Annotated in this window: 99 protein-coding genes and 1 riboswitch (1 of these 100 cut by a window edge); of the genes, 60 read left to right on the plus strand and 39 right to left on the minus strand. The window is 69.0% G+C overall.

Features of this window, described 5'->3' with window-relative positions:
- Positions 1-156: 156 nt before the first annotated feature.
- On the plus strand, positions 157-1,065 hold the full coding sequence (gene thpD / locus IEX49_RS06450) for an ectoine hydroxylase (protein ID WP_188805354.1): 909 nt from the start codon (positions 157-159) through the stop codon (positions 1,063-1,065).
- A gap of 161 nt (positions 1,066-1,226) precedes the next feature.
- Here thpD and IEX49_RS06455 read toward each other — a convergent pair whose 3' ends face one another.
- Complete coding sequence (locus IEX49_RS06455; protein ID WP_188805355.1) at positions 1,227-2,633, minus strand: MFS transporter; 1,407 nt, start codon at positions 2,631-2,633, stop codon at positions 1,227-1,229.
- A 229-nt stretch (positions 2,634-2,862) separates the two neighbouring features.
- Between IEX49_RS06455 and IEX49_RS06460 the strand changes: the two genes are divergently transcribed.
- Genes IEX49_RS06460 through IEX49_RS06470 form a run of 3 tightly spaced genes read left to right on the plus strand, consistent with a single transcriptional unit; the run spans position 2,863 to position 5,764 of the window.
- Positions 2,863-4,083 carry an acetyl-CoA C-acyltransferase gene (locus tag IEX49_RS06460; protein WP_188805356.1) on the plus strand — a complete coding sequence of 407 codons (1,221 nt, stop codon included), beginning with the start codon at positions 2,863-2,865 and terminating at the stop codon, positions 4,081-4,083.
- Positions 4,083-4,901 (plus strand): enoyl-CoA hydratase/isomerase family protein, encoded by an 819-nt coding sequence (locus IEX49_RS06465; RefSeq protein WP_188805357.1) that lies wholly within the window; start codon positions 4,083-4,085, stop codon positions 4,899-4,901. Before IEX49_RS06460 ends, IEX49_RS06465 begins: the two co-directional genes overlap by 1 nt.
- Entirely contained in the window at positions 4,898-5,764 is an 867-nt protein-coding gene (locus tag IEX49_RS06470) for a 3-hydroxyacyl-CoA dehydrogenase family protein (RefSeq protein WP_188805358.1), read from the plus strand. The genes IEX49_RS06465 and IEX49_RS06470 overlap by 4 nt, the downstream gene beginning before the upstream one ends.
- Positions 5,765-5,783: 19 nt before the next feature.
- Here the strand turns inward: IEX49_RS06470 and IEX49_RS06475 are convergent, their stop codons facing one another.
- The 3 genes from IEX49_RS06475 to IEX49_RS06485 are packed head-to-tail and all read right to left on the minus strand — an operon-like array spanning position 5,784 to position 11,250.
- Positions 5,784-8,315, minus strand: a complete 2,532-nt coding sequence (locus IEX49_RS06475) for a GNAT family N-acetyltransferase (RefSeq protein ID WP_188805359.1) — start codon at positions 8,313-8,315, stop codon at positions 5,784-5,786.
- On the minus strand, positions 8,312-9,676 hold the full coding sequence (locus tag IEX49_RS06480) for a lysine N(6)-hydroxylase/L-ornithine N(5)-oxygenase family protein (protein ID WP_188805360.1): 1,365 nt from the start codon (positions 9,674-9,676) through the stop codon (positions 8,312-8,314). The genes IEX49_RS06475 and IEX49_RS06480 overlap by 4 nt, the downstream gene beginning before the upstream one ends.
- On the minus strand, positions 9,673-11,250 hold the full coding sequence (locus IEX49_RS06485; protein WP_229672324.1) for a pyridoxal phosphate-dependent decarboxylase family protein: 1,578 nt from the start codon (positions 11,248-11,250) through the stop codon (positions 9,673-9,675). The genes IEX49_RS06480 and IEX49_RS06485 overlap by 4 nt, the downstream gene beginning before the upstream one ends.
- Positions 11,251-11,442: 192 nt before the next feature.
- Here IEX49_RS06485 and paaZ point away from each other — a divergent pair, with 192 nt between their 5' ends.
- Positions 11,443-13,572, plus strand: a complete 2,130-nt coding sequence (gene paaZ / locus IEX49_RS06490; protein ID WP_188805361.1) for a phenylacetic acid degradation bifunctional protein PaaZ — start codon at positions 11,443-11,445, stop codon at positions 13,570-13,572.
- An 85-nt stretch (positions 13,573-13,657) separates the two neighbouring features.
- On the opposite strand, the gene IEX49_RS06495 is transcribed toward paaZ, so the two are convergent.
- From IEX49_RS06495 to paaI, 3 genes are all read right to left on the minus strand, one after another.
- Positions 13,658-14,272: a TetR/AcrR family transcriptional regulator gene (locus IEX49_RS06495; protein WP_188805362.1), complete on the minus strand. Its 615-nt coding sequence runs from the start codon at positions 14,270-14,272 to the stop codon at positions 13,658-13,660.
- A gap of 14 nt (positions 14,273-14,286) precedes the next feature.
- Entirely contained in the window at positions 14,287-15,657 is a 1,371-nt protein-coding gene (locus tag IEX49_RS06500; RefSeq protein WP_188805363.1) for an AMP-binding protein, read from the minus strand.
- Positions 15,658-15,738: 81 nt separating this feature from the next.
- Complete coding sequence (gene paaI, locus IEX49_RS06505) at positions 15,739-16,194, minus strand: hydroxyphenylacetyl-CoA thioesterase PaaI (RefSeq protein WP_188805364.1); 456 nt, start codon at positions 16,192-16,194, stop codon at positions 15,739-15,741.
- 230 nt (positions 16,195-16,424) lie between these two features.
- On the opposite strand from paaI, the gene paaA reads away from it, so the two are divergent.
- The 6 genes from paaA to IEX49_RS06535 are packed head-to-tail and all read left to right on the plus strand — an operon-like array spanning position 16,425 to position 21,197.
- Positions 16,425-17,435 (plus strand): 1,2-phenylacetyl-CoA epoxidase subunit PaaA, encoded by a 1,011-nt coding sequence (gene paaA / locus IEX49_RS06510; RefSeq protein ID WP_188805365.1) that lies wholly within the window; start codon positions 16,425-16,427, stop codon positions 17,433-17,435.
- A gap of 2 nt (positions 17,436-17,437) precedes the next feature.
- Complete coding sequence (gene paaB / locus IEX49_RS06515) at positions 17,438-17,800, plus strand: 1,2-phenylacetyl-CoA epoxidase subunit PaaB (RefSeq protein ID WP_229672326.1); 363 nt, start codon at positions 17,438-17,440, stop codon at positions 17,798-17,800.
- On the plus strand, positions 17,797-18,672 hold the full coding sequence (gene paaC, locus IEX49_RS06520) for a 1,2-phenylacetyl-CoA epoxidase subunit PaaC (protein WP_188805366.1): 876 nt from the start codon (positions 17,797-17,799) through the stop codon (positions 18,670-18,672). The genes paaB and paaC overlap by 4 nt, the downstream gene beginning before the upstream one ends.
- Positions 18,673-18,689: 17 nt before the next feature.
- Positions 18,690-19,184, plus strand: coding sequence for a 1,2-phenylacetyl-CoA epoxidase subunit PaaD (paaD, locus tag IEX49_RS06525; protein ID WP_188805367.1), 495 nt, complete (start codon positions 18,690-18,692; stop codon positions 19,182-19,184).
- Entirely contained in the window at positions 19,181-20,356 is a 1,176-nt protein-coding gene (paaE, locus tag IEX49_RS06530; protein WP_188805368.1) for a 1,2-phenylacetyl-CoA epoxidase subunit PaaE, read from the plus strand. The genes paaD and paaE overlap by 4 nt, the downstream gene beginning before the upstream one ends.
- Before the next feature lie 10 nt (positions 20,357-20,366).
- Positions 20,367-21,197, plus strand: coding sequence for an enoyl-CoA hydratase/isomerase family protein (locus tag IEX49_RS06535; protein ID WP_188805369.1), 831 nt, complete (start codon positions 20,367-20,369; stop codon positions 21,195-21,197).
- On the opposite strand, the gene IEX49_RS06540 is transcribed toward IEX49_RS06535, so the two are convergent.
- Together IEX49_RS06540 and IEX49_RS06545 are read right to left on the minus strand one after the other, a co-directional pair.
- On the minus strand, positions 21,136-21,591 hold the full coding sequence (locus IEX49_RS06540) for a hypothetical protein (RefSeq protein WP_188805370.1): 456 nt from the start codon (positions 21,589-21,591) through the stop codon (positions 21,136-21,138). The genes IEX49_RS06535 and IEX49_RS06540 overlap by 62 nt on opposite strands.
- Before the next feature lie 107 nt (positions 21,592-21,698).
- Positions 21,699-22,148, minus strand: a complete 450-nt coding sequence (locus IEX49_RS06545) for an Lrp/AsnC family transcriptional regulator (protein WP_188805371.1) — start codon at positions 22,146-22,148, stop codon at positions 21,699-21,701.
- A 188-nt stretch (positions 22,149-22,336) separates the two neighbouring features.
- Between IEX49_RS06545 and IEX49_RS06550 the strand changes: the two genes are divergently transcribed.
- The 5 genes from IEX49_RS06550 to IEX49_RS06570 all read left to right on the plus strand — a co-directional run bounded on the left by IEX49_RS06550 (position 22,337) and on the right by IEX49_RS06570 (position 28,602).
- Positions 22,337-23,497, plus strand: coding sequence for a thiamine pyrophosphate-dependent dehydrogenase E1 component subunit alpha (locus IEX49_RS06550; protein WP_188805372.1), 1,161 nt, complete (start codon positions 22,337-22,339; stop codon positions 23,495-23,497).
- Positions 23,494-24,654 (plus strand): alpha-ketoacid dehydrogenase subunit beta, encoded by a 1,161-nt coding sequence (locus IEX49_RS06555; RefSeq protein WP_188805373.1) that lies wholly within the window; start codon positions 23,494-23,496, stop codon positions 24,652-24,654. Before IEX49_RS06550 ends, IEX49_RS06555 begins: the two co-directional genes overlap by 4 nt.
- 1 nt (position 24,655) lies before the next feature.
- A complete protein-coding gene (locus IEX49_RS06560; protein ID WP_188805374.1) occupies positions 24,656-26,245 on the plus strand; it encodes a dihydrolipoamide acetyltransferase family protein in 1,590 nt (529 codons plus the stop codon).
- Positions 26,246-26,392: 147 nt separating this feature from the next.
- Positions 26,393-27,898 carry a helix-turn-helix transcriptional regulator gene (locus tag IEX49_RS06565; protein WP_229672328.1) on the plus strand — a complete coding sequence of 502 codons (1,506 nt, stop codon included), beginning with the start codon at positions 26,393-26,395 and terminating at the stop codon, positions 27,896-27,898.
- Between the two features lie 161 nt (positions 27,899-28,059).
- The gene (locus tag IEX49_RS06570) at positions 28,060-28,602 is read left to right on the plus strand and encodes a CarD family transcriptional regulator (RefSeq protein ID WP_229672330.1); all 543 of its coding nucleotides are present in this window, start codon (positions 28,060-28,062) and stop codon (positions 28,600-28,602) included.
- A gap of 89 nt (positions 28,603-28,691) precedes the next feature.
- Here the strand turns inward: IEX49_RS06570 and IEX49_RS06575 are convergent, their stop codons facing one another.
- Positions 28,692-29,450, minus strand: a complete 759-nt coding sequence (locus tag IEX49_RS06575; protein ID WP_188805375.1) for a PIG-L deacetylase family protein — start codon at positions 29,448-29,450, stop codon at positions 28,692-28,694.
- A gap of 80 nt (positions 29,451-29,530) precedes the next feature.
- On the opposite strand from IEX49_RS06575, the gene IEX49_RS06580 reads away from it, so the two are divergent.
- Positions 29,531-30,442 carry an SDR family oxidoreductase gene (locus IEX49_RS06580; RefSeq protein WP_308421922.1) on the plus strand — a complete coding sequence of 304 codons (912 nt, stop codon included), beginning with the start codon at positions 29,531-29,533 and terminating at the stop codon, positions 30,440-30,442.
- An 8-nt stretch (positions 30,443-30,450) separates the two neighbouring features.
- Here the strand turns inward: IEX49_RS06580 and IEX49_RS06585 are convergent, their stop codons facing one another.
- Entirely contained in the window at positions 30,451-32,046 is a 1,596-nt protein-coding gene (locus tag IEX49_RS06585) for a TIGR01777 family oxidoreductase (RefSeq protein ID WP_188805376.1), read from the minus strand.
- Between the two features lie 128 nt (positions 32,047-32,174).
- Entirely contained in the window at positions 32,175-34,679 is a 2,505-nt protein-coding gene (locus IEX49_RS06590; RefSeq protein ID WP_188805377.1) for an S-layer homology domain-containing protein, read from the minus strand.
- A gap of 199 nt (positions 34,680-34,878) precedes the next feature.
- Here IEX49_RS06590 and IEX49_RS06595 point away from each other — a divergent pair, with 199 nt between their 5' ends.
- On the plus strand, positions 34,879-36,132 hold the full coding sequence (locus IEX49_RS06595) for an MFS transporter (protein WP_188805378.1): 1,254 nt from the start codon (positions 34,879-34,881) through the stop codon (positions 36,130-36,132).
- Here IEX49_RS06595 and IEX49_RS06600 read toward each other — a convergent pair.
- Positions 36,129-36,623: a DUF3592 domain-containing protein gene (locus IEX49_RS06600; protein ID WP_188805379.1), complete on the minus strand. Its 495-nt coding sequence runs from the start codon at positions 36,621-36,623 to the stop codon at positions 36,129-36,131. The two genes, IEX49_RS06595 and IEX49_RS06600, sit on opposite strands and share 4 nt — an antisense overlap.
- A gap of 143 nt (positions 36,624-36,766) precedes the next feature.
- A riboswitch (glycine riboswitch) is annotated at positions 36,767-36,898 on the plus strand.
- Between the two features lie 146 nt (positions 36,899-37,044).
- Here IEX49_RS06600 and gcvP point away from each other — a divergent pair.
- The 5 genes from gcvP (at position 37,045) to IEX49_RS06625 (ending at position 44,415) form a co-directional block, all read left to right on the plus strand.
- Entirely contained in the window at positions 37,045-40,092 is a 3,048-nt protein-coding gene (gene gcvP / locus IEX49_RS06605; RefSeq protein ID WP_188805380.1) for an aminomethyl-transferring glycine dehydrogenase, read from the plus strand.
- Positions 40,093-40,103: 11 nt separating this feature from the next.
- Positions 40,104-41,321 carry a glycine cleavage system aminomethyltransferase GcvT gene (gene gcvT, locus IEX49_RS06610; RefSeq protein WP_188805381.1) on the plus strand — a complete coding sequence of 406 codons (1,218 nt, stop codon included), beginning with the start codon at positions 40,104-40,106 and terminating at the stop codon, positions 41,319-41,321.
- 175 nt (positions 41,322-41,496) lie between these two features.
- Positions 41,497-42,618, plus strand: a complete 1,122-nt coding sequence (locus tag IEX49_RS06615) for a thermonuclease family protein (protein ID WP_188805382.1) — start codon at positions 41,497-41,499, stop codon at positions 42,616-42,618.
- Between the two features lie 18 nt (positions 42,619-42,636).
- Positions 42,637-43,065, plus strand: coding sequence for a LexA family protein (locus IEX49_RS06620; RefSeq protein ID WP_188805383.1), 429 nt, complete (start codon positions 42,637-42,639; stop codon positions 43,063-43,065).
- A gap of 42 nt (positions 43,066-43,107) precedes the next feature.
- Positions 43,108-44,415 carry a Y-family DNA polymerase gene (locus tag IEX49_RS06625; RefSeq protein WP_188805384.1) on the plus strand — a complete coding sequence of 436 codons (1,308 nt, stop codon included), beginning with the start codon at positions 43,108-43,110 and terminating at the stop codon, positions 44,413-44,415.
- Positions 44,416-44,422: 7 nt separating this feature from the next.
- Here IEX49_RS06625 and IEX49_RS06630 read toward each other — a convergent pair whose 3' ends face one another.
- Positions 44,423-45,118, minus strand: coding sequence for a response regulator (locus IEX49_RS06630; RefSeq protein ID WP_188805385.1), 696 nt, complete (start codon positions 45,116-45,118; stop codon positions 44,423-44,425).
- A 155-nt stretch (positions 45,119-45,273) separates the two neighbouring features.
- Between IEX49_RS06630 and IEX49_RS06635 the strand changes: the two genes are divergently transcribed.
- From IEX49_RS06635 to IEX49_RS06645, 3 genes are all read left to right on the plus strand, one after another.
- The gene (locus IEX49_RS06635; RefSeq protein WP_188805386.1) at positions 45,274-45,495 is read left to right on the plus strand and encodes a hypothetical protein; all 222 of its coding nucleotides are present in this window, start codon (positions 45,274-45,276) and stop codon (positions 45,493-45,495) included.
- Positions 45,496-45,505: 10 nt separating this feature from the next.
- Complete coding sequence (locus IEX49_RS06640; protein WP_188805387.1) at positions 45,506-46,702, plus strand: sensor histidine kinase; 1,197 nt, start codon at positions 45,506-45,508, stop codon at positions 46,700-46,702.
- Positions 46,703-47,011: 309 nt separating this feature from the next.
- Positions 47,012-48,256 carry an MFS transporter gene (locus tag IEX49_RS06645; protein ID WP_188805388.1) on the plus strand — a complete coding sequence of 415 codons (1,245 nt, stop codon included), beginning with the start codon at positions 47,012-47,014 and terminating at the stop codon, positions 48,254-48,256.
- Between the two features lie 42 nt (positions 48,257-48,298).
- Here the strand turns inward: IEX49_RS06645 and IEX49_RS06650 are convergent, their stop codons facing one another.
- From IEX49_RS06650 to IEX49_RS06665, 4 genes are all read right to left on the minus strand, one after another.
- Positions 48,299-49,039: a DsbA family oxidoreductase gene (locus tag IEX49_RS06650; RefSeq protein ID WP_188805389.1), complete on the minus strand. Its 741-nt coding sequence runs from the start codon at positions 49,037-49,039 to the stop codon at positions 48,299-48,301.
- An 80-nt stretch (positions 49,040-49,119) separates the two neighbouring features.
- Positions 49,120-49,965 carry a bifunctional hydroxymethylpyrimidine kinase/phosphomethylpyrimidine kinase gene (thiD, locus tag IEX49_RS06655; RefSeq protein WP_188805390.1) on the minus strand — a complete coding sequence of 282 codons (846 nt, stop codon included), beginning with the start codon at positions 49,963-49,965 and terminating at the stop codon, positions 49,120-49,122.
- Positions 49,966-49,991: 26 nt separating this feature from the next.
- A complete protein-coding gene (locus tag IEX49_RS06660; protein WP_188805391.1) occupies positions 49,992-50,465 on the minus strand; it encodes a hypothetical protein in 474 nt (157 codons plus the stop codon).
- Positions 50,466-50,532: 67 nt separating this feature from the next.
- Positions 50,533-51,681, minus strand: a complete 1,149-nt coding sequence (locus IEX49_RS06665) for a 4-oxalomesaconate tautomerase (RefSeq protein WP_229672332.1) — start codon at positions 51,679-51,681, stop codon at positions 50,533-50,535.
- Positions 51,682-51,778: 97 nt separating this feature from the next.
- On the opposite strand from IEX49_RS06665, the gene IEX49_RS06670 reads away from it, so the two are divergent.
- A complete protein-coding gene (locus IEX49_RS06670; RefSeq protein WP_229672334.1) occupies positions 51,779-52,444 on the plus strand; it encodes a GntR family transcriptional regulator in 666 nt (221 codons plus the stop codon).
- A 47-nt stretch (positions 52,445-52,491) separates the two neighbouring features.
- On the opposite strand, the gene IEX49_RS06675 is transcribed toward IEX49_RS06670, so the two are convergent.
- The 4 genes from IEX49_RS06675 to IEX49_RS06690 form a co-directional block, all read right to left on the minus strand.
- The gene (locus IEX49_RS06675) at positions 52,492-53,817 is read right to left on the minus strand and encodes an MFS transporter (protein WP_188805392.1); all 1,326 of its coding nucleotides are present in this window, start codon (positions 53,815-53,817) and stop codon (positions 52,492-52,494) included.
- A 113-nt stretch (positions 53,818-53,930) separates the two neighbouring features.
- Positions 53,931-55,280: an MFS transporter gene (locus tag IEX49_RS06680; RefSeq protein WP_188805393.1), complete on the minus strand. Its 1,350-nt coding sequence runs from the start codon at positions 55,278-55,280 to the stop codon at positions 53,931-53,933.
- Between the two features lie 60 nt (positions 55,281-55,340).
- Entirely contained in the window at positions 55,341-56,771 is a 1,431-nt protein-coding gene (locus IEX49_RS06685) for an MFS transporter (protein ID WP_188805394.1), read from the minus strand.
- A 195-nt stretch (positions 56,772-56,966) separates the two neighbouring features.
- The gene (locus IEX49_RS06690) at positions 56,967-60,839 is read right to left on the minus strand and encodes a hydantoinase B/oxoprolinase family protein (RefSeq protein ID WP_188805395.1); all 3,873 of its coding nucleotides are present in this window, start codon (positions 60,837-60,839) and stop codon (positions 56,967-56,969) included.
- A 390-nt stretch (positions 60,840-61,229) separates the two neighbouring features.
- Here IEX49_RS06690 and IEX49_RS06695 point away from each other — a divergent pair, with 390 nt between their 5' ends.
- Positions 61,230-62,000, plus strand: a complete 771-nt coding sequence (locus IEX49_RS06695; RefSeq protein ID WP_188805396.1) for an N-carbamoylsarcosine amidohydrolase — start codon at positions 61,230-61,232, stop codon at positions 61,998-62,000.
- Between the two features lie 102 nt (positions 62,001-62,102).
- A complete protein-coding gene (locus tag IEX49_RS06700) occupies positions 62,103-62,930 on the plus strand; it encodes an IclR family transcriptional regulator (RefSeq protein WP_188805397.1) in 828 nt (275 codons plus the stop codon).
- Positions 62,931-62,969: 39 nt separating this feature from the next.
- On the opposite strand, the gene IEX49_RS06705 is transcribed toward IEX49_RS06700, so the two are convergent.
- The 5 genes from IEX49_RS06705 to IEX49_RS06725 form a co-directional block, all read right to left on the minus strand.
- Positions 62,970-63,848 carry an IclR family transcriptional regulator gene (locus tag IEX49_RS06705; protein WP_188805398.1) on the minus strand — a complete coding sequence of 293 codons (879 nt, stop codon included), beginning with the start codon at positions 63,846-63,848 and terminating at the stop codon, positions 62,970-62,972.
- Positions 63,849-63,961: 113 nt separating this feature from the next.
- Complete coding sequence (locus IEX49_RS06710; RefSeq protein ID WP_188805399.1) at positions 63,962-65,212, minus strand: aminopeptidase P family protein; 1,251 nt, start codon at positions 65,210-65,212, stop codon at positions 63,962-63,964.
- A 173-nt stretch (positions 65,213-65,385) separates the two neighbouring features.
- Positions 65,386-66,213: a creatininase gene (locus IEX49_RS06715; protein WP_188805400.1), complete on the minus strand. Its 828-nt coding sequence runs from the start codon at positions 66,211-66,213 to the stop codon at positions 65,386-65,388.
- Positions 66,210-68,033 carry a BCCT family transporter gene (locus tag IEX49_RS06720; RefSeq protein ID WP_188805401.1) on the minus strand — a complete coding sequence of 608 codons (1,824 nt, stop codon included), beginning with the start codon at positions 68,031-68,033 and terminating at the stop codon, positions 66,210-66,212. Before IEX49_RS06720 ends, IEX49_RS06715 begins: the two co-directional genes overlap by 4 nt.
- 110 nt (positions 68,034-68,143) lie before the next feature.
- On the minus strand, positions 68,144-68,803 hold the full coding sequence (locus IEX49_RS06725; RefSeq protein ID WP_188805402.1) for a GntR family transcriptional regulator: 660 nt from the start codon (positions 68,801-68,803) through the stop codon (positions 68,144-68,146).
- A 95-nt stretch (positions 68,804-68,898) separates the two neighbouring features.
- On the opposite strand from IEX49_RS06725, the gene glyA reads away from it, so the two are divergent.
- The 6 genes from glyA to IEX49_RS06755 are packed head-to-tail and all read left to right on the plus strand — an operon-like array spanning position 68,899 to position 76,858.
- Positions 68,899-70,266 carry a serine hydroxymethyltransferase gene (gene glyA, locus IEX49_RS06730; protein WP_308421924.1) on the plus strand — a complete coding sequence of 456 codons (1,368 nt, stop codon included), beginning with the start codon at positions 68,899-68,901 and terminating at the stop codon, positions 70,264-70,266.
- A 1-nt stretch (position 70,267) separates the two neighbouring features.
- Complete coding sequence (locus tag IEX49_RS06735; RefSeq protein ID WP_188805403.1) at positions 70,268-71,485, plus strand: sarcosine oxidase subunit beta family protein; 1,218 nt, start codon at positions 70,268-70,270, stop codon at positions 71,483-71,485.
- 10 nt (positions 71,486-71,495) lie between these two features.
- Positions 71,496-71,861, plus strand: a complete 366-nt coding sequence (locus tag IEX49_RS06740) for a sarcosine oxidase subunit delta (RefSeq protein WP_188805404.1) — start codon at positions 71,496-71,498, stop codon at positions 71,859-71,861.
- Positions 71,858-74,809, plus strand: coding sequence for a 2Fe-2S iron-sulfur cluster-binding protein (locus IEX49_RS06745; RefSeq protein WP_188805405.1), 2,952 nt, complete (start codon positions 71,858-71,860; stop codon positions 74,807-74,809). Before IEX49_RS06740 ends, IEX49_RS06745 begins: the two co-directional genes overlap by 4 nt.
- On the plus strand, positions 74,802-75,422 hold the full coding sequence (locus IEX49_RS06750) for a sarcosine oxidase subunit gamma (protein ID WP_188805406.1): 621 nt from the start codon (positions 74,802-74,804) through the stop codon (positions 75,420-75,422). Before IEX49_RS06745 ends, IEX49_RS06750 begins: the two co-directional genes overlap by 8 nt.
- On the plus strand, positions 75,419-76,858 hold the full coding sequence (locus IEX49_RS06755) for an L-serine ammonia-lyase (protein WP_188805407.1): 1,440 nt from the start codon (positions 75,419-75,421) through the stop codon (positions 76,856-76,858). Before IEX49_RS06750 ends, IEX49_RS06755 begins: the two co-directional genes overlap by 4 nt.
- A 6-nt stretch (positions 76,859-76,864) precedes the next feature.
- On the opposite strand, the gene IEX49_RS06760 is transcribed toward IEX49_RS06755, so the two are convergent.
- The gene (locus IEX49_RS06760; protein WP_188805408.1) at positions 76,865-77,338 is read right to left on the minus strand and encodes a MarR family winged helix-turn-helix transcriptional regulator; all 474 of its coding nucleotides are present in this window, start codon (positions 77,336-77,338) and stop codon (positions 76,865-76,867) included.
- 111 nt (positions 77,339-77,449) lie between these two features.
- Between IEX49_RS06760 and IEX49_RS06765 the strand changes: the two genes are divergently transcribed.
- From IEX49_RS06765 to ligM, 3 genes are all read left to right on the plus strand, one after another.
- A complete protein-coding gene (locus IEX49_RS06765) occupies positions 77,450-79,093 on the plus strand; it encodes an AMP-binding protein (RefSeq protein WP_188805409.1) in 1,644 nt (547 codons plus the stop codon).
- Positions 79,090-80,301: an acyl-CoA dehydrogenase family protein gene (locus IEX49_RS06770; RefSeq protein ID WP_229672336.1), complete on the plus strand. Its 1,212-nt coding sequence runs from the start codon at positions 79,090-79,092 to the stop codon at positions 80,299-80,301. Before IEX49_RS06765 ends, IEX49_RS06770 begins: the two co-directional genes overlap by 4 nt.
- A 127-nt stretch (positions 80,302-80,428) precedes the next feature.
- Complete coding sequence (gene ligM / locus IEX49_RS06775) at positions 80,429-81,841, plus strand: vanillate/3-O-methylgallate O-demethylase (protein ID WP_188805410.1); 1,413 nt, start codon at positions 80,429-80,431, stop codon at positions 81,839-81,841.
- Between the two features lie 130 nt (positions 81,842-81,971).
- On the opposite strand, the gene IEX49_RS06780 is transcribed toward ligM, so the two are convergent.
- Together IEX49_RS06780 and IEX49_RS06785 are read right to left on the minus strand one after the other, a co-directional pair.
- Entirely contained in the window at positions 81,972-82,757 is a 786-nt protein-coding gene (locus IEX49_RS06780) for an IclR family transcriptional regulator (protein ID WP_188805411.1), read from the minus strand.
- Positions 82,758-82,857: 100 nt separating this feature from the next.
- Positions 82,858-83,709, minus strand: a complete 852-nt coding sequence (locus IEX49_RS06785; RefSeq protein ID WP_188805412.1) for an IclR family transcriptional regulator — start codon at positions 83,707-83,709, stop codon at positions 82,858-82,860.
- A gap of 168 nt (positions 83,710-83,877) precedes the next feature.
- On the opposite strand from IEX49_RS06785, the gene IEX49_RS06790 reads away from it, so the two are divergent.
- The 3 genes from IEX49_RS06790 to IEX49_RS06800 all read left to right on the plus strand — a co-directional run bounded on the left by IEX49_RS06790 (position 83,878) and on the right by IEX49_RS06800 (position 86,263).
- On the plus strand, positions 83,878-84,816 hold the full coding sequence (locus IEX49_RS06790; protein WP_188805413.1) for an SDR family NAD(P)-dependent oxidoreductase: 939 nt from the start codon (positions 83,878-83,880) through the stop codon (positions 84,814-84,816).
- A gap of 123 nt (positions 84,817-84,939) precedes the next feature.
- The gene (locus tag IEX49_RS06795; protein ID WP_188805414.1) at positions 84,940-85,407 is read left to right on the plus strand and encodes a MarR family winged helix-turn-helix transcriptional regulator; all 468 of its coding nucleotides are present in this window, start codon (positions 84,940-84,942) and stop codon (positions 85,405-85,407) included.
- A 16-nt stretch (positions 85,408-85,423) separates the two neighbouring features.
- The gene (locus IEX49_RS06800) at positions 85,424-86,263 is read left to right on the plus strand and encodes an SDR family oxidoreductase (protein WP_188805415.1); all 840 of its coding nucleotides are present in this window, start codon (positions 85,424-85,426) and stop codon (positions 86,261-86,263) included.
- Between the two features lie 10 nt (positions 86,264-86,273).
- On the opposite strand, the gene IEX49_RS06805 is transcribed toward IEX49_RS06800, so the two are convergent.
- From IEX49_RS06805 to IEX49_RS06820, 4 genes are read right to left on the minus strand one after another with little or no spacing between them, the layout of a single operon-like run.
- Positions 86,274-87,185, minus strand: coding sequence for an SDR family NAD(P)-dependent oxidoreductase (locus IEX49_RS06805; protein ID WP_188805416.1), 912 nt, complete (start codon positions 87,183-87,185; stop codon positions 86,274-86,276).
- Between the two features lie 41 nt (positions 87,186-87,226).
- The gene (locus tag IEX49_RS06810) at positions 87,227-88,171 is read right to left on the minus strand and encodes an amidohydrolase family protein (RefSeq protein WP_188805417.1); all 945 of its coding nucleotides are present in this window, start codon (positions 88,169-88,171) and stop codon (positions 87,227-87,229) included.
- Positions 88,168-88,833: a 3-oxoacid CoA-transferase subunit B gene (locus tag IEX49_RS06815; protein WP_188805418.1), complete on the minus strand. Its 666-nt coding sequence runs from the start codon at positions 88,831-88,833 to the stop codon at positions 88,168-88,170. The genes IEX49_RS06810 and IEX49_RS06815 overlap by 4 nt, the downstream gene beginning before the upstream one ends.
- Positions 88,834-88,841: 8 nt before the next feature.
- Positions 88,842-89,594 (minus strand): CoA transferase subunit A, encoded by a 753-nt coding sequence (locus IEX49_RS06820; protein ID WP_229672375.1) that lies wholly within the window; start codon positions 89,592-89,594, stop codon positions 88,842-88,844.
- A gap of 366 nt (positions 89,595-89,960) precedes the next feature.
- Here IEX49_RS06820 and IEX49_RS06825 point away from each other — a divergent pair, with 366 nt between their 5' ends.
- The 14 genes from IEX49_RS06825 to IEX49_RS06890 all read left to right on the plus strand — a co-directional run bounded on the left by IEX49_RS06825 (position 89,961) and on the right by IEX49_RS06890 (position 106,434).
- On the plus strand, positions 89,961-91,064 hold the full coding sequence (locus tag IEX49_RS06825; protein WP_159548723.1) for an NDMA-dependent alcohol dehydrogenase: 1,104 nt from the start codon (positions 89,961-89,963) through the stop codon (positions 91,062-91,064).
- 28 nt (positions 91,065-91,092) lie between these two features.
- Positions 91,093-92,583: an aldehyde dehydrogenase family protein gene (locus IEX49_RS06830; RefSeq protein WP_188805420.1), complete on the plus strand. Its 1,491-nt coding sequence runs from the start codon at positions 91,093-91,095 to the stop codon at positions 92,581-92,583.
- Positions 92,584-92,603: 20 nt separating this feature from the next.
- Positions 92,604-93,788 carry an NDMA-dependent alcohol dehydrogenase gene (locus IEX49_RS06835; RefSeq protein WP_188805421.1) on the plus strand — a complete coding sequence of 395 codons (1,185 nt, stop codon included), beginning with the start codon at positions 92,604-92,606 and terminating at the stop codon, positions 93,786-93,788.
- A 10-nt stretch (positions 93,789-93,798) separates the two neighbouring features.
- Positions 93,799-94,389 (plus strand): UGSC family (seleno)protein, encoded by a 591-nt coding sequence (locus IEX49_RS06840; protein ID WP_188805422.1) that lies wholly within the window; start codon positions 93,799-93,801, stop codon positions 94,387-94,389.
- Complete coding sequence (locus tag IEX49_RS06845; protein ID WP_188805423.1) at positions 94,386-95,510, plus strand: hypothetical protein; 1,125 nt, start codon at positions 94,386-94,388, stop codon at positions 95,508-95,510. Before IEX49_RS06840 ends, IEX49_RS06845 begins: the two co-directional genes overlap by 4 nt.
- The gene (locus tag IEX49_RS06850) at positions 95,507-96,370 is read left to right on the plus strand and encodes an SDR family NAD(P)-dependent oxidoreductase (RefSeq protein WP_229672339.1); all 864 of its coding nucleotides are present in this window, start codon (positions 95,507-95,509) and stop codon (positions 96,368-96,370) included. Before IEX49_RS06845 ends, IEX49_RS06850 begins: the two co-directional genes overlap by 4 nt.
- A 13-nt stretch (positions 96,371-96,383) precedes the next feature.
- Complete coding sequence (locus tag IEX49_RS06855; protein WP_229672340.1) at positions 96,384-97,565, plus strand: zinc-dependent alcohol dehydrogenase; 1,182 nt, start codon at positions 96,384-96,386, stop codon at positions 97,563-97,565.
- Between the two features lie 29 nt (positions 97,566-97,594).
- The gene (locus IEX49_RS06860; RefSeq protein WP_188805424.1) at positions 97,595-98,590 is read left to right on the plus strand and encodes an amidohydrolase family protein; all 996 of its coding nucleotides are present in this window, start codon (positions 97,595-97,597) and stop codon (positions 98,588-98,590) included.
- 147 nt (positions 98,591-98,737) lie between these two features.
- Complete coding sequence (locus IEX49_RS06865; RefSeq protein WP_188805425.1) at positions 98,738-100,525, plus strand: ABC transporter substrate-binding protein; 1,788 nt, start codon at positions 98,738-98,740, stop codon at positions 100,523-100,525.
- Positions 100,522-101,580 (plus strand): ABC transporter permease, encoded by a 1,059-nt coding sequence (locus tag IEX49_RS06870; RefSeq protein ID WP_229672341.1) that lies wholly within the window; start codon positions 100,522-100,524, stop codon positions 101,578-101,580. Before IEX49_RS06865 ends, IEX49_RS06870 begins: the two co-directional genes overlap by 4 nt.
- Positions 101,567-102,451: an ABC transporter permease gene (locus tag IEX49_RS06875; RefSeq protein WP_188805426.1), complete on the plus strand. Its 885-nt coding sequence runs from the start codon at positions 101,567-101,569 to the stop codon at positions 102,449-102,451. The genes IEX49_RS06870 and IEX49_RS06875 overlap by 14 nt, the downstream gene beginning before the upstream one ends.
- An 8-nt stretch (positions 102,452-102,459) precedes the next feature.
- Positions 102,460-103,491, plus strand: coding sequence for an ABC transporter ATP-binding protein (locus IEX49_RS06880; protein WP_188805427.1), 1,032 nt, complete (start codon positions 102,460-102,462; stop codon positions 103,489-103,491).
- A complete protein-coding gene (locus tag IEX49_RS06885) occupies positions 103,488-104,522 on the plus strand; it encodes an ABC transporter ATP-binding protein (RefSeq protein WP_188805428.1) in 1,035 nt (344 codons plus the stop codon). Before IEX49_RS06880 ends, IEX49_RS06885 begins: the two co-directional genes overlap by 4 nt.
- Positions 104,523-104,643: 121 nt before the next feature.
- Positions 104,644-106,434, plus strand: a complete 1,791-nt coding sequence (locus IEX49_RS06890) for an ABC transporter substrate-binding protein (RefSeq protein WP_188805429.1) — start codon at positions 104,644-104,646, stop codon at positions 106,432-106,434.
- A 78-nt stretch (positions 106,435-106,512) separates the two neighbouring features.
- Here the strand turns inward: IEX49_RS06890 and IEX49_RS06895 are convergent, their stop codons facing one another.
- Positions 106,513-106,755 carry a hypothetical protein gene (locus tag IEX49_RS06895; RefSeq protein WP_188805430.1) on the minus strand — a complete coding sequence of 81 codons (243 nt, stop codon included), beginning with the start codon at positions 106,753-106,755 and terminating at the stop codon, positions 106,513-106,515.
- A gap of 200 nt (positions 106,756-106,955) precedes the next feature.
- Here IEX49_RS06895 and IEX49_RS06900 point away from each other — a divergent pair, with 200 nt between their 5' ends.
- The 3 genes from IEX49_RS06900 to IEX49_RS06910 all read left to right on the plus strand — a co-directional run bounded on the left by IEX49_RS06900 (position 106,956) and on the right by IEX49_RS06910 (position 108,980).
- Complete coding sequence (locus tag IEX49_RS06900; protein ID WP_188805431.1) at positions 106,956-107,501, plus strand: UGSC family (seleno)protein; 546 nt, start codon at positions 106,956-106,958, stop codon at positions 107,499-107,501.
- On the plus strand, positions 107,498-108,622 hold the full coding sequence (locus tag IEX49_RS06905; protein WP_188805432.1) for a hypothetical protein: 1,125 nt from the start codon (positions 107,498-107,500) through the stop codon (positions 108,620-108,622). The genes IEX49_RS06900 and IEX49_RS06905 overlap by 4 nt, the downstream gene beginning before the upstream one ends.
- A 70-nt stretch (positions 108,623-108,692) precedes the next feature.
- The gene (locus IEX49_RS06910; protein WP_229672342.1) at positions 108,693-108,980 is read left to right on the plus strand and encodes a hypothetical protein; all 288 of its coding nucleotides are present in this window, start codon (positions 108,693-108,695) and stop codon (positions 108,978-108,980) included.
- A 93-nt stretch (positions 108,981-109,073) separates the two neighbouring features.
- Here IEX49_RS06910 and IEX49_RS06915 read toward each other — a convergent pair whose 3' ends face one another.
- From IEX49_RS06915 to IEX49_RS06930, 4 genes are read right to left on the minus strand one after another with little or no spacing between them, the layout of a single operon-like run.
- The gene (locus tag IEX49_RS06915; RefSeq protein WP_188805433.1) at positions 109,074-110,210 is read right to left on the minus strand and encodes an ABC transporter substrate-binding protein; all 1,137 of its coding nucleotides are present in this window, start codon (positions 110,208-110,210) and stop codon (positions 109,074-109,076) included.
- Positions 110,207-111,151, minus strand: a complete 945-nt coding sequence (locus IEX49_RS06920) for an IclR family transcriptional regulator (protein WP_188805434.1) — start codon at positions 111,149-111,151, stop codon at positions 110,207-110,209. The genes IEX49_RS06915 and IEX49_RS06920 overlap by 4 nt, the downstream gene beginning before the upstream one ends.
- A complete protein-coding gene (locus IEX49_RS06925; protein WP_188805435.1) occupies positions 111,148-111,945 on the minus strand; it encodes an ABC transporter permease in 798 nt (265 codons plus the stop codon). Before IEX49_RS06925 ends, IEX49_RS06920 begins: the two co-directional genes overlap by 4 nt.
- Complete coding sequence (locus tag IEX49_RS06930; RefSeq protein WP_229672343.1) at positions 111,942-112,796, minus strand: ABC transporter ATP-binding protein; 855 nt, start codon at positions 112,794-112,796, stop codon at positions 111,942-111,944. The genes IEX49_RS06925 and IEX49_RS06930 overlap by 4 nt, the downstream gene beginning before the upstream one ends.
- A 151-nt stretch (positions 112,797-112,947) precedes the next feature.
- Between IEX49_RS06930 and IEX49_RS06935 the strand changes: the two genes are divergently transcribed.
- Complete coding sequence (locus IEX49_RS06935; RefSeq protein ID WP_188805436.1) at positions 112,948-113,418, plus strand: MaoC family dehydratase; 471 nt, start codon at positions 112,948-112,950, stop codon at positions 113,416-113,418.
- Positions 113,415-114,335, plus strand: the 5' portion of a protein-coding gene (locus IEX49_RS06940; protein ID WP_188805437.1) for an SDR family NAD(P)-dependent oxidoreductase. The gene runs 12 nt beyond the window's last position; the window shows 921 of its 933 coding nt (coding positions 1-921); it begins with the start codon at positions 113,415-113,417; the stop codon falls past the right edge of the window. Before IEX49_RS06935 ends, IEX49_RS06940 begins: the two co-directional genes overlap by 4 nt.

Raw genomic sequence — 114,335 nt, forward strand, 5'->3', positions numbered from 1 at the left:
CGCCGCCGTCGTTCCCCCTCGTGGTGGGGGACCGGTTGCGGGGAACGGAACCCCGGGCCACAGTGGTATGTGGGGTGACGGGGCATAGTAGGGCCCGCACCCGTGTGGTGAGAACCACCGAAACCGCGCAGAACACCGAAGGATAGGAGAAGACCGATGACTGCAACGGCAACGCAGCACAGAATCGACACCTACCCCACCCGGAACAATGGTGAGGTCAAGGTCATGCCCCGCGAGGATGCGGTGGTGTGGGGGTCCGCGTCAGACGGCCCGCTGGACCAGGCGACCCTGGACGGCTACGACGCCAAGGGGTACCTGTCGATCGACCGGCTGGTCAGCGACGACGAGGTGGCGGAGTTCCACCGAGAACTCGAACGCCTCTCGAAGGACCCGGAGGTCCGGGCCGATGAGCGCTGCGTGATCGAGGCCAGCAGCCAGGAGGTGCGGTCGGTCTTCGACGTGCACCGCATCAGCCCGGTGTTCAAGAGGATCGCCAACGACCCGCGGGTGGTGGATCGGGCCCGCCAGCTGCTGGGCTCGGACGTCTACATCCATCAGTCCCGCGTGAACTTCAAGCCCGGCTTCGAGGGCAAGGAGTTCATGTGGCACTCGGACTTCGAGACGTGGCACGCGGAGGACGGCATGCCCGCCCCCCGGGCCGTCAGCATCTCGATCTCGATGACGGACAACTACTCGTACAACGGGCCCCTGATGATCATGCCCGGCTCGCACCGCGAGTACGTCTCCTGTGACGGGGCGACCCCGGAGGACAATTACCTCAAGTCCCTGGTCATGCAGGGCGCGGGGACCCCGAGCAAGCAGATCCTGACGGAGTTCTACGATCGCTACGGGATCGACGTGCTGGAGGGCCAGGCCGGTGGTGCCGTCATGTTCGACAGCAACTGCATGCATGCGTCCAACGGCAACGTCACCCCGTTCCCGCGCTCCAACGTGTTCATCGTGTTCAACTCGGTGGAGAACACCATCGAGGAGCCGTACGCGGCGGCCAAACCGCGGCCCGAGTTCGCCGGCTCGACCGACTTCACTCCAGCCGGGCAGCCGTAACCGCCCCGCTGGCCCCCCGTTGCCCGGAACTCCCGACGGCGGCGCACCGCGGCCCGGGTGCCCATCGAGAGTTCGGTGGGCACCCGGGCCGGGTTTTTTTCGCCGCTGCCGCCCCGCGTCGTCGCGGCGGCGGGATGGGGAATTGAGGTGTTGGGGCGCTCCTAGCGGGATCCGTCGGGGCGGACCGCCTTCTCGACCAGGGGGGCGTCCTCCGGGTGTGCGGCCAGGTGTTCCCGGTGTGCCTCGTCCACGTGCAGGTCGGATCCCTCCACGGACTTCGGGACCAGGGACACGGCCACGAAGGAGACGATGGCCAGCGCGGCGATGTAGACACCGATGGTCCAGCTGGCACCGGTACGGTTCAGCAGCAGCTGGGCGATCATGGGGGCGAAGGCGCCGCCGATGATCGAGCCGAAGGCGTAGCCGATGGACACGCCGGAATAGCGGACGTTGGCAGGGAACATCTCGGCATAGAGCGCGGACTGGGGGCCGTATGAGGGGCCGAGGCCGATGGTGAGGATGACGATGGCCAGGGTGAACAGCGGCAGAGAGGCGGTGTCCAGCAGAAACCACATGGGGATCGCCCACAGGATGATGATGCCGTAACCGATCTGGAAGGAGCGGATCTTGCCGATGCGGTCACCGAGCCTGCCGCCGAGCATGGTGAACGCCAACCAGCCGAGGCCGCCGATGAAGGAGGCCACGAGCGTGGACTCCCGGCTCATGCCCAGCACATTGGCGCCGTAGGAGGCGAAGAACGCGATGACCAGGTAGCCGGCCGCGTTGTTGGCGGCGAAGATCAGGGCGGCCAGGATGACGTTCTTCTTGTGGCTCTTCAGGAGCACGCCCAGGGGAGCGGCGGACTCCTTCTTGCGCAGCTGCATCTCCTTGAACACCGGGGACTCGTCCACAGCGCGCCGGATGAGGTACCCCACGAGGATCAGCACCACGGAGGACAGGAAGGGAATGCGCCAGCCCCAGGCCATGAAGGCCTCCTCGGACATGGAGCTGGTCAGTAGCGTCATGAAGGCGGTGGCCAGCAGCATGCCGATCGGGACACCGATCTGCGGGTAGGAGCCGAAGGTGCTGCGCAGGTTGCGCGGGGCGTGCTCGACCGACATCAGGGCGGCTCCGCCCCATTCGCCACCGGCGGAGAAACCCTGGACGATGCGCAGGAAGATCAGGAGGATCGGAGCCCAGACGCCGATCACGGCGTGGGTGGGCAGCATGCCGATCAGGGCCGTGGCCCCGCCCATGCCGACCAGGGTGAGCACCAGGATCATCTTGCGTCCGTACTTGTCCCCCAGGTGGCCGGCGATGATGGCGCCGAGGGGGCGGAACAGGAAGCTGATGCCCAGGGAGGCCCAGGAGACCACCTGGGCCAGGGGTGCGTTCTCCGCGGCCAGCGGCGCGAAGAACAGGGGCGCCAGCACGAAGGCCGCGGCCTGGGCATAGATGAAGAAGTCGTACCACTCGATGGTGGTGCCGACGAGGGTGCCGGCGAGGACCTTGCGCTCCTCGGCGCTGCGCCGCGGGCGGGCTGCCGCTGCGGTCTGTGAATCTGCCATGGTGAGCTCCAGACGAGGGTGGGATGCTGAGGACGGTGCGGATTAGTGACTGACCGTTCGGTCACCGCACGATGATAATCCACTCCTGTGAGTCACGCCACATTCGCCCTGGGGTGACTCGCCTGGTTGACCCTTCCCGCCGGGGGTGCGAATCTAATAGTGAACGATTGGTCGGTAATTGCCTGCCGTCCATCAGTGAGACCCAGCATCCCCGTTGAACGGAGCCGAAGTGAGCGAAGCATTCCTGATCGGAGGTGCCCGCACGCCGGTCGGCCGGTACGGGGGTGCCCTCTCCTCGGTCCGGCCGGACGACCTGGCCGCCGTCGCCATCCGCGCCGCCGTCGAGCGGGCCGGACTGGACCCGGCCTCGGTCGATGAGGTCATCTACGGCAATGCCAATGGCGCGGGCGAGGAGAATCGCAATGTCGCCCGGATGGCCTGGTTGCTGGGCGGCTACCCGGACCACGTCCCCGGCATCACCGTCAACCGCCTCTGTGCCTCGGGCATGAGTGCCATCCAGATGGCCACCCACATGATCCAGGCCGGTGCGGCCGAGATCGTGGTGGCCGGCGGCGTCGAGTCCATGTCCCGCGCCCCCTGGGTCATGGAGAAGCCGGCCACGCCGTTCGCCAAGCCGGGCGAGGTCGTGGACACCTCCATCGGCTGGCGCTTCACCAACCCGGCCTTTCTGTCCGGGGAGTACTCCCGCGGTGGTAAGACCACCTACTCCATGCCGGAGACGGCCGAGGAGGTGGCCCGGGTCTACAACACCTCGCGCGAGGACTGCGACGCCTTCGCCGTCCGGTCCCACGAACGTGCCCTCGCCGCCATCGAGGCCGGGCGCTTTGCCGACGAGATCGTCCCCGTGACTGTCAAGGGACGCAAGGGCGCCGAGACGGTGGTGGACACCGATGAGGGGCCGCGACCGGGAACCTCGGCCGACGTCCTCGCCGGGCTGCGCCCCGTGGTGAAGGGCGGCAGCGTGGTCACCGCCGGCAATGCCTCCACCCTGAATGACGGGGCGTCCGCGATCGTCGTCGCCTCCGAGGCCGCCGTGGAGAGGTACGGGCTCACGCCTCGCGCGCGGGTGCTGGCGGGTGCCTCGGCCGGACTGGCGCCGGAGATCATGGGCATGGGCCCGGTCCCCTCCTCCCGCAAGGTGCTGGAACGCACGGGCACCGCAGTCGGTGACCTGGCCGCCGTCGAACTCAACGAGGCCTTCGCCTCGCAGTCCCTGGCTAGCCTGCGTGAGCTGGGCCTGGATGCGGGAACGGTGAACAACGACGGCGGCGCGATCGCCCTCGGGCATCCGCTCGGCTCCTCCGGGTCCCGGATCGTGATCACCCTGCTCGGCCGGCTCGAGCGTGAGGCGTCCCCGGGCGCGCGGGGCCTGGCCACGATGTGCGTCGGCGTCGGCCAGGGTGCGGCGCTGCTGGTGGAGGCGGTCTGATGGCACCGCTGGACGCTTTGGACCTTGACGGCTTCACGACGCTGGTGGTCCAGGAGCGCGAGGACCGACTCGTGGTGCGGTTGCACCGGCCCGAGGTGCGCAACGCGATTGACCAGGTGATGGTCGATGAGCTGCACGCGGTCTGCGCCCACCTGGAGCGGACGCCGAAGGTCTTGATTCTCACGGGGGCGCCCTCGGATGCCGAGGCCGGGACCAAGGGCGTCTTCGCCTCGGGAGCGGACATCGGCCAGTTGCGCCAGCGGCGCCGGGACGATGCGTTGGCCGGGATCAACTCCACGATCTTCGATCGGCTTTCTCGGTTGCCCCTGCCGGTGATCGCCGCCCTGGAGGGTTATGCCCTGGGCGGGGGTGCAGAGTTGGCGTATGCCGCGGACTTCCGGATCGGGACGGCGGCGCTGCGGATGGGCAACCCGGAGACGAACCTGGGCATCATGGCCGCCGCGGGGGCGACCTGGCGGCTGAAGGAACTCGTCGGTGAGCCGCTGGCCAAGCAGATCCTGCTGGCCGGCCGAGTCCTGACCGGGGCCGAGTGCCTGGCAGCCGGACTGATCAGCGAACTGGTCGAGCCGGAACAGCTCCTCGACGCCGCGCACTCGTTGGCGGATCGGATCTGTGCGCAGGACCCGCTGGCGGTGCGGATCACCAAGTCGGTGTTCCATGCCCCGCGGGAGGCCCATCCGGTGATCGACACCCTGGCCCAGGGCATGCTCTTCGAGTCCGAGGCGAAGTTCGACCGCATGCAGGCCTTCCTCGACCGCAAAGCCAGCAAGACCAACACCAGCCGGGAGCAGTCATGAGTAGTGCAGAGTCCGCAATGGTTCCGGCCCGGGTCGGCGTGCTCGGTGGTGGGCGGATGGGTGCCGGGATCGCCCACGCATTCCTGATCAAGGGCGCCGAGGTGGTCGTGGTGGAGAGGGACGAAGCTGCTGCGGCTGCGGCCCGTGCACGGGTGAGCGCGTCGGCCGCGGCGTCAATCGAGCGCGGCGTGCTGGAGGGCCCGCTGGAGCAGGTCCTGGACCGCCTGACCGTATCCCTGGACCGAGGAGACTTCGCCGACCGGGAGCTGGTGATCGAGGCGGTCCCGGAGGACTGGGAGCTGAAGGTCTCATCCCTCAAGGACGTCGAGCGGCATCTGAACGACGGGGCGGTGCTGGCCTCGAACACCTCGAGCCTGTCCGTCACCGGGCTCTCGGCCGAACTGGTGCACCCGGAGAACTTCCTCGGCCTGCATTTCTTCAACCCGGTCCCGGCCTCGGCCCTGATCGAGGTCGTGGTCGGGGCCCAGACCGCCCCCGAATGGGTGGCAGCGGCCCGGGCGTGGACTGCGGGACTGGGCAAGACCGCCGTCGTGGTCAATGACGCCCCGGGCTTCGCCTCTTCCCGCCTCGGGGTCGCGATCGCGCTGGAGGCCATGCGCATGGTCGAGGAAGGGGTGGCCACGGCCGAGGACATCGACAACGCCATGGTCCTGGGCTACAAGCACCCCACCGGGCCCCTCAAGACCACGGACATCGTCGGGCTGGACGTGCGCTTGGGTATCGCCGAGTATCTGGCCTCCACCCTCGGTGAGCGCTTCGACCCGCCCCAGATCCTGCGGGACAAGGTCGCCGCCGGCGACCTCGGCCGCAAGACCGGCCAGGGCTTCTTCACCTGGACCTGACCCTCCACGCCCCTTGCGCTCAGGCTCCGTGGCCCGCCAGCGGATTGTCGAGGTCCCCGGCGTAGGCCAGGGATCCGGCGGGGTCCGTCAGATCGACCATCTGGCGGTTGTTCCGCAGCTGCAGTCGGTTCAGGCAGGACAGCCGGAAGGTCGGCTCCAGCAGGCGCAACGCATCGAAGCGTTCGGCCGTCTCCGGGTGCCGGGACCGGTAGTCCGTCAGGCGTCCGGCCACCACAACCCAGAACTGCTCCTCGGTGACCAGACCCTCGCGGTCGAGCAGCGGGGCCAGGAAGCGCAGGAAGCAGTCCACGATATCCGTCAGGATGGAGAGTCCATGGTCCTCCGGGGCCACGTCGCCCCGGAGGCGTTCGACGCCCGGGGGCAGGTCCGTCCGGTCCCCGAGCACCGCGACCTCCTCCGCCAGGTCCTTGAGCAGCACCCGCTCGGGGGCGCCGTCCCGCAGCACCAGGATCACGTTCTCCCCGTGCGGCATGAAGACCAGGTCATGGCGGACCAGGCAGTGCACGATCGGCACCAGGTAGGCGTCCAGGTACCGTTCCAGCCACTCGGTGGTCCCCAATCCGGAGCGGCGGATATAAGCAGCGGCCAGGGAGGCGCCGTCGGCATCCGTGTGCAGTAGCGAGGCCATGGTGGCGAGCTGCTCGCCCGGGCCGATCCGCGTGGCCGGTGACTCCCGCCAGAGGGCCGCGAGCATCTTCCGATAGGCCGAGTCCCGCTCCGTGGCCGCATGGAACAGCGGGTTGGCATACCCGACGGCGGCGACCTCGCGCAGCAGCTGGACCCGCCCCGGGTCCAGCTCGGGGTCCGCGGCGAACAGCCCCTGCAGCCAGTCGTTGATCGCCGGCGTCGCGTCCATGTACTCAGCGGACAGCCCGCGCAGGAACCCCATGTTGAGGACGGACAGGGCCGTCTTGACGTAGTGCCGCTCCGGGGCCGAGCGGTTGAAGAACGTCCGGATGGACTGCTGCGGCTGGTAGAGGTCCTCCGTGGCCCCCAGGTGCACCAGGTGCCCCGTGGCCACGTCCGCGGCAAAGGTCACCGACAGGCGGTGACGCCACTGCCAGGGGTGCACCGGCAGCGGCAGGAAGTCCGCGGCGTCCAGCCCCGTCTCCCGGCAGGCTTGCTCCACCCGGGCGCGGAACGCGGACCGCAGTTCGGGGCCGAGCTCAGCCTCGAGCAGTCCGTCCAGGGCCAGCCCGTCCACCGCGGTGAACCGGGTCCGGGACACATGGGCTGCCACCCACTCCAGGGGCAGGGCCGATCCGGTCTCCGGGGCCAGATCCAGGTAGTCGTCCGAGCCCAGCCCGAGACGGCCGTTGTTGGCCACGAAACAGGGGTGGCCCTCGGTCATGGCGGCCTCGATCCGTTGGAAGTCGGCCACGGCGTCGCCTGTGCCGGCGGCGAGCTGCGCCGAGGTGGCCACCGAGTGCAGCTGCTTGTAGCAGTGGGAGGCCAGCGTGCTGCCGATCTCCTCCAGGTACACCGGCAGTTGCGCCGCGGACAGGCCCAGCACGTCGCGGAAGGCCGTGACGAACCGCTGGACGTCGGGCACCGCCGGCACCCAGCCGGCGTCGGGAATGGTCTCGGGATCACCCGGCGTCCCGACGCCGGCCCCCTCGCCGCCCTCACGAGCCTCGCCCGGGTGCACGGTCTGCTCCTCGCAGCGCAGGGAAGCGGCGTCGATGTCCCAGTGGTCCAGTGCGTAGCGCCGGGCCTGGAACCGGTAGCGCACACCGGGCCCGTCCACGTGCCACGCGTCTGACTGGAGCACGGGTTCGAGGAGCCGCTCATGGGTGAATTCGGCGAGGGCCTTGGCCAGCAGATGGCGGTTGGCGGTGGCCCAGCGTGCCGGAGACAGGTGGGCGACGGTCTCCGAGGGGCGGCCGGTGGCGGTGGCGAAGTCGGACCGGGTGCAGAAGGAGAGCTGGGCCGTCTTCGCGGGGGCCCCGTCCGCCGCGGGCAGGTCCAGCCGCTCGACGGGACGGAAGCCACACCGTGCATTGAGCGCCTGGATCGCGGAGTTCCGCGCATCCGGTTCGACCACGACGCGCAATACCGCCGGATCCGCGAACAGATGCGCCAGCGACGCCTCCATCGCGGCGGCGCTGTAGCCGGACTCGGGACCGCCGGTGGTGGCCGGGCTGCCGAGAACCGCGGTGGCCGGGCCCGGCAGCAGCAGGTGCAGTCCGGCGTCGCCGTGCCGCCAGGCGTAGCGGCCGGCCAGCACGGACTGGGCCGGATCATAGGTCTCGAGCAGGAAGGCCGGTGCCCCGCCGCTGTGTTCGTCCAGGGCGATGAGCGCGTGGTGGTGCGGGTCGGCGGCGATCCGCCCGTGCTCGGCACGGACCTGCTCGACGCTCGATCCGGTCAGGCCCCAGTAGTGGGCCCGTTCCGTGCTGACCCAGGAGTGGAGCAGCTCGGCATCGGCTGCCGGGTCGACGGGGCGGAAGGAGAACCGGGGTGTGGCCCGGGCGGTGCCAGCGGTGCGGCGCGCGGGCGCCGGGGTGGGGAGGGTGGTCTGGTCGATCATCGAAGGGCCTCCTGGAGGTCTGCGGACGGGGTCGTCTGTGCTGGGGTGCCGGCGGCAGCATCGGCGGCGGGGTCGAAGGTCGCGTGGCTGCCGGGCGTCCCGAATTCCTGGAAGGCGATCCGGCGCTCCACCACGTAGTGCTCGCGACCGCACAGGCGGTTGACGAGCACGGAATTGCGGTAGGCGCCCATCCCCAGGTCCGGCGCCGTGAACCCGTGGGTGTGCAGTTCGGCATTCTGGACGAACACGTCGCCGTGCCGGCTGATCCCGTAGCCACGGTCCACGTCCCAGCGCCCGTCCGGGAGGCGGGACAACCGTTCCTCGACACCGGCCATGAAGTCCGGCTGACGGTAGCCATAGCCGGTGGCCAGGACGACGGCGTCGACCTCGGCCTCCTGGAGCCCGCCGTCCTCGCCGTGGCGCAGGGACAACACCAACCGGCCGGTGCTCTCGCGGATGCCTTCGAGCGCGGTGGCCGTCCGTAGGGTGGCCGGGGAGGGGCCGTCCACGCTGGCCGCGTAGAGGCGGTCGTAGATGCTGTTCAGCAGGTCCGCGTTGACACCCTTGTACAGGCCATGATGCTCCGCGCCGAGGCGGTCCCGGACGGATTGCGGCAGGGCGGTGAAATGGTCGATGTAGTCCGGGGACGTCATCTCCAGGGTCGGCTTGGTGTACTCGAGCGGGAAGAACCGGGGGGACCGGGTCAGCCACTCCACGTGTCGGTGTTCGCCGGCTCCGGCCAGCAGGTCGTCGAAGACCTCGGCGGCGCTCTGCCCGCTGCCCACGACCGCGATCCGCTCGGCCGCCAGCAGTCGTTCCCGGGCGGGCAGATAGCTGGAGGAATGGACAACGCGCGGGTCGGAGCGCAAGGTGCCGGGGACGGCGTCGGGCATCCGGGGTTCGGTGCCGGTGCCCAGGACGAGGTTTCGTGCGGCCAGGGTGCGCGGGCCGTCCGGGGTGTGGGCGGTGACGCGGTAGGCCGTGCCGTCATGGCGGATGTCCGTCACCCGGTGCCCGTACCGGACCGGCAGCTGCTCGGCGGCCCAGGCGAGGTACTTCGCGTACTCGGCGCGCAGGGCGTAGAAGTCCTCGCGGATGTAGAAGGGATAGATGCGTCCGGCGTCCTTGAGGAAGGCCAGGAAGGAGAGGGGATGGGTGGGGTCGGCCAGGGTGACCAGGTCGGCGAGGAACGGCACCTGCAGGTGTGTGCCCGCCAGCATCATCCCGGGGTGCCATTGGGGTGCGTCCCGCCCCTCGAGGACCACGACGTCCAGACCGGCAGGGCCGGCCAGGGCGGCGAAACCCAGGTTGAACGGTCCGGCGCCGATCGCGATGGCGTCGTGGACGATGGTCGCGCTCATGCGGCCACCTCCGATCCGGCCACGGCACGCCCATGCCGGACCACAGCCTCCAGAATGGCCCGGACGTCGGCCACGGTGGTGCGCGGGTTGAGCAGGGTCAGCTTCAGGTGACGCCGGCCGGCGACGGTGGTGGCGGCGACCATGGTCTCGCCGGAGCGGTACAGCGAGCGCCGGAGGGCATCCTGCAGCCGGTCCACGGCCACGCCGTCCGCCCCAGGTCCCCATCCCGGATCGAACCGGAACACCACGGTTCCGAGCTGGACCGGGGCGGCGAGCGCGAGCTGCTCGGTGTCTTCCACCAGCCGGCCCGCCTCGGCGGCCAGTTCCAGGGTGGCGTCGAAGAGCCGGCCGAGGACGTCGGAGCCCAGGGACCGCAGGGTCACCCACAGTTTCAGGGCATCGAAGCGCCGGGTGGTCTGCAGCGACTTGTCCACCTGGTTGGGGCTGTCCGGATCCTGGTCCGGGTTGAGGTAGTCGGCGTGGTGCGTGATGTGGGCGAACCGGTTGCCCTCGGCCACCAGCAGCGCACTCGAGCCGATGGGCTGGAAGAACGACTTGTGGAAGTCCACGGTCACGGAGTCGGCCTGTTCGATCCCCGCGAGCCAGTGCCGGCGGGTGGGGGAGGCGAGCAGTCCGCAGCCGTAGGCGGCGTCAACGTGGAACCAGGCACCGTTCCTCCGGGCCGTCGAGGCGAGATCGTCCAGGGGGTCGATGGACCCGAAGTCCGTGGTGCCGGCCGTGGCGACGACGGCCAGGGCGCGCAGTCCCCGCGCCGCGTCCTCGCCCATGGCCCGTTCCAGGGCCACCTGGTCCATGCGGTGGTTCCGGTCCACGGGGATCGGGACGACTGCCTCCTCACCCAGACCGAGGTGGACGGCGGACCGTACGATGCTGAAGTGGCTGTCCTGGGAGGCGTAGATCCGCCAGCCGGTCAGTCGCTCCGGGAGGGAGCCGGTGCCGGGCGAGACGGCACGGTTGCGGGCCATCAGCAGGGCTTGCAGGTTCGACTGGGTGCCGCCGCTGGTGAAGATCCCGTCCGCGGCCGGCCCCAGTCCGGCCAGGTCGGCGGCCCACCGCACCAGTCGCCGCTCGATCAGGGTGGCGCCGGCCGACTGGTCCCAAGTGTCCATGGAGGTGTTGATGCTCGTGACCAGCGCCTCCGCGGCCACAGCCGGCAGTGCCACCGGGCAGTTCAGGTGGGCGGCGTACCGGGGATGGTGGAAGTACACCGCGTCGTCCAGGTAGAGCGAGGACGCCTCGGCCAACGCGGCCTCGGTCGAGCCGAGTGGTGCCGCGAGGTCGATGGCCGAGACGGACTCCTGCAGGTCAGCCGGGTCCGGTCCCGTCGTCGGCGACTGCGCCCGGACGATTGCCGCGGCGGCCAGCAGGGCCGCGGTCCCGGTGTCCTGCACGAAGCGGTGCGCGTTGTCGGCGGAGAGGAGGGCGGAGGCCGCCGCCGGGTGCCGTAGGGCGAGGCTGTCCGGGGCCTGCATCGGGCTGGTGCGGCTGTTCGGGCCGGTCTGACCGGTCGGATCCGCCAGAGCCATCTGCTCGGTGGAGCTGGGGGCTGTCATACTGTCCCTTCGTTGATGAGGTTAGCCTTACCTAACCGGCGTCCATTAAACGCACAGGGATGGGTCGTAATTCAACTGGACCTTTGGTCAATGGCGAGTCCAACAACTCCGCCACGGAGGGTGTGTGCTGGGCCACCGTCCTGTTAGGGTGGAGATGATTACTGACCGATCGTTCAGAAAGGCCTCTGCCGGATGAGCACGCACACCATCACCGCCACAGTCCCCAGTTATGTCCTCGACCAGTGGTGGACCCCCGCGGAGGGCTCCCGCACCGCGGAGGTCCGGGACGCCAACACCGGCGAGGCCATGCTCCGTTTCGGGGCCGAGGGCCTGGACCTCGGCGAGGTACTGGCGCACGCCCGCACCATCGGCCAGCGCGAGCTCGGGGCGTTGACCCTGCACGAGCGGGCGCTGAAGCTCAAGGAGCTCGCGCTGTTCCTCAACAGCAGGCGTGATGAGCTGTACGCCCTGTCCCACCGCACGGGGGCCACCCAGGTGGACAACATGGTGGACATCGACGGCGGTATCGGCGTGCTGTTCACCTACTCGTCCAAGGGGCGGCGTGAACTGCCCAACGCCAACGTCATCCAGGACGGGGGAGTGGAGCCGCTGTCCAAGGACGGTTCCTTCATCGGCACCCACATCTACACCCGGATCCCCGGGGCTGCCGTGCAGGTCAACGCCTTCAACTTCCCGGTCTGGGGCATGCTCGAGAAGTTCGCGCCGGCCTTCATCGCCGGCGTGCCGACCATCGTCAAGCCGGCCACCCCCACCGGCTATGTCACCGAGGCCGCCGTTCGGATCATGATCGAGTCCGGGATCCTGCCGCCCGGCTCGCTGCAGTTGATCTCCGGATCCGCCCGCGGGCTGCTGGACGTCATGGACTACCGGGACCTGCTGGCCTTCACCGGCTCGGCCTCCACAGCGCAGTCGCTCAAGGCCCATCCGAACGTGGTGACCGGCGGCGTCCGCTTCACCGCCGAGACCGACTCGCTCAACGCCGCCATCCTCGGCCCTGACGCCGTCGAGGGCACCCCGGAGTTCGACGCCTTCGTCAAGGCTGTCGTCACCGAGATGATCGTCAAGGCCGGGCAGAAGTGCACCGCCATCCGGCGCACCATCGTCCCCGAGGGTCAGCGGGAAGCCGTGGGCCGGGCCGTCTCCGCGCGGCTGGACTCACGCGTGGTCCTCGGCGATCCGCACGCCGAGGGCGTCACCATGGGTGCCCTGGCCTCCCTGGACCAGTTGCGGGACGTGCGTGGTGCCGTCGAGGAGTTGCTCGCCGCCGGCGGTGAACTCGCCTATGGAACCCTGGACGCCCCCACGGTGCGCACCGCCTCAGGCGAGGAGGCCGTCGTCGAGCAGGGTGCCTTCATGTCCCCGGTGCTGCTGTCCTGGGCGGACGGGGATGCCGAGGCCGTGCACTCTCGCGAGGCCTTCGGTCCCGTGACCTCCCTGCTGGGCTACACCGACGTGGCCGACGCCGTCCGCCTAGCCGCCCGCGGTTCCGGTTCCCTCGTGGCCACGGTGTGCACGAACGATCCGGAGGTCGCGCGCGAACTGACTGCCGGGATCGCCGGCCACCACGGCCGCGTTCACCTGCTCAACCGGGAGACCGCCCGGTCCAGCACCGGACACGGCTCGCCGATGCCCCAGTTGGTCCACGGCGGGCCGGGCCGGGCCGGGGGCGGCGAGGAGCTCGGCGGCATCCGCGCCGTCCTGCACCACATGCAGCGCACCGCCCTGCAGGGCTCGCCCAACCAGGTCACGGCCGTCACCGGCGTGTGGCAGACCGGGGCGGACCGCCGCATCGCGGGCTCCCCGGCCTACGGGGCCGAGGCCGGCCAGAAGCACCCGTTCCGCAAGTCGCTCACCGAATTGCGGGTCGGCGACGCCCTGGCCTCGGACCTGCGCCAGGTCACCCAGGAGGACATCACCGCGTTCGCCCGCACCACGGGGGACACCTTCTACGCCCACACGAACCCGGAAGCGGCCGCCGCCAACCCCTTCTTCCCGGGCACCGTGGCGCACGGCTACCTGCTGGTGGCCTGGGCCGCCGGACTCTTCGTGGAGCCGGCTCCCGGTCCGGTGCTGGCCAACTACGGCCTGGAGAACCTGCGGTTCGTCACGCCGGTGGCCGCCGGTGACTCCATCCGCATCACCCTGACCGCCAAGAGGATCACCCCGCGGGTGACGGACGAGTACGGCGAGGTGGTCTGGGACGCCGTGATCCACAACCAGGACGACGAGATCGTGGCGACCTACGACGTCCTGACCCTGGTCGAGAAGGAGGACACCCTCTACCGGAACTGGACTGACTGAGGTCCGCCTATCGAACCTGAGCACGACGGCGGCCGGTCACCTTCTCGCGGAGGGTGACCGGCCGCCGTCGTGCTGGGGCGTTGGGTCAGGGGCGGGCGCGCAGCCCGTCCACGATCATGGCGATCGCGTTCTCCTCGACCTGCGCGGGCGAGACGGGCCCGTCCGGGCGGTACCACTCCACCAGGGAGTTGATCATGCCGAACATCAACCGGGTGGTGGTGCGCGGCTCCACGTCGCTGCGCACCTTTCCCTCCGCCTGGGCCGCTACTACGAGGTCCACGATCTTGTGGTCCACCGTTCGGCGGCGCTGCAGGGCGTCACGCTCGATCTCGGTGTTGCCGCGCAGGCGCAGCAGCAGGGTCACGTAGGGCTGGCGGTCGATGAGGACGCGGATGGTGGAGCGCAAGATGAACTCGAGGCGCTCGATGGTGCCGCCCTTCTGGGCACGCTCGTCCTCACCGATGGCCTCCAGGGGGACCAGGGCCTCGTCCAGGGCCAGCCGCAGCAGGTCACCCTTCGAGGGCACGTGGTGGTAGATCGCCGACTTGCTGACCCCGAGCTCCACGGCGAGCATCCCCATGGAGGTGGCGTCATAGCCATGGCGGTTGAACACCTGGACGGCGATCTCCAGCACCGAGTCCTGGTCATAGCCGGGCCGTCCCCGCCGGGGGGACTTCGGCACGGCGGAAGCGGTCGTCATGTCAGGTCTCCTGATCAGCGCGGGCGAGTGGTCCTGCGGTCCTGCGGTCCTGCGGTCCTGCGGACTCGGGGCGTGCGCAGGTCGTGGATCCGCTTCAGCTTACCCACGGACCGGGGCAGGGCCTCCGGGTCCACCACGTCGATGCGGCAGCTCGAGCCCACATGGATCTTGATGAGCTTCTGCAGCTCTGCTGCGGCGGCCAGCGCCCGATCCGTGGTGCAGTCATCCCGGCGCTCGATCCTCACCGCCAGTTCGTCCATCCGGCCTGGTCGGGTGATCTCCAGCTGGAAGTGCGGGGACAGGCCGGCGACGGTGAGGGCGAGTTCCTCGATCTGGCTGGGGAACAGGTTCACCCCGCGCAGGATGATCATGTCGTCCGAGCGCCCGGTGATCCGGCCCATCCGCCGGTGGCCCGGGCGGGCGGTGCCGGGCAGCAGTCGGGTCAGGTCGTGGGTGCGATAGCGGATGATGGGCAGGGCCTGCTTGGTCAGTGCCGTGAACACGATCTCGCCGTGCTCGCCGTCCCCGAGGACCTTGGTGTCGTCGAAGGCGTCCACGATCTCCGGGCGGAAATGGTCCTCCCAGATGTGGCATCCGTCCTTCGTCTGCCCGGACTCGCCGGCGACCCCGGGGCCCATGACCTCGGAGAGGCCGTAGATGTCGCAGGCGTCGATGGCGAACATCTCCTCCAGCTCGTGGCGCATCTCCTCGGTCCACGGTTCGGCGCCGAGCACGCCGACTTTCAGCGACGTCTTGCGTGGGTCGAGGCCGGCGCGCTGCATGGCATCGCCGATCGTCAGCAGGTAGGTGGGGGTGCACAGGATGGCATCCGGTTGGAAGTCCTGGATCAGGGTGATCTGCTTCTCCGTCTGCCCGCCGGACATCGGAATGACCGTGGTGCCGAGGCGTTCAGCGGCCCCGTGGGCCCCCAGGCCGCCGGTGAAGAGCCCGTAGCCGTAGGCGTTGTGGACCTTCATGCCCGGGGTGACGCCCGCGATCCGGAGGCAGCGAGCCCCCAGTTTGGCCCAGTCATCCAGGTCCTGCTGCGTGTAACCGACCACGGTGGCGCGGCCGGTGGTGCCGGAGGAGGCGTGGATGCGAGCCACCTGCTCCTGCGGAACGGCGAACATGCCGAAGGGGTAGGAGCGGCGCAGGTCCTCCTTGTCCGTGAAGGGGAACTTTGCCAGGTCGGACAGATCCTTCAGGTCGCTGGGGTGGACCCCGGTGGAGTCGTACTTCTCGCGGTAGAGCGGGACGCGCTCATAGGCGTAGGCAACCGTGTCCTGGAGACGCTTGAGCTGCAGTGCCTCGATCTGATCGCGGCTCATCGTCTCCTCAGGGTCCAGCCCGAGGGTCGCGTCGGTCGTGGAAAGGGTCTCGGTCATCATCGGAAGCCTTAATGTGTGCGGTGGTGCTGGGGACGTGCGGAGGAGCGTTGAGGACGGAGGGGGACGGCGCGCTCCGGGTCAGCGCTTGGGGATGGTGCGGGAACGCCCGCGGAACTCCGCGATGACCTCGGTGCCACCCTCCGGCAGGGACTGGCGGACCTGGATGTCGTAGAGGCCGCTGCGGCCGTTCTGGTGGCGCCGGTCAGCCACTGCCGTCAGCAGCCGCCCTGGGATGCCGGGCTTCAGGAAGTTCATGTCCACGCCCGAGGCTACGGTGACCGTCTCATCCGATCCCTCGGCCGGATTGCACGCCAGTGCGAAGGCCGAGTCGGCGAGGGCGAACACCATGCCCCCGTGGGCGATGCCGAAGCCGTTCAGCATCTCCTGGCGCAGCGTCATGGTGATGACGGCGTGCCCATCGGCGATCGCCTCGACCTCGATGCCCATCCACTCACTGGCCGGGTCGTCCCTGAGGATGGCGTGCCAGTCGCCGAGCCGTGACGGTACTGGCGATGCCTTCTCCGTGGTGGTCATGCCGCTCCAATCATTCTTTACTGAACGATCATTAGGTAATCTCAATCTGTGACCTGGGTCAAGTTCCGGGTCGCGGTCAGCGGAGGCCGCGTGTTGACGACCGGCGACTCGATGCCTATATACTGAACGAACGGTCGGTAAATACGCGGCTCCCGACCGTGCCCCTGTGGCACTGATGAGACGACATCCGCCGAACCGCACACGGCGAATCCGAGAATGAGGTGGTCACCATGGCCGAACAGAAGAGCTCCGGCGGGCACCTGGCTGCCGTCCGGACACCGGAGGACATCGCGGGCCAGCGCCGGTTCGAGGCGATCATCGCCGATGACTCCCGCATCGAGCCCCGGGACTGGATGCCCGAGGCCTACCGCAAGTCCTTGACCCGGCAGATGTCCCAGCACGCCCACTCCGAGATCATTGGGATGCAGCCGGAAGCCAACTGGATCACCCGTGCCCCCAGCCTCAAGCGCAAGGCCATCCTCATGGCCAAGGTGCAGGACGAGGCGGGCCATGGTCTCTACCTGTACTCGGCCACCGAGACCCTGGGAACCGACCGGGACACCCTGAACAACCAGCTGCTGACCGGACGCGCCAAGTACTCCTCGATCTTCAACTATCCCGCCCGCACGTGGGCGGACATGGGCGCCATCGGCTGGCTCGTCGACGGCGCGGCCATCGCCAACCAGGTGCCGCTGTGCCGTGCCTCCTACGGCCCCTACGGCCGGGCCATGGTGCGCATCTGTAAGGAGGAGTCGTTCCACCAGCGGCAGGGATTCGAGATCCTGCTGGAACTGTCCCGCGGCACCGAGGCCCAGCGGAAGATGGCCCAGGACGCCATTAACCGTTTCTACGCTCCGGCGCTGATGATGTTCGGGCCCTCGGACCAGGACTCGCCGAACTCGCAGCAGTCCATGGCGTGGAACATCAAGCGCTTCTCCAACGACGACCTGCGTCAGCGGTTCGTCGGCATGATCGTCGAACAGGTCAAGGTCCTCGGCCTGAGCCTGCCGGACCCGGACCTGCGCTATGACGAGGAATCCGGTCAGTGGCTGCACATGGACCTGGACTGGGACGAGTTCAAGCGGGTGGTCTCCGGGGGTGGCCCGTGTAACTCCCAGCGCTTGGCCCGTCGCCGGGAAGCCCATGAGGACGGGGCCTGGGTCCGTGAGGCCGCAGCAGCCTTCGCCCGGAAGCAACAGAACGAGAAGAACCAGCATGACCAGAAGGCAGAGGTGGCCTGACCATGAGTAGCGCCGTGATCGGCCAGGACAGCCAGAACCACCAGAGCAACCAGCCCAGTCAGGGTGCCCAGAAGCCCCCGACGTCGGCCGGCTGGCCGCTCTGGGAGGTATTCGTGCGCTCGTCGCGGGGCCTGTCCCATGTGCACGCCGGTTCGCTCCACGCGCCGGACGCGGAGATGGCCGTCCGCAACGCTCGGGATCTCTACACCCGGCGCAACGAGGGCGTCTCCCTCTGGGTGGTCCGCTCCACGGACATCACCACCTCGGACCCGGATGCCAAGGACATGATGTTCGAATCGCCCCAGGGCAAGGACTACCGCCACGCCACCTACTACAAGGAAAGCGAAGGGGTGAAGCACCTGTGAGCGGCACCTCCACCGGCCAACTGCCGGACCATAGCCTCGACAGCTTTGGCGACGCCGCGGCGTCGGCCACGCGGGTCACCCCCGGCAACGCCCTGCGTCCCGAGGACATCGCCCTGCAGCAGACAGCACCCGCTGATGACGCCGTCGCCCGGTATGCCCTCCACCTGGGCGACGACGCCCTGATCCTCGCCCAACGGCTCTCCCACTGGATCTCCCGCGGGCCGGAGCTCGAGGAGGACGTCGCCCTGGGCAACATCGCCCTCGACCAGCTGGGCCACGCCCGCTCCTTCCTCAGCTACGCCGGCAAGGCCTGGGGACAGACGGAGGACGACCTGGCCTACTTCCGCGAGGAGGAGGACTTCACCTCGCTGCACCTGGTGGAGCAGCCCAACGGTGATTTCGCCGAGACGATGGTGCGCGGCCTGTTCATGGCCCTCTACCAGCACCAGCTCTACACCCGGCTGGTGCACTCGGCTGACGAGACCATCGCCGCCATCTCCGCCAAGGCGCTCAAGGAGGTCGACTACCACCTGGAGCACGCCGAGCTGTGGACTCTGCGCCTCGGACGGGGGACCGAGGAGTCGGCCCACCGGATGCGCCGCGCCCTGGACAAGCTCTGGCCCTACACCGCAGAGCTGTTCCAGGACGAACCATTGCACGATGAGCTTGAGGGCGTCGCGGTGCGCCCCTCCACGTTGCGTGCGGAGTGGGACGAGCAGCTGCTGGACATCCTCGACCGGTCCGAACTGGCCGTCCCGGAGGTTCCCGCTGCCCTGTGCTGGGGCCGCCGCGGCGAGCACTCCGAACACCTGGGATACATCCTCGCCGAGATGCAGGTGCTCGCCCGCAAGCATCCCGGCGCCACCTGGTAGAGGGCAGGAGGACCACCATGGCACCCGCCACCACCATCGAATCCCTGCACGAGATCGCCGCCCGCGTCACCGACCCCGAGATCCCGGTGCTGACCATCGCCGACCTGGGCATCCTGCGGGAGGTCGAGCAGGACGGTGACGGCGCCGTCGTCGTGACCATCACCCCGACCTATTCGGGGTGCCCGGCCATGGATGCCATCCGGCAGGACCTTGAGCACGAGTTCTCCGCGGCCGGCTACGAGAGGGTCCGCGTGGACCTGGTGCTGTCCCCGGCCTGGTCCACCGACTGGATGACGGACGCAGGCAAGGCCAAGCTCGAGGAGTACGGCATCGCCCCGCCCACCGGGACCGGCCACCGCGGCACCGTGACCCTCGGCCTGGCCGTGAAGTGCCCGCACTGCCATTCGCTGAACACCCGCGAACTCGCCCGCTTCGGTTCCACCTCCTGCAAGGCCCTGTACTCCTGCCGGGACTGCCTGGAACCCTTCGACTACTTCAAGGTGCTCTCATGACCGCAACCGCCACTGAAACCGCCCCCGCACGCCGCCGCGCCACCTTCCACCCCCTCGAGGTGGCCGGTGTCCGCCGGCTGACCGCCGACGCCGTGGAGGTCACCTTCGCGGTGCCCGAGGAGCTGGTGGACGACTACGACTACGCGCCCGGTCAGTACGTGGCCCTGCGCAAGGAGTTGCCGGGCGAAGACGGCACGCTGCACGAGGTGCGCCGCAGCTACTCGATCTGCGCCGAGCCGCGGCCCGGAGAGGTCCGGGTGGCCATCAAGCGGGACCTCGGCGGGCTCTTCTCCAGCTGGGCCAACGAGCACCTGGTGGCGGGGGACACCATCGACGTGATGAGCCCGGCCGGGGCGTTCATCTCCCAGCACCGGATGACCGAGCTGAATGATCCGGAGTCGATCGACACGGACACCGAGCACTCCTTCGTCGCGGTGGCCGCCGGATCCGGCATCACCCCGGTCATCGCGATCGCCCGCACCGTGCTGGCGTCCAATGACCAGGTCCGCTTCGACCTGGTGTACTCCAACCGGGCCGCCATGGACGTGATGTTCCTCGAGGAGCTGGCCGACCTCAAGGACCGCTACCCCTCCCGCTTCGCCCTGCACCACGTGCTGACCCGGGAACAGCGGATCTCACCCCTGCTCTCCGGCCGGATCGACCACGAGAAGCTCTCTACCCTGTTGTCCACCGTGATGCGTCCGGAGACCGTGGACGAGTGGTTCCTCTGCGGCCCGTTCGAACTGGTCCAGCTGGTCCGGGACGAGCTGACCGCCCTGGACGTGGACGCGGGCAAGGTCCGCTACGAGCTGTTCACCACGGGTGACCCGAAGCAGGGCCGCCCGGAGGGCAACATCGGCCGTCCCGTGGAGGTGGACGAGGCGGGGGAGAACTTCCAGATCTCCTTCACCTTGGACGGGCTGCAGGGGGAGGTGAAGTCCCCCAAGGGGCAGCGCGAGTCAGTGCTCAACGCCGCTCTTCGGGTTCGCCAGGATGTGCCCTTCGCCTGCGCCGGCGGCGTGTGCGGTACGTGCCGGGCCAAGGTGGTCGAGGGCACCGTGGAGATGGATGAGAACTACGCACTCGAGCCGGACGAGGTCGAGAAGGGCTACGTGCTGACCTGTCAGTCCCACCCGACCTCGGACACCCTCGTCCTCAACTACGACGCCTAGGAGAGAACACATGATCGAACTGAACCTGGCCGATGGGATCGCCGAGGTCGTCCTCAACGCCCCGGAGAAGATGAACGCCCTCGATGCGGAGGCGCTCGCCGAACTCGAGAAGGCCTACGACGCCGCCGCTGCCGCCGCCTCGCGCGGTGAGGTGCGCGCATTGCTGCTGCGCGGCGAGGGCCGCGGGTTCTGCGCCGGACGGGACATCTCCGGGGTCACCCCGGCCGACGATGACGTCCTGGGCTACCTCGGGGGGAAGGTGACCCCGCTGCTGCAGACGATGAGCGCCTTCCCGGCGCCGACCTTCGCAGCGGTGCAGGGCGCGTGCCTCGGCGTTGGCTTGGGGCTGGCGATCGCCACGGACGTGGTCTACGTGGCCGAGAACGCCAAGATCGGCTCGCCCTTCGCGAACCTGGGGGCCACGCTGGACTCCGGCGGGCACTGGCTGTTCACCGAGCGGCTGGGCGCCCACCGCACCCTGGACCTGATCTACACCGCGGAGCTGATCAGCGGTGCCGAGGCGGTGGCCTCCGGGCTCTTTTCCCGGGCACTGCCCGCCGAGAGCCTGCTGGAGGACACCCGCGGCATCGTGGCGAAGGTCGCCACCGGTGCCACCGGGGCCTTCCTGGCCTCCAAGGAGCTCGTGGCCCAGGTGCGGGACCAGCGGCTGGGCCTGTGGGAGTCCGTGGCCCGGGAGAATCAGGCGCAGGCGGACCTGTGCGGCACGGCCGACTACGCCGAGGGGTTCGCCGCATTCCAGGAGAAGCGCAAGCCGGAGTTCACCGGGGCGGGTATCCGAGATAGCCGGTCATCAGGGCCTGGAGGTCCTGCGGGTCCATGAACGTGGCCGCGAACCACACCATCGCGCCCAGGGCCACTGCCGAGATGAGGAGCCAGGCCACGGAAAGCCGTGCCAGGAACCGCAGTTCCCGCCGGGATTCCGCGTGGTGGTCGGAGGCTAAGGCGACCAACTGCCGGCCGGTGCGGTCCGCCGGACTGAGGTGGCTCGCGCCGCCGTCGAGGTGGTTGGGGGCGGCATCGGAACTGCCGTCGCGCAGGGTGGCGACGGTCTGGCCGGCGCGCGCGTCCTGACGGAGGCGGATGATGTGGTCCCCGTGGCGTGCCAGGAGGATGTCCTCGCCCATCGACCCAGAATGGGCCGCGGTGACGGTCCGACGGCCTCGGTGCGGGGCGCTGCGGCGCGTGACGGGACGGGAGGCTTCGGACGGTTTCACTCCTCGAGAGTAAGCCCGCCGACGGCGCCCGTTCCCCGGAATGGCGGGCTTTGTCGGCAACTTCACCCCGTGCTGTGAGCCAGGGGACAGGGTGCTGAGACGGCTCTCTACCGGGTGTCCGCGTCCTCGAAGATCACGAAGGTCTGGGTGTCCAGCACCGCGGGCAGCGGCTGGATGTGATCGAAGACCACCCGGCGCAGGTCCAGGTTGTCCCGCGCCCGGACCAGCAGCAGCACATCGAAGTTCCCGCCCACGAGGCTGACGTGGTAGACCTCCGGGATCCTCGCGAGGGTCTCCCTGACCTCCCGCCAGCCGTGCTGGCGCAGCTTCAGCGTGACGTAGGCCGAGGAGCGCAGGCCCGCCCGGACCGGGTCCACCACCGCGCTGTAGCGGGTGATGACGCCGTCCTGCTGCAGTCGGTTGATCCTGGCGTAGGCGTGCGCGCGGGAGATGTGCACTCTCTGGGCCAGGGCGGTCACCGATTGCCGGCCGTCCCTCGTCAGTTCGGCCAGGATCTGCTCATCCACGGAGTCGATCGGTGCGGGTACGGGGCCCATGGATTCCCTCACTCAAAGTAGCGGTGCGCTGTTGCAGAACATCCACCAGAATAGGCAATTCTCTCCATTCGTCCACAGTCTCACCCTGTAGCGGCGACGAACCCTCGGCTGGATCCACACTGGTGGGTACAAAGTGACTACAGCAGTGACGTGGACCACGGTCGGCACTCGACGACCCAGGAGGAACGATGAGCGAGGACACCCGCACCGGCATCACCGATGCCGCCCGCAGCTTCGGCATCACGCCGGAGGACTACATGCTGCCGGCCCGCGACCTGATCCAGATGGTGGACCCGGAGGGCCGGCTCCTCGGTGCCGGCCCGGGCCCGGAACCGGGACACGACTACCCTGTCCCGGCTGACGAGGACCTGCTGGAGGCGTACCGCCGCCTCGTGGTGGGCCGGCGCATCAATGATCAGAACTCCGCACTGGTGCGTCAGGGCCGGATGGCTGTCTACCCCTCCAGCCACGGGCAGGAGGCCTGCCAGGTCGCCGTCGCGGCCTGCCTGGAGGAGGGCGATTGGCTGTTCCCCACCTACCGGGACACCGTGGCCGTGATCTCCCGTGGGGTCCCACCCGTGGAGGCCATGACGGTCTTCCGCGGCGACTGGCACGGTGGCTACCATCCGGGGAAACACAAGGTCGGCATCCAGTCCACCCCGTTGACCACCCAGTTGCTGCACGCGGTCGGGGCCGCACATGCCGCGAGACTGCGCGGCGAGGACACCGTGGTGGTGGCCCTGTGCGGGGATGGGGCCACGAGTGAGGGCGACTTCCATGAGGCGCTGAACTTCGCGGCCGTCTTCCACCTGCCGGTGATCTTCTTCGTCCAGAACAACCAGTACGCCATCTCCGTGCCACTGGCCCGCCAGACGGTGGCGCCGTCGCTGGCGCACAAAGCTGTTGGTTACGGCATGGCCGGGGAGCGCGTGGACGGCAATGACCTCGTCGCCCTGCTCGCCGTCCTCGAGCGCGGAGTGCGACTCGTGCGCGGGGGTGCGGGCCCCCTGCTGGTCGAGGCACAGACCTACCGGATCCAGGCCCACACCAACGCCGACGACGCCACGCGGTACCGCGAGGACGCGGAGGTGCAGGAATGGCTGGCCAAGGACCCGGTGAAGCGGATGCGGTCCTACCTGACCGGCCGCGGCCTCCTGGCTGACGAGCTGCAGGCCCGCTTCGAGCAGGAGGCAGAGCAGGTCGCCGCCGAGCTTCGGAACGGCCTCAACCAGGAGATCACCCCGGACCCGCAGGATCTCTTCGCCCACGTCTACACCGTCCCCACCCCGCAGCTGGACGAGCAGTCCGCCCAATTGGCCGAGGAACTCATCCGTGAGGAGGCATCATGAGCACCCGCCAGACCACCAGCCCTGACGCCGGTTCAGTCGACGCCGTGGAAACCGCGGTGGACGCGGCCCGTGAGTCCACCACCCGGGCCGGCGGGGCGGGCATTCCGGGCCCGCGCCCCGAATCACCGGTAGCCCCGGTCCCGCCGGGGCCGGTGACGATGGCCAAAGCCCTCAACGCGGCCCTGGCCGATGCGCTGGCTGCCGATGCCGGCGTCGTGGTGTTCGGCGAGGACGTGGGCACCCTCGGCGGGGTCTTCCGCATCACGGACGGACTGGCCGCCCGTTTCGGGACGGAGCGGTGCTTCGACACCCCGTTGGCCGAGTCCGGGATCGCGGGCATGTCCGTGGGCATGGCGATCAACGGGATGCGGCCGGTGATCGAGATGCAGTTCGACGCCTTCGCCTACCCGGCCTTCGAGCAGATCGCCTCGCACGTGGCGAAGATGCGCAACCGCACCCGGGGAGCCGTGGCCATGCCGATCGTCATCCGCATCCCGTATGCCGGGGGCATCGGCGGCGTGGAGCACCACTGCGATTCCTCGGAGGCCTATTACGCGCACACCCCCGGGCTCAAGGTCGTCACCCCGGCCACCGTGACGGACGCCTACCTGCTGCTGCGGGCGGCCATCGACTCGGACGACCCGGTCATCTTCATGGAGCCCAAGAAACTGTACTTCGCCAAGGACCGGGTCGACCTGGACGCTCTGAAGGAGCAGTACGAGTCCGGTGACGGACCGCGGGCCGCGCTGGAATCCGGCGGGGCCGCCGTCGCGCGGACCGGGACCGACGCGACGCTGATCGCCTACGGGCCGTCCCTGCCCACCGCGATGGCCGCGGCGGCCGCCGCCCAGGAGGAGGGGCGCTCGCTGGAGGTGGTGGACGTGCGCACGATCGTCCCCTTCGACGACGCCACTGTGGCCGCGTCCGTGGCCAAGACCAGCAGGGCCGTGGTCATCACCGAGGAGACGGGCTTCGCCTCCGTGGCCGCGGAGATCACCGCCCGGGTGCAGCAGCGCTGCTTCCACTCCCTGGCCGCGCCGGTGCTGCGGGTGACCGGTTTTGACATCCCCTATCCGGCGCCGAAGCTGGAGCACCATTTCCTGCCCTCGGTGGACCGCATCCTGGACGCCGTGGACGACCTGCAGTGGGAGGACTGACATGACCATCCGCACCTTCCTGCTCCCAGATCTGGGAGAGGGCCTGACCGAGGCCGACATCATCCGGTGGCTGGTGGCCGCCGGGGACACCGTGGCCGTGGACCAGCCAATCGTCGAGGTCGAGACCGCCAAGTCGCTCGTCGAGGTGCCCAGCCCCTTCAGCGGCACCGTGGCAACCCTGCACGCCGAGGCCGGCACCACCCTGGACGTGGGCAGGCCTCTGGTCTCCGTCGAGGACGGTGTGGTGTCTGGCGACACCGGATCCAACGACGACGGCTCCGATAGTTCCGCCGGATCCGCTGGTGCCCCGGCTCTGGCCGAGGGCGCCCAGTCCTACCGGGATGAGGAGCATGCCGGAGTGCGGCCCGAGGCTGCGGCCGCCTCGAGGCAGGCCCCCGGCGTGGAGGACACAGTGCGGCCTGTGGCACGGGGTGCGTCGGATGGCGCGGCGGAGGCGGACTCGGAGGACGACGCCGGCTCCGGCAACGTCCTGATCGGCTACGGCACCCCCGGTGGCGCCGCGACCGGCCGGACTCGGCGGCGCAAGGCTGCCGCGCCTTCTCCAGTCGTGGAGTCTAAGACCCATGCGTCGCCGGCCGCAGGGCCGCCGACGGAGTCGCCCGACCCGTCTCGCCCGGCCCCACGGGTGGTCAACCCCCTCGTGCGCCGGCTGGCCCGCGAGCACGGGGTGGACCTCACCGCCGTGCAGGGAACCGGGCCTGGCGGGCTGATCATGCGCGCCGATGTGCTGGCTGGCACCGGCGCGGAGACGGCCGCCTCTGCCTTCTCGGCGTCCACGGAGACGACGGGTGCCGAGCCGGCTGCGGCAGGTGAGGGATCATGGGCCCCGGAGCCCACGGATGAACTGGACCCGCGCACGGGACTGGGCGTGGCCGGCGTCGAGCAGGTCTCCGGGGTGCGCAAGGTGACTGCCGCGGCCATGACCCGATCGCGCCGCGAGATCCCCGAGGCCACGATCTGGGTGGACGTGGACGTCACCCCGCTGCTGGAGCTGCGGGCGTCACTGAAGGCGCGCGGGGACCAGGAGGTGCCGGGGCTGCTGGCCTTCGCCTCCCGGTTTGCGCTCGCGGGCCTGGCCCGGTACCCCGAGCTGGCGCAGCGCTTCGAGGAGGACGGCGCGGGCGGGCATCGGATCGTGTCCTTCGACGGCATCAACCTCGGGTTCGCGGTGCAGACGGAGCGCGGTCTGGTGGTGCCGGCCATCCGGGGGGCCCACGCGATGACCGCCCGGCAGCTGAATGCCGAGCTGCGCCGGCTGACCGAGTTGGCCCGCTCCGGCAGGGGGACCCCGAAGGACCTGTCCGGCGGGACGTTCACCATCAACAACTACGGGGTGTTCGGCACCGACGGTTCCGCGGCGATCATCAACCATCCGGAGGTCGCGATCCTCGGAATGGGCCGCATCATCGACCGGGCCTGGGTGGTGGACGGCGAGCTGGCCGTGCGCAAGGTCATGCAGCTCTCGCTGGTCTTCGACCACCGGATCTGCGACGGCGGGACGGCCGGGGGATTCCTGCGGTTCGTCGCGGACTGCTTCGAGAACCCCGTGGGGGTGCTGGCGGACCTCTGAACGGACCGGCGCCGACGCCGTTGACCGTGCGGAGAGGGTGTGGCCCCTGGCTTGGTGATCGTCAAGATGTATCGCTTGGTTGCGAATCGCGGCGCGAGTTCCTCGGCCGTGAGTCAAAAAGCACGTTGAATTGACTATCATGGCGTGATGGCGCTCACCTCTTCCGCTACCTCAGCTATCTCCGTTGCCTCTGCGGCTACGTCCGCCGGTGCCCACACCGTCACCCCCGATCTCGACCCGGTCGTGCTCGGCCGGCGCCTGCGCCACCTGCGCAAGGAGGCCGGGCTGACCTTGGACCAGGCCGCCGAGGCCGTGGGGGCCACTGGATCCCACTTGTCCCTCGTGGAGAACGGCAAGCGCGAACCCCGGCTGTCCCTGCTGTCCCGGCTGGCCGGTCTGCACGGCGCCACGGTGGAGGAACTGCTCGCGTCCGAGGCCCCGAGCCGCCGGGCCGCCCTGGAGATCGTGGTGGAGAAGGCCCAGCGTACTGACCACTATGCGAGCCTGGGGTTGCCACAGATCAAGATCTCCCCGCGCACCCCCACGGAGGTGCTTGAGGTCATCGCGGGGCTGGAGGCGGAGCTGAACCGGCGCATGGAGGAGCAGGCCGCCACCCCGGAGGAGGCCCGGCGGGCGAACTCCGAACTGCGCCAGGAGATGAAGGAGCACAACAACCACTACCCGGAACTGGAACGGAAGGCGCAGGACCTGCTGGACGCCGTCGGGCACTCCGGTGGGCCGCTCAGCCACCATGCGGCCGCTGACCTCGCAGACCACCTGGGGTTCTCGGTGCACTCCGTCTCCAACCTGCCGCACTCCACGCGCTCGGTCACGGACCTGAAGAACCGGCGGTTCTACCTCTCCCGGGCCCGCAACCCGGACCATGACCCCCGGTCGGTGCTGTTGCAGGCCATCGCCGCCTATGTCCTCGGGCACGGGGAGCCCGCCGACTACTCGGACTTCCTGCGCCAGCGCGTCTACACCAACTACTTCGCGGCCGCCCTGATGATGCCGCAGAAGGAGACGGTGAAGTTCCTGAAGAACGCCAAGGCCCAACGGGACCTGGCCATCGAGGACGTGCGGGACGCCTTCGGGGTGTCCTACGAGTCCGCCGCGCACCGGTTCACCAACCTGGCGACGGAGCACCTCGGTATCACGTGCCACTTCCAGAAGGTCCACGAGTCCGGCATCATCCACAAGGCCTACGAGAACGACGGCGTCTCCTTCCCCGCCGACCACACCGGGGCCATCGAAGGGCAGCAGGTGTGCCGGAACTGGACCTCACGCGAGGTGTTCGGCGTGGCCGACCGGTTCCGGGCCTTCAACCAGTACACGGACACCCCCGCCGGAACGTACTGGTGCACCGCCGTGGTGGAGGCGCACTCCTCCGGGTTCTACTCCCTGTCCATCGGCGTGCCCTTCGACCATGCCCGCTGGTTCCGGGGCGCGGACACCACCTCGCGCTCGGTGTCCCGGTGCCCGGATCCGACCTGCTGCCGGCTGCCGACCCCGGACCTGGAGGCCGATTGGGGAGGCCATGCGTGGCCGGCGGCCCGGGCCAACGCCCACCTGCTCGCCGCCATGCCGTCCGGGGCCTTTCCCGGGGTGGACGAGGTGGAGGTCTTCGAATTCTTGCGCTCTCAGGAGCTGTAGGCGGTGCGGTGCTGTCAAGGGGGAGAAGCCTAGGGCATAGGGCGGCAACTGTCCCGTATTTGTGAGAAAATGGAGTCCAGCCAAACTCACGGAAAGCGCCCGGCCCGTGGACGGGCCAGGCGCTGGGGGAGGCCTTCGCACCGAAGGAAAGTGACATATACATGCAGTTGAGCCCCGGCAAGCTTGTTGTTCACCCCCACCACGGTCCCGCGGCGGTCACGAACCGTACGCAGCGCACCGTCAAGGGAACGGAGGTGACCTACATTGAGCTCACCATCCGGAGCAACAACCTGGTGGTGTCCATCCCGGAGTCCAAGGTGGAGGAGATCGGCGTCCGCGAGGTCTACGGCCGGGCCCACCTGCGCACCCTCCTCGAGGTCGTGCAGGAGCCGTCCGGTGTGGAGGAGAAGCAGTGGTCCCGCCGGATGAAGGCCAACCAGGAGCGGGTGGCCTCCGGTCTGCTCGAGCAAATCGCCGAAGTGGTCCGGGACCTGGGCCGCCGCCGCGACACCAAGGGCCTGTCCATGGCCGAGAAGGATCTCTTCCGCGCTGCCCAGGCACCGCTGGCCGCTGAGGTCGCCCTGGCCCTGGAGATCTCGGAGGACGAGGCCGTGGAGGTCATCGACGCCGTGGCCAACGGCGCCTCCCTGGACGAGCTGGGCTTCGCCGCCGACGCGTCTGGCGCCGAACCGGCCATGGCCTGACAGCTTCCGCCCTCTAAATCACCGTGTGGTGGCACCTTGGGGACTGATGGACCTCCATCACCCCCATAGGTGTCACCACACGTGTTTCCTCAGCCTTCCGAACCGCCGCCGAGCCCGCCCAGGTCGAACACCCGGAAGGTCACGGCGTGGTCCGAGCCCGCCTGCGCGCCCCCGGCCCGGAGGATCTCCGGGATGAACTCCTCCGGCTTCGGGTGGCCGGTGACGTGCTTCAGGTAGGCCTCGTGGCGGTTCAGGGAGGCGACGGCGGCCGTCACCGCCGCGTCATCCACCGGCGAGGCGTGGGTGGGGCGCTCGTGGCCGGCCACCAGCAGGGCGGAGGCATGCCACGGCTCCAGGCCCTCGGCCTCGGCCAGGTCGCGGAAGACCCAGGGGTTGTCCGCATCCCGCACACCGTCCACCACGGCCAGCCCGGCGGCGCGGTGATCGGCCTGGTTCAGCCCGCCGTAGGCCTCGACGTCGAAGTTGGCGGTGACCACGGCATCCGGGCGCACGGTCCGCACCGCGCGGGCGATGTCCCGGCGCAGCGCCAGCCCGTACTCGAGCATCCCGTCCGGATGGTCCAGGATCAGCAGGTTCTCCACGCCCACCTCCGAACAGGCGCGCCGCTGTTCCGCGGCTCGCAGGGGCCTGACGACGTCCGGTGGTTCGGCCATGCCGGCCTCGCCCGCCGTGAGCAACAGATAGGTGACCTCGATGCCACGCGCTGTCCACGTGGCCACGGCAGCCGAGGTGCCGTACTCCATGTCATCCGGGTGGGCGACGATGCAGAGTACCCGGGACCAGCCGTCGTCGGGAACGGGGAGCAGGGAGGGGATGGTGTCAGTCATGGGCTCAGACCTTCCTGCCGTGTCAGTGTTGCTCCTAGGGTGGCATAGCGAAGGCCCGGCCAACATATGAGGGGGACACCATGAAGGACGATGACCTGACGGAGACCGGACGCCACGCGCGGTCCATGGCGGGATCCGACGGCACCATGCCGGCCCAGCAGCAGGAGCCCCCGGGACTCACCGCGCCCATGGATCCGGTGCCGGACCACGGCGAGTCCAGCTGGGTCGGCCGCGGACGGCTGGAGGGGCTGAAGGCGCTCATCACCGGTGGCGATTCGGGCATCGGCCGGGCCGTGGCCATCGCGTTCGCCCGGGAGGGCGCGGACGTGGCCATCAACTACCTCCCGGAGGAGGCCGAGGACGCGCAGGACACCATCGGATGGATCGACAAGGCCGGCCGGAACGCCGTCGCGGTCCCCGGTGACCTGCGGGACGAGGCGGAGTGCCAGCGGATCGCCGAGGAGGCCGTGGACGGGCTGGGCGGACTGAACATCCTGGTCAACAACGCCGGGTACCACTGGGCGCGCGGTGAGCCGGGACTTGGTGGCCTGCGCACGGAGGACCTGGACCGCGCGGTGAAGACCAACCTCTACGGGACGCTCTGGCTGAGCCGGGCCTGCCTGCCCCACCTGGGTGAGGGGGACAGCATCATCATCACGACGTCGGTGCAGGCCTACCAGCCCTCGGAGACGATGATCGACTACGCCGCCACCAAGGCGGCCCTGAACAATGTCACGGCGAACCTCGCCGGTGAGTTGGGTGCTCAGGGCATCCGCGTGAATGCCGTGGCCCCGGGCCCGGTGTGGACGCCGCTCCAGCCGGCCACCAAGGAGCCTGAGGCGGTCTCCCATATGGGCGCGGACACCCCACTGGGCCGGATCGGCCAGCCTGCCGAACTGGCCGGGGCCTACGTGTTCCTGGCCAGTCCGGCGGAGGCCAGCTTCGTCTCCGGATCCGTGGTGGGCGTGACCGGAGGGCTGCCGGTGTTCTGAGCCGGAGGTCAGCGTCCCAGCACGTGCCGCAGAGCCGATTCCAGGTCCGGGTGGCGGTAGGCGTAGCCGGAGCCCTGAGCCCGGTCCGCCCGGGCCCGCTGGTCCGCCTCGACCAGCAGCCGGTTGCCCTCGGAGCCCAGCAGGGCCGTGGGGGCGGCCGCCGGCAGGGGCACGGCCGAGGGGCGGTGGAGCACCCGTCCGAGGGTGGCGGCGAAGTCCCGGGCCTGGACGGGCTCCGGGGCGGTGCCGTTGATCGGTCCCTCCACGGTGTCCGTGAGGGCGGCGTGGGCGAAGAGTCCCACGATGTCGTCGATCGAGATCCAGCTCTGCCACGGGTTCCGGTCCTTGCCGGTGCCCAGGGGGCCACCCGCGCCGAGGAGGAACAGCGGCAGCAGCTGCTGCAGGACACCTCCGGCCGGGGTCAGCACCAGGCCGGTGCGGATCATCGCCGTCCGGACTCCGGCCCGGGAAGCGGGCGCGGTGGCGCGCTCCCACTGCTGGCAGACCTCGGCCAGGAAGTCGTCCCCGGGCGGATCGGTCTCCCGCAGACCCTCGCCGCGGGGGCCGGTGCCGGCCGCGGCTCCGTAGTAGCCGACCGCGGACGCGTTCACGAGCGCCCGGGGACGGCCGTCGTCGGCCAGCTCCGCGAGCGTCCGGGCGAGCAGGCCGGTGGCCGCCAGCCGGGATTGCAGCACTGCGGAGCGGTGGGCCTCGGACAGTCGCCCGCCGATGGTCTCACCGGACAGGTTCACCACGACGTCGGCGCTCCGGAGCGCTTCGGCGTCCAGAATCCCGGAGGCCGGGTCCCACATGATCGTCTCGTCCGCAGGGGTGTGGTGGCCGCCGCGGACCAGGCGCAGGACCCGGTGTCCGCCACCGGTCAGCAGTGCGCACAGTTGGGTGCCGATCAGGCCGCTGGCCCCGGAGACGGCGATGGTCAGCGGGCGTGGATTGCCTGATTCGTCGGACTCGCCGGATTCGCCCGACTCGGTCGACGGCACGGATGGCACGGGGTGGGCGGCGTGGAAGGCCAGGTCGTCGCGGAGCTGGGTGGCCCGGTAGGCGAACTGCCGGTCCAGCTCGGACTCGAGACGCTCCTCCGTCCACCGCCCAGCCCGGGACCACACCGAGCCCTTGCGCCGCAGGACCGCTCCGGCCGGGAGCTCGTACTCGATGTGGTCGAGGACCACGCACCCGGGGTGACCGTCCGCGGTGTCCGCCTCCCCGGGGGCAGCGTCCTCGAAGGTGTGCGTGTGGACCCAGGACGTCAGCGGACCAGAGGCCAGCTCGTCCCGGAACATGCGGTCCGGCTCCAGGGCGGTGTGCCGAGCCGTCCAGGGGGCCTCGGGGGCGAACCACTGCGGCAGCCGGAAGGGCAGGATGGTCCGGGCCAGGCCGGTGGCCGACTCCAGGCCCAGGCCCAACGATCCCGGGGCGCCGATGCCCAACCGGGCGACCGAGCCGACGTCGAGCCCCTCCGGTTCACGCCGCACGGAACCGGCGAACGGCGGCGTGAGGCGGACGAGCGCACCCCGCCGCGAGAACCAGGCGAACACGGTGGACCGGTCATGGGGGACCAGGGAGCGGCGCTCAAAGACGGGCATAGGCCAACTCTTCCACAGGAAGGCCCAGCCGGGACCTCAGCGTCGTCACGAGAAGGGGGTGCCGACCGGCGTGGTCGGCACCCCCATTCTGGCTTTCTGCTCTTGACTCCTGCAGTGGAGCGGCGGCGCTACTCCGTGGCAGCCGTGTCGACGTGGTTGAGCACGGTGGCGACCTCGGCGCGGTGGATCGGCTGATGCGGACGGAACGTGCCGTCCTCGTAGCCGTTGACGACGTCCCGGGAGGCGGCCCAGGCGATGGCCTCGGCATGCGCGCTGTCCGCGTCCACGTCCGGGAAGTCCAGCTCCTCGGGAGCGGTGGCCTCCGCTCCGGAGGCCCGGTAGAGGAAGGACACGAACTCGCCGCGGGTCACGTCCTCGGTGGTGCGGAAGGTGCCGTCGGTGTATCCGGTGGCGATGCCCTCGGCCGTGGCCCAGCTGATCTCGTCGTAGAACGAGGACTGGTCCGTCACGTCCGAGAAGTCCTCATCCGCACCGGCGGTGCCGTCCAGGTAGCGGTACAGGAAAGCCACCGACTCGCCACGGGAGATGTCGTCGAACTTGCGGTAGCTGCCGTCGGCGTAGCCGGTGGAGATGCCCTCCAACTGCAGCCAGCGCACCGGGGCGTAGAACTGCGAGCCCGGCGCATTGTCCGTGAAGTCCGCCGGCTGTTCGGGGGTGGCCGTTTCATCAGTGCCATCTCGGTCCACGGTGAACGTGGTGACGTCGTCATACACGCGGCGCTCGGTCCCGATCAGGTTGTACTCGCTGTCCAGCTGCGGGAAGACGTAGACGGGGGACAGGGTGACCTCGGTGCTCTCGCCGACGTGCTTGAGGTCGATCTGCAGGTGGCCGTAGTGCAGTCCGCCGTCCTCGAGCTGCAGCACGCCGTCACGTTCCGTCCACGTCTCCGGGGCGTCCGCGGCGGCCATCCACTCGGAGGAGGTGTTGAAGCGGATCGGCTCGTAGTCGCCCTCCTCGTTCTGGGCCAGTTGTTCGCCGCGTAGGCCGTCCGCTGCCACGCCCACGTCGAAGGAGTGGAACCCCTTCCCATCGCCGTCGGAGTCCACCCAGGAGCGTTCGAACATCTCGTCATGCCCCGAGATCACGGCGGAGACACCGTACTCCTCGAACATCGGGGTGTAGGCGCGCATGGCCACGCCGGACTGGTTGTCGGCATGCTCATGGTTCGGCGGCGTCCCGTGGACGCCGTTGGAGTAGGCGGCGTGGTGGAACTGCACGAGGACGACCTGGTCCTTCTCCTGCGCGTCCTTCAATTGCTCCTGGGCCCACGCCCACTGGGCCGTGCCCTCGTTGAAGTTGGGCAGGTCCACGTCCGCGTCGGTGGTGCCGGGGAAGACGTCTTTGAATGCCTTCGTGTAGCTCTCGGCCGTGAACTCGCCCTGGGTGTCGGTGGAGAGGTTCTCCTCGGTCAGGTTCGAGTCATCGCCGGAGAAGACCTCTCCGGACAGCTCTCCGGTGCCGGTGTCCTCGTCGGGGATGCCGTTGGTCGAATCCAGGGTCAGGATGGTGACCGGACCGTGGTCGGTGCGGTAGTAGGACCCGCGGTACTGCTGGTTGTCCTGGTCCGTGCCGTCGCCGGTCCGTACGAAGTAGGAGTGGTACTTGTTCCTCGAGATCACGGCCGGGGACTGGTCCTCGGCCGTGCCGTAGCCGCCGTTGATGGCGGCGAACGTCTCCCAGTTGCCCAGGGCGGTGAGCACCGGGACCCGGGAGGCGAGATCGCCGTTCTCCCCGGCGAAGTAGCCGAAGAACTCGTCCCAGGCGGGCTGGTAGCCAGACCCCTGGGCCAGGTCGCCGGCGATCATCATCAGGTCCGGGTCGGCGGCCTCGATGTGCTTGAGGTTCTCCTTCAGGGCGGTGTCCTGGTCCAGCGGGTAGTTGAGGGTGAAGGAGCCGTAACGGGTGGCATGCCCGAACTTCTCGGCCCAGGCGGAGCCCTCGCCGGGGCGTTCCAGCAAGTCCTCGGTGTAACCGTTGACCGGAGACTGCTCCCACTCGCGGTGTTCGGTGCGGCCGTAGGGCTCGGTCTCCGTGTCCGAGAACGCCACGATGCGCAGTTCGTCCCAGTCGGATCCGGGCCCGGCGGTGAAGGTCGACTCGTGGGTCTCTGCGCCCTGGGTGACGGTGTACTGAATCTCGGCACCGGGGCTCAATCCGGGGATGGTCACCCGGTGCTTGTAGTTCTCGGCGCCCTTCAACCAGGACCCCTTCTCGAGACCCTCGATCTCCTGGGACAGCTCGGCATCGGTGTATCCCAGCAGCGGCTGGTGTTCGGGAGTGGAAACCAGGGTCACCGGGCCGGCCCCCTCACCGGGGTAGTCGACCACCACGGTGCCAGGCTCATCGGTCTCCGAGAACCAGACCAGGTCGACGGACTCGGCGGACGGCTCCATCAGGTAGGGCAGGACGCGGAATCCGTCCCCGGCCGGTGCCGGGGCCGAGAGGGCGGAGGGGGTGGTCGAGGCGGCCGTGGCGAGGATGCCAGTCGGTGCCGTCCCGACGGCGGCGGCCGGGGTGGCGGCGACGGTGCCGATGAGGACGGCGGCGGCCAGGAGGCCGAGGCCGGCCCGGCGCACCGGTTGGGAGGGGGAGACGGTGAGACGGTGGTGCATGGGATCCTTCGGGTGGGGACCACGGCGGCGGCATGGGAGTTCCCGGCGGCTGCCCCGCGGTGCGAGTGGACGAGCGTGGGCTCAGTGTTGCCACCGCAAGCGACGCATTCATGGCCAGGAGGTGGCCGGCGGGCGTCCGGGTGACGACCGGACGGGCTGCTCTCGCCAGCAGCTCCGACGACCCACCTAAGGTGAGTGGGTGACCACTCCATCTCCCTCCGCTCGAGGGCCCTCGGGCCTGTTGGGATTGCTGTGGATCGCGATCTGGGGCTTCTCCGGCTTCTTCCTCAGTTACTCGACCATGGTGCCCATCGCCCTGGACCGAGGACTGTCCTCCGTCACCGGCGGGACCCTGTTGACGGTCATGATGGTCAGCGTCATCGCGGTCCAGCCCTTTGCCCCCGCCCTCCGGCAGCGCTGGGGCCCGCGGCGGGCGATCGGCGGGGCGCTGCTGCTGATGGCGGCCGGGCACGGATCCGCCTTGGTCATCAGCCATCCCATGGCGTCCCTGATCGTGACCGGGCTGGCCGTCGGTGGCGGTTTCGGGATCCTCGTGGTCTTGGCGACGGCGGCCGTCCCGGCGGTCTCCCGTCCCGGCCGGGCTGGCCGGGCCCTCGGGCAGTTCGGGGCCACCACGTCAGCGGCCGCCGCCGTCGGAGCACCGCTGGGGCTGTGGTTCAGCGGCGTGGTCCCGCTGGAGACGTTTCGGCTCGTCGTCACAGCCCTGGTCCTGCTGGCCTTGTTGACGTTGCCCCGGGTTCCAGGTCATGTCAGTCCACGTCCCGACCGGATGCCGCCGGCGGCCGCCGTTGACGGTGCCGTGGTGGAGCTGCCCGGTTCCGCGCCCCCTGCGGAACCGGCCGCCGCGCACTCGGGGGCGGCCCGCGCGTCGGGCCGGGTCTGGTCCGGACTGCTCCCGGTACTGTTGCCGTTCCTGGTCGGCATGGCGGCCTACGGACTGGTCATCGCCTTCGGCCCGGGCGGGGCAACGGCGAATCCCGCCCTGTTCATCGCCACCATGCAGGGCTCCTCGGTGGTGGGCCGATGGCTGGCCGGTTCCCTCACGGACCGGAGAAACCCCGCGGCGGTGTACTCAGCCGGGATCGCCATGACGATGGCCGGACTGGCGGCCACCACCCTCGCCCCGCCGGGCTGGCTGCTGGCCGGGGGCCTGGCCGTGATGGGGCTGGGGATCGGGACCGTGCAATCGGCGAGTCTCGTCATGGCCTTCGCCCGGGCCAGCAGCCACGGTGCGGCCAGTGTCGGATGGAACATGAGCTTCGACATCGGCCTGGGCCTGGCCGGGGTGTTCGGCGGGCTCGGGTTCACCTACCTCGGGCCGGGTGCCACCTTCGCCGGGGTGGCGGGGCTGCTACTGCTCGCCTCGATCCCGCTCTGGCTGCACGGCAACCACAGCCGTCATGGCAGTTCCAACCGCCGCCAGGACGGCTAGCCGGAGACCCCGAGCGAGACGCCCAGGATCACGGCGAGGACCGTGAACCCGGCGCCCATCCAGATCAGGAGTGGCGCGGCGACGGAACCGTGGTCCCGGACGGCGAAGTTCTCGCGTGGATCGGCGGGGTTGTAGTGGACCTCGAGGGCCGAACCCAGCGGGAAGATCTCGGGGATCCGGGTCCGGGAGCCGCGGCTGTTCTCCCGGATCTTCAAGGTCTTGGCGAGCGGATCGCTGGTGACCTCGGACCCCCTGATGAAGCTGCCGCTGATGCGGACCACGGCCCGGTACTTCAGCTTGGCCTGGAAGACCTCGCTGCCGAGCACGAAGTCCACCACCGGGTGGACGCGTCCCTCGCCCAGGAAGTCGTACCCGCTGACGGTGCCCGTGGTGCGGGCGGTGATCCGCCGGAGCCGGGCTGTGCGCCGCCGGCCGAGGACGAGGCCGATCACCAGCTGGATCACTCCGAAAGCCGCCAAGGGTGCTGCCACCACAAGACCTATCCCCACGTCACACGCCTCTTCTCTGTTCTGATGCCGGCGTCCACCGCCGGCCCCCGTTACCCTAGCCGTCACCGAAGGCGTCGAACTGCGCCAGGGGCGGGCCGTCTGTGGAAGACTGGTCGGCACGTCACGCACCCAGCGCGGGAGAGTGCCGCAACCCCACCACCGGAGGTCCCCTGGATCGAACGGACAACGGGGGAGTGGCCGCCGAAGGAGCAATTTCTCCCCGAGAATCTCTCAGGCACCGGTACCGCGCAGGGCATGGCGACTCTGGAAAGCTCCGGGGGCCGAAGCGCCCTCGGACACCGACGGTGCAAGGACGTATCCTCCAGATACGGGCGGAATCTCTCAGGTTGATGACAGAGCGGGGAGGTACCGTTCCGTGCCCACAGCGCCCTGGAGGACCACCATGCAGACCACCACCGCAACCGCCGCCGACGTCCCCGTGTCACGCCACGAACCGCGGGACACCGCCTCAGCACCCTTCACCAGCCGCCACATCGGCCCGCGGCCCTCAGACGCCGAGCAGATGCTGGCCGAGCTGGGCTTCGACTCCCTGGCCGACCTCGTGGACGCGGCCGTCCCCGCTGACATCCGCCAGCAGACCCCGCTGAACCTGCCGCCGGCCCTCACCGAGGCAGCCGTGCTGGAGGACCTGCGCGCCATCGCGAACCGCAACATCGTCAAGACCCAGATGATCGGCCGCGGCTTCTTCGACACCGTCACCCCACCCGTGGTGCTGCGCAAGGTGCTCGAGAACCCGGCCTGGTACACCGCCTACACGCCGTATCAGCCGGAGATCTCCCAGGGCCGCCTCGAGGCCCTGCTGAACTTCCAGACCATGGTCTCCGACCTCACCGGCCTCGAGATCGCCAACGCCTCGATGCTGGACGAGTCCTCGGCCGCCGCCGAGGCCGTCCTGCTGATGCACCGTGCCAACAAGAAGTCCGCCAGGACGGCATCCGGCGGCATCACCCTGCTGGACGCCGACCTCTACCCGCAGACCCGGGCCGTGATCGAGGGCCGTGCCCGGGCGCTCGGCCTGGACGTCCGCACCGCCGACCTCGCCACCGGCCTGCCCGCCGAGCTCGGTGCTGACCTGGACGAGAAGGGCCTGTGCGGCATCGTCCTCCAGCAGCCCGGCGACTCCGGCCGGGTCCATGACCACTCCGCCGTGATCTCCCAGGCCAAGGAGCGCGGCGCCATGGTCGCGATCGCCGCCGACCTGCTTTCCCTGGCCCTGATCACGCCTCCGGGAGAGCAGGGCGCGGACATCGCCGTCGGCAACACCCAGCGCTTCGGCGTCCCGCTGTTCTTCGGCGGCCCCCACGCCGCCTACATGGCCGTCCCCAAGGGCCTCGAGCGCCAGCTGCCCGGCCGCCTGGTCGGGGTCTCCCAGGATGCCGCGGGCCGGCCCGCGTACCGGCTGGCCCTGCAGACCCGCGAGCAGCACATCCGCCGTGAGAAGGCCACCTCCAACATCTGCACCGCGCAGGCCCTGCTGGCCATCGTGGCCTCCATGTTCGCGGTCTACCACGGCCCCGAGGGCGTCACCGCGATCGCCCAGCACGCCCACCGACAGGCCACCCGACTGGCCGCCGCCCTGGAGACCGAGGGCTTCCGCCTCACCCAGGATGCCTTCTTCGACACCATCCAGGTCTCCGTGCCCGGCCTGGCCCGCACCGTGGTCACCGCCGCCGAGGCAGCCGGGGTCAACCTGCGCCTCGTGGACGCCGGCACGGTCGGGATCTCCTGTGATGAGACCACCACGGACGAGGACCTCGTGGCGGTGCTCTCCGCCTTCGGCGCACCGCGCGAGTCCCTCCCGGCCCGCCAGGACAGCAACGCCAGCAGCACCAGCACCGCCAGCACCAGCACCAACAGCGCCGCCCACGACGCCGGCGCCCCGGCTTCCGCCCGCATCCCCGCCGCCCAGCGGCGCACCAGCCAGTTCATGACCCACCCGGTGTTCAACACCTACAAGTCCGAGACCCAGATGCTGCGCTACCTCAAGCGCCTCTCGGGCTATGACCTGGCCCTGGACCGGACCATGATCCCGCTGGGCTCGTGCACCATGAAGCTCAACGCCACCGCCGAGATGGAGTCCATCTCCTGGCCGGAGTTCTGCTCCATCCACCCCTTCGCCCCGGACCACCAGACCGAGGGTTGGCGCTTCCTGCTGGGAGACCTGGAGGAGAAACTGGCGGAGATCACCGGCTACGCGGCGGTGTCCATCCAGCCCAACGCCGGGTCCCAGGGTGAGTACGCGGGCCTGCTGGCCATCCGCCGTTACCACCTGGACAACGGTGAGGGCGAGCGGGACATCTGCCTCATCCCGGCCTCCGCCCACGGCACCAATGCGGCCTCGGCGGTGCTCGCGGGGCTCAAGGTGGTGGTGGTCGCCACGGCCCCGGACGGCACCATCGACTCGGCCGACCTGGAGGCCAAGATCGAGGCCAACTCCGGGCGGATCGCGGCCATCATGATCACCTACCCCTCCACGCACGGCGTCTACGACGCCGATGTCCGCGAGGTCTGCCGCAAGGTCCACGAGGCCGGTGGACAGGTCTACATCGACGGCGCGAACCTCAACGCGCTCGTCGGTCTCGCCCAGCCGGGGCAGTTCGGCGGGGACGTCTCCCACCTGAACCTGCACAAGACCTTCTGCATCCCGCACGGCGGTGGCGGGCCCGGGGTGGGGCCGGTGGCCGTGGCCGAGCACCTCAAGCCGTACCTGCCCAGCGCCGAGCACCCGATCACCGCCGCACCGTACGGCTCGGCCGGCGTCATGCCGATCTCCTGGGCCTACCTCTACCTGATGGGCGGCGAGGGCCTCACCGAGGCCACCCGGTACGCCCTGCTCAACGCCAACTACGTCGCCAAGAAGCTCGGGGACGCCTTCCCGATCCTCTACACCGGCGAGACCGGGCTGGTGGCACACGAGTGCATCCTGGACCTGCGGGAGCTCACGGCGAAGTCCGGGGTCACGGCCGAGGACGTCTGCAAGCGCCTGATCGACTACGGCTTCCACGCCCCCACGCTGGCGTTCCCGGTGACCGGCACCCTCATGGTGGAGCCGACCGAGTCCGAGGACCTGGCCGAGATCGACCGGTTCATCGATGCCATGCTGGCCATCCACGCCGAGATGGAGGCCACCACCCCTCAGACGCTGGCCGGCTCCGTGCTGCGCAACGCCCCGCACCCGGCCGAGGTGCTCACCGCGGACGAATGGGACCGCAGCTACCCACGCTCACAGGCCGCCTACCCGGTGGACTCGCTGCGCCGGGACAAGTACTTCCCACCCGTGGGCCGCATCGACGGCGCCTGGGGAGACCGCAACCTGTTCTGCTCCTGCCCGCCGATCGAGTCCTTCGAGGCGTCCGATCCCGCGGACTCCGCAACTTCGGCCACCGCCGTCGAGGACAACATCGAGTCCTCCTCCTCCGTCTCCCACTGACAGGACCCACCATGAGCGAGAGCACGAGCAACAGCACCACGCCGCTGCACGGCGTCCACGTGGAGGCCGGCGCCTCCTTCACCGACTTCGGCGGCTGGCAGATGCCCCTGAAGTACGGCTCGGAGCTGGCCGAGCACCAGGCCGTCCGCACCTCCGCCGGCCTGTTCGACCTGTCCCACATGGGTGAGGTCCGAATCACCGGCCCGCAGTCGGCCGAGGCGCTGGACTACGCCCTGACGGCCCGGGTGTCCGCGGTGGCCCCGGGCCGCGCCAAGTACTCGCTGATCTGCACCGAGTCCGGGACCATCCTGGACGACCTGATCGTCTACCGGCTGGACGACGGCGGTGACGGCGCGGTCGAACAGGAGGCGCGTGAGTTCCTCGTGGTGCCCAATGCCGGCAACGCCGCGGCCGTGGCGGCCGCGCTGACGGAGCGCTCCGCCCGCTTTGATGCCACGGTCCGCAACGAGTCCTCACAGACGGCACTGGTCGCCGTGCAGGGCCCGGAGGCCGCCCGGATCCTCGCCGCCGTCCTTCCCGAGGCAGAAGCCGCCGAGCTGGACGGGATGGGGTACTACTCCGCCCGTCCGGCCACCATCCGGGCCGGTGGGGAGACCGGTGACGTGACCGTCCTGGCCGCCCGCACCGGGTATACCGGGGAGGACGGCTTCGAGCTGATCATCGGCCCCGTGGCGGACCGTGGGGTGTTGTCCACCGCGGCCACCGCGGTCTGGCACACGCTCCTCGGAGCCGCGGAGGGCCTCGGCGTCGACCTGCTCCCGTGCGGGCTGGCCAGCCGCGATTCCCTGCGCCTGGAGGCCGGCATGCCGCTCTACGGCAACGAGCTCGACCTCGGCCATCTGCCCAGCGAGTCGGGGGCCGGCAACGCGGTACCGCTCAAGAGCAAGGAAAGCGACTTCATCGGCCGAGACGCCCTGCTGGCCGCCCGCGAGGCCGGCACCGGCATCACCACCGGTCAGACGATCGTCGCGTTGAAGGGCACCGGCCGGCGGGCGGCGCGGACCGGGTACCCCGTGCTGGACGGCGGCGGCCACCGGATCGGCGAGGTCACCTCCGGGGTCCCCAGCCCCACGCTGGGTCACCCGATCGCCCTGGCCCGCATCGACGTGGCGTTCAAGGACATCGGCACCGAGCTCTCCGTGGACCTGCGCGGCAAGGCCGAGCCGTTCACCGTGGTGGAACCGCCGTTCTACCGCCGCGCCCAGTAGTGCGGCCGCGGCCGCTGCGTCAGCCGACGGGCCGGCGTCGTCCAGCCTCTGGATTCCGGGAGGGGAGGGCCCACTTGGTAGACTTCCCTGAGCTTGCGGGCCCTCAGCGCCACTGTGGTTCTCCTCATTTGCCCGAGCTTCAGTGCCACCGCGATCACCCCACTGCAGGAAGACCATGACAGAACAGCGAACAGCCCGGCGGGTCCCCGTACTGGGCATCATCGCGTTCGTCCTGCTCGCGGCGCTGCTGCTGACCCTGGCCGTGTTGAGCGCCATCAAGGGTGTGCGCACCGCCGCATCCAACGGCAACGTGGTGCGCGTGGAGGACGGCCGGACCTTCGTGGTGAACATGGATGGAACCGAGGAGACCGTGACGTTGGCCGGCGTGCTGGTTCCCCGACCTGTGGGCGAAGGGCAGGAGCCCACGGCGGAGAACTGCCTCGCGGACGAGGCCATGGCGAACCTGGCGGCCCTTCTCGAGCCGGGAGACTCTGTCCAGTTGGAGTATCCGGAGGAGTCGGACGGCCCCGAGGGCACCCGGCTGGCCCTGGTCCACCACGGGGGCGAGGTCGTCAACCTCCAGCAGGCCGAGGCCGGGTTCGCCGTGCCGCTGCCCGAGCAGCCGAGGGAAGGGTTCGGCAGCGAATTGCGGGAGGCCCAGGAGACGGCGCGCAGCGAGGAGTCCGGACTGTACTCCTCGGCCGCGCCGTGCACCCTGGCCGGCCGGATCGGCCCCGCGCTGACTGCCTTGGAGGACCTGCCGGAGGACCGTCCCGCGACCTCTGCCGAGGCCGAGACCCAGATCGAGACGATCTCGGCCGCCGTCGAGCAGGGCGTGGCCGCGGAGAAGGCCTTCGCCACCATCGATCCCGAGGAGACCTCCCTGGCCTCGCTCGCCTGGGCCGCGGACGTGCCCCGGCTGCAGGAGAAGCTGACGGGCGCCCTGTCCGCCGCGCAGGCCGAACTGAAAGCACTGGACGGCACACGCAACGTGCTGGAGACCCGTGAGCGGGAGGAACTCGAACGCCAGGCCGAGGAGAAACGGCAGGCTGAGGCGAAGCGCCAGCGCGAGGCGGCTGAACGTCAGGCGGAGGCGCAGCGCGAGAAGGCCCAGCGTGAGGAGGCTGAGCGCGAGGAGGCCCAACGTCAAGCCAAGGAAGAACAGCGCCAGGCCGAGGAGTCGGCATCCGCTTCTGCGTCTGCCTCTGCTTCCCCGTCTCCGTCGTCGTCACCGTCGCCGACTTCCAGTTCGGCCTCTCCGTCCTCCACGGACACCGACGCCGGCGGAGACGACTAGGGTCTGCGCGGCGACCCTATGACCATCACGCCCCCACCCGCGGACGGGCCGGAGCCGACGTCGGCCGCTGGGCAGGCGCCCCGCGCCCACGGTTTTCCCTCTCCCGCGCGGGACTATCTGGACGGCGGGATCGACCTGAACCGGGAGCTCGTCCGGGACCGAACCTCGACGTTCCTGATGCGGGTGTCCGGGCAGGCCATGGTGGGTTCCGGCATCGGAGACGGGGACGAGCTGGTCGTGGACCGGGCGGCCACGCCGCAGGACGGCTCGGTGGTGGTGGCCGTGGTCAACGGAGAACTCCTGGTGCGGCGGCTGGTCCTCGGGACCGCAGGGGGCCGGCGTACCGTGACCCTGCAGACCGACGACGGGGCGGCGCCCCTCACGGTGGAGGATGTGGATGCCCTGGAGATCTGGGGCGTGGCCACCTACTGCCTGCACCGCCTGTGAGCGTACGGTGAGGCCCACGGTTGAAACAGGAAGGGCGATGTGGTGACTGATCACCTGGCTTTGGTGGACGTCAACAACTTCTACGTCTCCTGCGAACGGGCCTTCGATCCCGGGTTGGAGAACCGGCCGGTGGTGGTGCTGTCCAACAACGACGGCTGCGTGGTGGCGCGGTCTCCGGAGGCGAAGGCCCTGGGACTCAAGACCGGGATGCCGTGGTTCCAGCTCGCCCCGCAGGCCGCCTCCTGGGGACTCGTGGCGCGTTCCTCCAACTACGAGCTCTACGGGGACATGTCCGCCCGTGTGATGGAGCTGCTGGGCCGTTGGGGCACCAGGCAGCAGGTGTACTCGATCGACGAGTGCTTCATCGGGTTGACCGGCACCCCGCAGCAGGCTCTGCAGGCCGGGCGAGAGGCCCGGGCGGCGGTGGCCCGGCACCTCGGGCTCCCGGTGTGCGTGGGGATCGCCGCGACCAAGACTCTGGCAAAGTTCGCCAACCACGTGGCCAAGAACAACCCGGACGACGCCAGAATCGGAGGAGTCTTCTCCATGGACGCGGCCCGGACCACCTTTGTCGACCGGTTGATGGAGCGGCTCCCGGCCACCGAGGTTTGGGGTGTGGGCCGCAAATCAGGGGAGAAGCTGGAACGCCTGGGGATCCGGAGCATCGCTGACCTGCGTTCCGCCGACCCCGCGTGGATCCGGTCCCGGTTCTCCGTGGTGCTGGAACGGACTGTCCTGGAACTGGGCGGGGTGCCGTGCGTTCCGGACGTGGACGAGCAGGCGGGCCCGGCCCAGGTCATCTTCTCGCGCTCCTTCTCCAGGCCGGTGACGACCGGCGCGGACATGGACGATGTCATGAACCTCTACGCCCAGCGCGCCGCAGCCCGCTTGGCAGTGCAGGGTCAGCAGGCCAGGACCGTGCTGGTCACGGCCGGGACCTCCCGGTTCTCCGGGCCCGATGGATCGGTCTCCAGGTCAGTGGCCCTTCCGCGTGCCACTGCCGACCCGATTGCCATCACCCGGGCCGCTGTGGCGGCGATGCGGTCCGTGCTGCGCGAGGGAGTGCCCTACACCCGCGCCGGCGTCATGCTGTCGGGTTTGGGACCGGCGGGAACGGGGCAGGAGATGCTGACCGGGTTCGAGGACATCGAGGGGCCAGACGGATCCGACGGCGGCCCCGACCGGCATCTGGAGGACGTCCTGGAGCGTGTCCGCGGGCGGTTCGGCGGAACCTCGATCGGCCTCGGGCCTGGAGGTCTGGCCGAGCAGGGGACGTGGACCATGCGCCGTGAGTTCGCCTCGCCGCAGTACACCACGAGGTTCTCGGAGCTGCCCGTGGTCCGGGCCTGAGGCGGAGTCAGCCCAGGGAGAGGGTGACGAGCCCCAGCTGGGCGGCGCGGATGATCACCTGGACGCGGTCCCGGACCTCGAGCTTGTCCATGATCCTGGACAGGTTGGCCTTCACCGTGGATTCGGAGATATGCAACTCCTCGGCGATCTCCGGATTGGAGCGGCCCCGGGCCAGCAGTCGCAGCACATCGAGTTCGCGAGGCGTCAGGTCTGATCCGTCCGGGTCTCCGGGAGCCGCCGTGGCCGTCCCGACGCCGGGGCGGTCGTCCTCGATGGAGGAGAGCAGCTTGCGGGTTACAGCGGGGGAGAGGACGGACTCCCCGCGGTGCACGCTCCAGATGGCGCTGATGATCGTCTCCGGGTCGGCGTCCTTGAGCAGGTAACCGGCCGCGCCCGCCTTCAACGCCGGCACCAGGTAGGGCTCCGACGTGAACGTGGTGATCGCCAGGACGCTGGTGTCCGGGAATTCCGCGGTAATGCGCTCCGTGGCCTCGACGCCGCCCATGACGGGCATCTGCATGTCCATGAGGACCACATTCGGCCGAGCGGCGCGAACGGATTCCAGTGCCTCCTCGCCGTTGGCGGCGATGCCCACGCACCTCATGTCGGCGGTGTTCTCAACCAGCAACTTGAGTGCTCCGCTCATCAACGGTTGGTCGTCGACGATCAACACGGACAGGGGAGAGGAAGAGGAATCCGGCATGGGTTCAGCGTAGTCGTGAAAACGGCAGAAGGGCTTGACCTGTTCAAACCGGCGTTGACCCCTGTTGCGGTGCCACGCCGTGCTCCAACCTAGGAATACGCTGTAAAAGTCCTCTTAATGTGGAGAACGCCTCATCGGACGGTGATAATGAAGTCATGAAACGCACCCTCATGGCCTCAGCGGCCGCTGTGCTCGTCTCCTCCGCCCTCCTCGTTTCCCCGGCTGCGGCCGCGGAAGCCCCGACCCCGTCATCAGCGTTGTCCCCCACGCTCCAGACCCAGCCCCTCTCCAAGGGTTCCTCCGGTGGCATGTCCACCATGGGCGCCGGGGCAGGTTCTCAGACCTTTTGGTGCGTGACGTTCGGATTCTTCTGCTAACGAGAAATTCATGACCCCAGATATGCCGGTCGGATCCACTGCGGAGCCGACCGGCTTTTGGCATTCTCGGCCTCTCAGTCGAATCCTGCTCGTGTTGGTGTCCGTTTTCATCACGATTTCCCTCGTTTCGGATGTCGTGACAGCGCTGGGTGGTGAGGCCCGTCTCTCTCCTGGCATCACGCTCGTCAATATCCTGACAAGCCTGTCCTTCTATGTCTTGTGGATGAGGACGACGTACGCTTTCGTCGGGCTCATCCCAGCTTTGTTGGCAAGCCACCTGGTGGGAGAGAGCGGCTCTGTCGCTTTTCTGATGCTGGTTTTACCGCTCATGCTTGCGGTGGTGGCGGCTACGACGACGAACTTGTTCGGCTACATGGCGCTCACAGTCGCCGTAGTCTGGGTCTTGTTCATTCCCTTGACCTCTCCGTCCATCCGGGACATTATCTGGATCGCCCTTCCATTGATCCTGGCAGCCTGGGGAATCGGCTTCTTCATCGGTTGGTCCCTCGACCGTCGTGCGCAGGATCGACGGCGGTTGGCTGAAGCGACCCGCCGTGCAGCGATGGCCGCTCAGGAAGAGCGTCGTTCCCTGGCCCGGGACCTCCATGACATCGTGGCCCACAATCTGACCATCATCTCGATGCAGGCACGCGCCGCCACCTACGCCGGCACGGACGAGGCGGCCAGGACGGCGGTGGACGTCATCGGCAACTCGGCCGGTGAAGCTCTGATCGACCTGCGGCGGATGTTGTCCCTGCTGCAGGCTGAGGGCCTGGTGGCAGGGGACCAGGAATCAGCGCAGCGGGACCTCGGTGAAGGGGCCTCCGCGCTGGACCTCGAGTATGGCGCCGTGAAGTTCGGACGGATGTTGGAGGGCCTGGGGATCTACACGACCGTTGACACCGGCGAGCTGGAGCAGGATATCCCCCAGAGTGTCGAGACCGCCCTGTACCGCGTCCTCCAGGAGGCCGTCACCAACGTGGCCAAGCATTCCGGGGAGGGCGGCGAATGCCACATCGCCGTGCACGTCCGCGAGGGACAACTGGAGCTCGCCGTGGACAACACTTTGCCCCTGAGTGGATCGTCCACGCGTGCCGGGTGGAATTCCTCCGGCAGCGGTCTGATCGGGATGCGGGACCGGGTGGACGCCTTCGGGGGGGACCATGTCCTCGGCGCGAGATGGTCAGTGGTGGAAGGTTCGCGCTGAGGTCCCACTGCGCGGAGCCAATGCCTAGTCAGGCCATCGATGTGATTTAGGTCACATATATGGTCCTAAGACTAGCCAAAGGTCCAATGGCAGCCCAGTCACAACACGGGTTAACCTGAAAGAGCCCCATGAGACGGTGCACACGGATCGGACGGTGGAATAAGCCCGGGGGGATACGGGCCCACCAATCCAATATCCGCTGAGAGGCGGTGGCTTAGCCACCGCCTCTCAGGTGTTTAAAGGGACATGTTCTCGGTGAGGCACGTCTCACAGTCGGTGCCGTCTGGCCCTCACATTAGGGTGTCAAGAATGAACGCCCCGTCTGGCGTGGACGCTGCACAGCCAGCACGCACGCGCTTTTCCTGGATCCCCATCGTCATCGCCGGTGTGGCTGCCGCCATGCATATCTGGAAACTCCCTGAGGCCTTGTCGTTCGTCCAGGACGACCTGGGGATGACCCTCATCGAATCCGGAGTGCTGCTGGGCATCGTCCAGGTCGGATCGATGGCCCTGGGCCTCGCGATCTCCCTCTTCTCGGAAGTCCTTGGGCTGCGGCGCACGCTGCTCATCGGGCTGACCCTGCTGACCGTGGGCTCGCTGGCTGGAGCCTTCGCGGAGACCACCGGTTTCCTGATGGCCACCCGCGCCTTGGAGGGTGTCGGCTTCCTGATGGCCACCGTGGTGGCGCCGCCCCTGATCCGCCTGATCACGCCGCCCGCCAGGACGAACATCGCCATGGGATGGTGGGGATCCTTCCAAGGGCTGGCCACCTTCGTGGCGGTCCTGGCCTCCACCCTGCTGCTCACGAGCGTCAGCTGGCAGGTGTGGTGGGTTGTGATGGCGGTGGTCACCGCAGCAACCATCCCGCTGATCGTGGTGTTCGTGCCTCCACCGCCGTCGGATCGTGACTCCAATGTGCGGCTGGCGGCACGGCGCGTGGGCGCCACCGTGAAGACTCTGACCCCGTGGATGGCCGGCATCGTCTTCGCCTGCTACACCCTGCAATGGGGTTCGGTCATCGGCTTCCTGCCGACGATCTTCGACGAGGCCGGAGTCGGCGGGCTCTGGCCGGGCATCTTCACCGCGATCGTCGGCGGGGTGAACGGGGTCGGGAACATCGTCACCGGACGGCTGCACCAACGGGGCATCCCCATGCGGCGGCTGGTGCTGATCGGCTTGGGCACCATGGGTGTTGCCTCGATCATCACCTTCGCGCCGGATTGGTCGGGTGTGCCGGGTGGGCTGGTGGTGCAGATCCTCGCCGTCACGCTGTTCTCCGGAGTCGGCGCCCTGGTTCCCGCCAGCCTGAACCGGATTGCCGTGGACATCGCCCCGCCCAACGGCTCTGGTGCGGCGGCGATGGGGTTGATGGTCCAGATCTACAACGGGGCCAATTTCGTCGGACCCATCATCCTGGCCGCCATCGCCACCGCTGTGGGCAGCTGGCACTTCTCCTGGGTCATGACCGTCTCGGCGACGCTGTTGGGCATCCTGCTGGCCTGGCGGTTCCTCTCCGCACGCCGACTGGGCATCGACTTCCAGCATCGCGTCTGACGCGGCACCGGAGAGACCGGGGAGACCGAAGCGGAGGGGGTGTCAGTCGCAGCCCTGTGGGCCGCAGGCCTGTCCGTTGAGCCCGCCCGGCCCACCGGCGCCCGCCGGGTTGCCGGCCGCCGGCTGCACCATCTGCAGCGGCTGGAACTCGGCCCAGGACTGCTCGAGGGCCTGGGTGAAGACCTCGGCGGGCTGGGCGCCGGAGATGCCGTACTTGCGTCCGAGTACGAAGAACGGAACCCCGGTGACACCCAGGGCTTGCGCGGTGGCCAGGTCCTGCTTGACGGCCGTCTCCCAGCGGTCCTCGGACAAGGCCTCGTGGACCTGCTCGGCGGTGAGTCCGGCAGCGGTGCCGAGCTCCACCAGCACCTCCTCGTCACCGATGTTCCTGCCGCCCTCGAAGTGGGCGCGGAACAGCTGTTCCTCAAGGTGCTCGGCCGTCTGCAGTGAGACCGCCTTGGCACGTTGGATGACCCGGTGGGCCTTCCAGGAGTTCGCCACCACGAGACGGTCGAAGTCGTAGTCCAAGCCCTCGGCGGCGGCCTGCTCGGTCACGTGCGCCAGCATCGCGGTCACTTGCTCGCGGGGCATGCCCTTGGCCTCGGAGAGGTAGTCGATCTCCTGCCGGTGATCGTGCTCAGGCAGCGTGGGATCGAGCTGGAAGCTCTTCCACTCCACCTCGACCCGGTCGCGGTGCTCGAACGATTCCAGGGCCCTCTCGAACCGGCGCTTGCCGATGAAGCACCACGGGCAGCCGACGTCGGAAAAAATTTCGATCTTCACCTCAGCCACAACCCGGGGTGAGGCGGGGGTATTCCTGGCCGGCCGGCGTCGGGCTCGGGGGACGACGCCGGCCGCGCGCCTCAGGCGCGGCGCAGACCGCCCTGCCACAGGGCGTCGAACGGGGTGTTGCCGGTGACGCGCTGGCGGATGCCCTCGGTGACGAACTCCTTGGCGCGGCGGGCCGCCTCCAGCGGCGTGGCACCCTTGGCGAGTTCCGCGGTGACGGCGGCGGCCAGGGAACAGCCGGCGCCGGAGACCCCGTGGTCGCCGATCTTGGGCGCGGAGAGAACCTCGAGGGTCTCGCCGTCGTAGAACACGTCCAGGGCGTCCGGACCGTCGAGCTTCATGCCGCCCTTGGCGAGGACGGCCGCGCCGGAGACCTCGTGGATGCGCTTCGCCGCTTCCTTCAGGTCCTCCAGGGTGCTGACGGTAATCCCGGACAGCTGCTCGGACTCGAAGTGGTTCGGGGTGGTGAAGGTGGCGAGGGGCAACAGTTCGGCCTTGAGGGCGCGGTCCGTGTCCAGGGCGTGGCCGGGCTCCTGGCCCTTGCAGATCAGCACGGGATCGAGGACCACGTGGTCCCACTCCTGATTCCTCAGGGCGGTGGCCACCGTGGAGATGGTCTCCGGGGAGCCCATCATGCCGAGCTTGGTGGTCTTCAAGGCTCCGGCGTAGTCGGCCTGGATGGCCTCCAGCTGGTTGGCGATCACGTCTGCCTGGACCGGGACGAAGCGGTGGTTCCAATCGTCCTTCGGGTCGAAGGCGACGATGCAGGTCAACGCCACGATTCCGAAGGTGCCCAGTTCCTGGAAGGTCTTCAGGTCGGCCTGGGCACCGGCACCGCCGGTTGCTTCGGAACCGGCGATGGTCAAGGAGAGGGCTGGGGTGTGCACGTCGTACTGATCAGTGGAAGGCATGCGCACCATGTTAATCCCCTTCGGCCGGCGGCGGCTCAGACTGCGGCGGAGGTCGCTTCGGGCCGGACGACCTTCACCAGCGGCTGGGCCACGGCGCGGCCCAGGGCCATCAGGATGGCGGCTGGGAAGCCGATGATGGGAATGAGCATGGGCACCAGGCCGCCGACGCCGGAGAACAGCACCGCCAGGCCGTAGAGCATGCCGACCAGCGCATACCCGATCACATGGATCCACTGGTTGGTCTTGTGGCGGAAGAGCCAGTTCACCAGCAGGCACAGCGGCAGGCCGATGATCAGACCGGCCAGGCCGACGGTGGTCAGCAGCGGAGTCAGGGACCCATAGGCCTGCAGCGCCGGGACGAAGTTCAATACCAGCACGATCGCGGCCATGAGCAGGTTCGGCGCCAGCCAGGCCACGAGGAAGCCGTAGAGCGACATCTTCAGGCGGGGGCGGGGTCCGGCGGCGGTCCGCTTGCGGCGGCTCGGCTTGACCGGAATGGGGGTGGTCATGGGCGTGCTCCAGTAGTGGCGGTGGCGGAGGGGCCGTGCCAGTCTACCGGCGGGGGCGTCCGCCCGCTCAGGCGAACGCGATGCCGTCCATCAGCTTGCGGGCCGTGCGCACGCTGCCGGTGACGAGGACGGTGGGTTCGCCGGCTGCGGAAGACGGGGCTGCCTCCGGGACATCCCCGGAGTCGACCTCCACCACCAGGTCCGTGTGGCCCGTGGGATGCTCCACCCGGGTCTCGGCCGCATCATGGTCTCCGCTCAGACCCGCCACCACCGTGCCGGGCACCTGCCAGGCCACCGCCACCGAGGCCCCGGCGAACACTCCGATGGCCTCATGGACGCGCTTCGGGATGAAACACCGCGTGTTGAACGTCCCCCCGCTCCGGGCGGGTGCCACCAGGCAGACCTTCGGCACCGTGGTCTCGCTGACGTCTCCCAACCCCATGGCGACGCCGGCCTCGAGCCGCACGGCCTCGATCGCCGCGCACAGCTCGGCATCGGCCTCCAGCGCGGCGGGTTCCTCGGTCCCCTCCACGCCCAGTGCCGCGGCATCGATCACGACGACGGGCATCCCGTTGTCCACGCACGTCACCTTGACCCCGGCGAAGGTATCGACGCGGTTCCCCGTGGGGAACAGGGCTCCGCAACTGGACCCGGCGGTGCCCTGATAGTCCAGGACCACCGGGGCCGCGGTCCCCGGCACCCCCGCGATCTCCGCGTCGCCCTCGTACGCGACACGACCGGCCGGCGTCGTGACCCGGGCGCGGGCCACGGAACCGGTGTTGACCATGTGGATGACCACCTCGGTGGTGCCGTCCTGGGCGGGGACGAGGCCGCGTTCGACCGCGAAGGGGCCGATGCCGGCGAGGATGTTGCCGCAGTTCTGCCGGTCTGAGACGGTCGCCTCGTCGACGGAGACCTGGAGGAACAGGTAGTCGACTCCGCCGTCGGAGCGCGGAGAGACGACTGCGACCTTGCTGGTCAGCGGGTGCGCTCCACCCAGCCCGTCGATCTGCCGTGCGTCCGGGGACCCCATCAGCCGGAGCAGCAGGGCATCCCTGGCGGCCGGATCGGCGGGCAGGTCCTCGGCCAGGAAGTACAGTCCCTTGGAGGTTCCTCCGCGCATGATCATGCACCGGACGTCGGTGGTGGTGCCGCTCTGGACGGCCCCATGGTTGTGGTGAGCGGGTGTGGTGGACGGGGCGTGGTCTGGGCTCACGGTGTATTCCTTCGCGAAATCTGCTGCGGCCTGCATTATCTGTGACAAAATTGTTTACAATCAGTTCCATCATGGCTGACGAGCGGGGGAGATTCCAGTGGCAACAGCGACGCGGGCCAGTGCTGCGGTGAACGCGACCGACGTGGCCGACCAGATCCGAGCGGCCATCTTCGCCGGCGAGCTCGTGCCGAACCAGCGGCTCGTGGAGGCTGACCTGGCGGAGATGTACGGGGCCAGCCGCGGCCACGTGCGCACCGCCCTGTCCGAGCTGACGGTCGAGGGCCTCGTCGAGCGGATCCAGAACCGGGGTGCCCGCGTCCGGTCCGTCCCCGTGGAAGAGGCGCTCGAGATCGTGGAGGTCCGCTCTGCCCTGGAAGCGCTGTGTGCCGCACGGGCGGCCACGCGCATCACCGATACCGAGGCCGAGGAGCTGCGGCAGATCGGCCGGAGCATGGAAACCGCCGTCGAGACCGGGGACCAGGCAGCCTACGCCCAGGGCAACACGGATCTGCACTCCACCCTGATCCGCCTGTCCGGACAGAAGACGGCCGCCGCGACCATCGACCGGCTCCGCGCCCAGGCCGTGCGCTTCCAGTACCGCCTGTTCGCCAAGCCGGGACGCTCGCAGCAGTCCCTGCCCGAGCATCTGGCCATCATCGACGCCGTCTGCGCGCGCGAGCCGGAGGAGGCGGCCCGGGCCATGCGCGAGCACCTGATGTCCGTGGGTGCGGCTATCGAGGAATCGGTGCGGTCCGGCGCCTGAAGGACTGGAGCATCCGACGACTGACCTTTCCGGTGATTTGCCGGTGGTCAATCCATGTTCAACGGCTGCCTGCTGGTCTCCTTGGCCAGGGCGACGGCGATCAGCGACACGGCGGCAGCGGCCATCAGGTACCAGCCGGGAGCTATGGTGCTGCCGCTGGTGGCGATCAGCCAGGTGGCCACCAGGGGGGCTGTCCCGCCGAAGAGCGCGTTGGAGAGGTTGAAGCTCACGGCGAACCCCGAGTAGCGGACCTTGGTGGGAAACATCTCGGCCAGAAAGCTCGGCAGGGTGCCGTCGTTGAGGGTGAGCATCCCGCCGAGCAGGATCTGCACCAGGAGGACCACGAGGAAACTGTCCGTGTCCAAGAGGTGGAACGCCGGGATGGTGAAGAGCAGGAAGGCCACGGAAGCGCTCATCAGCACCCGTTTGCGGCCGAAGCGGTCCGAGAGTGAGCCCGTGACGAAGATGAAGCCGATGTAGGTCATCAGAGCGACCGTGGTGGCGAAGTAGGACGAGGTCTGATCGAGGCCGAGCTCCTCGGACAGGTAGGTCGGCATGTAGCTGAGGATGACGTAGAAGCCCACGGCGTTCAGCAGCACGGCACCGGCCGCTTGCACGAGGCTGGTCCAGTGGTCGCGGAACAGGGAGCTCACGGGGGCCTTGACGGCCTCGTCCTTGACGGCCATCTCGCGGAAGGCCGGGGTGTCCTCCAGCTTGCTGCGGATGTATCGACCGATCAGGCCCATGGGTGCGGCGAGCAGGAAGGGCAGTCGCCAGCCCCAATCGGTCATCTGCTGGCTGTCCAGCGTTGCCGTCAGGATCGTGGCGATGAGTGACCCGAGCAGCAGGCCGGTCGCCGTGCTGGCGGGGACCACTGCGGCATAGACGCCGCGCTTCCCTGGTGGGGCGTATTCCACGAGGAAGGCCGAGGCCCCGGCGTATTCGCCGGAGGCCGAGAAGCCCTGGATGAGGCGGAGCAGGAGCAGCAGGAGCGGCGCCCAGATGCCGATGGTGACGTAGCCGGGGATGAGGGCGATGAGGAAGGTGGCCAGGGACATCAGCAGGATGGACCAGGACAGGGCGACCCGGCGTCCGAAGCGGTCGCCGATGTGCCCCCAGAAGAAGCCACCGAGGGGCCGCACCAGGAAGGAGACGGCGAACAGCGAGAAGGTGAGCATGAGGCCCGTGGCCGGGTCCGAGTCGGGGAAGAACACCGCTGTGATGGTGACGGCGAGGTAGCCGTACATGGCGTAGTCGAACCACTCGACGAAGTTGCCGATGAAGCTGGCTGTGGCCACCCTCCGGCGCGTGGCGGTGTCCACCGGAGTATGGGTTTGCCCGCTGAGGGTGGGCCTGGTCGTCGAGCTGGTCATGGTTCCTCGTCTCAGATGTTGCAATGAATGCAATTGAGTTGCATCAAATCGACACCGCAACAGTGTGACCATGTGATGCGCATCACGTCAAGAGCTGGAGGGTTGAGGCCGGCTCAGCCGGCCACAGGTACGTCGTGGAAGCGGCGCAGGGGATGACCGGCGGTCTCGCGGACGAATACGGAGACGACCACCAGGGCGATGACCGCCACGATCGTTACGTAGATGGCTGGGGCTAGCGTGTTGCCGGTGGTCGCTACCAGCCAGGTCGCCAGGTACGGGGCGGTGCCGCCGAAGAGCGCATAGGTGATGTTGTAGCTCAGGCCGGAGGCCGTGTACCGCACGTCCGTGGAGAACATCTCGGAGATCAGCACCGATGTCACCACATTGGCAGAAACCGCGCCCAGGGCAATCAGCAGCTGACTGGCCATGGCGCTGCCGAGGGTGCCGAGCTCGGCCAGCATGTACGCGGGGATGGTCAGCACCGTCAGCAGTACGGCTGATATCTGCATGATCCGGCGCCGGCCGATCCGGTCGGAGAGCCGCCCCATGACCGGAGAGAGCCCGGTGGCGAACAGGAGCGCGACCAGGCTGGAGAGCAGCGCCTGGCCTTGGTCCAGCCCAACCACTTGGGTGAGGAAGGTGGACATGTAGGTGGAGAAGATGTAGAAGGACAGGGCCGTCAGCATGACGAAGCCACCGAGCTTGAGCATCTGCGCCCACTGGCTGCTGATGACCTCGCGGAGTCTCAGCGTCGGACGGTTCGCCGAGTCCTTCACCATGGCCTCGAACTCGGGAGACTCGTGCAGCTTGGAACGGATGTAGAACGCGACGAGACCCATGGGGATGGACAGCAGGAACAGCGCGCGCCATCCCCACTCACCCATGGACTCAGGCGGCAGGGCGAGACTGAGCAGGGCCCCGAGGCCAGCGGCCAGGGCGAAGGAGACGAACGTGGCCGCGGACATCGCGCTGGAGTAGCGGTTCCGCTGATCGTCCGGGCTGTGCTCGACGGTGTAGATGGTGGCGCCGGCATACTCACCGCCGGCGGACAAACCCTGAACGCACCGGGCGACGGCCAGCAGGAGTGCGGCCCAGATGCCGATGGATTCCTGGCTGGGGATCAGGCCAATGGCCGCCGTAGATCCGGACATGAGTAGGACCGTGACGATCAGGATCTTCTTGCGGCCGAGCCGGTCGCCCAACCGGCCGAAGATGATCCCGCCCAGCGGACGCAGTGCGAAGGCGACGGCGAAGATCGCGAAGGTCTCCAGTAGTCCCGTCACCGGGTCACCAGAGGCGAAGAAGGTGGCGGCGATATGGGTGGCCATGAAGCCGTAGATCGCAAAGTCGAACCATTCAACGACGGTGCCGGCGAAGGACGCCCCGACCACCTTCCGGAGGTGCTGGGGACTGACCTTCTGTAGGCCGGGCGTCTGGGTGGTCGAAGTGGTCGTGCTGCTCATGTGGAGTCCTTGGTGCTGCATCGGTTTTGCCTCGGTTGGTCTGTCAGGTGCGGTGGTCGGTCAGTCGGTGCGGACGGTGCGGGGGTCTACATTCGGCGCGGCGAAAACCAGCAGGCCGGCCGCCAGGATGGGAAGGCAGCCCCACCACAGGGTGGCGGTCTCCCAGCTCTGCCCGGCGGACAGGGTAGCGGTGATGAGCACGCCGCCGATGATGGCGCCGACCTGGCCGGAGGCGTTGATGAGTGAGCTGCCGGTGGCACGGGTGTGCACCGGGAAGGACTCTCCTGTGAAGAAAAGCAGGGCGGAGAACGGACCGATCAGGAAGAACAGGCCGGCACTGTACAGGGCAACGATCAGCGGATAGTTGCCGTCCGGGGCTTGCAGCATGGCGAAGAAGCACATGCTGCAGACGATCCAGGCCAGGCCGATCGTGTTGCGTCGCCCGATCCGGTCCCCGAGCCATCCGTGGAACAGGTAGCCGAGAAAGGCTGTGGCATTGGAGACGATCAAGATGGTGAGGGCGTTGTCGAAGCTGATGTTCTTGCCGGACTCGGCCGTCAGCAGCGAGGTGCCCAGGATCGAGAAGGCGAGGACGCCAACCCAGTTCAGCAGGAACGCGGAGCCAATGACGAGCGTGGGACGCAGGGACTTGCCGCGGAACACAGCAGTGATGGGCGAGGACTGCTTCTCGGACGAGATGCCGTAGGCCACAGCGCGCTCGCGGGCCTCGTCCGCGTGCCCGGCCCTGCGCAGCTCGTCCACCTCCTGGCGACGGCGGAACTGGGGGCTCTCCTTGAGCCAGCGGCCGGCCCAGAGGATGAAGACGGCGGGCAGCGCAGCGACGGCGAAGCACAACTCCCAACCGCCGATCGGAAACAGCAGGTAGACCGAGGAGGCGGCGAGGACCGAACCCACTGGCCAGCCGGACTGGACCAGGGAGTAGATCAACCCGCGACGTCTGGCTTTGGCCGGGTCTGAGTAGCGGTGGGCGAACATCTCATTGAGATAGGCGGCGTTGATGGCCTGCTCGGCGTAGCCCAGGCCGGCGATCGAGCGGACCACCACGAGGAAGACGAGGCCCAGACCCGCGGCGATCCCGTAGACCCAGCCGACGGTGGCGGTCAGGAGCGAGGCGAGGGCCGCGCCGGCGACGGCTACCAGGATCCCCTTGCGGCGACCGATCTTGTCCGTCAATGGGCCTATGGCGAAGGCCATCAGCGCGGTGCCGGCGGTGACCCAGGTGTTGACCTCCGTGGAGTGTGCCTCCGACCAGCCCAGGGAAGCGGCCAACTGTGGCAGGAGGTTTCCGAAAAGGACGAAGTCGTAGACGGCGAAGGTCCAGGCGAAGAAGCAGATCCACGAGGCGATCTTCACATCCCGGGACGTGACGTCGTGGGCCGTGGACGGTTTCGAGTCCGCGGCCGCAGTGGAGGTATCCGTCCCGCCCTGCGGCGGAGTTGTCTTGTTCTCGAAGTGTTCCGAGGTGCTCATGGCGGTTCCTGTCGGTTCAGGGTGATGCGGAGTGATGCGGAGTGATGCATGGGGGCGGAAGGAGAGGCCGGACCGTCATCCCGGCTGTGGGGCGGGGGAGGTCGGTCCGCCCTCCTGATGCCGGTTCTGCCTCGCGGTGGACGAGACGGAACCGGGGCGCGGATCGGGGGGCGGCTAAACCGCCATCAGTCGGGATCAGGCAAGGGCATTCTGACGCTGTGCGGACCGCAGCGCGGCCCGTGCCGTCTCGGTGGCGGCCAGGTCTAAGACGGGTTCACCGTCCTTGCCGGTGATGATCACGCCGTAGTCCCGCTCGGCCGCCTCGCGGGTGGTGAAGCCGTCACGGATGTCCTCCAGCACCTTGGTCGGATCCCGCTTGATCGGGTCGCCGAAGGCGCCGCCGCTCGGAACGGTGATGGCGATCGAGTCGCCGGCCTTAAGCTGCCAGCCGGTGACCTTGGAGGGCCAGGACTCCTCGCCTTCGCGGCCGGGGTTCTTCACGAGGGAGGCATTCAGGCCGTCGTGGCCCCCGTCGAAGCCCCAGGGGACGTCCGAGTCGTGGCGCTCTCCCTCACACGTGATGATCGTGTCCGTGAGGAAGGTGTTCTCCCGCACGATTCCGATCCCTCCGCGGAACTGACCGGCTGCCGCCGGATCATCCCGGAGCTCGTAGCGGTCGGTCCGCATCGGGAACCGCCATTCCAACTCCTCGATCGGGTTGTTCCGGGTGTTGGCGATGAGGTTGTCCACCGAGTCCGGGCCGTCACTGCTGGAGCGGGCACCGTAGGATCCCTCGTTCACCTCGAGGTAGACCCAGTACTCGCCGGCATTCTCGTCCCATCCCGAGTAGGACATGAAGTGGATGTGCGCCGAGTTGCCGGCCGTCACCCGCTCCGGGATCACCGGGGCCAGGGCTCGAAGGGCCAGGTCCACGGCACGCTGGACCTGCGAGAAGCGGGAGAACGTGGCGGCAGGGTAGGTCGGGTTGAAGATCGTGCCCTCGGGGGCGATGACCTTCAACGGCTTGAGCATCCCTTCGTTCTGCGGAACGAAGACGGGGAAGGCAACCTCGTCCAGGAACATCATGCGGGTGATGAACGTGAAAGCGGAGACCGTGGTGCCCTCGAAGGCGCAGTTGTAGGCGGTGGGAACCTGCTGGGAGGAGCCGGTGAGGTCATAGGTGATCTCGTCGCCCTCCACGATGACCTTGACCGCGATCGGCAGCTTCGTCCCGTAATTGCGGCCGTCGTCGTCCAGATAGCCGACCTCGGTCTCGTAGACGCCGTCCGGGATCTTGGCGATCTCCTGGCGTAGCATCCGCTCGGAGTAGTCGATCCAGGACTGGCCGGAATCCCGTACCGCGCCGATCCCGTACCGGTCCACGAGGGCCAGGTACCGGGACTTGGCGAGTTCGCAGGCGGCGATCATGGCCTGGAAGTCGCCCTCGTTCGAGGTCGGTGTGCGGGTGTTGTTGAGGATGTGGCGGATCAGGGACTCCTGGCGCACGCCTTTCTCGTAGATCTTCACGGCGCGGAAGATGGTCCCCTCGGACTGGACGTCCTGGATGTCCACCATGAGGCCGGAGAACGCGCCGCCGTTGTCGATCAGTTGCCCGGAGGCCCCGGCGAAGCCGACGAGCTCGCCGGAGTGGAAGATCGGCTCGATGATCGCCACGTCTGGTGAGTGGGTGGCTCCGAGGTACGGATCGTTGTGCAGGATGACGTCCCCCTCGTGGATGTCCCCGCCCAGCACGGACATCACGCCCTTGACGATCTTGGGCATGGAGCCCATGAACATGGGAGTGGAATCCGACTCGGCCAGGACGTTGCCGTCCTTGTCGAACAGGCCGGCACCGAGGTCCTCGGACTCGCGGATGATCGAGGAGTAGGACATCCGGAACAGGACGGAGGCCATCTCCTTGGCGGCGGAATTCAGAGCGCCGCCGATCACGCGCATGAGGATCGGGGTGGCCAGCTTCTCCGCGGATTCCACGGCGGACGGGCAGGTGATGACGATGTTGCCGGCCTCGTCCACCACACCGGAGAATCCCGGGGGGACCACGGTGGTGGTGTCGTACTGCTCGATGACTGCCGGGCCTTCGAAGGCGGTGCCCACGCCCATCCTGCCCCGGTCGTAGAAGCGGGTGTCCACCGAGGTGGGCTTGCCGTCCACGTCGAAGACGACCTTGCGGGTCTCGAGCAGCGCCTCGGCAATATCCGCGCCCCGGACGGGTGCCGGTGTCGGGAGCTCATCCATGAGGCCGGAGGCCTCCACGCGGATATTGACGATCTCCACCGTGCCATCCTTGAACCGGTGGCCATACTCCTCGAAGTGCGCTTCGTGGAAGGCCTCCTCGGCCCGGACCAGCCAGGCGGCGTCCACGGGGCCCTCCGGGACGTCGAAGCGGATCTCGTACCCCTGACCCTCGTATCGGGCATCGGCGAGCCAGCCGATCTTGCGGCGGTCCGCCGCGAACCCCTCGGAATCCAGTTGCTCGACGGCCAGGTCCTCGAGGCCCTCATAGGACCTCTGGATGGCGGCCGGATCGGCCTCGGCGAAGCGGAAGCGCTGGGTGGCCACGAACTCGTACTGCTCGTCGGTGGCCAGCAGGCCGGTGGCGGCGATGATGCCCGGGTGGGCTGGGACCAGCACGTGAGGGACCTCGAGCTCGGCGGCGATCTCGCAGGCGAATAGGGCACCGGCGCCACCGGCGGCCACCAGGGTGAAGTCGCGCGGATCGTAGCCGCGGCGCACCGAGTTCTGCTCGATCGCCTGGGTCATGCCGAATTTCTGGATCTGCAGGGCACCGAGGGCCGCCTCTTCCACGGACATCTTGAGCTGATCCGCGAGCATGCCCATGGCCGCATGCGCTGCCTTGAAGTCCAAGTCGATCCCGGAGCCGGCCAGCAGCCGGTCCGGACGCATACGCCCGAGCAGGGCCTGGGCATCCGTGGAGGTCGGCTCGGTGCCGCCCTTGCCATAGCAGACGGGCCCCGGGGTGGCACCGGCCGACTGGGGGCCCACCCGGAAGACGCCGCCGGCATCCACGTAAGCGATGGATCCGCCGCCGGCGCCGATGGTGTCCACATCCACCATGGGGACCATGGCCTGGTAGTCGCCGATCTTGGTGTCCAGCAGGTGCCGCATCCTCAGCTCGCCCTGGTGGGCCACCCCGATATCGGCGGAGGTGCCGCCGATGTCCAGGGTGATCACGTTCTCATAGCCGGACTGCCGGCCGGCCCAGACGCCACCGATCAGCCCGCCCACGGGCCCGGACATCATCAGCGTCACGGGGCGCTTGGCGGCCTCCTTGATGGGCACCATGCCACCGGAGGACTGCATCAACAGGATCTGCCGGCTGTAACCCATGGCCTCGGCCTCCGTCTGCAGCCGGTCCAGGTAGCGGGAGACGCGCGGTCCGACGAAGGCATTGAGCGCCGTGGTGGAGAACCGCTCGTACTCGCGGTACAGGGGGACGATCTCGCTGGAGAGGGAGAGGAAGGCCTCGGGGAACTCCTCGGTGACGATCTCGCCGATCCTCCGCTCGTGCGCCGGGTTCAGGTAGGAGTGCAGCAGGCAGACGGCGACGGACTGGACGCCGGCCGCCTTGAGCTCGCGGACGCGCTCGCGGACCTCATCCTCGTCCAGGGGCACCAGCACCTCGCCGTGCGGGGCGGTCACGCGCTCCTTGACCGTCAACCGGTGGCGACGCTTGACCAGCGGATGGGTCTGCCAGGGCAGCTCCTGTTGGAGGGAGAAGTTGTGGGGCTTCTTGTGCCGGGCGATGTGCAGAATGTCCCGGAACCCCTCGGTGGTGATCATGCCGACCTCGGCACCCGTGTGGGTCAGGGCCGTGTTGGTGGCCACCGTGGTGCCGTGGACGATCTGCTCGACCTCGGACAGGTGGACACCGGCTTTCGCGCTGAGTCGGCGCAGACCGTCGAGCACGGCCTCGGAGGGGTCGTGGGGGGTCGAGGGGACCTTCTCCACGACGGCGGTCTTCTGCTCGTCGTCGGAGAAGTACAAGTCAGTGAAGGTTCCGCCGACGTCTACGCCGATGCGTTTCATGGGTCTGTCCTTTCGGGGCGGGAAGAGAAAGCAACGTGATCAGCATCACTAGCTGGTTGCTTGGATAGCAATGTAGTTACCGCTAAAGCAACCCGCAAGGGGTGGATGGCCACCAGGGTTCAGCTGCCCGCCCGGTCGGCGGGGTGGCGTTGCTCAGGTGACCATCCGCTGACCTCTAGAGAAACAGCAAGATGTTGAGCCGGTGTGGCGGGGATGTTTCCGGCGTGAGAACTCCCGAGACCGTCAGGTCTCGGGTTGGAGGGCAGGCAGGGGGCTTGTCAGGCCAGGGCGGGGAGGCTCTGGTGCTGGGGCGAGGTGTGCGCTACAGTCTTCAGCACAGCAACCGCATTGCTACTTCAGCAACACATGAATCCGAGAATGGAGAGAGCCATGACCGTGACATCCAATGACATCGAGGCCCGTCTTGCAGCAGTGCTGGAGGAGGCGTTCGAGGCCGGCAGGGGGATCTACGACGAGCGCGGCTTCACGCGCCGGGTCGGCTACGGCAACCGTCCCGCCGTCATCCACATCGACCTCGCCAACGCCTGGACCCGTCCGGGCCACCCGTTCAGCTGCCCGGGCATGGAGGAGATCATCCCCAACGTCCAGCGGATCAACGAGGCGGCGCGCGCCCAGGGGGTCCCGGTCTTCTACACCACGAACGTGTACCGCAACCGGGATGCCACCTCCGGGACGAACGACATGGGCCTGTGGTACTCGAAGATCCCCACGGAGACCCTTCCGGCGGATTCCTACTGGGCGCAGATCGACGACCGCATCGCGCCCGCTGAGGGTGAGGTGGTGATCGAGAAGAAGCGCGCCTCGGCGTTCCCGGGGACCAACCTGGAGCTCTTCCTGACCTCCAACCGCATCGACACCCTGATCGTGACCGGTGCGACGGCGGCCGGGTGCGTGCGCCACACGGTCGAGGACGCCATTGCGAAGGGATTCCGCCCGATCATCCCCCGGGAGACCATCGGCGATCGCGTCCCGGGGGTCGTGCAGTGGAACCTCTACGACATCGACAACAAGTTCGGTGACGTGGAGTCCACCGATGCGGTGGTGGAGTACCTGAACGGCCTGGGCCCGTTCGAGGACACGGTCCCGAAGACCCTCGCCGATCTGCAGCCCGAGGTGGCCGCGCCTGCGGATCCGGCCTGATCCGGGGGCCGGGTCACGCCCGCCGTTAGCATGGGGTCACGCCCGCCGGTGGCACGCACGCCACCCGGCGGGCGTGACCCATCAGCTGCCGAGAGGAATGACATGCCGGACACCGCACCGGACCCCGCGCCGGCCGCGGAGAAGCCGCAGGGCGCCGCCGCCTCACTGCTCAACGGCCTCTCCGTGCTGGAGGCGTTCTCCGCCACCACCCGGCCCCTGCTGGGCGTCACGGAGATCTCCGAGATCGTCGGACTGCACAAGAGCACCGTGTCCCGCATGCTGGCCGGGCTCACCGAGGCAGGGTACGTCCAACGCGACCTGGACTCGGGAAGGTACCGGCTGGGTCTAGGGATGATCGGCCTCGCCGGTCCGTTGCTGGCCGAGCTGGACGTCCGCCGGGCGGCGTTGCCCCACCTCGAGGACCTGACGCAGTCCACCGGGGAGACCGCTGCCCTGGCCGTCTGGAACGGCTCCGCGGCCATCGTGGTGGAACAGGTGGCCAGTCCGCACCAGGTCAAGCACAGTGCGAGCATCGGCACCCGGTACGCCAGGTTCGCGAGCTCATCGGTACGGGTCTTCCTGGCGGAGCTGCCGGCGTCTGAGGTGGACCGGCTGCTGCGCAGCGGATCCGTGGAGCGCGAGGGCTACTCCGGGCCCGAGGACGATCCGGTCTTCCGCCACCTCGACGTCGTCCGCGAGGCGGGTGAGGCGGTCAACGACGGCGAGACCACCTTCGAGGAGTACGGTGTCTCCGTCCCCGTGCGGGACTACCGCGGCAAGGTGGTCGGCTGCATCACCGTCAGCGCCCCGCGGTCCCGGGTCCAGTACCGGGGCAACCAGGCGGACCTGGCCGCAGCGGTACGGCGGGCGGCCGCCGCCGTGTGCGCCCGCCTCGGTGGTGCTCCCGAGGCGGAGGCCCTGGAGTCGTAGGGGGAGCGGGTGCCCGCGCTCCCCGACGTGCCTGAGGGATCAGGTCCTGCGCGCGGCCGCGGCAGGGGATCCTTCCGGGCCCATGCTCGCGGCCCCCAGTCGCTGGGAGACTCGGCGCGCGGCCTCGCGGCAGTGGGCGGCCAGCTCGGGGGTCCGTTCGGCGGGGACGCGGTACCGGGGGGCCGCCAGCAGGACGGTGGCTACCACCTCGCCGCGATGGTCCAGCACGGGCGCCGCGATGCCCACCTCGTCCTGCTGGGTCTCGCCGTGGTTCACGGCGTGGCCGTCGCGGAGGACCGCCGCGAGCCGCTCGAGGTAGGCGGCCGGATCGGCGGGGGAGTCGAAGGTGATCCGCCCGGCGTCCACCAGTCCGCGCACGCGCTCCGGATCCTCGTGGGCCAGCAGGACCTGGACGCTCGCGCTCAGGCCGGTGGCGTAGCGGCTGCCCAGCACGGAGGTGTGCTTGACCTGCTGGCGGCTGGGCACCTGCTCCACCGTGACGGCGGCGGTGCCGTCCCAGATGTTCAGCGCCGCCGTCTCGCCGGTGGTCTCCGAGAGCTCGCGCAGGCAGTCCATGGCGATACGGCGGACGTCCAGGCCGGCCAGCAGGGGCCCGGCCACCGCGATCAGTCCCAGGCCCAGCCGGTACTTGCGCGAGGCCTCGTCCCGCGCGACGACCTGTTCCTGCTCCAGGGTGGCCAGGATGCGGGAGACGCTGGACTTGTGCAGGCCGACCTGGGCGGCGATCTCGGTGACCCCGAGGACCGGCTCCTCCACCGTGAAGCACCGGATGACCTGCAGCACGTTGACGATCACGGAGGCGCCGCGCGCCCCGTTGCCGGACTCGGCCCCAGCGCCACCGGACGCGGCGGCGGGGCCGGTGCGGCCGTCGTCGGGCCCGGTGCTGGTGGTGCTCATGGTGGTCCTCCCGGGACTCGGTGCTGGGGTGGTCTCGGTCTCAGTCTCAGAATGCCATGGCCCGGGTCCCCCGAGGGGCCCGGGCCACGCAGTGATGGGTGCGGCGGCGCTGGTCAGGCGTCGATGATGTTGTGCTCCGGGCCGAAGCCGAACTTCGTGATGTTCTCCACCCCGCCGTCCTCGCCGATGACGAGGATGTCATGCTCGCGGTAGCCGCCGGCGCCGGGTTCGCCGTCCGCGACGGTGATCATGGGCTCCATGGAGACCACCATGCCCGGCTCCAGCACGGTCTCGATGTCCTCGCGCAGCTCCAGGCCGGCCTCGCGGCCGTAGTAGTGCGAGAGCACGCCGAAGGAGTGGCCGTAGCCGAAGGTGCGGTTGGGCAGCAGGCCGTGGCCGATGTAGATCTCGTTGAGCTCGTGCGCGATGTCCTGGCAGACCGCACCCGGCTTGATGAGCTCGAGGCCGCGGCGGTGGACCTCCACGTTGATGTTCCACAGCTCGAGGCTGCGCTCGTCCGGCTGGCCCAGGAACAGGGTGCGCTCCAGGGCGGTGTAGTAGCCCGAGGTCATGGGGAAGCAGTTCAGGGAGAGGATGTCCCCGCGCTGCAGCTTGCGGGTGGTGGCCCAGTTGTGGGCGCCGTCCGTGTTGATGCCGGACTGGAACCAGACCCAGGTGTCCCGGACCTCGCGGTGCGGGAAGGTCCTGGCGATCTCATGCACCATGGCCTCGGTGCCGATCAGGGCGACCTCGTACTCGCTGATGCCCTCGCGGATGGCGGCCTTGATGGCCTCGCCGCCGAGGTCCCCGATGCGGGCGCCGTGCTTGATGACCTCGATCTCCTCGGCGGACTTGATCATGCGCTGGCGCATGGCGTCCTGGGAGACGTCCAGCAGCTCGGCGCCGCCGAAGGCGTCCTGGATGCGCTGACGGGTCAGCCCCGGCAGGAAGTCGTCCTCCACGCCGATCCGGGAGGCCTTCACCCCGTCCCGCCGCAGGGCCTCCTGCAGGCCGTAGAAGAAGTTGTCCCGCTTCCAGTCCGTGTAGACGATGTTCTCGCCGTAGCTGGTGCGCCAGGGCATGCCGGCGTCGATGTTCGCCGTCACGGTGGTCGAGTTGGTGGCGGTGACCACGAGCGCGTAGTTGCGGCCGAAGGTGGTGTAGAGGAAGTCCGAGTAGTACTTGATCCCGTGGTAGCTGGTGAGGATGACGGCGTCCAGGGACTTCTCGGCCATGATCTGACGCAGGCCGGTCAGGCGGCGCTCGAACTCGGCGTCCGAGAAGGTCAGCTGCTGCTTGCTGCCGTTGTGCAGGGTCTTCAGGCGCTCCAGCTCGGCGACGGAGGTGGCGGGGGTGGTGGACATGGTGTCTCCTTGTCGGTCTCGGTTCTGGGCTCCTGCGGGCCGGACTCGGGCGGCATTCCAGAGGGTCTTGCTAAGGCGGCGGACGGATTGGTTGCATTTGTTGCAACCCCGTTGCATTGATTGTGGCGTGTGGTGCGGGTCACGTCAAGGGGTACGACGGCGGCCCGCGGCGGTCAGGCGGGCAGGCCCAGTTCCGCGGTGAGATCGGCCGCCAGGTCTGCGGCGACCTGCTCGTACAGGAGCCGGCCCCGCTCGGCCGTCGAGCCGTCGGGGGCCGAGAGGCAGCCGGTGTCCGGGGTGCGCGAGGCGACCACGGGCAGGCGGTCGAAGCGGGGCAGCTCGGCCGCCGGGTGGCTCACGGCGCGGTCCATGTCCACGAGCTCGGGGCGCAGGTGCAGCATGAGCGAGGTCTCCAGCACCCCGCCGTGCTCGATGTCCCAGCCGGGGAAGCCCTCCGGATAGACGGTGGCCAGGGTGTCCTCGGAGACGTAGTCCCAGTAGGAGAGCAGCAGGACGGTGGGGTCCGGGCCGGCACCGTGGCTGGCGCCCTGGCCGGCGCGGACCTCCTCCAGCGCCAGGTCCGCGGCCTCGTAGAGGAACTGGTAGTTCTCGTAGTGGCCGTTCAACACCACGAGGTTGCGCACCCCCTGGCGCAGGAATCCGGCCATGATGCACCGTGCCTGGGCGATCAGGGCCGCGGCGTCCAGGCTCACGGTCCCGGGCAGGTGGTTGCCGCCGCCGGACTTCTGCTGGGACTTGTAGCCGTAGGACAGTGGCTCGGCCACCTTGGCCCCGGTCCTGGCACCCACCGCCTCGGCGATGGCCGAGGACAACAGGGCGTCCGTGCCCAGGGGCAGGTGGGGGCCGTGCTGCTCGAAGGCCCCCGCCGGCAGGATCACGGTGGAGTGCTCCGTGGCGGCCCAGTCTCGGTAACTGTGGGCGTCCAGGTGGGCGAGCCGGATGGGCTGGGCGGCGGGCGGTGCGCCAGGGGTGCCGGTCACTTCTTCGGTGTCCTCTCGGTGGTCGAACCGTAGCCGTAGGGATCCTGCGGCTCCGTCAGGGTCCCGGCGCCGACGCCGCGGCGTGGATCCGGGCGGGGGATGCCGTCCTCGTCGCACAACTCGTCCTCCGCGCGGTGCCCGGGATCGTTGATGTCCTTCTCCAGCTGACGGGTCGCCCGGGTCCGGGTCCGGAGCCTGCGGACGAGGTTGACGATCATCAGCACGATCACGAAGGAGAAGGGGAACCCGCCGATGATCGTGCCGGTCTGCACGGTGTCCACGGCATTGGCGCCGCCGATGGACAGCAGCACCAGGGCCACGGTCGCGATGGAGGCCACCAGGACCACGCGGAACCAGGGGCCGGACTTCTTCGGCGCCGAGACGAACTCCGCGAGGGCGTAGGTGCCGGAGTCCAGGGACGTGACGTAGTAGGTGGCGACCAGGATGGTCGCCACGATGGTCATCAGGGTGCCGATCCCGGGCAGCATCTCCAGCATGGAGAACAGGGCCGAGGAGGTGTCCTCCGAGGCGTCCCGGAAGATCTGCCCGGTCTCGTTGTCGTAGTGGATGCCGGCCGAGCCGATGACGGCCACCCAGACCATGACGATCAACGAGGGGATGATGGTCACCCCCAGGACGAACTCGCGGATGGTGCGGCCCCTGGAGATGCGGGCGATGAAGCCGGCCACGAAGGGGGAGAAGGCGATCACCCAGCACCAGATGAACACGGTCCACCAGCCGTTCCAGCTGTCCGTCCAGTCCGCCAGGGGTGCCCCGGCGCCCTCGGCCCCGGCGAAGAAGCTCATCGGGATGAAGTGCTGGAAGAAGGAGCCGAAGGTCTGGGACATGTTGGACAGGATGTAGACCGTCGGGCCGAAGACGAACACGCCGACGACCAGCACGATCGAGAGGATCGAGTTGGTCTGCGAGATGCGCTTCATGCCCTTGTTGACGCCCAGGAAGGCGGACACGGCCGTCAGCACGGCGAGCACGAGGATGACCAGGGCCCAGACCAGCGGGCTGGCACCGAAGGGCAGGACGTTGGTCATGCCCGAGGTGAACTGCATGGCCGCGAAGCCGAAGGAGGTGGCCAGGCCGAGTACGGTGGCGATGATCGCCAGCAGCTCGATCACGACGCCGACCGGCCGCTGGGCGCGCTTCGGCAGGATGTCCACGGTCGCCTCGCGGAACGTGAGGGTCTTGCCGAGGTTGTGGTGGGAGTAGGCCAGGCAGACTGCGACGACGCAGTACATGGCCCAGGCAGTCAGCCCCCAGTGGAAGTAGGTCCACACGATCCCGCCCTCACCCGGATTGGCGCCAGTGGGGACGACCGGAGTCTCCTCCCGGAGCAGGATGGGTTCGGCCAGCGACCAGAAGATCAGGCCGATGCCCTGACCGCAGGCGAAGAGCATGGAGTACCAGGCGAAGTTGTTGTGCTCCGGACGGGCCTTGGGTCCGCCGAGGCGGACGGTCCCGACCTTGCTGATGCACAGCCAGGTGCAGACTCCGACGGCGATGAGGGAGTAGAGCACGAACCACCAGGTGAATCCACCGGTGACGAAGGTCCGGAGCCGGCCGATCAGGGCGGCGGCCCCCTCGGGGTTGACCGTCACGGCCACCACGGCCGCGATGATCAGCACCGGCGGCAGGATCATGATGATGGCCCGGTCCAGGGGCGGGATGACCCGGCCGCGGAACCGCGGCAAGGTGACGGTCCGCTCGCTACTGCCCGCGGCGGGGCTGTCCTCGGTGACGGTGGGCGGGGCCGCGGTGGTGGTCGCGCCGGAACCGTCCGGCGCGGAATTCTCGGGGGTGGGCATGTCGACTTCCTCCAGGGGGCGCAGTCGCTGTTTGTTGCATCAAAGGCAACACGGTTGCGCTACAGAATGTCAGTGGCTCACGTCACAGTCAACCCCCGGCGCGCGTGGTCTCAAATGACGCTGCGGACCGCCGCGTCGAAGTGGCGGACGTGCTCGGCGGCGATGGTCTCCGCCCGCTCCTGATCGCCCTCCAGGATGGCGTCCAGCAGGCCCAGGTGCTCCCGGATGTGGCCGGCGACGTCCGGGAGGCGGTCCACCACCACGCACCAGATGCGGGTGGCGAGGTTGTCCAGGCGGATCAGCGACTCTTCGAGGTGGTGGTTCCCCGCAGTGCGGTAGACCAGCCGGTGTACGGCCAGGTCCAGTGCCATGACGTCCCGCTGCGGGGTGGCGTGGTCCAGTCGCTCGATCCCCTCCCGGGCCTGGAGGAGTGCGGCGCGGGTCTCCGGGTCCACGTTGGCGGCGGCCTTGCGTGCCGCCAGGGGCTCGAGGAGCTGGCGCACCTCGGAGACGGCGGCCAGCTCGGTGATGTCCACGCGGGTGGCGAAGGTCCCCCGGCGCGGGAAGGAAGTCACCAGGTGGTCTGTCTCCAGCCGCTTCATCGCCTCCCGCAATGGGGTGCGCCCGAAGCCGAGCTCGGTCACCAGTCGGCCCTCGTTCAAGGGCTCTCCCGGGGCGATGTCCAGCATGATCAGCCGGTCGCGGAGGGCGCGGTAGGCCTGCTCGGCGAGCGAGAGCTCTGGGGTGCTGAGGTCCGTGGCGGTGGTCATGGCGTCCTTAGGTCTTGACGGTCTGTGATCGTCATCATACTCTTAGTCGCAGCTTGATATATCAGTTGTCTTTCAGAGCAACCACAGGAGTCACCGTGACCCAGACCCAAGAGTCCGCCCAGACCGTCCCCGCCGAACTGACCGCGGACCTGGCCGAACTGGACCCCGAGATCGCCGGCCACCTCGACGCCGAGCTGGACCGCCAGCGCGAGGGACTCGAGATGATCGCCTCGGAGAACCACACCGCCGCCGCCGTGATGCAGGCCCAGGGCTCCGTGCTGACCAACAAATACGCCGAGGGCTACCCGGGGCGGCGCTACTACGGAGGCTGCGAGCACGTGGACGCGGTGGAGACCCTGGCGATCGAGCGGGTCAAGGACCTGTTCGGCGCCGCCTTCGCCAACGTCCAGCCGCACTCCGGGGCCCAGGCCAACGCCTCCGTGATGCATGCCCTGATCCGGCCGGGGGACACCGTGCTGGGCCTGAACCTGGCGCACGGCGGCCACCTGACCCACGGCATGAAGATCAACTACTCCGGACGCCTCTACAACATCGTGGCCTACGGCGTGGACGAGTCCACCCACCAGGTGGACATGGACGAGGTCGCCCGGCTGGCCCGGGAGAACAGCCCGAAGCTCATCATCGCTGGCTGGTCCGCCTATCCGCGCCAGCTCGACTTCGCCCGCTTCCGCGAGATCGCCGACGAGGTGGGCGCCTACCTCATGGTGGACATGGCGCACTTCGCCGGGCTCGTGGCCACCGGGCTGCATCCCTCCCCGGTGCCCCACGCCCACGTGGTCACCTCCACCACCCACAAGACCCTGGCCGGCCCCCGCGGCGGCATCATCCTGACCAATGACGCGGACATCGCCAAGAAGGTCAACTCCGCCGTCTTCCCGGGGCAGCAGGGCGGCCCGCTCGAGCACGTGATCGCCGGCAAGGCGGTGGCCTTCAGGATCGCCGCCTCGCAGGGCTTCCGGGACCGCCAGGAGCGGACCCTCGCCGGGGCCCGCATCCTCGCCGAGCGGCTGTCCCAGGCCGACGTGGCCGAGCACGGCATCAGCGTGCTGACCGGCGGCACGGACGTGCACCTGGTCCTGGTGGACCTGCGGGACTCCCCACTGGACGGCCAGCAGGGTGAGGACCTGCTGGCGGCCGTGGACATCACCATCAACCGCAACGCCGTCCCCTTCGACCCCCGCCCGCCGATGGTGACCTCGGGCCTGCGCATCGGCACCCCGGCCCTGGCCACCCGCGGCTTCGGCGAGGAGGCCTTCCGCGAGGTCGCGGACATCATCGCCGAGACCCTCAAGGCAGGTGCCGCTGGCGCCGCCGGCCCCTCCGCTGCCGCCGGCACGGGGGACGAGACCCTGGCCGGGCTGCGTGAACGCGTCCGTGCGCTCGCCGCCGCCCACCCGCTGTACCCGAACATGACCTCCAACCTCGCCCCGAAGGGAGCCTGACATGGCCGAGAAGCTGCCGGAGCACCCGGACTTCCTGTGGCACAACCCCGATCCGAAGCCCAGCTATGACGCCGTGATCGTCGGCGGCGGCGGCCACGGGCTGGCCACCGCCTACTACCTGGCCTCGCAGCACGGGATGACGAACATCGCCATCCTGGAACGTGGCTGGCTGGCCGGCGGGAACATGGCCCGCAACACCACGATCATCCGCTCGAACTACCTGTGGGACGAGTCCGCGGCCATCTACGAGCACTCCCTGAAGCTGTGGGAGGGCCTGCCGGAGGAACTGGAGTACGACTTCCTGTTCTCCCAGCGCGGCGTGATGAACCTGGCCCACACCCTGCAGGACGTGCGGGAGTCCCAGCGCCGGGTGAACGCCAACGTCCTGAACGGCGTGGACGCCGAGTTCCTGGACCCGCAGCAGGTCAAGGAGCTCTGCCCCATCATCAACATCGGGGATGACATCCGCTACCCCGTCATGGGTGCCACCTACCAGCCGCGCGCCGGGATCGCCAAGCACGACCACGTGGCCTGGGCCTTCGCCCGCAAGTGCGATGAGCTGGGCGTGGACATCATCCAGAACTGCGAGGTCACCGGCTTCATCAAGGACGGCAACCGGGTGGTCGGCGTGGAGACCTCCCGCGGCCGCATCAACGCCGGCAAGGTGGCCCTCGCCGCCGCCGGGCACTCCTCCGTGCTGGCGGACCTGGCCGGGTTCCGCCTGCCGATCTCCTCGCACCCGCTGCAGGCCCTCGTCTCCGAGCTCTTCGAGCCGGTGCACCCCACCGTGGTGATGTCCAACCACGTCCACGTGTACGTCTCCCAGGCGCACAAGGGCGAGCTGGTCATGGGCGCCGGGATCGACGCCTACAACGGCTACGGCCAACGCGGCGCCTTCCACGTGGTGGAGGAGCAGCTGGCCGCCGCCTGCGAGCTGTTCCCGATCTTCTCCCGGGCGCACCTGCTGCGCACCTGGGGCGGGATCGTGGACACCACCTTCGATGCCTCGCCGATCGTCTCCACCACCCCGATCGACGAGCTGTACGTGAACTGCGGCTGGGGCACGGGCGGGTTCAAGGGCACCCCGGCCTCCGGCTACACCTTCGCCCACACCATCGCCACCGGCGAGGCCCACCCGCTGAACGCCCCGTTCGCGTTGGACCGCTTCGAGACCGGGCACCTCATCGACGAGCATGGCGCCGCCGCCGTGGCCCACTGACGGGAGAACCATGCTGCTGATCGACTGCCCGCACTGCGGGCCGCGCAACGAGACCGAATTCCACTATGGGGGCCAGGCCCACATCGCCTACCCCGAGGACCCGCACGCCCTGGATGACCGCGGCTGGGCCGAGTACCTGTTCTACCGGGACAACCCCAAGGGGATGTTTGCCGAGCGGTGGCAGCACGGCGGCGGCTGCCGCAAGTGGTTCAACGCCCTGCGGGACACCCACAGCTACGAGTTCACCGCCACGTACCCGGCCGGCTCGCCCCGCCCGGACGCCGGCGAACTCCCGGACCCGGGTCACGGCAACTCCACCCGGACCACCCCATCCAGTCCAGTCAGTCCCACCTCAGCAGACGGAGGACACCAGTGAGCACCGCCAACACCCGGCGTCTTGAGGCCGGCCGCGCCCCCGGCCACAGCCTCGACCGCAGCCGCGAGATCACCTTCTCCGTGGACGGCACCGACTACACCGGCCACCCCGGGGACACCCTGGCCAGCGCCCTCATCGCCAACGGCCGCCTCGACTGCGGTGCCTCGCTGTACGAGGGGCGCCCACGCGGCATCCTGTCCGCCGGCGTCGAGGAGCCCAATGCCCTCGTCACCGTGGCCGCCCGCTTCGCCGGCCATGCGGACGAGTCCATGCTGCCGGCCACCACGGTGGGCCTGACCGAGGGAATGCGGGCCACGTACCTCTCCGGCCTGGGCGTCATGGACCCCACCAAGGACGAGGCCGTCTATGACCACAAGTACGTCCACGCCGACGTCCTCGTGATCGGCGCGGGGCCGGCCGGAATCGCCGCCGCCCGGGAGGCCGCCAAGTCCGGCGCCCGCACCATCCTCATGGACGACCAGCCGGTCCCCGGCGGGGCCCTGCTCTCGGGCCGCGCGGGGGACGGCGAGGACCTGATCGACGAGATGGACGCCCGCGACTGGGCCGCCGCCACCCTGCGCCGCCTCGCCGGCGCCGAGGACTTCACCTACCTTCCGCGCACCACGGCCTTCGGCTCCTATGACGCCAACTTCGTGGTCGCCGTGGAGCACCGCACGGACCACCTGCCGGCGCACGAGCGGCCCGGCGTGTCCCGCCAGCGGATCTGGCACGTCCGCGCCAGCCAGGTGGTGCTGGCCACGGGAGCCCACGAGCGCCCGCTGGTCTTCGCCAACAACGACCGCCCCGGCATCATGCTGGCCGGCGCCGTGCGCACCTACCTGAACCGGTACGCCGCGCTGGCCGGCGAGAGGATCGCGGTGGCCACCACCAACGACTCCGCCTACCGGCTCGTGGCGGACCTGCACGCCGCCGGCGTCACCGTGACGGCCGTCGTCGACTCCCGGCCGGAGGCCTCCGCCACCGCGCTGGAGGTTCTCGAGGCCACGGACGTGCGCGGGATCTTCGGCGCCGCCGTGGTGGACACCGCCGGTGACGGCCCCGCCGGCCGGATCAGCGGCGTGACCGTCTCCGCCCTGGACGGGGACGGCGCCCTGACCGGTGAGCCGGAGACGCTGGACGCGGACCTGCTGGCCGTCTCCGGCGGCCACTCGCCCGTGGTGCACCTGCTCAGCCAGCGCCAGGGCCGGCTGAGCTGGGACCGGGAGATCGCCGCGTTCGTGCCGGCCGCCGTCGTGAAGGACCAGCAGACCGCCGGCGCGATGACCGGGGCCGCGACCCTGCGCGAGGCCCTCGTGCAGGGGGCCCAGGCCGGACACCGCGCCGCCCAGGCCACCGGGTCCTCCGCACCGCTGCTGATCCCGGACGCCCCCGCGGCCGCCGCACCGGGCGCCGTCCGGCCCGTCTGGCTCGCCCCGGCCCTGGCGGGGGAGCCTGCCGACTGGACCACCCACTTCGTGGACCTGCAGCGCGACCAGTCCGTGGCGGACGTGCTGCGCGCCACCGGCGCCGGGATGCGCTCGGTGGAGCACGTCAAGCGCTACACCTCCATCTCCACCGCCAATGACCAGGGCAAGACCTCCGGCGTCAACGCGATCGGCGTGATCGCCGCGGCCCTGAACGAGGGGGACCTCGGGGAGATCGGCACCACCACGTTCCGGGCGCCCTTCACGCCGGTGGCCTTCGCCGCGGTGGCCGGCCGCCGCCGCGGGGAGCTGTTCGACCCGGCCCGCGTCACCTCGATCCAGCCCTGGCATGAGGCGGCCGGGGCCGAGTTCGAGGACGTGGGTCAGTGGAAGCGGCCCTGGTACTTCCCACAGGACGGGGAGGACATGGACGCCGCCGTGTATCGCGAGTGTGCCGCCGTGCGGGACTCGGTGGGCTTCATGGACGCTTCCACCCTCGGCAAGATTGAGGTCCGCGGGGCAGACGCCGCCGAGTTCCTCAACCGCATCTACACCAACGGCTTCCTCAAGCTGAAGGTCGGGATGGGCCGCTACGGGCTGATGTGCTCCGCGGACGGCATGCTCTTCGACGACGGCGTGACCATGCGCCTGGCCGAGGATCGGTTCCTGATGACCACCACCACCGGCGGGGCAGCCAAGGTCCTGGACTGGGTGGAGGAATGGCACCAGACCGAGTGGCCGGAACTGGACGTGGTGTTCACCTCGGTGACCGAGCAGTGGAACACCGTCGCCGTCGTCGGGCCCAGATCCCGCGAGGTGGTGGCGAGAGTGGCCCCGGACCTGGACGTCTCCAACGAGGCGTTTCCGTTCATGGCCTTCCGCGAGACCACCCTGGCCAACGGGACGCTGGCGCGGATCTGCCGCATCTCCTTCTCCGGCGAACTCGCCTACGAGATCAACGTGGAGGCCTTCTCCGGCCTGTCCACGTGGGAGGCCGTGGCGCAAGCCGGCGCCGAGTTCGGGATCACCCCGTACGGCACCGAGACCATGCACGTGCTGCGGGCCGAGAAGGGCCTCGTCATCATCGGCCAGGACACGGACGGCACTGTGACACCGCAGGACGCCGGGATGGGCTGGGCGGTGTCCACGAAGAAGGACTTCGTGGGCAACCGCTCCTTCTCCCGCCCGCACACCGCCCGCGAGGACCGCCGCCACCTGGTGGGGGTGCTGCCCGTGGACCGCACCACGCGGCTCGCGGAGGGCGCCCAGCTGGTGACGGCGGGCACCCCGCTGACGCCCGACGCCGGTCCGGTCCCGATGATCGGCCACGTCACCTCCTCCTACAACTCGCCCGCGCTGGGCCGGACCTTCGGTCTGGCCCTCGTGGACAACGGCCGCAACCGCATCGGTGAGATCGTTCGCTCGCCGCTCGGCGCCGGTGCTCCGGGCGGCGAGAACTACATCGAGGTGGAGATCGCCTCGCCCATCCTCTACGACCCCGAAGGGACCCGCCGTGATGGCTGAGACTCTGATGGCCCGATCAATCCGCACTTCCCCAGCGGCCCACCTGGAGTCCCTCATGGCGGCGGCCGAGGTGACCGGCACCCGCGCGGTGTCCCTGCATGAGCTTGCCTTCGCTGTCCAGATCGGCCTGCGGGCCGCGCCGGACTCCGAGTCCGCGCGGGCCCTGGAAACAGTCCTGGGCGTCCAGTTGCCGGCCGGTCACGGCCAGAGCACGGGGGACGCCTCCGGCCAGCACGTGCTGTGGCTGTCCCCGGACGAGTTCCTCGTGGTGGACGTCTCTCGTGAACAGTCCACGGGTGATGCGGACTCGGTCGAGTCCGCCCTCGAGGGGTTGCCGGGCCAGGCTCTGGACCTCTCCGCCAACCGCACGATCCTCGTGCTGGCCGGGCCATCGGCCCGAGACGTCCTGGAGAAGGGGTGCCAGGCGGACCTGCACCCGCGCTCCTTCCCCGTCGGCCACGCAATCGTGACGGCGGTGGGACCGGTCCCGGTGCTGCTGCACCGCTCCGGTGAGCGCGAGTACCGCGTCTACCCCCGTGCATCCTTCGCCGACTTCCTCGTACGCTGGTTGGTGGATTCCATGGAGGAGTTCAGGCAGGAGGAAGTGCTGTGACCCTCAGCGTGCTGGACCTGTTCTCGATCGGCCTGGGGCCGTCGTCGTCCCACACCGTTGGGCCGATGCGCGCCGCGCGGCTCTTCGCCCGGGGGCTGGCCGATTCCGGCCGCCTGGGCGAGGTGGTGCGGGTCAAGGCGGTGCTGTTCGGCTCCCTCGGGGCCACGGGGGAGGGCCACGGCTCGGACGACGCCGTGATCCTCGGCCTGGCCGGGCTGGACCCGGAGACCGTCGGCGCGGACGAGGCCCCCCGGGTGGTGGCCGAGGCCGCCGAATCGGGTCGGTTGAGGCTGGACGGCACGCACGCGGTGACCTTCTCCCCGGAGGACGTGGTGCTCAACGGGTGGGAGTCCCTGCCCGGCCATCCCAATGGGATGCGCCTGACCGCCTACTCCTCCGAGGCGGCCGCTGAGGCCGCTGGGACCGGGGCCGACGTCGATCCGGAGGAAGCCGGCGTCGTGATGTCCCAGGAGTACTACTCGGTGGGCGGCGGTTTCGTGGTCACGGCGGAGGACTTCAGCAACCCGGCCGATGCCGAGCCGGAGGTGCCCGAGCCCTACCCGTTCGCCAGTGGAGCCGAACTGCTGCAGCGCTGCCGCGAATCCGGGCTGTCCGTGGCCGGCGTCATGCACGCCAACGAGCTGACCCGGCACTCCGCCGAGGAGATCCGCACGGCCCTGCTGGACGTCTGGGCCGTGATGCGGGAATGCGTGGAGAACGGCTGTAGCCGCACCGAGGAGGTGCTGCCCGGCGTGCTGCTGGCCAAGCGGCGCGCGCCCGGACTGCGCCGCCGCCTGCGCGAACAACAGGCCAAGGGGGACACCCTGGACACGCTGTGGGCCATGGAGTGGGTCAACCTCTTCGCCCTGGCCGTGAACGAGGAGAACGCCTCGGGCGGCCGGGTGGTCACGGCCCCGACCAACGGTGCCGCCGGGATCATCCCCGCCGTGCTGCACTACTTCGACATGTTCCGCGAGTGCGATGACGACCGGGTGGAGGAGTTCCTGCTCACCGCCGGCGCCATCGGCACCCTGTTCAAGCGCAACGCCTCCATCTCCGGCGCCGAGGTCGGGTGCCAGGGCGAGGTGGGCTCGGCCTGCTCCATGGCGGCCGGGGCCCTGTGCGCCGTGCTGGGCGGCGCCCCGGAACAGGTGGAGAACGCCGCGGAGATCGGGTTGGAGCACAATCTCGGGTTGACCTGCGATCCCATCGCCGGGCTCGTGCAGATCCCCTGCATCGAACGCAACGCCATCGCCTCCGTGAAGGCCATCAACGCCGCCCGCCTGTCCCTGGCCGGAGATGGCACCCACCGGGTGAGCCTGGACGAGGCCATCACCACCATGCGGGACACCGGCCGGGACATGATGTCCAAGTACAAGGAGACCTCGCGCGGCGGCCTGGCCGTGAACGTAGCGGTGAACCTCCCGGAGTGCTGAGCCGCGCTACGGCGTGGAGGTGCTGAGGTCCTGGACGTTGTGGCGCAAGGTGCGCAGGGCTGCTGACAGGGCCTCGAGCTGCTGCTGATCCAGTCCGTCCACCAGGCGGCTCTGGAGGGCGGCCACCTCGTCCTGCAGGCGGGTGACTGCGGCCCTGCCCCGGGGCGTGGCCCGGAGCAGCAGCCGCCGCGCGTTGTCCGGGTCCTGGACGCGGCTGATCAGGCCCTGCTCGATGAGCGGCCCGATGGTCCCCGCCATCGACTGGGCCCGGACGAAGGAGCGCCGGGCCAGCTCCGAGGACGTGATGCCCGGCCTGGAGAGCAGCACGGTGAGGGCCGTGTACTGGGCGGCGGTGAATCCCCGGCTGACGGCGATCCTCTCGACCTCGGGGCGGAGCCCGGTGTCCAGCAGCTTGATCATGTAGATGAACCAGCCGTCGATGACGAGGTCCGGTGCGGTCTCGGCGTTTTTGCACGTCATGGTGCCTCCCAGAGGTGTGCGGGAACGGGTGCGGCCGGTACCTGCGACCCTTGACGTTCGTTTCAGGTTACCTGAAACTGGGGGTGATCCACAGCAGACGGAGGCCTGTCCATGTACGAGAACTATGCGGTCCTGTGGCACGAGATCGCCCTGCGCGCCCCGGACCGGATGGCGGTCCGCTCCACCGGTGGGAACTACACCTACGGCGAGTTCGACGCCGCCGCGGCAATGGTGGCCGAGGAGCTGGCGGATCGGGGCGTGGTCTCCGGCTCGCGGGTGGCGTTCTTCCTCCACAACACCGCCGAGTATCTCGTGCTGTTCTACGCCTGCCTCAAGCTGGAGGCGATCCCGGTCTCGGTCAATTACCGCTACCTCGGGGCGGAGCTCGCCGGGCTCCTCACCGTGGCCGAGCCGGTGGCCCTCGTCCATGCCAGCGGCTCCCGGGCGCAGGTGGAGGACGCCCTGGACCGACTGGACGGAACCGCAGGCCGGCCGGAGTTGCTCATCGAGATCGGCAGCGGACTCGACGGACCAGACAGCCGGGAGTGGGCCGGCGTCGTCCGCGTCCGGTTCGAGGAGCTGGCCGCGCCGGAGCCGGAACGGGCCGTATCCCCACGGCGGTTCGAGCCCGGCCGGGACGCGGAGCTGTACATCTTCACCGGCGGGACCACCGGCACCCCGAAGGCCGTGGTGTGGAGGATCGGCGACCTGCTGCATATCCAGCAGTCCTCCATCTACGGTCCTGTCGGCCGGGGCCTTCCGGCCGATCTCGACGCTGCGGTGGGGATCGCCGTGGAGGGCGGCCTGCCGCCCGTCCGCACGCTGCCTCTGGCGCCCTTCATCCACGCGACGGCACTGTTCAGCGCCATGAACACGCTCGCACTCGGCGGCACCGTGGTGATCAACCCGGATCCCAGCTTCCGCGCCGGGGACGTGGCCCGGCTGATCGTGGAGGGGGGAGTGACCCGGCTGATCGTCGCCGGCGATGCGGTGGCCCTGCCCCTCCTGGACGCATTGGAGAAGGAACTCGATGGCCGGGAGTCCAGCCTGACCTCGGTGATCAGCTCGGGGATGCGGTTCAGCGATGACACCAAGCGCCGCATCCATGCCCTGGGCCGGGTGGCGATCGTGGACATCCTCGCCTCGACGGAGGGCGGCCCCTACGCGGTGGCCACCACCACCCGGGCCGAGGACCTGCCGGCGCGCTTCCGGCTGAGCGAGGACGCCGTGGTCCTGGACGAGGCACAACGGGAGGTCCAGGACCAGCCCGGGGCGATCGGCGTCCTGGCCTACCGCGGTGCGCTGCCCGTGGGCTACCTCCATGACCCGGTCACCTCCGCGGAGACCTATCCCGTGATCAACGGTGTCCGCCACTGTTCCCCCGGCGACTACGTCCGGGTGGGGGAGGACGGGTTCATCGACCTGCTCGGGCGGGGCAGTTCCGTGGTGAACACCGGGGGGGAGAAGGTCTTCCCCGGAGAGGTCGAGGAGGCGCTGCTGGAGCACCCGGCCGTGGCCGATGCCGTGGTCTTCGGTGTCCCCGACCCCCGCTGGGGTGAGGCGGTGGCGGCCGTGGTGGCCCTGGAGCCGGGCCTGGACGTGACGGAGCGGGACCTGATGGAGCACCTGGCCGGGAGGGTGGCCGGTTACAAGAAGCCCCGCACCCTGGTCCTGCGTGACTCGCTCGACCGCGGTCCCACGGGGAAGCTGAACCTGAAACGCCTCAAGGCCTCGATCCGGGAGGACGCCCAGTGAGAGACCCGGCGAACACCAGCACCGGCGAGCCCGTGCCCTTCCTCGGCGGCGCCGACTTCTACGGGTACTCGGATCTGCTCACGGGCGCCGAGCTGACCGTCCTGTCCCGCCTGCGCCGGTACCTGGCGGAGGAGGCCGAGCCCGTCCTCGCCGAGTATTGGGAACGCGGGGAGACCCCGTTGTTCCTCCGGGACGGACTGGCTGGGCTCGACCTGGTGGAGCCCGCGGAGCTGCGCGACGCCGGCGAGACGGTCCGGTCCCTGTTCATCGGTTTCCGGAACCTGGAGTTCTCCCGCGTGGACGGCTCCCTGGCGATCCTGTTCGGCGGCCAGGCCGGAATGTTCCGCACCGTGGTCCACGCCGGCGGCAGCGAGGAGCAGCTGGCGCGGTGGGGTGCGGACATGGCGTCCTTCAGGATGACCGGTTGCTTCGCGCTGACCGAGCCGGACCACGGCTCGGACATCGCCCGCGGTGTCCAGACCGAAGCTCGGCGGGAGGGTGACGGCTGGGTTCTGAACGGGGCCAAGCGGTGGATCGGGAACGCGGCGTTCTCCGAGTACGTGGCCTTCGCCGCGAAGGACGGCGACGACGGCCAGGTCAAGGTCTTCCTGGCCCGCACTGATGATCCGGGCCTGGAGATCGCCAAGATCGAGGGCAAGACCTCCCTGCGCATGGTCCACAATGCCGACATCCGCCTGGACGGGGTGCGGGTCCCGGAGAGCCACCGGCTCCAGCGGATCAACTCGTTCGCTGACCTGAACCGCACCTTCGAGACCTTGCGGCCGGACGTGGTCTGGAATGCCACCGGGCTTCAGATCGGCCTGTATGAGGCCGTGCTGGAGTACACCCGGCAGCGCGAGCAGTTCGGGCGGCCGATCGCGTCCTTCCAACTCGTCCAGGACCACCTCGTGACCATGCTGGGCAACGCCAATGCGTCCCTTGCCCTCGCGGTCCGACTGTCCCAGCTCGCGGATGCCGGCGGTGTCAGCGGGGAGCAGGCTGCCCTGGCCAAGACGTGGGTCTGCCGCCACATGCGCCAGAGCGCGGCGCTCGGCCGGGAGCTGCTCGGCGGCAACGGCATCCTGCTGGAGCACAAGGCGGCGCGGTTCCACGCCGACGCGGAGTCCCTCTACACCTTCGAGGGCACCGATCAGATCAACACCCTCATCGTGGGCCGGGCCATCACCGGGCACAGCGCCTTCGTGTAGAGGTCTGCGCCGCAAGCCTGGGGAGGTGATCCAGAAATCTCGCCGCAGGGTGTTGCCTGGATCACAGGTGGATACCTATGCTCATAGGTATACGGCAGTTGTCACCCCTCGTTCAGGAGATCAAGTCATGTCAGACCAGAAGTCGCTGCAGCAGGCCATGGAGGCCGCGGGCAATCCCGTGGAGATGATGCGGAACTCGAAGGTGGGTGCCTACGTCTACCCGGTGGTGGCTCCCGAGTTCACCAACTGGCGGGACGAGGTCATCGCCTGGCGCGAGTCCGCCGTCATGTTCGATCAGACCCACCACATGGACAACCTGATCATTAAGGGCCCGGACGCCAAGAAGCTCGTCTCCTACACCGCGATCAACTCGCTGGAGAACTTCCCCGTCAACCGCGCCAAGCAGTACGTCCCGGTCACCCCGGCCGGCCACGTCATCGGAGACGGCATCCTGTTCCACGAGGACCAGGACCAGTACACCTACGTGGGCCGCGCCCCCGCCACCAACTGGCTGAAGTTCCATGCCGAGACCGGTGGCTATGACGTCGAGCTGGTCGAGGACCGGCGCTCGCCGTCGCGTCCCATGGGCAAGGCCGTGAGCCGTGAGTACTGGCGCCTGCAGATCCAGGGCCCCAAGGCCTGGGATGTCATCGAGAAGGTCAACGGCGGTCCGGTGGAGCAGCTGAAGTTCTTCCACATGGACACCATGAACGTGGCCGGCACCCAGGTGCGGACCCTGCGCCACGGCATGGCCGGTGCCCCCGGTCTCGAGCTGTGGGGCGACTACCGGGACTATGACAAGGTCCGTGAGGCCATCATGGAGGCAGGTGCTGAGTTCGGCCTCGCCGCCGTCGGTGCCCGCGCGTACTCCTCGAACACCCTGGAGTCCGGCTGGATCCCGTCCCCACTGCCGGCCATCTACTCCGGCGACGGCATGCTCGCGGACTACCGGGCCTGGCTCGGTGCCGACTCCTACGAGGCGAACAACGCCATCGCCGGCTCCTTCGTCTCTGACAACATCGAGGACTACTACACGACCCCGTGGGAGCTGGGCTACGGCAACTTCATCAAGTTCGACCACGACTTCATCGGCCGCGAGGCGCTCGAGAAGGTCGACGCCTCCACCCAGCGCCACAAGGTCACCCTCGCCTGGGACGATGCGGACATGGCCACCATCCACGCCTCGATGTACGGCAAGGGCGAGATCGGCTACAAGTTCTTCGACCTGCCCAACGCCAACTACGGCTCCTCGAACTTCGACTCCGTAGTGGACGACTCCGGCAAGGTCGTGGGCCTGTCCATGTTCACCGGCTACTCGGCGAACGAGCGCACCGCTCTCTCCCTGGCCGTCGTCGACCCGTCCGTGCAGGTCGGGGACCGGCTGAAGGTCGTCTGGGGCGAGCCCGACGGCGGCTCCGGCAAGACCACGGTGGAGCGTCACCGCCAGATCGAGGTCAACGTGACCGTCTCCCCGGTGCCGTACTCCTCCGAGGTGCGGGACAACTACGAGGGCTCCTGGCGCAAGGCCGGCCAGGTCTGAGCTGAATCGTCGCTGAGCGGGTCCGGGCCGGTGTGGCCCTGACTCGTAGGGGACCGCTTCCTGCCGGCAGCACTGAGGCCGTGCCTCCCTCGAGCCATCGAGGGAGGCACGGCCTCAGTGCTGATGCGGATCAGGCCGTGCACAGACGGTCTTCGGGTAACGCTTCCTCGGGCCCATTGAGGGCGCGGGAGATCCTCTGCGCGGTGGAGACCAGCGGGGGGATGAGCTGGTGTGGGGTGAAGCGGTCCTTCGGTGCCGTGATGCCGACAGAGGCCACGGGGTGGCCGTGTGGTCCGACGATCGGGGCGGCCAGGGCGATCACCCCGACGGCGATCTGGTCATAGGCGACGGCCACGCCGCGCTGACGGACCTCGGCCAGCAACTGCCGGAGTCGGTTCGGGTCCGTGTCGGTGTGAGGTGAATAGGCGGCGAGGGGCTGGCGCAGCAGGTCGTCGAGTTCCTCGGGGGGCAGGGCGGCCAGCAGAACACGGCCGGTGGCCGTGGCATGCATGGGCCAGCGCCCACCGAAGCGGCTGGTGACCGGTGCTCCGCCCGGTGCCAGCATCGACTCCAGGTAGAGCACGTCCTGCTGCACGGACACCGAGAGATGGATGTTGGTGTTGGTCGCGTGGTGCAGGCCGTGGAGATGGGGGTGGGCCAGCTGCTTCAGGCGCAGGCGGTGCCCGGCGAGTGAGCCGAGTTCCAGGACCTTGAGGCCGATGGTGTACTCACCGTCCGGCTGGCGGTGGAGGGCTCCCCATGCGGTCAGTTCGCCGACCAGGCGATGGGTGGTCGGGAGGGTCAACCCTGAGCGTCGTGCGATCGAACTCAGGGTCTGGCTGTCGTGCCGGTCGGTGAAGGTGTCCAGGATGGCCAGGACGCGGCCGGCGGCTGTGGGTTTGGACGGAGATGCCAAGACGACTCCTTTGGCGTGATCTGGGTCACATCAGTCTATGAGTGGATCCACTATAGAGATAGGTATGGTTTGCGTCGACCGGGTGCTTCGGTGGGTGCGCTCAGACCGCGAAGGGCCGGACCGAGGGTCCGAGGGGCCTTGATGGTGAGGTCCCCGGGGTGGCCGTGCCCAGGGCTCGGGACAGCGCGCGCGCCGTGGCATTCAGTGCTGGCAGGACCTGATGCACGGTCAGTGATCCGTCGATCTTCAGCGTGACGCTCAGGGCGGCCACCACCCGATCGCTGGGCCCGCGGACGGGCACCCCCACGGCGAAGGTGCCGAGCGTGATGGTCTCCCTCAACACGGCCACCCCGGTGCGCTGCACCTCCGCCAGCATCCTGCGCAGGGTGTCCGGATCGGTGATCGTGTGGTCCGTGTAGCGCTTCAGCGGGCTGGCCAGTACCTCCTGGCGGACAGCCGCCGGCGCGGAAGCCAGCAGGACCATGCCCGTGGCGGTGGTGTGCAGGGGCCAACGACCCCCGAGCCGGCTGAGGACGTGGGCCCCGGAGTGCCGTTGCAGGGACTCCACATACACCACGTCATGTCCGTCCCGGACAGAGAGATGCACGTTGGCCTTGACCGCGGACTGCAGGTCCGCGAGGTAGGCCGGGGCCACATCCCGCAGCTGCAGCATCTGCGGCTCGAGCGTGCCCAGTTCCAGCACCCGCAGTCCGACGGCGTACCGTCCCTCCGTGGTCCGCTCGAGTGCACCCCAGTCCCGGAGTTCGCCGACGAGTCGATGCGCCGTGCTCAAGGTCAGGTCCGCGCGGCGGCTGATCTCGCTCAAGGTCAGTTCGAGATGGTCCTGGTCGAAGACGTCCAGGACGGACAGGACGCGGCCCGCGGCCGTGCGATGGTCCTCTGCGGCGAGGGCCTCGTGCAGTGCGGGGTGATCCCCGGTTGATGGGGGCATCGAGTGGACTCCTCCCAGAATGTGACGTCCCTCACCATGGTGGGACATTCCCGGACGAGCGGTCCCCGGCTTCCATCGGGCGGAAGCCGTCGGCGCCGGTCCGGGCCGTCTTCCACGGGAAGGAATTGGGGCTGTGGGCCGCAGGCGGGGCATCTAGATTCGCTGACCATGACCGACCAGCACCACACATCACAGCGTCAGGATCCCGCGGGGCCGATGGAGGAAGCCTCGGCGGGCGCGGGCAGTTCGCTCCGGCCCCTGGCCGGACAGGTCGCTCTGATCACCGGTTGTGGCAAACCGGATGGCATGGGGCAGGGGATCGCCAGGGCGCTGGCCTGCCGGGGTGCATCGCTCGTCATCACGGACCGCGAACCCCGCGGTATCGCCAATGACCGCCAGCGGATGCTCGGGCAGGTCCCACCCAGTGGCCTGGTCGAGTTCGCGGACCAGCTGCGCCGGGAGGGCGTGGATGTGGTCACCGCCTTGGGGGACATCTCCCAGCGGGCCGACGTCGCCGGGATCCTGCAGGCGGTGCAGGACCGCTTCGGGCGGCTGGACATCCTGGTCAACAATGCGGCGGCCCCGCAGGGCCCGGACCGCCGGGACATCGAAGAGGTGCCGGACGAGGCCTTCGACCTGCTGATTGACGTCAATGTGCGTGGTACCTACGCCATGTGCCGAGCAGCCGTGCCGCTCATGCGGGCCGCACGCTACGGGCGGATCGTCAACATCTCCTCCATGGCCGGGCTCTCGGCGGCACCGTTCTCCGTGGCCTACTCCGCCTCCAAGGCCGCGGTGATCGGCCTGACGCGCGCCCTGTCCATGGACGTGGGGCCGTGGGGGGTCACGGTCAACGCGGTCTGCCCCGGTCTCGTGGCCACCAGTCGGGCCATCCTGGACCCCTCCGCTGACCTTGATGTGGAGTCCACGCTGGCGCAGCGCGGCCGGAACATCCCGGTCGGCAGGGTGGGCCAACCGGCGGACATCGGCGAGCTCGTCTCCTTCCTGGCCTCGCCAGGCGCCGGCTACGTCACCGGCCAGGCCATTCCCGTGGACGGCGGCGGCCTGACCCCCTTTCCGCTCCGCCAGCCACCCTCTGACGCCTGATCACCGTGATCGTCAGGGCCGCTCCCGACTCCGGATGGTCGACGATGCGGCTCCCGCGGCCGTGCACCACGACCTGTCCCATGTAGTTGCTTCAGGCAACTACATGGGCGTAGGGTGCGGACCATGGACACCGAGGACCTGGACCTGCATCGCAGCACCCTCCGCGCGCTGACCAGGCTCATGTCGCAATGGTCCTCGCTCGAGCTGCAACGGCAGATCACGGCCGACTCTGGTGTCGCCCTGGACCCGGTCGCGGTGCGCGCCCTCTACGGCCTCGGTACCGCCGGCGGCACCTCCCGCCCCAGCGCCCTGGCCGACGAGTTGCACCTCACCCGTCCCTCCACCTCAAAGCTCATCGCGCGCCTCGTCGAGGCGGGCCTGGTGGACCGTCACCCCGACGAGTCGGACGGCCGCTCCGTGCAGCTGGAGCTGACCGAGGAGGGCCACCGGACCTTCGAGACGCTCTTCGACGCCGGCGTCGACATGCTCGCCACCTCGACCGCCGGCTGGGACACGGCCGACCTGCGGGCCCTGGCCACCCTGCTCACCCGCTTCACCGGTGGATCCACCACCGACCGACCCACCCCTTGATCGAAAGGCCACCACCATGTCCCGCACCTACGTCATCACCGGCGCCGCCTCCGGCATCGGCAAAGTCACCGCCGAGATCCTTCGTGAGCGCGGGGAGACCGTCATCGGCGTCGACCTGAAAGGCGTCGACGTTGCCGGCGATCTCTCGAGCCACGAGGGCCGCCGCGCTGCGGCCGGGGAGGCCGCACAGCTCGCCGGGGGAACCGTCGACGCCGTCATCGCGTGCGCCGGTCTCTCCGTGATGAAGCCCGTGACGGTCGCGGTGAACTTCTTCGGCATGGCCGAGTTCCTCGAGGCGCTGCTGCCCGCTCTCGGTCGGTCCGAGGCGCCGCGCGCCGCTCTGGTCTCCTCCATGGCATCGCTGCAGCCCGTCTCCACCGCACTGGTCGATGCCATGCTCGCCGGTGACGAGGAGCAGGCCCTGTCGCTCGCGGGCTCGCTCGCGGAGGCATCGCCCGAGTCGAACCCCATCTACTCGTCTTCGAAGCGCGCCATCTCCCGCTGGGTGCGCCGAGAGGCCCCCACCGCGGCGTGGGGCGGTGCCGGCATCTCGCTGAACGCGGTCGCGCCCGGCACCGTGGTCACACCGATGACCAAGGATCTGCTGGCCAGCGAGCAGGGCCGTGCCATGACCGACGCCTACGTGCCGATGCCACTGAACTCCCATCAGGGTGCGGAGAGCATCGCGCACCTGTTGATCTGGCTGACCTCCGTGGAGAACACCCACTGCGCGGGCCAGACCATCTACTGTGACGGCGGCGTCGACACCGTGCTGCGCGGCGACGACGTGTGGTCCTGGAACGACGAGGCCATGGCCCGGAAATTCCAGGAGATCGGGGCGCGTCTGCGGGGCTGACACCTCGGGCCTACCGGGCCGGCGCGTGCTCCGGTGCCGGTTTCCGGCGCTCCTGGTCATAGACGGGTGAGGACAGCAGGAACGGGATGGCGGCCTTGCGCTCCTCGTTCAACGGCTCGTCCGGGAAGGACTCCTCGATCGCCCGGTGGCGTTCCACGACCCCGGCCTTGAACTCGGGGTGGGTGAGGATGAACATGTCACCGCGGCGGACCCCCTCAAGGACCCTCTCGCCGGCCTCCTCCGCACTCATGTACGGCTGTGTCAGCTGGAACGCGGTGGCCTCCGGGCCGGGGGCGGAATATCCCGAGGCGCCGTACTCGGCAGGCCGTTTGGCCACGGAGGAGGCGATGTTCGAATGAGTGGGTCCCGGGCAGTAGGCCGAGACGCCGACTCCCTCGGTCAGCAATTCGATGTGCAGGGCCTCTGATAGGGCGATGATCGCGGCCTTGGACATCGAGTAGAGACCGGCCACCACCGGCATCAGCCCTGCCATGGATGAGGTGTTCACGATGTGCCCGCCGTGACCATGCCGGCGGATGGCCGGCAGGAACGCCTGGATGCCGTGGGCCACGCCCTTGATGTTCACGTCGATCAACCAATCCCAGTCGGCGGGAGTGGCATCCGAGACAGCTCCGGTCAGGCCGATTCCGGCATTGTTGACCAGCAGGTCCACGCGTCCCTGTTCGGCCTCGATGCGCTGAGCCGCCTGCTGCATGGCGGCCAGGTCCGTCACGTCCACCTGAAGGGTGGCGACCTCAAGACCCCGAGCGGAGAACTCCGCCTGGGTCTCGGCCAGATGGTCCGTGCTGCGTCCGGTGACGTAGACGGTCATGCCCGCACGGGCGCAGGCCAGGGCGATGCCACGGCCGATCCCGCTGCTGCCGCCGGTGATGACGGCAACGCGACCGGTGAGTTCTTGCATGGGAGATCCTCTCGATGGCACCGGAGGTGCCGGCTGGCAGTTCAGGGGGTGGACGGGGAGCCGGGCTCGGTGACGGTGCCGGGCAGTTGGAGCAGTCGGGCGGCATTCTCCCGCAGGATCAGCGGCCGCACGGAGTCCCGCAGGGGCAGCTGGTCGAAGGCCTCCATCCACCGCTCCGGGGTGATGACCGGGAAGTCCGAGCCGAAGAGCACCTTGTGCTTGAGCAGGGTGTCCGCATACTGCACCAGTTGCGGCGGGAAGTACTTGGGGGACCAGCCGGAGAGGTCGATGTAGACCCGAGGTTTGTGGAGGGCGATGGACAGGGCCTCGTCCTGCCAGGGGAAGGAGGGGTGGGCCATGATGATGTCCATGTCCGGGAAGTCGGCCGCCACATCGTCGATGGCCAGCGGGTGGGAATACTTCAGCCTCACTCCGCCCCCGCCGCGGGATCCGGCGCCCACCCCGGTCTGGCCCGTGTGGAACAGCGAGATCAGGCCGAACTCCTCGATCACCTCGTACAGCGGGTAGGCCGTCCGGTCGTCGGGGAAGAACCTCTGGACACCGGGATGGAACTTGAAGCCGCGCACGCCATAGTCGCGGGCGAGGATCCGTGCCTCCCTCACGCCGGCTGCGCCCCGGGCCGGATCGATGCTGGCGAACGGCAACAGCACGTCCGCATGCTCGGCGGCCAGCTCGGCGATCTCGCGGTTCCCCGGCACCGGTTCGTCACCGGTGGCGGAGATCGAGTCCACCGTGAAGACGACGGCGGCCATCCGGCGCTCGCGGTAGTAGGCGGCGAGCTCGGGGACCGCGTACCCGTGCATCGTGCCGATCCCGAAGTACTCGCCCATCTGTTCGCCGGACTCGACCGGGCCGGCGTCGTCCTTCACCGAACGGTGGACGTGGACATGGACGTCGATCGCGGCCAGGTCCTGCCACTGCTGCAGGGACGGCGCACCGGCGTCCTGCGGGGACCCGGCGCTCATGCCGGGACCGCCTCGATGTAGTCGGCCGCGGTCCGCAACCGGACGTCCTCCGGGGTGATCCCGGCGGCGCACTCGACGAGCGTCAGCACCCCGTCGATCACGTGGAAGACCGCCAGGTCCGTATAGACCCGGGTGACGACCCCCCGGCCGGTCAGCGGGAACGTGCACTCGCGGACCAGCTTGGGCTGGCCGTGGCGGTCCACGTGCTCCATGCAGACCCACACCTGCGGGGTCCCGGCCACGAGGTCCATGGCACCACCCACGGCAGGATTGCGGCCCGGGACATACCAATTGGCCAGGTCACCGGCCTCGGACACCTGCAGTGCTCCCAGGATCGTCACGTCCAGGTGGCCGCCGCGGATGATCGCGAAGGAGGTGGCCGAGTCCACGATGGCCCCGCCGGGGATCATGCTGGTCGGCTGCTTCCCCGCGTTGGTCAGGTCCGGATCCTCGGCGCCGGGCTCGGGCGCGGGGCCGAGGCCCAGGATCCCGTTCTCGGACTGGAGGAAGACCTCCCGATCCGCGGGGATGTGCTGGGGCACCGCCAGCGGGATGCCCACCCCGAGGTTGACGGTGTAGCCGTCCACCAGGTCCGCGGCCAGGCGCTGGGCGATCTCGTCCCGCGTGCGCCCGGTGATCCGGGGCGATTCGGTGTTGGTCATGGACATGGTCAGCCCTTCTGGAGCGAGGCGGCCCGCCGGGGCAGGTCGGCCGGGATGGGTGCTGCAGTCATCACCACGTGGTCCACGAAGACCCCGGGGAGGTGGATGTCATCCGGGTCCAGCGACCCGGTGTCCACCAGTCGTTCGACCTCCACGAAGGTCGTCCGCCCGGACATGGCTGCCAGCGGATTGAAGTTCCGGGCGGAGAGGTGGAAGCGGAGGTTGCCCTTGGGATCGGCCTGCTGCGCCTTGACGAGGCCGAAGTCCGCCTTGATGCCGTACTCGAGGACGTGGGCCCGCCCGTCGAACACCCGTTCCTCCTTCGCCGGCAACAGCTCGCCCGGAGTTCCCCCGGAATAGGAGGCCGGGAAGGTCCCGTCCGAGAGCATGGTCTCCGCGCCGGAGGGCGTGAAGAACGCGGCGATCCCGGCACCACCGGCCCGCATGCGTTCCGCCAGGGTGCCCTGCGGGATCAGCTCCAGCTCCACGCGGCCCGCGAAGTACTCGTCGTAGAACTCGGGCAGCACGGGGAAGGACCCGGTCAGTCGGCGGACCCGGCCCTCCATGACGAGCCGGCCGATGCCCGTGAAATCGTCACCCACGTTGTTGACGTAGAGGTGCAGGTCCTTCTTGCCGAGGTCGGACAGGGCATTGAGCAGGGCATCCGGGCGCCCGGAACTGCCGAAGCCGCCGACGGCGATCGAGGCACCGTCCCAGACGGCATCCAGGTGCTCGTGGAGATCGGTGCGGAACTTGTTCATCACGGTGCGTCCTACTTCTCTTCTGGTTCTCGAGAGGGGCGGCCGGGTCTGGGGCCGGCGGGTGGTGGCATCGACCGGTGATGGTCCGGTCATGCAGTAGTCAATCCCCACTGGCCCCTGGGGTCATCCCGGTTTCCACGCGGTAGAAGACGGAGCCCTGGCGGGGCCCCGCTGGCACCCTCTGAAGGCGATTGTGACCCTGATCACGGTGAATCCTTCCATGCGGCGGAAAGCCCGTGGCAGCGTGCCGGCGGACGGAGCACCGTGGAGGCAGCTGCATCACCGGCATCTGCATCCGGTGATGCGCCCACCTCACCGCCGGCGCCTCGTCCGTTGCGCCACCTGCCAGAAAGGGTCCCCCTGAGCATGAAGACTCGTGCGGTCGTATGCCGCGAACCCGGAACGCCCTGGGAAGTCACCGAACTCGACCTTGATGAGCCGAAGGCCAACGAGGTCCGCATCAAGATGATGGCCGCGGGAATGTGCCATTCGGACGACCACATCCAGAAGGGGGATGCGGCCATGCGCATGCCCGTGGTGGGCGGGCATGAAGGTGCCGGCATCATCGATGCGGTGGGCGAGGGCGTGACCCGCGTGCAGGTGGGAGACCACGTGGTGTGCTCCTTCATCCCGGCCTGTGGATCCTGCCGCTATTGCTCCACCGGTCACCAGAACCTGTGTGATTCCGGGAAGAACGCCGCCACCGGCGAATTCCCGGACGGCACCTTCCGCTTCCACCAGGACGGCGTGGACTTCGGCGGTCTCTGTGTGCTGGGGACCTTCTCCCAGCACACGGTGGTCTCCGAGTACTCCGTGATCCCGATCCCGAAGGACCTCCCCTTCGACGTCGCCTGCCTGGTGGGCTGCGGTGTCCCCACAGGATGGGGTTCGGCCGTCCACGCCGCCGGCGTCCAGGTGGGGCAGACCGCGGTCATCTTCGGAGCCGGCGGGGTCGGCATGAACGCCGTCCAGGGCGCGGCCATGTCCGGCGCCAATCGCGTGGTGGTGGTGGACCCAGTGGAGTTCAAGCGGGACAAGGCCCTGGAGTTCGGGGCCACCCAGGTGTTCGCCACGGCCCAGGAGGCCACGGACTTCGTCATCGAGGCCACCTGGGGTGAATTGGCCGACCACGCCATCATCACGGTCGGCAGCCTGCATGACCAGGTCATCCATGACGCCATCAACATCGTCGGCAAATCCGGCCAGGTGACCATCACCGCCGTCGGCAACGGGTCCATCAAGGAGCACCCGGGTGCCCTGATCGGCTTCCAGCGCCGGATCCAGGGTGCCATCTTCGGTGGCTGCAACCCTCTGCATGACGTGCCCCGCCTGGTCAGCATGTACCAGAACGGCAAGCTCAAGCTCGACGAGCTGATCACCAACCGCTACTCCATGGCCCAGGTGAACGAGGGCTACCAGGACATGCTCGACGGCAAGAACATCCGCGGCATCATCACCATCGACCACTGAGCCAGCGCCCGAGACGGAAGAGAACACCATGACCGCAGTCATCGATCCCCAGGCCACCCTCGACACCCCGCTGCTGGCAGACAATGTCCAGCTGATCGGCGGGGAATGGGTCCCCGCCGCCTCCGGCGAGACCATCGACGTCATCAATCCGGCCGATCGCAACCTCCTGGGCCGGGTGCCCCGGAGCAACGCTGAAGATGTGGACGCCGCCGTCCAGGCCGCCGAGCGCGCCCTCCCGGGCTGGCGTGACACGAATGCCACGGCCCGTGCCGGGCTGCTGCTGCGCTGGGCATCCCTCGTGGAGGAGAACGCCCAGACCCTGGACCAGCTGGAATCCCGCGACGTCGGCCGCCCCCACTGGGGACCCTCGCCCCTGGCGGGGATGATCCGCTTCATCGCGGGCCAGGCGGACAAGGTCCAGGGCGTCTCGCTGCCGACCTATTCGCCGGACGTCCTCGGCTTCACCTTGCGCGAGCCCTACGGCGTGGTCGGGGCCATCATCCCGTGGAACGCGCCCGGCCCGATGTTCACCAACGAGGTCGCCGCGGCGATCGCCGCGGGCAACACCATCGTCATCAAGCCTGCCGAGGATGCACCCCTGGCACCCCTGGCGTTGGCCCGGCTCGCCATGGACGCCGGGATCCCGGCCGGCGTGATCAACGTGGTCACCGGTCTCGGATCCGAGGCCGGCGCCGCCATCCCGAGGCATCCCGGCATCCGGCGCGTGGGATTCACCGGCTCACCGGCCACCGGCTCTCTCGTGATGGAGTCCTGTGCCCGGAACCTCATCCCCCTCCACCTGGAACTGGGCGGGAAATCACCCCAGGTGATCTTCCCGGATGCTGACCTCGCCGTGGCCGCACCCGCGATCGCCACCGGCATCACTCTCAACACCGGGCAGATCTGCGCCGCGGGCTCCCGCGTGGTGGTGCATCGCAACGTCCACCAGGAAGTGGTCGAGCGGTTGGCCGAGGCCATGCAGAAGGTCACCGTGGGTCCCTGGCACCAGCAGGTGAACATGGGCCCGTTGATCAACGGCCGCCAGCACGAGCGGGTCATGGGGTACATCGAGGCCGGCAAGGCGGGCGGCGCTGACGTGGTTGTGGGTGGTGACGCGCCCTCCGGCAGTGAATACGGTGACGGGTTCTTCGTCAACCCCACCCTCTTCGACAACGTCAGCCCGGACATGACGATCGCCCAGGAGGAGATCTTCGGCCCGGTGCTCTCCGTCATTCCAGTTGACAGCGAGCAGGAGGCCATCGAGGTGGCCAACGGCGTGGACTACGGGCTGGTCGCCTCCGTGTGGACCCAGGACGTGGGCACCGCCGTCCGGATGTCCCGGGCCCTGCAGGCCGGCCAGGTGGGCGTCAACAACGCCCTGGGCGCCGGCGTCATCGGCGGCCCCTTCGGCGGCTACAAGAGCAGCGGCTTCGGCCGGACCATGGGCGCCGACGCCGTCCTCAACTGGACGCAGATCAAGACCGTCTCGATGCGTGGCGCCACGCCCGCGGCCCACTGAACGAAAGGCAGACCGACATCATGGCTATCACCACACCCACGGCGGCCAGCGACCAGCCCACCAGCGTGCGGGTCAGCGGGGACACCCTCACCACCCGGGCGGCCGTCGCCCGGGGCCCCCACGACGGCTGGCAGGTCACCGACCTGCGGCTGGACCCGCCGAAGGAGCATGAGGTCCGGGTCAAGCTCCATGCCTCCGGCCTGTGCCATTCGGACCACCACATCACCGCCGGGGACGCCCCGGTCCGCTTCCCGATCGTGGGCGGGCACGAGGGGGCCGGCATCGTGGAGTCGGTCGGCCCGAGCGTCACCCGGGTGAAGCCGGGCGACCGGGTGGTCTGCGCCTACATCCCGGCCTGCGGCTACTGCCGCCCGTGCTCGACCGGGCACCAGAACATGTGCGTCAAGGGGCTCAACGCCGGGACGGGCATGTTCCTGGACGACACCTTCCGGTTCCACGACGGTGACGGAGAGGACGTCGGCGGGTTCTGCACCCTGGGCACGTTCTCCCAGTACACGGTGCTCTCCGAGTACGCCGCCGTCCCGCTGCCGGATGGCATCCCGTTCGAGCTCGGTGCGCTGGTGGGCTGCGGCGTCCCCACCGGGTGGGGATCCGCCGTCTATGCGGCCGAGGTCCGCGCGGGGGACACCGTGGTGATCTTCGGAGCCGGCGGTGTGGGCTCCAATGCGGTCCAGGGGGCCCGCTACGCCGGGGCCAAGAACGTGATCGTCGTGGATCCCGTGGCCTTCAAGCGGGAGTCCGCGCTCGAGCTGTTCGGGGCCACCCATGCGTTCGCCACGGCTCGGGAGGCCCATGACTTCGTGGTGGAGACCACCTGGGGGCAGCTGGCCGACAAGGTCATCATCACCGCGGACGCCGTCACCCAGGAGATGGCCAATGCCGGCATCGCGATGACCGGCAAGGGCGGCAAGCTCACCATCACCTCGGTCGGCCACCTGAACGAGCAGGCCGTGACCATTCATGCCGGACTGCTCATCAGCTACCAGCGGCAGATCCGCGGGGCCCTGTTCGGTGACTGCAATCCGTTGTATGACATCCCGAAGCTGCTGGGCCTCTACCGGACCGGAGACCTCAAGCTCGAGGAACTCATCACGCGGAAGTACACCCTCGACGAAGTGAACACGGCCTACGAGGATCTGCTGGCCGGCCGCAACATCCGCGGCATCATCGTCCACGAGCAGTAGGAGCGCGTCCATGACCCAGACTATCCTCGACCCCACTGGAAGAGGGGCCCAGCACGCGGGGTCCGCCGCAGGTCCAGCCGACCCGCAGGGCCGCCCGACTCCTGAGCTGGCGCCCCGGCCGGCGTCGTTGGCCGGAGCCCGGATCGGGCTGCTGGACAACACGAAGCACAACGCCCTGCTGTTCCTGACCGTGGTGGGGGAGCTCCTCGTGGAGGAGCACGGTGCCGCGTCCGTCGGCATCGTGGAGACCAAGAAGAACTTCTCCATCCCCGTGGACGAGGAGATCGTCTCCCGGTACCGGGAGTCGTGCGACGTGGTAGTCACCGGAGTCGGCGACTGCGGTTCCTGCAGTGCCGCCGCCGTGGCGGACGGGATCAACTTCGAGCGGGCCGGCCTGCCGGCCGCCGTGGTCCTCACCGATGCCTTCGACATCACGGGCCGCACCATGGCCGGGGTGCAGGGGGCGCCGGACTATGAATGGATCCGGACCGAGCACCCGATGGCCGTGCTGACCGAGGAACAGGTGCGTGAACGCGCTCGCCTGCTGCTGCCGGAGATCCTGTCCACCCTGACGGTCTCGGACCAGGAGGGGCGAGCATGACCGCGGCGCCCGTGCAACACGAGCAACACGAGCAACACGAGCAGCACGGTCAGTCCCTGGACCCTGCTGCCGCCCAGAGCGCCATCGAGCACGCCTACGAGCAGGGATGGACGGACGGGCTGCCCGTGGTGCCGGCCACCCAGGACCTCGTGGACCGGTTCCTCGCGGCTGCTGGCCGCCCTGCCGGCGAAGTGCTCAGCCACCTGAAGCAGGTCGACCGCACCGTGACGGTCGAACTGCTGGCCATCAACGCGGCCATGGCCGGATGCCGGCCGGAGTACTTCCCGGTGGTCCTGGCCGCCTGGCAGGCGCTCGCCCAGGAGCGGACCACCGGTGGCGGCGGCTGGCAGTCCACGAGTGGACCGGCCCCATTGATCATCGTCAACGGACCACTGCGCCAGGAACTCGGATTCAACAGCACCGGAGGGGTGTTCGGGCCCGGCTTCCGGGCCAATGCCACCGTGGCCAGGGCCATCGGCCTCACCGTCCGCAACGCATATGGGATCCGCCCGCACGAGCTCGAACAGGCCACGCAGGGCGTGCCCGGACGGTGGTCCATCTGTCTCGCGGAGAATGAGGAGGAAAGCCCCTGGGCCCCCCTCGCGGAAGACCTCGGGGTCAGCGGCAACGCCGTGACATCCACGTTGTTGCGCACCAGCGAGTTCGTGGACAACCGGCATACGTCCGATCCGGAGCAGTTGCTCGCAGACTTCGCCGACACCATCGGCCGTTCCGGCCCGTGGATCTTCCGGAATGCCGGCGCCGGAGTGGTGCTGTGCCCCGAACACGCCAACCAGCTCGCCAAGGCCGGGTTCTCCCGTGCCGACGTGGCGGCCTGGCTCGGCGAGCACGCCGGACGCACCACGGGACAGCTCGCCGCCGTGGGCAAGGACCGGGCCAACGAGAACGGAGTCCGGTTCCCGGGGGCCACCGGGGACAACAGGGACACCACAGACCCGGAACAGTTCCAGCGCACCATCGCCGACCCGGCCTCCATGATCGTGGCCGTGGCAGGGTCCCGCAACGCCGGGATCTCCATGGTGGTGCGCTACTTCGCCGACTGGTCCGGAAAACCAGTGGCCATCACCACCGGCACGTCACCACAGAAGGATGATCGATGACCAGCACTGACGTGGAGGAACGCCTGGCCGGCACGCCGCTGGAGGATCCGCTGGCCGCCCAGGGGACCGCCCGGATGGCCGGGCGCCGAGCCCTCATCACGGGGGCTGGGCAGAACGGGGACCTGCCCGGCGTCGGATACGGCATCGCCCGGCTCCTGGCGGCCCGCGGCGCCTCTGTGGTGGTGCTGGACCGCAGCGACGAGGCGGCCCAGCGCACCGTCGACCGGATCACGGCCGAGGGCGGCACGGCTCACGCCCTGACCGCGGACGTGACCACCGACGCCGCGTGCGAGCAGGCCGTGACCGAGGCCGCCGGACTCCTCGGCGGATTGGACACCCTCGTGAACAACGTGGCGAGCGGGGACCGGGCGGGGATCTTCGAGGTCACACCCGAACGGCTCGACGAACTGATGAACATCAACTTCACCTCCGCCTGGTCCGTCACCCGCCACGCGGTGCCCCATCTGCCCCCGGGCAGCGCCATCCTCAACATCTCATCCGTGGGCGTGAGCGCTCGCGGGCCCGGGATGCCGTACTGCGTGGCCAAGGCCGGGCTGGAGAACTTCAGCGTGGGAGCGGCCTCAACCCTCGGACCGCAGGGCATCCGCGTCAACTGCATCGAGGTGGGTGCCATCTGGGGCTCCTTCGCCGCCGCCAATATGGACGAGCGCTTCCGTGAGGCACGCCGGGAGAGCACCACCCTGAAGAAGGAGGGCAGCGCCTGGGACATCGCCCATGCCGCCGCCTTCCTGCTCAGTGACGAAGCCCGGTGGATCACTGGCCAGATCCTGGCGGTGGACGGCGGTCCCTTCGGGCGCAGCGGTCCCGCCACCCCACCCGTGGCCACCGTGGCCCGCTAAGGAGAGACTGACGATGACACAGCGTTTGCATGACCACCTGCCGGACACCGTGAGGGCCGTGGTCCAGACCGGTCCCAGCGCCCTCGAGATCCGGGAGTTCCCCCGGCCGGTGATCGGCCCGGACGACGGCCTGCTGAGGGTCGAGGCCAATGGCATCTGCGGTTCGGACGTGGAGATCTTCCGCGGCCACCTCCAAGGCAGGTCCCGGCCGCCCTTCATCCCCGGGCACGAGCCGCTGGGCATCATCGAGGAGCTCGGCGAACATGCCGCCGAGCGGTGGGGCGTCCAGGTGGGTGACCGCGTGGCCCTCGAGGTGATCGTGCCCTGCCGGTCCTGTGCCGACTGTCTCGTGGGCCGTTACCAGGCCTGCCGCCACAAGCAGAACGGCCATGGCGTCACCCCGGTGGACGTGGAGCCGTCCCTCTACGGCGGTTTCGCGGAGTACCTGTACCTCGCGCCCAACGCGGTGATGCACAAGATCGACCCATCCCTGCCGATCGACATCGCCGCCATGTACAACCCCCTGGGAGCCGGGGTCCGGTGGGCGGTGGACCTGGGCGAGGTGGGTCTGGGTGACACCCTGGTGGTCCTCGGAGCCGGCCAGCGGGGGCTGGCCGCCGTGATGGCGGCCAAGGCCGCCGGCGCCCGCACGGTCATCATCACCGGGCTGGAGTCCGACCGGCACAAGCTGGCGGTCGCCGAGGAGCTGGGTGCGGACCACACCGTGGTGGTGGATGGGCCGGCCGGACGGGACATCGTCGAGGCCGTCACCGAGATCACCGGGGGCCGGATGGCGGATGTCTCACTGGATCTGACGCCCATGGCGGCCGGACCGGTCACGGACGCCCTGAAGGTGGTCCGCCACGGCGGCCGCGTGGTGCTGGCCGGTCTGAAGGGCGGGCGCGAGATCCCGCTCAGCACGGATCTGCTGATCAACCGGGGACTCACCGTCCGGGGCGCCTACGGCGTGGACTCGGCTGCCAATGAGAAGGCCATCGCCCTGCTGGAATCCGGACGCTTCCCGCTGGAGCGGCTGCACACCCACACCTTCGGCCTGGAACAGGTGGCCGAGGCCATCGAGACCCTCGCCGGAGACCGTGAGGACAAGACCGCCATCCACGTCACGGTCCAACCCCATCTCGGCCGAACCCTTGATCCAGTGGTGGCGCCGCACCTCCTGACCGCGAGCCACTGAGTCATCCCCGAACAGGACAAGGACACCCCATGATCATTGACGCCCACGCCCATGTGCTGCCAGACGGCTATCCCGAGGACGCCCCCTCCTGCTTCCCCTCCATGGAGTCCGTGGCGGGCTCCACGGACCGCACCCTCGTCTTCGGCGAGATGCGGTTCCGGGCCAAGGACGTGTTCTTCGCCGCCGAACGGCGCCTCGAGGCGCAGGACGCCTCGGGCGTGGACCGGGAGGTGGTCAGCCCCATGCCGCCGCTGCTGAAGTACGACCTCCCTCCTGCTGACGGCCTGGCCCTGGCCCAGCACGTCAATCACTTCACCGCGGAACTGTGCGGCCATGACCCGGACCGGCTGACCGGTCTCGGCATGGTGCCGTTGCAGGACCCGGACGCCGCCACCGGCGAACTGGCCGCGATCAAGGAGGCGGGCCTGGCCGGCGTCGAGATCGCCTCGAACATCCTGGGGGACTCGATCGGGCACGAGAGGTTCCTGGGCTTCTTCCAGGAGGCCGAACGGCTCGGCCTGTCCGTGTTCGTCCACGCCATGCCCTCACCCATGAACCGGCTGCCGACGTCCGCCATGGGGACCTATGTCGTGGGGGTGGAGGGCATGTTCGCGGCCGGTTCCATGGTGTTGGGCGGGACGGCCGCCGCCTGCCCGGACCTGCGCATCTCCTTCAGTCATGCCGCCGGCGGCTTCGCCATGATGCTGCCGCGGGCCAATTACTTCTGGGGCGGCGCCTGGAACGAGGGTCCGGTGGACCTGGACCGGGCCGTGATGCACGACGACGGCCCCTCGCCTCTGGAGATCGCGCGGCGGTTCTACTACGACTCGATGGTCTTCGACCACCGGACGCTGCGCTATCTCATCGACCTGCTCGGAGCCGACCGGCTGCTGGTGGGATCGGACTTCCCCGCGATGCTCCGCGAGGACCCGGTGGCCAAGACCCTGCGTGACATGGATCTGCCCGCGGAGCAGTGGGAGGACATCAGCTCACGCAACGCCCTGCGCTGGCTGGGAGAGGACTGACCGGCACCTGCCCTGACGGCTTCCGACTGGCTTTCACCCGATGGAATTCACCTGTGAGCGACTCTCTGACTGGGCCAGACTTCTCGTAAGCGAGATGTGCTGTAAGTCACATCCCGGTCCTGTCGTCCACCACTGTGGGGAGTCGTCATGAGCTGTAGACCACGCCAGAAGGGCCCGCGCCGCGGGGTCCTGGGAACCGTCGCCCTGGCGGCGAGCCTAGGCCTCGTCCTCGCCGGATGCGGGGCCGGGGACGCCGGCACCAACGCCTCGGGCAACGGGGAAGCCGCAGCGGGTGAACCCCAGTCCGGCGGTGACCTGACCGTGCTCCTGGACGCCGGGTACTCCGGCGGCTGGGACACCGGGCTGGACCCGGCCACCTCCAACTCGGTGGGCGCGAACCAGTCGCTGAACTCGGCGATCTTCGGCGGACTGTTCACCCTCGAGGCGGATGAGAACGGTGAGAACGCGGAGATCGTGCCCCACCAGGCCGAGAGTTACGAGTTCTCGGAGGATGGGCTGACCCTGACGGTGAAGCTCCGGGAGGGCATCACCTTCTCGGACGGGACGCCCATGGATGCTGAGGCCGTCCTGTGGAACTGGATCCGCAACCTCAGCTCGGGGAGCACAGGAGCCCCGCAACTGGACCTGGCCCAGGACCAGCCGGTGCCGGAACTCGACCAGCAGTTCCTGGACGATCTCTACGCGGCCCTGCCCGAGGACGTGGACCAGGAGCTGATCGAGCAGCGGCTGGGAGCCATCCGTGCCGTGGATGACGTGACGTTGGAGATCGAGCTCGCCACCGCGAACGGCGCCCTCGTGAACGCCATGCCCTACAACAACCTGAATCTCATCGCCTCGCCGACGGCGTATCAGGAGATGGGCGCCCAGGAGTTCAGTCAGGCCCCCGTGGCGGCGGGTCCGTTCACGGTGGAGGCCAACCGCATCAGCGAGCGTCTGGACCTGGATAAGAACGAGGACTACTTCAAGGACGGTCTGCCGTACCTGGACGAGCTGTCCTTCCAGTCCGTGGCCGGAGACCAGGTCATGTACCAGACGTTGCAGGCCGGTCAGGGCGATGCGATCGAGGGCTTGAGCTCTCTGACCCTGATCGAGCAGGCCCAGTCCAATCCCCAGGTCACCACCACCCTGGGGGCGCCGACCTCGCCGTACGTGATCCAGTTGAACACGCGCAAGGCGCCGTTCGATGACAAGAAGGCCCGGGAGGCGATCTACTACGCCACGGATTTCGAGGCCATCAACGAGGGACTCTTCGGTGGCCAGGGTGACATGTCGCAGTCGTTCACCGCCTCCGGTGGCTTGTTCCACCAGCAGGAGGTCGAGGGGTACCGCACCTATGACCCGGAGAAGGCCCGGGAGCTGGTCGAGGAGATCGGCGGGCTCACGGTGGAGCTGGGGACCACGGACATCGTGACCGCGCGTCAGGTCACCACGGCGCTGCAGACCCAGTGGCAGGACGCCGGGATCGACGTCACGATCGACTCCAAGCCCCTCGGTGACGTGATCACCAAGTTCGGCACCGGGGAGTGGGAGTCCATGCTCCAGACTGCGGGCGCATGGGACCCGGCTGCCGGAATCGGTGTGGGCGTCCGCTTCGGCTCCACCTCCACGTACAGCGGCACTCCGCTGCCGGAGGGGGCCAGCACCGCGGCCGAGGCCCTGGCCGGTGGGTTGCAGACCGACCTGGACCAGGTCATCCAGGACGCCGCCGGAACGGTGGACGAACAGGAACGTGAACAGCTCTACCAGCAGGCCGCGAAGATGATCTCCGACGAGGCCTATGGTCCCTTCGGTATCGCCTTCTCCCCGGCCCAGGTGGTCCGCAAGGGCGTTCACGGCCCCGGACTCACCACCCCGATTCCTGCTCTGGCGGTCAATCCCGGGGTCATCTACGAGCGCGTGTGGGTTGAACAGTGACTGACACCGCCGTCCACCCGCACGCGGCCCGGCCGGACGGGACCAAGCCACCCGGCAGGCAGGGACGCGGGGTCACCCAGGGCGCCGGCAGCGGCTCGCCTCTGCTGAGGCTCTTCGGTCGCCGCCTGCTGATGACCATTCCACTGCTGCTGGCCATCAGCGTCCTGGTCTTCGTGCTGCTGGAGATGATGCCGGGAGACCCGGCGCGCAACCAGGCCGGTATGGATGCCTCCGAGGAGCAGGTCGAGGCCGTGCGCCAGCGCATGGGCCTGGACCGGCCCGCGCCGGAGAGATATTTCGGCTGGCTCTTCGGTCTCTTCCGCGGGGACCTCGGCCAGTCTTCCGTCAGCGGCCAGCCGGTGGCGGACATGATCGCCGATCGCGCTCCGGTCACCCTGGAGCTGGTCGTCCTCGCCTTCGTGGTCTCCCTCGGGATTGCGATCCCGGTGGCCCTGATGGCCGCACGCAAGCCCGGCGGGCTGTTCGACCGGGCCACCATGGTGGTCGCCATGACCATGTTGGCGGTTCCGAACTTCGTGCTGGCCATGCTGCTCGTCCTGGTCTTCGCGATCACGCTCCAGATGCTGCCCGCCATCGGATTCGTCCCGCTGGAGGACGGGCTGGTGCCCAACCTGAGATCTGTCGCCATGCCGGTCCTGGCCCTGGCCGTCCCCCTGGCGGCCTTCTATACCCGTTTCCTGCGCGGCGACCTCGTCGAGCAGATGAACTCCGCCGACTACGTGGACACGGCCCGGTCCAAGGGCGTCCGCCCCGGGTTGGTGCTCTGGCTCCATGCCTTCCGCAATTCCTCCTTCGGGCTGCTGACCATCGTGGGCCTGAACATCGGCACCCTGGTGGGTGGCACGGTCATCATCGAACAGATCTTCGCGATGCCGGGGATGGGCATGATGATGCTGGAGGGCGCCATGTCCCAGGACGTGGCCGTGGTGCAGATGTGTGTGTTCATCTTCGCGGCCGTGGCCGTGCTCGCCAACCTCGTCGTCGACCTGATGTACGCCGTCCTCGACCCAAGGATCCGTTATGGCAGTCACTGAAGCCCCCGCGGTCCTCGCCGCGTTGCCCGAGGTCCACGACGATTCCGACCTGCGCTGGGGCCGCCTGCGCCAACGGCTGGTGGTCGGCCTGCCGGTGGCCTTCGTCAGCCTGCTGCTGCTGGCCTGCTTCGTGGCCCCGTACGTGTTTCCCGTACCGGCCCCGGTCGGCGGAAGCATCCTGGAGAGCGCCCTGCCGCCGGGCAGCCCCGGCCACCTGCTGGGCACGGACATCAACGGCAATGACGTCCTGGCCCGGCTGCTGCACGGTGGCCAGTCATCGCTGATCGTGGCCATCTCCGTCAACCTCATCGGCCTCGCCGTCGGCGGGGGCATCGGCGCCTTGTCCGGCTATGTCGGCGGCCGGGTGGACAACCTCATCATGCGCGTCCTGGACGTGTTCATCGCCTTCCCCTCCCTGGTCCTCACCATCTTCATCGCCCAGGCCCTGGGCCCGAGTATCCCGAACACCATCCTGGCGCTGTCCGCCTTCAGCATCCCGGCCGTGGCCCGAGTGGCCCGCTCGGCCACGCTGAGGGTGATGACCATGCCGTACCTGCAGGCCGCTGAACTCAGCGGAAGCCCGGCCTGGCGAATCCTCCTGAGGCACGTGGCGCCGAACATCACCCCGCAGATGCTGAACTTCGCCATGCTCGGCATGGGCATCGTGATCGTGACGGAGGGCGCCCTGAGCTTCCTCGGCCTCGGCATCCCACCGCCCGCACCGAGCTGGGGGAACATGATCTTCGAGGGCCAGCAATCAATGTCCGCCACACCACTGCTGGTGCTGTGGCCCAGCCTGGCCCTCCTGGCCACGGTGCTGTCCTTCAACCTGTTGGGTGAGAACATCCGCGACGAGATGAGTGGGCGATGAGCACGACCATGACCATCACACCAGAACCGGCTACCTCCGACGGGATCGGAGACAAGCCGGTCCTCAGGGTCAGAGACCTGCAGGTCACGTTCACGCGGGCCGGCAAGCGCATCCGGGCCGCCAAGGGAGTGTCCTTCAACGTCCGGCCCGGGAAGATGCTGGCCATCATCGGTGAATCGGGCTCGGGCAAGTCCGTCACCGTCCGCGCCCTGATGGGACTCTTGCCGCCCAGTGCCAAGGTCGCGGGGTCCGCAGACCTCGACGGCCAGGAACTGGTGGGCCTGAGTGACCGGAAGATGAGGTTGGTGCGGGGCCAGGAGATCTCCATGGTCTTCCAGGACCCGGCACGCTCCTTGAACCCGACCATGTCGGTGGGTGCGCAGATCGTGGAATCGGTCCGGACCCATCGAACGGTCGGCCGCAAGGAGGCGGCGGAGCGGGCCATCGAACTCCTCAAACTCGTGCGGCTGCCAGCTCCGGAGAAGCGGTTCCACCAGTATCCGCACCAGCTGTCCGGCGGCATGCGCCAGCGCGTCATGATCGCCATCGCGCTGGCATCCGACCCCAAGGTACTGATCGCGGACGAGGCGACCACGGCCCTGGATGTGACCACCCAGGCCCAGATCATGGAACTGCTGGTGGACCTGCGCGAGCGGCTGGGGACGGCGGTCATCATGATCAGCCACGACCTGGGACTGGCGGCCAGCTACGCCGACGAAGTGCTCGTGATGTATGCCGGCCAGGTGGTGGAGCAGGCCGAGACCTCGGAACTCTTCGCCAACGTGAGGATGCCGTATACCCGCGCCCTCCTGGAGGCCATTCCCCAGGTGTCCCGGCCGTCCCACTCGGCCCTGACCGTCATCGGTGGGCACCCGCCGGATCCCTCCCAGCGGATCGAGGGCTGCCCGTTCCGGCCGCGATGCGTCCGGGCGACCGAGACCTGTGTCACGGCGCCGGCACTGCTGGAGCATGACGCCGGCCACTGGTACGCGTGCTGGCATCCGGTGACCGGCGATCCCCGAGAGGAGACTGAGTCATGAGCGAACCGTTGCTGTCCGTCAGGAACATCGTCCAGGAGTTCGAGAGCCGTGGACCCGGGGGAGTGAAGGAAGGCGTGGTCCATGCCGTCTCCGACATCTCGTTCGACCTGATGCCCGGCGAGACCCTGGGGATCGTGGGGGAGACCGGCTCGGGAAAGTCCACCCTGGCACGTGCCGTGATCCAGGTCGACCGGCCGAAATCAGGATCCGTGGTGTTCAGAGGCGAGGACCTCACCGGGCTCAGCCGCAAAGAGCTGAAGAAGGTCTGGTCCAATTTCCAGATGGTCTACCAGGATCCCTTCAGCTCCCTGAACCCGCGGTGGCGGATCGAGGACGTGGTGGCCGAACCACTGGACAGCCACCGCTCACTGAGCCGGCAGGAACGTCGGGCGAAGGTGCGGGAGCTCCTGGACCTCGTGGGCCTGGACCCGGACACCTACCTGCGGCGCAGGCCCATGGAACTGTCCGGCGGACAGGCACAGCGGGTCGCCATCGCCCGGGCCATCGCCCTGGATCCGGCGGTCATCATCTGCGACGAGGCCATCTCCTCCCTGGACGTCCTCATTCAGGCGCAGGTGATCAACCTGTTCGAGAAGCTCCGCGTGGAACTGGGGCTGTCCTACCTCTTCATCGCCCACGACCTCGCCACGGTGAAGCAGGTCAGCGACCGGGTCGCGGTGCTCTATCTCGGCCAACTGGCCGAGATCGCCCCCTCGGATCGGATGTACGAGACGCCGCGTCATCCCTATACGCGTGCCCTGCTGGACTCGGTGCCCGGCCTCGACCCGGAGACCGGGGTGGCCAAGCGGCCCATCACCCTGCCCGGGGACGTCCCCAGCCCGCTGGATCCGCCCTCGGGGTGTCGATTCCGCACCCGCTGCCCTTTTGCCCAGGAGATCTGTGCGGCCGTGGAGCCGAAGCTGGAACCGTGTTCGGGCGGCGGATTCGTGGCCTGTCATTTCCCTTTGGACGACGATGGCCTGCCCACCAACGGGCATCCGGAGGGTGCCAAGGCTGCCATGCCCGCGTAGCGCCTTTCGTCCGACGGAAGGTGCATGGTAGCGGCCGGCCGCCTGGGACAGACTTCCATGAAGCCAATGTGACGTGAATCACTGTGGCCGATCCTCCATCACCGTCCTCTTGGGAGTCGTCATGAATACCATCCCCCGCCGGAAGGGCCCGCGCCGCGGGCTCCTCGGCACCCTGGCCCTGGCGGCCAGCCTCAGTCTCGTCCTCGCTGGTTGCGGTGGGGGAGAGCCCAATGCGGAAGGCCAAGCCACCGAAGCCGCCGCCACCGTGGGTGAGCCTCAGACCGGCGGTGACCTGACCGTGTTGCTCGATGCCGGTTTCGCCGGTGGGTGGTCCACGGGGCTGGACCCGGCGACCTCCAACACGGTCGGCGCCAACATGCCGCAGAACTCGGCGATCTTCGGGGGATTGTTCACCCTCGAGGCGGATGAGAACGGTGAGAACGCGGAGATCGTGCCGAACCAGGCGGAGAGCTATGAGTTCTCGGAGGACGGGCTGACCTTGACCGTGAAGCTTCGGGAAGGCATCACCTTCTCGGACGGATCCCCGTTGAACGCTGATGCGGTGGTGTGGAACTGGATTCGGGCGTTGAGTTCCGGTAGTACGGGCACGCCCCAACTGGACCTCGATCTCACGCGGGAGATGCCTGAACTGGACCAGCAGTTCCTGGACGACCTCTATGCGGCCCTGCCTGAGGACGTGGACCAGGCCGTGATCGAGCAGCGCCTCGGAGCAGTCCAGGCCGTGGACGACCTCACCGTCGAGATCCATTTCTCCGTGGCCAACGGTGCTTTCGTGAACGCGATGCCCTCCACCAGCCTGAACTTCGTTGGCTCGCCCACGGCGTACCAGGAGCTGGGTGCGGACCAGTACAGTCAGGCGCCGGTCGCGGCGGGGCCCTTCACCGTCGATGCCAATCGGCTGTCCGAACGGCTGGAGCTGACCAGGAATGAGGACTACTTCAGGGACGGTCTGCCGTACCTGGATGAGTTGTCCTTCCAGTCGGTGGCCGGAGACCAGGTGCTGTACCAGACGTTGCAGGCCGGCCAGGGGGATGCGATCGAGGGACTGAGCTCGGTCACGCTGATCGAACAGGCGCAGGAGAACCCGAATCTGACCACCACACTCGGGGCGCCCACGTCGCCGTACGTGATCCAGTTGAACACGCGCAAGGCGCCGTTCGATGACAAGAAGGCCCGGGAGGCGATCTACTACGCCACGGATTTCGAGGCCATCAATGAAGGCCTCTTCGGCGGTCAGGGTGACATGTCGCAGTCGTTCACCGCCTCCGGTGGCTTGTTCCACCAGCAGGAGGTCGAGGGGTACCGCACCTATGACCCGGAGAAGGCCCGGGAGCTGGTCGAGGAGATCGGCGGGCTCACGGTGGAGCTGGGGACCACGGACATCGTGACGGCCCGCCAGGTCACCACCGCGCTGCAGACCCAGTGGCAGGACGCCGGGATCGACGTCACGATCGACTCCAAGCCGCTCGGTGACGTGATCACCAAGTTCACCAGCGGCGAGTGGGAGTCCATGCTCCAGACTGCGGGCGCATGGGAGCCCGCCGCCGGCATCGGCGTGGCCGTCCGCTTCGGCTCCACGTCTCCGTTCAGCGGCACTCCGCTGCCGGAGGGCGCCGAGACGGCGACCCAGGCGCTGGAGGAGAACCTGAACACCGAGCTTGATGAAGTACTGACGAATGCCGCATCCACCGTGGACCAGGAGGAGCGCGGTGACCTGTACAAGCAGGCCGCGAAGATGATCTCCGACGAGGCCTATGGCCCCTTCGGCATGGCCTTCTCCCCGGCCCAGGTGGTCCGCAAGGGCGTTCACGGCCCCGGGCTCACCACGCCTATCCCGGCCCTCGTGGTCAACAGCGGGGTCCTGTATGACAGGGTCTGGGTGGAGCAGTGATGGCAGTCCGCTGAACGCACCGCCACACACCGCCGGCCGGGGGCAAAGCCCCCGGCCGGCGGTGTGGTCCGACAAGGTTCAGACGAGCTGGCCGTCGTCGCCGATCTCCGTGGGGTAGGTGATGTCGATCGAGTCTGCGGCGGTGCCGGTGGCATTGGAGATCATGGCGGCCATCAGGTTCTTCGGCACGAGGCAGTCCCCGCAGACCCCATCCTCGGCACGGATGCGGGCCTCGAGCCGGTCGCCAGAGTCGTCGATCGTCAGGATGTATCCGTCCGCGGCCAGGGTCTGGCGCAGGTCGTCGAGAGGCTGGGCGGTCATGGTTCCTCCGATGGGTGGTGGGAGCCGAGGCTCCGGTGCCGGGTCAGCTCAATTGTGTGCATCCGACGATCCGTCCACGGGTTGGCCTTCCGCTGCGCGGAACACCGGTCCGCCCTTCCAACCACCGGAAGCTCTCGTTGAGCAGGCGGGACCGTGCTGGTTGTGTGTGGAGCACCCGAGTATGAAACGGAGAACCGGACATGACCACCATGGAAGTGTTGATCGATCCCACGGGCGCTTCCGAGCGCACCAGCGACATGACCCTCTCGCTCAGGCCTGGCACCCTGGCCGGACTGAGGGTCGGCCTGCTGGACAACACCAAGCCCAATGCCACCACCCTGCTGGAGGCCCTCGGCGACGAATTGCGCCAGCGCCACGGCATCGGCTCGGTGACGATGTACACCAAGGACTACTTCGGCACTCCGGTGAAGGACGAGCTGCGGGATGAGATCGTCCGCGAATGCGACCTGGTGGTCACCGCCGTCGGAGACTGCGGTTCCTGCAGTGCGGCCACGGTGCTGGACGGCATCATCTTCGAACGGCACGGACTGCCGGCCGTCAGCATCGTCAGCGACTCCTTCCTGATGTCCGGGCAGGCCATGGCCTCGCTCCAGGGCTTCCCGGGATATGACTTCCTGGCCGCAACCCATCCCATCGCGAGCCTGTCCGCCGAGGAACTCAAGAACCGTGCGGCGGAGCTCATGGCCGGTGTGGAGCGGATCCTCGGCGCGGAGGTGGCCGCGTGAACGGCCCGGCGGTGGACACCCGGAGCGAGCTGGCGCTGGAGGCCGATGCCCGGGGCATCCGTGATGTGCTGGAGCGGTACCAGGAGAACGGCTGGACGGACGGACTGCCCGTGGTGCCCGTGAGCGAGTCGATCGTCGACGAGTTCCTGGCCACCTCACCGCTGGACCCGGACGAGGTCCTGTTCGCCACCCCGCACCTGAATCGGGAGCTGACGGTCCGCTACGCGGCCATCAATGCGGCCCTGGCCGGCTGCCGCCCCGAGTACTTCCCCGTGGTGGTGGCGGCATGGAAGGGCATTGCGCAGGAGCCCAACCCGCGCAAGGGGATCTGGCAGTCGACCACCGGCACGGCACCTTTCACCGTGGTGAACGGCCCCGTCCGGGAACGGCTGGACATCAACTCCCGCGGCAACATCTTCGGCTCCGGCCACCGGGCCAATGCCACGATCGGGCGGGCCATCAGGCTGGCCCTGATCAACGTCTTCGGGCTCCGGCCGCACCAGCTGGACCAGGCCACCCAGGCCACCCCGGCCAAGTACACCGCCGTCATCGGGGAGAACCAGGAGCAGAGTCCCTGGCCCTCCCTGCACACGGAGTACGGCTTCGCCGAGGACGACGATGTGGTCACCTCGTTCGTGGTCCGCTCGGTCATGCACATCGAGGCCCGTCACACCCAGGAGGCCGAGCAGCTGGCCCTGGACTTTACGGATTCGATCACCCGTACCGGTGCCTTCATCCACGAGTACACCAACGCCCTGCTGGTGCTGAGCCCGGAACACGCCCAGGTCTTCGCGGGGGCCGGCTGGGACAAGGACCAGTTGCGCCGGTTCATCTTCGACCATGCCTACCGGAGCCGGGGAGACCTGGGCCGCGTGGGCAAGGACGCCATCTCCCACCACGCCCGGTGGCGGCTGGCGGCCGGCCACCCGGACGCGATCGCGGACACCGCGCAGGGGTCGCAGACCCCGGACCGGGTACCGGCCCTGGCCGCCCCGGAATCGGTCCAGATCGTGGTGGCCGGGGCCAACAACGCGGGCGTCTCCGCCGTCGTCGAGGTCTTCGGGCTGAACCCGCGGCTGCGGCCCTCCTCCTACAGCGCCGTCGAGTACCGGACGAGCTGACCACCCAGAACACCACCCAGAACACCACCCAGAACACCGGCCGGAACCCGGCCGGAGAAAGGAGCCACTGATGGCTACCACCACCGAACCTGAGGCACAGGTCATCGACGCAGCGCTGGCCGACTTCCGGCAGATGATGGCCAGCGACGGCTACCGCGTCCTCTGGGCTCCGGACCCCGCCCCAGCCCCCGACTCGGCCACCGAGGCCGGAACCCGGCTCACGGTCACCATCGAGGCGGGCCCGGAGGCCTGCGCTGACTGCCTGTCCCCGACGCCGGTCATGGAGGCCATCCTCCAGAAGCAGCTCGCCGGGACCCCGTACACGGTCGGCTCGGTCACCCTGCCGAGCGGTCACTGACACCCGCCCTACCAGCACGCCACACAGCACGTGCCCCGTCCGTTGAGGACGGGGCACGTGCTGTGTGCGGTGAACCGGTGAAGCGGAGACGAGTCAGGCAGGCAGGAGGTCGTTGGTCATCCAGGACTCCGGGGAGTCCACCGGCTCGATGCGGCCCGTCTCGACCAATTCCTCGATGGAGGCGAGCCAGATCTCCTCATCCGTGACCAGTGGATCCGGTTCCTTGTCATTGACGAAGTTCTGGACCTGCACGTCCAGGGCGGAGCGGGCCACGGAGTCGTTGTCGAGGCTGGCGAAGGAGTTCTCCTCCCGCAGCGCCTCGAGGGTCTTCGTCCGGTCCGCGTCGTCCACCATGAAGGTCACCGCGTCCTGCAGCGAGGCCAGAAAGGCTCGGAGCTGGTCCGGCTTCTCCTGGATGTGCTGGTCGGTGGTGACGAAGTACTGCCGATCGGAGATGACAGGGGACAAATCCCCGAGCACGATGGCGTCGGCACCGGCTTGCATGTCCAGCAGCAGGAAGCTCTGGTCCGGGCTGGAGATGTAGCCGTCGATCTGCCCCCGCTGGATCATCTCCCAGGACGCGGGATTGTCCGTGACCACCTGGAGATTGACCTGCTCGGAGTCCACGCCGGCGTTCTCCAGGGTCAGGCGGAGGTTGTTCTCCGTGCTCCCGCCCTCGGAGGGGATGCCGATGGTCATGCCCACCATGTCCTGAGCGGTGGTGATGGGGCGCTCCTTCGAGAAGTTGATGCGCTGGGCCGGTCCCCGGGCGATGGTGGCGATGTTCACCACGTCCTGCCCCTGGGCGCGTGCCGCGGCCAGGTCCACCGTGTTGCAGCGGGCCACGAGGCCGGCACCGGCGATCATCGCCTGGAGTGACGGCGAGGTGCCGCGGGCCACCTCATAGCCGAGCTCGATGCCATGGGCGGCATCGTGACCGGCGGCCATGGCCAGCATCTCGGCGGCGAAGGACAGGGTCTCGAACGGCAGGAAGCTGATGTAGGTCACCTCGCCCAGTGAGGCCTCTCCACCGCCGTCTGTGCCACCGCCCGCGGCTCCCTCTGTGCCGCAGGAGGCCAGGGCACCGGCCCCGGCCACGGCCAGGACCCCGGCGCCGAAGCCGCGGAAGAGGGTGCGCCTGCTGAGGCCACGGCCGAGCAGCCCTGTGTCGGATCGAAGTGGTCCCGGAGAGGTGCGGGGATGAGGGGTCGGGATGGCGGGCCTGGTCATGAGTGATCTCCTCCGGAGTCGGTTGCGGTGCTGCGGGGCCGGCCGGTGCCGGCATCGGCGGGCAGGGGGATGTGCTGTTCCAGGGCCGTGCGCTGGATGGAGCGCGCTGTGCTCCGGACGAGCAGCCCGTAGGGGGTGTTGGTGGTCCCCTCGGGGACCACGATGGAGATGGCGGCCACCGGCCGACCCTGGCGGTCCAGGATCGGTGCTCCGATACCGACGCGGGGGAAGGTCCGGTTGTTGTTGACCGAGTACCCGGTGGCCCGGGTCTCCGCCAGGGCCGCGCGGACGGCGCCGGCGGCATCGGCACCGGTGCCCTGGCGCTCCTCCAGCCGGGCCAGGTACCGCTGCTGGGCGGCCGGGTCCTGGAAGGCCAGCAGGGCCATGCCCACGGCCACCACGTGGTAGGGGTCCCGTTGGCCGATGCGCGGACGCTCGTTGCCCGGGCCGCGGGGCCGCAGGCTCTCCACGGTGGTGATCTGCTGCCCGTCCGGGATGCCGAGGTGGACGGGGAATCCCGTGGTGGAGTAGAGGTCCTGCATGAACGGAAGGGCCACCCGCTGCAGGCCGTGGGTCTTGGGCGCCAGCAGGCCGAAGTTCCAGAGGTCCACGCCGATGCACAGCAGGTCCTCGTCATCGCGGTCGAGCATCCCGAGGGACAGCAGCTCACCGACCATGCGGTGGGTGGTGGTCAGCGGCAGCCCTGACCGTCGGCTCAGATCGGACAGGGTCAGGTGCGTGTGCTCGTGGTCGAAGGCGGAGAGCAGCCGGTGCAGGCGGCCCAGGACGGACCGCCGCGGATGATCTGCTGCCGGCCCGCGGTGCGGCGGTGGGAGGGTTCCACCGGACGAGGGCACGACGACGAGGCGCGGGTGGCGCTGATTCTCGCCGACCGGTGTGGTCCGGCCCGCCACGGCGGATGGTGCGCCGAGGGCAGTCATGCCACGTTCCCCTGCTGCGCGTACACGGACTCGTGCCAGGGGATCAGGAAGCGCTTCAGGATGAAGACCGCTCCGTAGAGCACCAGGCCGAGGACGGCGAGCAGGACGACCACGCCGAACAGCCCGGGGGCATCCAGTTGGTTCAGGGTCCGTACCACCATGTAGCCGAGCCCCTCGTTGCCGCCGAGATATTCGCCCACGATGGCCCCGATCACGGCGAACACGATGCCGGTCTCCATGCCCGCCAGCAGATACGGCATCACGCTGCGGAAATCGAGGTTGGTGAAGCGCTGCATCTTTCCCGCGTTCAGGGCGGTCATGACGTCCCGGTGCCCGGGGTCGATCGACTTCACGCCCAGGAGGACGTTCAGCATGATCGGGAAGAAGGCCAGCATGGCGGCGATGATGACTTTCGAGCTCATGCCGAAGCCGAACCAGATCACGAACAACGGCACGAAGGCGACCTTCGGCACCACCTGCAGCAGGACGATGATCGGCCGGACCGTCATCTCCAGCCAGGCCACCTTGCCCAGGACGACCCCCACCAGGACGCCGAGGACCACGGCCAACAGGAAGCCCATGATGATCTCCGAGGCGGTGATCCACGCATGGCTCCACACCTCCGGGTCCTGGACCAGCTCGCCCAGCCGCTCGGCGATCAGCGAGGGCGGAGGCAGGATGAGGGTGGAGACGTCGAAGGCACGGACACTGACCTCCCAGATGGTGCACAGCACCACGATGAGCAGGGGTGCGCCGACCCAGGGCAGGAGCCGTCCCAGTCGAGATGAGCTCATGATTCCTCGCTTTCCAGAGCGTGCCGGAGGTCGCGGACGGTGGAGCCGAAGGCCTCGGTGGCCTGGACGTCGAGCGGGCGGGGGCGGTCGAGGCCGACCTCCACGATGGACTGGATGCGTCCCGGTCGTGGGGTCAGCTGCACCACCCGGTCCCCGATGAAGACCGCCTCGGAGATGTCGTGCGTGACGAAGACGACGGTGGCCTCCGTGGCCAGGGTGATGCGCTGGAGTTCCAGGTTCATCTTCTCCCGGGTCAAGGCGTCCAGGGCGCCGAAGGGCTCGTCCATGAGCAACAGCTCGGGGTCCCTGCTCAGGGCGCGGGCGATGGCCACCCGCTGACGCATGCCGCCGGAGAGCTCGCGCGGGTAGGACTTCAGGAAATCACCCAGCCCCACCAGATCGGCCAGTTCGGTGGCCCGGCGGCGGCGCTCGGCCTTGCCCACGCCGCGGAGCTTGAGGGGCAGGGCGATGTTGTCCGTGATGTCGAACCAGGGAAACAGGTGGGGTTCCTGGAAGACCACCCCCAGTTGCTCCAGCACACCGCTTTCCACGGCGTGTCCCTTCCAGAGCGGCTTTCCGGAGACATAGACGTTGCCCTCGGTGGGCGGCAGCAGTCCGGCCATGATGCGCAGCAGGGTGGACTTGCCACAGCCGGAGCGGCCGATCAGGGAGACCGTCTCGCCCTCGGAGATATCCAGGTTGATGTCCTGGAGTGCCTCGGTGCGCTGGGTCTTGGTCGCGAAGACCTTGGACACGGACTTGATGGAGAAGGTGGCCGGTGCCGCCTCCGGTGGGTTGTTCTCAGGCGTGGGGGCGTCTGACCTGACGCCTGCTGGGCTGGTCTGCACCACGGATGGACCTCCTACAAGGGTGAGGTGGATCACAGTCACGGTAACCGGGGAGGAAGAGGCCCAGAACGGCCCCTTCCGGAGAACGGAAGGAGGGTGGAGGTGCCGGTCCTCCGCCCCCTAGGTTTCAGGCAACCTGAGAAAGGGAATCCGTATGAGCACCCCATTGACCACCCCGGTGACCGTGCCCCTGGACGAGCTCCCCGGCCTGCAGGGCCGGACCCTGGGCCCGTCGGACTGGCGGACCATCAGCCAGGAGGACATCGACGTCTTCGCGGACCTGACGGGGGACCACAATCCCATCCACGTGGACGAGGCCTTCGCCGCCAGCAGCGTCTACGGCACGCGGATCGCCCACGGGCTGCTGTCCCTGAGCATCGTCGTCCCGCACCTGTCCCAGCTGTGGAAGGTGACCGGGGCCGGCGTCGGGATCAACTACGGCCTCAACAGGGTGCGCTTCCCGGCACCCACGCCGGCCGGTGCCCGGGTCCGCGCGCGGGCCGAGGTGCTGGAGGTGACGGAGCTCGACGGCGGATGGCAGGTCGTCCTGAAGGTCACCTATGAGATCGAGGGCGGTGAGAAGCCGGTCTGCGTGGCCGAGTTCGTCCTGAGGTACTACCGATGAGCGCGACCTCGGTCGGGGCCGCCACCCGTCTCGACGGCCAGGTCGCCGTGGTGACCGGCGCCGGGCGGAGCCTGGGCCGGGCCTACGCGCTGGCCCTGGCCGAGGCGGGGGCCGCCGTCGTGGTCAATGACCTGGACGGTTCCACGGCGGATGCCACCGCCGCGCAGATCCGAGCCTCCGGGGGCCGCGCCGTCGCCGTGGTGGCCGCGGTGGGCACGGCGGACACGGCGCAGGAGCTCGTGGACACGGCGGTGGGGGAATTCGGTCGGCTGGACGTCATGGTGGCCAACGCCGGGGCGCTGCGGGACCGCGTGCTGTGGAAGATGTCCGATGCAGATTTCGATCTGGTCATCTCCTCCCACCTCCGGGGCGCCTTCACGTGCGGCCGGGCGGCCGCCGTGGCGATGCGCGAGCAGGGTGAGGGCGGGCGGATCATCCTGATCGGTTCCCCCGCCGGGCAGTTCGGCAGCTTCGGGCAGACCAATTATGCCGCGGCGAAGGCCGGGCTGGTGGCCATGGCGCGGACGTGGTCCCTGGAACTGGCCCGGGCCAACATCACCGTCAACACGGTGATCCCCACGGCCCTGTCACCCATGACCGCGACCATTCCGGCCTATGCGCAGGTCTACGAGGACTTCCTCCAGGGCCGTCCCATCCCCGCCACCTACCGGCGGGAGCACGCCCTCGGTTCCCCGGAGGACGTGGCGCCCCTGGTCGTCTGGCTCGCCTCGCCGGCCTCGGCGGGCGTCACGGGTCAGGCCATCGGACTCGGCGGGGACCGCCTGACGCTCTACTCCCACGCGGACGTGCTGCGGACCCTGGACCACGACGGCGGCTGGTCACCGGAGGCGATCGACGGCGCCTGGCACGGGGGCCTGGACCGCCAGGCGCAGCCCTCCGGCCCGCGTTCCGCCCGG

Origin of the sequence: Citricoccus zhacaiensis (assembly GCF_014645315.1) — a bacterium.
Classification (GTDB): Bacteria; Actinomycetota; Actinomycetes; order Actinomycetales; family Micrococcaceae; genus Citricoccus; species Citricoccus zhacaiensis.

Bases quoted from the DNA above. Each gene is read 5' to 3' on its own strand.
- thpD (WP_188805354.1), top strand. From the start codon at position 157: ATGACTGCAACGGCAACGCAGCACAGAATCGACACCTACCCCACCCGG.
- IEX49_RS06455 (WP_188805355.1), bottom strand. From the start codon at position 2,633: ATGGCAGATTCACAGACCGCAGCGGCAGCCCGCCCGCGGCGCAGCGCC.
- IEX49_RS06465 (WP_188805357.1), top strand. From the start codon at position 4,083: ATGGCACCGCTGGACGCTTTGGACCTTGACGGCTTCACGACGCTGGTG.
- IEX49_RS06470 (WP_188805358.1), top strand. From the start codon at position 4,898: ATGAGTAGTGCAGAGTCCGCAATGGTTCCGGCCCGGGTCGGCGTGCTC.
- IEX49_RS06475 (WP_188805359.1), bottom strand. From the start codon at position 8,315: ATGATCGACCAGACCACCCTCCCCACCCCGGCGCCCGCGCGCCGCACC.
- IEX49_RS06480 (WP_188805360.1), bottom strand. From the start codon at position 9,676: ATGAGCGCGACCATCGTCCACGACGCCATCGCGATCGGCGCCGGACCG.
- IEX49_RS06485 (WP_229672324.1), bottom strand. From the start codon at position 11,250: ATGACAGCCCCCAGCTCCACCGAGCAGATGGCTCTGGCGGATCCGACC.
- paaZ (WP_188805361.1), top strand. From the start codon at position 11,443: ATGAGCACGCACACCATCACCGCCACAGTCCCCAGTTATGTCCTCGAC.
- IEX49_RS06495 (WP_188805362.1), bottom strand. From the start codon at position 14,272: ATGACGACCGCTTCCGCCGTGCCGAAGTCCCCCCGGCGGGGACGGCCC.
- IEX49_RS06500 (WP_188805363.1), bottom strand. From the start codon at position 15,657: ATGACCGAGACCCTTTCCACGACCGACGCGACCCTCGGGCTGGACCCT.
- paaI (WP_188805364.1), bottom strand. From the start codon at position 16,194: ATGACCACCACGGAGAAGGCATCGCCAGTACCGTCACGGCTCGGCGAC.
- paaA (WP_188805365.1), top strand. From the start codon at position 16,425: ATGGCCGAACAGAAGAGCTCCGGCGGGCACCTGGCTGCCGTCCGGACA.
- paaB (WP_229672326.1), top strand. From the start codon at position 17,438: ATGAGTAGCGCCGTGATCGGCCAGGACAGCCAGAACCACCAGAGCAAC.
- paaD (WP_188805367.1), top strand. From the start codon at position 18,690: ATGGCACCCGCCACCACCATCGAATCCCTGCACGAGATCGCCGCCCGC.
- paaE (WP_188805368.1), top strand. From the start codon at position 19,181: ATGACCGCAACCGCCACTGAAACCGCCCCCGCACGCCGCCGCGCCACC.
- IEX49_RS06535 (WP_188805369.1), top strand. From the start codon at position 20,367: ATGATCGAACTGAACCTGGCCGATGGGATCGCCGAGGTCGTCCTCAAC.
- IEX49_RS06545 (WP_188805371.1), bottom strand. From the start codon at position 22,148: ATGGGCCCCGTACCCGCACCGATCGACTCCGTGGATGAGCAGATCCTG.
- IEX49_RS06550 (WP_188805372.1), top strand. From the start codon at position 22,337: ATGAGCGAGGACACCCGCACCGGCATCACCGATGCCGCCCGCAGCTTC.
- IEX49_RS06555 (WP_188805373.1), top strand. From the start codon at position 23,494: ATGAGCACCCGCCAGACCACCAGCCCTGACGCCGGTTCAGTCGACGCC.
- IEX49_RS06560 (WP_188805374.1), top strand. From the start codon at position 24,656: ATGACCATCCGCACCTTCCTGCTCCCAGATCTGGGAGAGGGCCTGACC.
- IEX49_RS06565 (WP_229672328.1), top strand. From the start codon at position 26,393: ATGGCGCTCACCTCTTCCGCTACCTCAGCTATCTCCGTTGCCTCTGCG.
- IEX49_RS06570 (WP_229672330.1), top strand. From the start codon at position 28,060: ATGCAGTTGAGCCCCGGCAAGCTTGTTGTTCACCCCCACCACGGTCCC.
- IEX49_RS06575 (WP_188805375.1), bottom strand. From the start codon at position 29,450: ATGACTGACACCATCCCCTCCCTGCTCCCCGTTCCCGACGACGGCTGG.
- IEX49_RS06580 (WP_308421922.1), top strand. From the start codon at position 29,531: ATGAAGGACGATGACCTGACGGAGACCGGACGCCACGCGCGGTCCATG.
- IEX49_RS06585 (WP_188805376.1), bottom strand. From the start codon at position 32,046: ATGCCCGTCTTTGAGCGCCGCTCCCTGGTCCCCCATGACCGGTCCACC.
- IEX49_RS06590 (WP_188805377.1), bottom strand. From the start codon at position 34,679: ATGCACCACCGTCTCACCGTCTCCCCCTCCCAACCGGTGCGCCGGGCC.
- gcvP (WP_188805380.1), top strand. From the start codon at position 37,045: ATGCAGACCACCACCGCAACCGCCGCCGACGTCCCCGTGTCACGCCAC.
- gcvT (WP_188805381.1), top strand. From the start codon at position 40,104: ATGAGCGAGAGCACGAGCAACAGCACCACGCCGCTGCACGGCGTCCAC.
- IEX49_RS06615 (WP_188805382.1), top strand. From the start codon at position 41,497: ATGACAGAACAGCGAACAGCCCGGCGGGTCCCCGTACTGGGCATCATC.
- IEX49_RS06620 (WP_188805383.1), top strand. From the start codon at position 42,637: ATGACCATCACGCCCCCACCCGCGGACGGGCCGGAGCCGACGTCGGCC.
- IEX49_RS06630 (WP_188805385.1), bottom strand. From the start codon at position 45,118: ATGCCGGATTCCTCTTCCTCTCCCCTGTCCGTGTTGATCGTCGACGAC.
- IEX49_RS06635 (WP_188805386.1), top strand. From the start codon at position 45,274: ATGAAACGCACCCTCATGGCCTCAGCGGCCGCTGTGCTCGTCTCCTCC.
- IEX49_RS06640 (WP_188805387.1), top strand. From the start codon at position 45,506: ATGACCCCAGATATGCCGGTCGGATCCACTGCGGAGCCGACCGGCTTT.
- IEX49_RS06645 (WP_188805388.1), top strand. From the start codon at position 47,012: ATGAACGCCCCGTCTGGCGTGGACGCTGCACAGCCAGCACGCACGCGC.
- thiD (WP_188805390.1), bottom strand. From the start codon at position 49,965: ATGGTGCGCATGCCTTCCACTGATCAGTACGACGTGCACACCCCAGCC.
- IEX49_RS06660 (WP_188805391.1), bottom strand. From the start codon at position 50,465: ATGACCACCCCCATTCCGGTCAAGCCGAGCCGCCGCAAGCGGACCGCC.
- IEX49_RS06675 (WP_188805392.1), bottom strand. From the start codon at position 53,817: ATGACCAGCTCGACGACCAGGCCCACCCTCAGCGGGCAAACCCATACT.
- IEX49_RS06680 (WP_188805393.1), bottom strand. From the start codon at position 55,280: ATGAGCAGCACGACCACTTCGACCACCCAGACGCCCGGCCTACAGAAG.
- IEX49_RS06685 (WP_188805394.1), bottom strand. From the start codon at position 56,771: ATGAGCACCTCGGAACACTTCGAGAACAAGACAACTCCGCCGCAGGGC.
- IEX49_RS06690 (WP_188805395.1), bottom strand. From the start codon at position 60,839: ATGAAACGCATCGGCGTAGACGTCGGCGGAACCTTCACTGACTTGTAC.
- IEX49_RS06695 (WP_188805396.1), top strand. From the start codon at position 61,230: ATGACCGTGACATCCAATGACATCGAGGCCCGTCTTGCAGCAGTGCTG.
- IEX49_RS06700 (WP_188805397.1), top strand. From the start codon at position 62,103: ATGCCGGACACCGCACCGGACCCCGCGCCGGCCGCGGAGAAGCCGCAG.
- IEX49_RS06705 (WP_188805398.1), bottom strand. From the start codon at position 63,848: ATGAGCACCACCAGCACCGGGCCCGACGACGGCCGCACCGGCCCCGCC.
- IEX49_RS06710 (WP_188805399.1), bottom strand. From the start codon at position 65,212: ATGTCCACCACCCCCGCCACCTCCGTCGCCGAGCTGGAGCGCCTGAAG.
- IEX49_RS06720 (WP_188805401.1), bottom strand. From the start codon at position 68,033: ATGCCCACCCCCGAGAATTCCGCGCCGGACGGTTCCGGCGCGACCACC.
- IEX49_RS06725 (WP_188805402.1), bottom strand. From the start codon at position 68,803: ATGACCACCGCCACGGACCTCAGCACCCCAGAGCTCTCGCTCGCCGAG.
- IEX49_RS06735 (WP_188805403.1), top strand. From the start codon at position 70,268: ATGGCCGAGAAGCTGCCGGAGCACCCGGACTTCCTGTGGCACAACCCC.
- IEX49_RS06740 (WP_188805404.1), top strand. From the start codon at position 71,496: ATGCTGCTGATCGACTGCCCGCACTGCGGGCCGCGCAACGAGACCGAA.
- IEX49_RS06750 (WP_188805406.1), top strand. From the start codon at position 74,802: ATGGCTGAGACTCTGATGGCCCGATCAATCCGCACTTCCCCAGCGGCC.
- IEX49_RS06760 (WP_188805408.1), bottom strand. From the start codon at position 77,338: ATGACGTGCAAAAACGCCGAGACCGCACCGGACCTCGTCATCGACGGC.
- IEX49_RS06765 (WP_188805409.1), top strand. From the start codon at position 77,450: ATGTACGAGAACTATGCGGTCCTGTGGCACGAGATCGCCCTGCGCGCC.
- ligM (WP_188805410.1), top strand. From the start codon at position 80,429: ATGTCAGACCAGAAGTCGCTGCAGCAGGCCATGGAGGCCGCGGGCAAT.
- IEX49_RS06785 (WP_188805412.1), bottom strand. From the start codon at position 83,709: ATGCCCCCATCAACCGGGGATCACCCCGCACTGCACGAGGCCCTCGCC.
- IEX49_RS06790 (WP_188805413.1), top strand. From the start codon at position 83,878: ATGACCGACCAGCACCACACATCACAGCGTCAGGATCCCGCGGGGCCG.
- IEX49_RS06795 (WP_188805414.1), top strand. From the start codon at position 84,940: ATGGACACCGAGGACCTGGACCTGCATCGCAGCACCCTCCGCGCGCTG.
- IEX49_RS06800 (WP_188805415.1), top strand. From the start codon at position 85,424: ATGTCCCGCACCTACGTCATCACCGGCGCCGCCTCCGGCATCGGCAAA.
- IEX49_RS06805 (WP_188805416.1), bottom strand. From the start codon at position 87,185: ATGCAAGAACTCACCGGTCGCGTTGCCGTCATCACCGGCGGCAGCAGC.
- IEX49_RS06810 (WP_188805417.1), bottom strand. From the start codon at position 88,171: ATGAGCGCCGGGTCCCCGCAGGACGCCGGTGCGCCGTCCCTGCAGCAG.
- IEX49_RS06815 (WP_188805418.1), bottom strand. From the start codon at position 88,833: ATGACCAACACCGAATCGCCCCGGATCACCGGGCGCACGCGGGACGAG.
- IEX49_RS06820 (WP_229672375.1), bottom strand. From the start codon at position 89,594: ATGAACAAGTTCCGCACCGATCTCCACGAGCACCTGGATGCCGTCTGG.
- IEX49_RS06825 (WP_159548723.1), top strand. From the start codon at position 89,961: ATGAAGACTCGTGCGGTCGTATGCCGCGAACCCGGAACGCCCTGGGAA.
- IEX49_RS06830 (WP_188805420.1), top strand. From the start codon at position 91,093: ATGACCGCAGTCATCGATCCCCAGGCCACCCTCGACACCCCGCTGCTG.
- IEX49_RS06835 (WP_188805421.1), top strand. From the start codon at position 92,604: ATGGCTATCACCACACCCACGGCGGCCAGCGACCAGCCCACCAGCGTG.
- IEX49_RS06840 (WP_188805422.1), top strand. From the start codon at position 93,799: ATGACCCAGACTATCCTCGACCCCACTGGAAGAGGGGCCCAGCACGCG.
- IEX49_RS06845 (WP_188805423.1), top strand. From the start codon at position 94,386: ATGACCGCGGCGCCCGTGCAACACGAGCAACACGAGCAACACGAGCAG.
- IEX49_RS06850 (WP_229672339.1), top strand. From the start codon at position 95,507: ATGACCAGCACTGACGTGGAGGAACGCCTGGCCGGCACGCCGCTGGAG.
- IEX49_RS06855 (WP_229672340.1), top strand. From the start codon at position 96,384: ATGACACAGCGTTTGCATGACCACCTGCCGGACACCGTGAGGGCCGTG.
- IEX49_RS06860 (WP_188805424.1), top strand. From the start codon at position 97,595: ATGATCATTGACGCCCACGCCCATGTGCTGCCAGACGGCTATCCCGAG.
- IEX49_RS06865 (WP_188805425.1), top strand. From the start codon at position 98,738: ATGAGCTGTAGACCACGCCAGAAGGGCCCGCGCCGCGGGGTCCTGGGA.
- IEX49_RS06875 (WP_188805426.1), top strand. From the start codon at position 101,567: ATGGCAGTCACTGAAGCCCCCGCGGTCCTCGCCGCGTTGCCCGAGGTC.
- IEX49_RS06880 (WP_188805427.1), top strand. From the start codon at position 102,460: ATGACCATCACACCAGAACCGGCTACCTCCGACGGGATCGGAGACAAG.
- IEX49_RS06885 (WP_188805428.1), top strand. From the start codon at position 103,488: ATGAGCGAACCGTTGCTGTCCGTCAGGAACATCGTCCAGGAGTTCGAG.
- IEX49_RS06890 (WP_188805429.1), top strand. From the start codon at position 104,644: ATGAATACCATCCCCCGCCGGAAGGGCCCGCGCCGCGGGCTCCTCGGC.
- IEX49_RS06895 (WP_188805430.1), bottom strand. From the start codon at position 106,755: ATGACCGCCCAGCCTCTCGACGACCTGCGCCAGACCCTGGCCGCGGAC.
- IEX49_RS06900 (WP_188805431.1), top strand. From the start codon at position 106,956: ATGACCACCATGGAAGTGTTGATCGATCCCACGGGCGCTTCCGAGCGC.
- IEX49_RS06910 (WP_229672342.1), top strand. From the start codon at position 108,693: ATGGCTACCACCACCGAACCTGAGGCACAGGTCATCGACGCAGCGCTG.
- IEX49_RS06915 (WP_188805433.1), bottom strand. From the start codon at position 110,210: ATGACCAGGCCCGCCATCCCGACCCCTCATCCCCGCACCTCTCCGGGA.
- IEX49_RS06920 (WP_188805434.1), bottom strand. From the start codon at position 111,151: ATGACTGCCCTCGGCGCACCATCCGCCGTGGCGGGCCGGACCACACCG.
- IEX49_RS06925 (WP_188805435.1), bottom strand. From the start codon at position 111,945: ATGAGCTCATCTCGACTGGGACGGCTCCTGCCCTGGGTCGGCGCACCC.
- IEX49_RS06935 (WP_188805436.1), top strand. From the start codon at position 112,948: ATGAGCACCCCATTGACCACCCCGGTGACCGTGCCCCTGGACGAGCTC.